90 protein-coding genes, 11 tRNA genes, 3 rRNA genes, 1 other RNA gene, 1 pseudogene and 1 riboswitch (2 of these 107 cut by a window edge) are annotated in these 115,343 nt (G+C 71.8%); of the genes and pseudogenes, 53 read left to right on the top strand and 53 right to left on the bottom strand.

All coding sequences use genetic code 11. The features are described from left to right. The 6 genes from Saso_RS18045 to Saso_RS18020 form a co-directional block, all read right to left on the bottom strand. On the bottom strand, positions 1–99 hold the beginning of the coding sequence (locus Saso_RS18045) for a Dabb family protein (RefSeq protein ID WP_189923846.1). The gene continues 195 nt to the left of window position 1, outside the view; 99 of the gene's 294 nt are visible here — the first part of the coding sequence; the start codon lies at positions 97–99; the stop codon falls past the left edge of the window. Positions 100–117: 18 nt separating this feature from the next. Further along, complete coding sequence (locus Saso_RS18040; RefSeq protein WP_189923848.1) at positions 118–294, bottom strand: hypothetical protein; 177 nt, start codon at positions 292–294, stop codon at positions 118–120. 246 nt (positions 295–540) lie between these two features. Beyond that, a tRNA-Ser gene (locus Saso_RS18035) sits at positions 541–625 on the bottom strand. A gap of 56 nt (positions 626–681) precedes the next feature. Further along, positions 682–1,113 (bottom strand): tRNA adenosine(34) deaminase TadA, encoded by a 432-nt coding sequence (tadA, locus tag Saso_RS18030; RefSeq protein WP_189923850.1) that lies wholly within the window; start codon positions 1,111–1,113, stop codon positions 682–684. 50 nt (positions 1,114–1,163) lie between these two features. Next, the gene (locus Saso_RS18025) at positions 1,164–1,706 is read right to left on the bottom strand and encodes a tRNA adenosine deaminase-associated protein (protein ID WP_189923852.1); all 543 of its coding nucleotides are present in this window, start codon (positions 1,704–1,706) and stop codon (positions 1,164–1,166) included. A gap of 334 nt (positions 1,707–2,040) precedes the next feature. After that, positions 2,041–2,244, bottom strand: coding sequence for a hypothetical protein (locus tag Saso_RS18020; protein ID WP_189923854.1), 204 nt, complete (start codon positions 2,242–2,244; stop codon positions 2,041–2,043). Between the two features lie 168 nt (positions 2,245–2,412). Between Saso_RS18020 and upp the strand changes: the two genes are divergently transcribed. After that, a complete protein-coding gene (gene upp / locus Saso_RS18015) occupies positions 2,413–3,048 on the top strand; it encodes a uracil phosphoribosyltransferase (RefSeq protein WP_189923856.1) in 636 nt (211 codons plus the stop codon). A 22-nt stretch (positions 3,049–3,070) separates the two neighbouring features. On the opposite strand, the gene Saso_RS18010 is transcribed toward upp, so the two are convergent. Then, positions 3,071–3,706 carry a LytR C-terminal domain-containing protein gene (locus tag Saso_RS18010; RefSeq protein ID WP_189924009.1) on the bottom strand — a complete coding sequence of 212 codons (636 nt, stop codon included), beginning with the start codon at positions 3,704–3,706 and terminating at the stop codon, positions 3,071–3,073. Positions 3,707–3,863: 157 nt separating this feature from the next. Then, complete coding sequence (locus tag Saso_RS18005) at positions 3,864–4,160, bottom strand: type II toxin-antitoxin system VapB family antitoxin (RefSeq protein ID WP_004943146.1); 297 nt, start codon at positions 4,158–4,160, stop codon at positions 3,864–3,866. A gap of 105 nt (positions 4,161–4,265) precedes the next feature. On the opposite strand from Saso_RS18005, the pseudogene Saso_RS18000 reads away from it, so the two are divergent. Next, positions 4,266–5,391, top strand: a pseudogene (locus Saso_RS18000) (helicase HerA-like domain-containing protein). Positions 5,392–5,410: 19 nt separating this feature from the next. Here Saso_RS18000 and Saso_RS38785 read toward each other — a convergent pair. The 4 genes from Saso_RS38785 to Saso_RS17985 all read right to left on the bottom strand — a co-directional run bounded on the left by Saso_RS38785 (position 5,411) and on the right by Saso_RS17985 (position 7,453). Further along, entirely contained in the window at positions 5,411–5,533 is a 123-nt protein-coding gene (locus Saso_RS38785; protein ID WP_267926462.1) for a hypothetical protein, read from the bottom strand. 69 nt (positions 5,534–5,602) lie between these two features. After that, a complete protein-coding gene (locus tag Saso_RS17995; protein ID WP_189923858.1) occupies positions 5,603–5,935 on the bottom strand; it encodes a hypothetical protein in 333 nt (110 codons plus the stop codon). A 138-nt stretch (positions 5,936–6,073) separates the two neighbouring features. After that, positions 6,074–6,682 (bottom strand): HhH-GPD-type base excision DNA repair protein, encoded by a 609-nt coding sequence (locus tag Saso_RS17990; RefSeq protein ID WP_189923860.1) that lies wholly within the window; start codon positions 6,680–6,682, stop codon positions 6,074–6,076. Positions 6,683–6,706: 24 nt separating this feature from the next. Further along, positions 6,707–7,453, bottom strand: a complete 747-nt coding sequence (locus Saso_RS17985; protein ID WP_189923862.1) for a siderophore-interacting protein — start codon at positions 7,451–7,453, stop codon at positions 6,707–6,709. Positions 7,454–7,531: 78 nt separating this feature from the next. On the opposite strand from Saso_RS17985, the gene Saso_RS17980 reads away from it, so the two are divergent. From Saso_RS17980 to Saso_RS17970, 3 genes are all read left to right on the top strand, one after another. Further along, entirely contained in the window at positions 7,532–9,598 is a 2,067-nt protein-coding gene (locus Saso_RS17980; RefSeq protein ID WP_189923864.1) for a penicillin acylase family protein, read from the top strand. Beyond that, positions 9,591–10,202 (top strand): GNAT family N-acetyltransferase, encoded by a 612-nt coding sequence (locus Saso_RS17975; protein WP_189923865.1) that lies wholly within the window; start codon positions 9,591–9,593, stop codon positions 10,200–10,202. Before Saso_RS17980 ends, Saso_RS17975 begins: the two co-directional genes overlap by 8 nt. Positions 10,203–10,523: 321 nt before the next feature. Then, positions 10,524–12,563 carry a copper resistance CopC/CopD family protein gene (locus Saso_RS17970; RefSeq protein WP_189923867.1) on the top strand — a complete coding sequence of 680 codons (2,040 nt, stop codon included), beginning with the start codon at positions 10,524–10,526 and terminating at the stop codon, positions 12,561–12,563. Between the two features lie 36 nt (positions 12,564–12,599). Here Saso_RS17970 and Saso_RS17965 read toward each other — a convergent pair whose 3' ends face one another. Together Saso_RS17965 and Saso_RS17960 are read right to left on the bottom strand one after the other, a co-directional pair. After that, entirely contained in the window at positions 12,600–13,085 is a 486-nt protein-coding gene (locus Saso_RS17965) for an acyl-CoA thioesterase (RefSeq protein WP_189923869.1), read from the bottom strand. A 53-nt stretch (positions 13,086–13,138) separates the two neighbouring features. Beyond that, positions 13,139–14,338 (bottom strand): macrolide family glycosyltransferase, encoded by a 1,200-nt coding sequence (locus Saso_RS17960; protein WP_229901356.1) that lies wholly within the window; start codon positions 14,336–14,338, stop codon positions 13,139–13,141. A 368-nt stretch (positions 14,339–14,706) separates the two neighbouring features. Between Saso_RS17960 and Saso_RS17955 the strand changes: the two genes are divergently transcribed. After that, positions 14,707–15,984, top strand: coding sequence for a wax ester/triacylglycerol synthase domain-containing protein (locus tag Saso_RS17955; protein WP_189923871.1), 1,278 nt, complete (start codon positions 14,707–14,709; stop codon positions 15,982–15,984). 334 nt (positions 15,985–16,318) lie between these two features. On the opposite strand, the gene Saso_RS17950 is transcribed toward Saso_RS17955, so the two are convergent. Further along, positions 16,319–16,540, bottom strand: a complete 222-nt coding sequence (locus Saso_RS17950; RefSeq protein WP_189923873.1) for a hypothetical protein — start codon at positions 16,538–16,540, stop codon at positions 16,319–16,321. A gap of 253 nt (positions 16,541–16,793) precedes the next feature. Further along, a tRNA-Ser gene (locus Saso_RS17945) sits at positions 16,794–16,881 on the bottom strand. 71 nt (positions 16,882–16,952) lie between these two features. Between Saso_RS17945 and ffs the strand changes: the two genes are divergently transcribed. From ffs to Saso_RS17915, 6 genes are all read left to right on the top strand, one after another. Then, positions 16,953–17,051: signal recognition particle sRNA small type (gene ffs, locus Saso_RS17940), an RNA gene on the top strand. 69 nt (positions 17,052–17,120) lie between these two features. Beyond that, positions 17,121–19,466, top strand: a complete 2,346-nt coding sequence (locus Saso_RS17935) for a DNA polymerase III subunit gamma and tau (RefSeq protein WP_189923875.1) — start codon at positions 17,121–17,123, stop codon at positions 19,464–19,466. 166 nt (positions 19,467–19,632) lie between these two features. After that, entirely contained in the window at positions 19,633–20,928 is a 1,296-nt protein-coding gene (gene purD, locus Saso_RS17930; protein WP_189923876.1) for a phosphoribosylamine--glycine ligase, read from the top strand. Between the two features lie 324 nt (positions 20,929–21,252). Next, complete coding sequence (locus tag Saso_RS17925) at positions 21,253–23,244, top strand: hypothetical protein (protein ID WP_189923878.1); 1,992 nt, start codon at positions 21,253–21,255, stop codon at positions 23,242–23,244. A gap of 220 nt (positions 23,245–23,464) precedes the next feature. Then, complete coding sequence (locus Saso_RS17920; protein ID WP_189923880.1) at positions 23,465–24,991, top strand: N,N-dimethylformamidase beta subunit family domain-containing protein; 1,527 nt, start codon at positions 23,465–23,467, stop codon at positions 24,989–24,991. Positions 24,992–25,129: 138 nt separating this feature from the next. Further along, positions 25,130–26,029, top strand: coding sequence for a phosphoribosylaminoimidazolesuccinocarboxamide synthase (locus Saso_RS17915; RefSeq protein ID WP_189923881.1), 900 nt, complete (start codon positions 25,130–25,132; stop codon positions 26,027–26,029). Between the two features lie 37 nt (positions 26,030–26,066). On the opposite strand, the gene Saso_RS17910 is transcribed toward Saso_RS17915, so the two are convergent. The 8 genes from Saso_RS17910 to Saso_RS17875 form a co-directional block, all read right to left on the bottom strand. Next, positions 26,067–26,142, bottom strand: a tRNA-Gly gene (locus Saso_RS17910). 23 nt (positions 26,143–26,165) lie between these two features. Continuing rightward, complete coding sequence (locus Saso_RS17905; RefSeq protein ID WP_189923882.1) at positions 26,166–26,774, bottom strand: response regulator transcription factor; 609 nt, start codon at positions 26,772–26,774, stop codon at positions 26,166–26,168. Continuing rightward, positions 26,771–28,024 carry a sensor histidine kinase gene (locus Saso_RS17900; protein WP_189923883.1) on the bottom strand — a complete coding sequence of 418 codons (1,254 nt, stop codon included), beginning with the start codon at positions 28,022–28,024 and terminating at the stop codon, positions 26,771–26,773. Before Saso_RS17900 ends, Saso_RS17905 begins: the two co-directional genes overlap by 4 nt. Positions 28,025–28,078: 54 nt before the next feature. Next, positions 28,079–28,906, bottom strand: a complete 828-nt coding sequence (locus Saso_RS17895) for an ABC transporter permease (protein ID WP_189923884.1) — start codon at positions 28,904–28,906, stop codon at positions 28,079–28,081. Beyond that, complete coding sequence (locus tag Saso_RS17890) at positions 28,903–29,856, bottom strand: ABC transporter ATP-binding protein (RefSeq protein ID WP_189923885.1); 954 nt, start codon at positions 29,854–29,856, stop codon at positions 28,903–28,905. Before Saso_RS17890 ends, Saso_RS17895 begins: the two co-directional genes overlap by 4 nt. 147 nt (positions 29,857–30,003) lie before the next feature. After that, positions 30,004–30,076 (bottom strand) — tRNA-Gly (locus Saso_RS17885). Between the two features lie 80 nt (positions 30,077–30,156). After that, positions 30,157–30,228, bottom strand: a tRNA-Gly gene (locus Saso_RS17880). A 151-nt stretch (positions 30,229–30,379) separates the two neighbouring features. Further along, positions 30,380–30,697, bottom strand: a complete 318-nt coding sequence (locus Saso_RS17875) for a histone-like nucleoid-structuring protein Lsr2 (protein ID WP_189923886.1) — start codon at positions 30,695–30,697, stop codon at positions 30,380–30,382. Between the two features lie 363 nt (positions 30,698–31,060). Here Saso_RS17875 and purS point away from each other — a divergent pair, with 363 nt between their 5' ends. From purS to purM, 7 genes are all read left to right on the top strand, one after another. Then, positions 31,061–31,333, top strand: coding sequence for a phosphoribosylformylglycinamidine synthase subunit PurS (gene purS, locus Saso_RS17870; protein WP_020131278.1), 273 nt, complete (start codon positions 31,061–31,063; stop codon positions 31,331–31,333). Beyond that, entirely contained in the window at positions 31,330–32,034 is a 705-nt protein-coding gene (gene purQ / locus Saso_RS17865; protein WP_189923888.1) for a phosphoribosylformylglycinamidine synthase subunit PurQ, read from the top strand. Before purS ends, purQ begins: the two co-directional genes overlap by 4 nt. After that, positions 32,031–34,289: a phosphoribosylformylglycinamidine synthase subunit PurL gene (purL, locus tag Saso_RS17860; protein ID WP_189923890.1), complete on the top strand. Its 2,259-nt coding sequence runs from the start codon at positions 32,031–32,033 to the stop codon at positions 34,287–34,289. Before purQ ends, purL begins: the two co-directional genes overlap by 4 nt. A gap of 158 nt (positions 34,290–34,447) precedes the next feature. Continuing rightward, the gene (locus Saso_RS17855; RefSeq protein WP_189923892.1) at positions 34,448–35,245 is read left to right on the top strand and encodes a maleylpyruvate isomerase family mycothiol-dependent enzyme; all 798 of its coding nucleotides are present in this window, start codon (positions 34,448–34,450) and stop codon (positions 35,243–35,245) included. Positions 35,246–35,294: 49 nt separating this feature from the next. Beyond that, complete coding sequence (locus tag Saso_RS17850) at positions 35,295–35,774, top strand: META domain-containing protein (protein WP_189923894.1); 480 nt, start codon at positions 35,295–35,297, stop codon at positions 35,772–35,774. A 300-nt stretch (positions 35,775–36,074) separates the two neighbouring features. Next, positions 36,075–37,601, top strand: coding sequence for an amidophosphoribosyltransferase (purF, locus tag Saso_RS17845; protein ID WP_189923896.1), 1,527 nt, complete (start codon positions 36,075–36,077; stop codon positions 37,599–37,601). Between the two features lie 37 nt (positions 37,602–37,638). Next, positions 37,639–38,751 (top strand): phosphoribosylformylglycinamidine cyclo-ligase, encoded by a 1,113-nt coding sequence (gene purM / locus Saso_RS17840; RefSeq protein ID WP_189923898.1) that lies wholly within the window; start codon positions 37,639–37,641, stop codon positions 38,749–38,751. A 102-nt stretch (positions 38,752–38,853) separates the two neighbouring features. On the opposite strand, the gene Saso_RS17835 is transcribed toward purM, so the two are convergent. Then, positions 38,854–39,108, bottom strand: coding sequence for a DUF3073 domain-containing protein (locus Saso_RS17835; RefSeq protein WP_189923899.1), 255 nt, complete (start codon positions 39,106–39,108; stop codon positions 38,854–38,856). A 310-nt stretch (positions 39,109–39,418) separates the two neighbouring features. After that, positions 39,419–40,519, bottom strand: coding sequence for a Leu/Phe/Val dehydrogenase (locus Saso_RS17830; protein ID WP_189923901.1), 1,101 nt, complete (start codon positions 40,517–40,519; stop codon positions 39,419–39,421). Between the two features lie 188 nt (positions 40,520–40,707). Between Saso_RS17830 and Saso_RS17825 the strand changes: the two genes are divergently transcribed. Further along, a complete protein-coding gene (locus Saso_RS17825; RefSeq protein ID WP_189923903.1) occupies positions 40,708–41,550 on the top strand; it encodes a hypothetical protein in 843 nt (280 codons plus the stop codon). Positions 41,551–42,153: 603 nt separating this feature from the next. Beyond that, positions 42,154–42,360, top strand: a complete 207-nt coding sequence (gene bldC / locus Saso_RS17820; RefSeq protein ID WP_003949541.1) for a developmental transcriptional regulator BldC — start codon at positions 42,154–42,156, stop codon at positions 42,358–42,360. A 554-nt stretch (positions 42,361–42,914) separates the two neighbouring features. On the opposite strand, the gene Saso_RS17815 is transcribed toward bldC, so the two are convergent. The 7 genes from Saso_RS17815 to Saso_RS17785 all read right to left on the bottom strand — a co-directional run bounded on the left by Saso_RS17815 (position 42,915) and on the right by Saso_RS17785 (position 49,569). Next, entirely contained in the window at positions 42,915–43,106 is a 192-nt protein-coding gene (locus Saso_RS17815; protein ID WP_189923905.1) for a DUF6274 family protein, read from the bottom strand. Positions 43,107–43,256: 150 nt separating this feature from the next. Continuing rightward, a tRNA-Asp gene (locus Saso_RS17810) sits at positions 43,257–43,331 on the bottom strand. Between the two features lie 126 nt (positions 43,332–43,457). Next, positions 43,458–47,426, bottom strand: coding sequence for an ATP-dependent RNA helicase HrpA (hrpA, locus tag Saso_RS17805; RefSeq protein ID WP_189923907.1), 3,969 nt, complete (start codon positions 47,424–47,426; stop codon positions 43,458–43,460). Between the two features lie 115 nt (positions 47,427–47,541). After that, a tRNA-Phe gene (locus Saso_RS17800) sits at positions 47,542–47,615 on the bottom strand. Between the two features lie 24 nt (positions 47,616–47,639). Continuing rightward, positions 47,640–47,714 (bottom strand) — tRNA-Asp (locus Saso_RS17795). A 37-nt stretch (positions 47,715–47,751) separates the two neighbouring features. After that, a tRNA-Glu gene (locus Saso_RS17790) sits at positions 47,752–47,824 on the bottom strand. Between the two features lie 80 nt (positions 47,825–47,904). Continuing rightward, positions 47,905–49,569 carry a metallophosphoesterase family protein gene (locus tag Saso_RS17785; RefSeq protein WP_189923909.1) on the bottom strand — a complete coding sequence of 555 codons (1,665 nt, stop codon included), beginning with the start codon at positions 49,567–49,569 and terminating at the stop codon, positions 47,905–47,907. 84 nt (positions 49,570–49,653) lie between these two features. Here Saso_RS17785 and Saso_RS17780 point away from each other — a divergent pair, with 84 nt between their 5' ends. The 9 genes from Saso_RS17780 to Saso_RS17740 all read left to right on the top strand — a co-directional run bounded on the left by Saso_RS17780 (position 49,654) and on the right by Saso_RS17740 (position 60,422). Further along, positions 49,654–50,004, top strand: a complete 351-nt coding sequence (locus Saso_RS17780) for a metallopeptidase family protein (protein WP_189923911.1) — start codon at positions 49,654–49,656, stop codon at positions 50,002–50,004. A 98-nt stretch (positions 50,005–50,102) separates the two neighbouring features. Then, positions 50,103–50,657 (top strand): hypothetical protein, encoded by a 555-nt coding sequence (locus tag Saso_RS17775; RefSeq protein ID WP_189923913.1) that lies wholly within the window; start codon positions 50,103–50,105, stop codon positions 50,655–50,657. Positions 50,658–50,999: 342 nt separating this feature from the next. Continuing rightward, positions 51,000–53,240 (top strand): DEAD/DEAH box helicase, encoded by a 2,241-nt coding sequence (locus Saso_RS17770; protein WP_189923915.1) that lies wholly within the window; start codon positions 51,000–51,002, stop codon positions 53,238–53,240. Positions 53,241–53,462: 222 nt separating this feature from the next. Then, complete coding sequence (locus Saso_RS17765) at positions 53,463–56,495, top strand: FG-GAP repeat domain-containing protein (RefSeq protein ID WP_189923917.1); 3,033 nt, start codon at positions 53,463–53,465, stop codon at positions 56,493–56,495. A 48-nt stretch (positions 56,496–56,543) separates the two neighbouring features. Beyond that, positions 56,544–58,097, top strand: coding sequence for an amino acid permease (locus tag Saso_RS17760; protein WP_189923918.1), 1,554 nt, complete (start codon positions 56,544–56,546; stop codon positions 58,095–58,097). Between the two features lie 100 nt (positions 58,098–58,197). Further along, positions 58,198–58,270 (top strand) — tRNA-Lys (locus Saso_RS17755). A 130-nt stretch (positions 58,271–58,400) separates the two neighbouring features. Further along, entirely contained in the window at positions 58,401–59,222 is an 822-nt protein-coding gene (locus Saso_RS17750) for a DeoR/GlpR family DNA-binding transcription regulator (RefSeq protein ID WP_189923919.1), read from the top strand. Between the two features lie 16 nt (positions 59,223–59,238). Then, a complete protein-coding gene (locus Saso_RS17745) occupies positions 59,239–59,670 on the top strand; it encodes a DUF4406 domain-containing protein (RefSeq protein WP_229901357.1) in 432 nt (143 codons plus the stop codon). Further along, on the top strand, positions 59,667–60,422 hold the full coding sequence (locus Saso_RS17740) for an NUDIX domain-containing protein (protein ID WP_229901358.1): 756 nt from the start codon (positions 59,667–59,669) through the stop codon (positions 60,420–60,422). Before Saso_RS17745 ends, Saso_RS17740 begins: the two co-directional genes overlap by 4 nt. On the opposite strand, the gene Saso_RS17735 is transcribed toward Saso_RS17740, so the two are convergent. Together Saso_RS17735 and Saso_RS17730 are read right to left on the bottom strand one after the other, a co-directional pair. Beyond that, complete coding sequence (locus tag Saso_RS17735; RefSeq protein ID WP_189923920.1) at positions 60,400–61,041, bottom strand: GTP cyclohydrolase II; 642 nt, start codon at positions 61,039–61,041, stop codon at positions 60,400–60,402. The two genes, Saso_RS17740 and Saso_RS17735, sit on opposite strands and share 23 nt — an antisense overlap. A gap of 151 nt (positions 61,042–61,192) precedes the next feature. Further along, positions 61,193–61,708, bottom strand: a complete 516-nt coding sequence (locus Saso_RS17730) for a MarR family winged helix-turn-helix transcriptional regulator (RefSeq protein ID WP_189923921.1) — start codon at positions 61,706–61,708, stop codon at positions 61,193–61,195. A gap of 54 nt (positions 61,709–61,762) precedes the next feature. Between Saso_RS17730 and Saso_RS17725 the strand changes: the two genes are divergently transcribed. The 4 genes from Saso_RS17725 to Saso_RS17710 all read left to right on the top strand — a co-directional run bounded on the left by Saso_RS17725 (position 61,763) and on the right by Saso_RS17710 (position 65,715). Continuing rightward, positions 61,763–62,899, top strand: coding sequence for a dihydrofolate reductase family protein (locus tag Saso_RS17725; protein WP_189923922.1), 1,137 nt, complete (start codon positions 61,763–61,765; stop codon positions 62,897–62,899). Between the two features lie 62 nt (positions 62,900–62,961). Further along, positions 62,962–63,035: transfer RNA gene (locus Saso_RS17720), tRNA-Met, on the top strand. Between the two features lie 386 nt (positions 63,036–63,421). Further along, a riboswitch (cyclic di-AMP (ydaO/yuaA leader) is annotated at positions 63,422–63,588 on the top strand. 9 nt (positions 63,589–63,597) lie between these two features. Continuing rightward, entirely contained in the window at positions 63,598–64,620 is a 1,023-nt protein-coding gene (locus Saso_RS17715) for a M23 family metallopeptidase (protein WP_189923923.1), read from the top strand. A 150-nt stretch (positions 64,621–64,770) separates the two neighbouring features. Continuing rightward, a complete protein-coding gene (locus Saso_RS17710; RefSeq protein WP_189923924.1) occupies positions 64,771–65,715 on the top strand; it encodes an aldo/keto reductase in 945 nt (314 codons plus the stop codon). 369 nt (positions 65,716–66,084) lie between these two features. Here Saso_RS17710 and Saso_RS17705 read toward each other — a convergent pair whose 3' ends face one another. From Saso_RS17705 to Saso_RS17690, 4 genes are all read right to left on the bottom strand, one after another. Beyond that, a complete protein-coding gene (locus Saso_RS17705) occupies positions 66,085–67,671 on the bottom strand; it encodes a PrsW family intramembrane metalloprotease (protein WP_189923926.1) in 1,587 nt (528 codons plus the stop codon). A 63-nt stretch (positions 67,672–67,734) separates the two neighbouring features. Beyond that, positions 67,735–68,577 (bottom strand): tRNA (guanosine(46)-N7)-methyltransferase TrmB, encoded by an 843-nt coding sequence (gene trmB / locus Saso_RS17700; RefSeq protein ID WP_189923928.1) that lies wholly within the window; start codon positions 68,575–68,577, stop codon positions 67,735–67,737. Between the two features lie 95 nt (positions 68,578–68,672). Beyond that, entirely contained in the window at positions 68,673–69,890 is a 1,218-nt protein-coding gene (gene lhgO / locus Saso_RS17695; RefSeq protein WP_189924015.1) for an L-2-hydroxyglutarate oxidase, read from the bottom strand. 123 nt (positions 69,891–70,013) lie between these two features. After that, on the bottom strand, positions 70,014–71,438 hold the full coding sequence (locus Saso_RS17690) for an MFS transporter (RefSeq protein WP_189923930.1): 1,425 nt from the start codon (positions 71,436–71,438) through the stop codon (positions 70,014–70,016). Between the two features lie 706 nt (positions 71,439–72,144). On the opposite strand from Saso_RS17690, the gene Saso_RS17685 reads away from it, so the two are divergent. After that, entirely contained in the window at positions 72,145–74,262 is a 2,118-nt protein-coding gene (locus Saso_RS17685) for an asparagine synthase-related protein (protein WP_189923932.1), read from the top strand. Positions 74,263–74,337: 75 nt separating this feature from the next. Next, positions 74,338–78,030: an AfsR/SARP family transcriptional regulator gene (locus Saso_RS17680; RefSeq protein WP_189923934.1), complete on the top strand. Its 3,693-nt coding sequence runs from the start codon at positions 74,338–74,340 to the stop codon at positions 78,028–78,030. On the opposite strand, the gene Saso_RS17675 is transcribed toward Saso_RS17680, so the two are convergent. Further along, a complete protein-coding gene (locus Saso_RS17675; RefSeq protein WP_189923936.1) occupies positions 78,017–80,053 on the bottom strand; it encodes a sigma-70 family RNA polymerase sigma factor in 2,037 nt (678 codons plus the stop codon). The genes Saso_RS17680 and Saso_RS17675 overlap by 14 nt on opposite strands. A gap of 313 nt (positions 80,054–80,366) precedes the next feature. Then, complete coding sequence (locus tag Saso_RS17670; RefSeq protein WP_189923937.1) at positions 80,367–81,134, bottom strand: TetR/AcrR family transcriptional regulator; 768 nt, start codon at positions 81,132–81,134, stop codon at positions 80,367–80,369. Between the two features lie 378 nt (positions 81,135–81,512). Between Saso_RS17670 and Saso_RS17665 the strand changes: the two genes are divergently transcribed. From Saso_RS17665 to Saso_RS38780, 3 genes are all read left to right on the top strand, one after another. After that, positions 81,513–82,892 carry an NAD(P)/FAD-dependent oxidoreductase gene (locus Saso_RS17665; RefSeq protein WP_189923939.1) on the top strand — a complete coding sequence of 460 codons (1,380 nt, stop codon included), beginning with the start codon at positions 81,513–81,515 and terminating at the stop codon, positions 82,890–82,892. Positions 82,893–83,145: 253 nt separating this feature from the next. Then, the gene (locus tag Saso_RS17660) at positions 83,146–84,798 is read left to right on the top strand and encodes an ATP-binding SpoIIE family protein phosphatase (protein WP_189923941.1); all 1,653 of its coding nucleotides are present in this window, start codon (positions 83,146–83,148) and stop codon (positions 84,796–84,798) included. Positions 84,799–84,882: 84 nt separating this feature from the next. Then, a complete protein-coding gene (locus Saso_RS38780) occupies positions 84,883–85,680 on the top strand; it encodes a class I SAM-dependent methyltransferase (RefSeq protein ID WP_189923943.1) in 798 nt (265 codons plus the stop codon). Between the two features lie 94 nt (positions 85,681–85,774). On the opposite strand, the gene Saso_RS17650 is transcribed toward Saso_RS38780, so the two are convergent. After that, on the bottom strand, positions 85,775–87,034 hold the full coding sequence (locus Saso_RS17650; RefSeq protein WP_189923945.1) for an MFS transporter: 1,260 nt from the start codon (positions 87,032–87,034) through the stop codon (positions 85,775–85,777). 188 nt (positions 87,035–87,222) lie between these two features. Between Saso_RS17650 and Saso_RS17645 the strand changes: the two genes are divergently transcribed. The 5 genes from Saso_RS17645 to Saso_RS17625 all read left to right on the top strand — a co-directional run bounded on the left by Saso_RS17645 (position 87,223) and on the right by Saso_RS17625 (position 94,286). After that, on the top strand, positions 87,223–87,789 hold the full coding sequence (locus Saso_RS17645) for a MarR family winged helix-turn-helix transcriptional regulator (protein ID WP_189923946.1): 567 nt from the start codon (positions 87,223–87,225) through the stop codon (positions 87,787–87,789). 664 nt (positions 87,790–88,453) lie between these two features. Then, positions 88,454–89,979 (top strand): 16S ribosomal RNA (locus tag Saso_RS17640). A gap of 318 nt (positions 89,980–90,297) precedes the next feature. After that, a 23S ribosomal RNA gene (locus Saso_RS17635) occupies positions 90,298–93,421 on the top strand. 90 nt (positions 93,422–93,511) lie between these two features. Beyond that, positions 93,512–93,628: ribosomal RNA gene (rrf, locus tag Saso_RS17630) — 5S ribosomal RNA — on the top strand. The 16S, 23S and 5S rRNA genes sit together here, the layout of an rRNA operon. Positions 93,629–93,722: 94 nt before the next feature. Further along, entirely contained in the window at positions 93,723–94,286 is a 564-nt protein-coding gene (locus Saso_RS17625; RefSeq protein ID WP_189921383.1) for a GNAT family N-acetyltransferase, read from the top strand. On the opposite strand, the gene Saso_RS17620 is transcribed toward Saso_RS17625, so the two are convergent. The 7 genes from Saso_RS17620 to Saso_RS17590 form a co-directional block, all read right to left on the bottom strand. Continuing rightward, a complete protein-coding gene (locus Saso_RS17620; protein ID WP_189921381.1) occupies positions 94,275–95,861 on the bottom strand; it encodes a type VI secretion protein in 1,587 nt (528 codons plus the stop codon). The genes Saso_RS17625 and Saso_RS17620 overlap by 12 nt on opposite strands. Before the next feature lie 19 nt (positions 95,862–95,880). Further along, positions 95,881–97,311, bottom strand: a complete 1,431-nt coding sequence (locus tag Saso_RS17615) for an ATP-binding protein (RefSeq protein ID WP_189921379.1) — start codon at positions 97,309–97,311, stop codon at positions 95,881–95,883. A gap of 14 nt (positions 97,312–97,325) precedes the next feature. Next, a complete protein-coding gene (locus Saso_RS17610; protein WP_372442474.1) occupies positions 97,326–98,867 on the bottom strand; it encodes an SCO6880 family protein in 1,542 nt (513 codons plus the stop codon). Positions 98,868–98,890: 23 nt separating this feature from the next. Further along, positions 98,891–100,222, bottom strand: a complete 1,332-nt coding sequence (locus tag Saso_RS17605) for a hypothetical protein (protein WP_189921375.1) — start codon at positions 100,220–100,222, stop codon at positions 98,891–98,893. Further along, entirely contained in the window at positions 100,212–101,063 is an 852-nt protein-coding gene (locus Saso_RS17600; protein WP_189921373.1) for a hypothetical protein, read from the bottom strand. The genes Saso_RS17605 and Saso_RS17600 overlap by 11 nt, the downstream gene beginning before the upstream one ends. 201 nt (positions 101,064–101,264) lie before the next feature. Continuing rightward, positions 101,265–101,573, bottom strand: a complete 309-nt coding sequence (locus tag Saso_RS17595; protein ID WP_003991275.1) for a hypothetical protein — start codon at positions 101,571–101,573, stop codon at positions 101,265–101,267. 434 nt (positions 101,574–102,007) lie between these two features. Next, a complete protein-coding gene (locus Saso_RS17590) occupies positions 102,008–103,360 on the bottom strand; it encodes a S53 family peptidase (protein ID WP_189921371.1) in 1,353 nt (450 codons plus the stop codon). A 376-nt stretch (positions 103,361–103,736) separates the two neighbouring features. Between Saso_RS17590 and Saso_RS17585 the strand changes: the two genes are divergently transcribed. The 5 genes from Saso_RS17585 to Saso_RS17565 all read left to right on the top strand — a co-directional run bounded on the left by Saso_RS17585 (position 103,737) and on the right by Saso_RS17565 (position 108,449). Beyond that, on the top strand, positions 103,737–104,960 hold the full coding sequence (locus Saso_RS17585) for a phospholipase D-like domain-containing protein (RefSeq protein ID WP_189921369.1): 1,224 nt from the start codon (positions 103,737–103,739) through the stop codon (positions 104,958–104,960). A 150-nt stretch (positions 104,961–105,110) separates the two neighbouring features. Further along, the gene (locus tag Saso_RS17580; RefSeq protein ID WP_189921367.1) at positions 105,111–105,281 is read left to right on the top strand and encodes a hydrophobic protein; all 171 of its coding nucleotides are present in this window, start codon (positions 105,111–105,113) and stop codon (positions 105,279–105,281) included. Between the two features lie 323 nt (positions 105,282–105,604). After that, positions 105,605–106,351 (top strand): trypsin-like serine peptidase, encoded by a 747-nt coding sequence (locus Saso_RS17575; protein WP_189921365.1) that lies wholly within the window; start codon positions 105,605–105,607, stop codon positions 106,349–106,351. Positions 106,352–106,562: 211 nt separating this feature from the next. Next, a complete protein-coding gene (locus Saso_RS17570; protein WP_189921363.1) occupies positions 106,563–107,570 on the top strand; it encodes a C40 family peptidase in 1,008 nt (335 codons plus the stop codon). Positions 107,571–107,738: 168 nt separating this feature from the next. Then, positions 107,739–108,449, top strand: a complete 711-nt coding sequence (locus tag Saso_RS17565; RefSeq protein WP_189921361.1) for a phosphatase PAP2 family protein — start codon at positions 107,739–107,741, stop codon at positions 108,447–108,449. Positions 108,450–108,532: 83 nt separating this feature from the next. On the opposite strand, the gene Saso_RS17560 is transcribed toward Saso_RS17565, so the two are convergent. Continuing rightward, positions 108,533–110,089, bottom strand: coding sequence for an FAD-binding oxidoreductase (locus Saso_RS17560; protein ID WP_189921359.1), 1,557 nt, complete (start codon positions 110,087–110,089; stop codon positions 108,533–108,535). Positions 110,090–110,198: 109 nt separating this feature from the next. Next, on the bottom strand, positions 110,199–110,369 hold the full coding sequence (locus tag Saso_RS17555; RefSeq protein WP_189921357.1) for a hypothetical protein: 171 nt from the start codon (positions 110,367–110,369) through the stop codon (positions 110,199–110,201). A 143-nt stretch (positions 110,370–110,512) separates the two neighbouring features. Between Saso_RS17555 and Saso_RS17550 the strand changes: the two genes are divergently transcribed. Then, positions 110,513–111,346, top strand: a complete 834-nt coding sequence (locus tag Saso_RS17550) for an SCO4651 family lipoprotein (protein ID WP_189921355.1) — start codon at positions 110,513–110,515, stop codon at positions 111,344–111,346. A 205-nt stretch (positions 111,347–111,551) separates the two neighbouring features. Then, entirely contained in the window at positions 111,552–111,764 is a 213-nt protein-coding gene (locus tag Saso_RS17545) for a hypothetical protein (RefSeq protein ID WP_189921353.1), read from the top strand. Here Saso_RS17545 and Saso_RS17540 read toward each other — a convergent pair. Further along, positions 111,750–112,157, bottom strand: a complete 408-nt coding sequence (locus Saso_RS17540; RefSeq protein WP_307822233.1) for a metal-sensitive transcriptional regulator — start codon at positions 112,155–112,157, stop codon at positions 111,750–111,752. The genes Saso_RS17545 and Saso_RS17540 overlap by 15 nt on opposite strands. A gap of 230 nt (positions 112,158–112,387) precedes the next feature. On the opposite strand from Saso_RS17540, the gene Saso_RS17535 reads away from it, so the two are divergent. Together Saso_RS17535 and Saso_RS17530 are read left to right on the top strand one after the other, a co-directional pair. Then, positions 112,388–113,008, top strand: a complete 621-nt coding sequence (locus tag Saso_RS17535) for a DUF47 domain-containing protein (RefSeq protein ID WP_171398087.1) — start codon at positions 112,388–112,390, stop codon at positions 113,006–113,008. Positions 113,009–113,015: 7 nt separating this feature from the next. Beyond that, positions 113,016–114,014: an inorganic phosphate transporter gene (locus tag Saso_RS17530; protein ID WP_189921352.1), complete on the top strand. Its 999-nt coding sequence runs from the start codon at positions 113,016–113,018 to the stop codon at positions 114,012–114,014. Positions 114,015–114,665: 651 nt separating this feature from the next. On the opposite strand, the gene pstB is transcribed toward Saso_RS17530, so the two are convergent. After that, positions 114,666–115,343: the 3' portion of a phosphate ABC transporter ATP-binding protein PstB gene (pstB, locus tag Saso_RS17525; RefSeq protein WP_189921350.1), read on the bottom strand. Its footprint extends 99 nt past the window's final position; only the last 678 of its 777 coding nucleotides appear in the window; the start codon falls outside the window, past its right edge — the gene reads right to left on this strand; it ends in the stop codon at positions 114,666–114,668.

The following is a 115,343-nucleotide window of genomic DNA, read 5'->3' as shown; positions in this document are numbered from 1 at the left end:
GCCGCCGAGCGACCGGAAGGCGGCCTCGCCCTCCACGACCCGGGGGTCGTCGCGCCGGACGCCCTCGTTGAGCTTGAAAAGGACCAGGTGGCGGATCATGGGCACTCCCGGTGGGTGCTACTTGGCCCCGTCGGCGAGCCAGGTGAAGAAGTCACCGACGGCCTTGGCGGCGTCCGATATGCCCTGGAACCCTATCTGGACGTAGTCCGCGGCCCTGGCCGGGTCCGTGATGATCACGTAGAGCGCGAAGACCACGAGTACGTAGACGGCGATCTTCTTGGCGTTCACCGCCACCTGGCCTCCCCTGTATGCGCCCGTTCGGGCCCTCTTGCCGCGGCGGCGAGTGTAACCGCAAGTGCGATTTTCACACCGCTTTTTGACCACCCCGGGCGCGTTCCCGAACGACTCGCCCACGAGACCGTCCGCGGGTCGCCGCCTGCCGAAGCGCCCGCCCGGGCACGCCGCTGCGGAACGGAGGAAGGGGCCCGGGAACACGACGAAGGGCCCGGCTCATGGAGCCGGACCCTTCGTTCCGAGAAGCGGTAGCGGAGGGATTTGAACCCTCGGTGACTTGCGCCACACTCGCTTTCGAGGCGAGCTCCTTCGGCCGCTCGGACACGCTACCGAGGGAGACCTTACAGCAAGGCGGGGCCTGGTTTGAAATCGGTATCCGCGGGGGGATCACCGGTCGCGGAAGAACTCCGTGAGCAGGCCCGCGCACTCTTCGGCGAGGACGCCCTCGACGACCTCGGGGCGGTGGTTGAGCCGCCGGTCGCGGACGACGTCCCAGAGCGAGCCGGCGGCGCCCGCCTTCTCGTCGCGGGCGCCGTAGACGACCCGGTCCACCCGGGACTGCACGAGCGCGCCCGCGCACATCGTGCACGGTTCGAGGGTCACCACCAGCGTGCAGCCGGACAGCCGCCACTCGCCCAGCGCGGCGGCCGCCCGCCGGACGGCGAGCACCTCCGCGTGGGCCGTGGGATCGCCGCCGGCCTCACGTTCGTTGTGGCCCCGGGCGAGGACCGTCGTGCCGTCCGGGGCCAGCACGACGGCGCCGACCGGGACGTCCTGGTCCCGGGCGGCCAGCCGTGCCTCGTCCAGGGCGAGCCGCATCGCGGCCCGCCAGCGGTCGCGTACGGGGTCGGGCGCCGTGCCGGGTGCGGTCAGCGGACGGTCTCCAGGACCTCCGAGGCGCCGAGGGCGTCGGCGATCTCGGTGACCGCGTCCGAGGACAGCGACCTCAGTTCCTTCTCGCCGACGCCGAGGTCGTCGAGGATGCCGGCGTCGCCGACGGGGCCGTGCGGCACCGCCTCGGCCGAGCCGCCACCGCCGGTGCCGGCGGCGCTGTCGTCCTCGTCCTCTTCCTCCTCACCGTCCTCGGTGCCGTCGAGGTCGAGGGCGTCCAGGTCGTCCTGGTCGTCCGGGTCCCGGCCGAGCAGTTCGTCGGTGAGCAGGATCTCGCCGTACGAGCTGCGGGCGGCGGCTGCGGCGTCGGAGACGAAGATGCGAGGGTCCTCCTCGCCGTCGATGCGGACGACCCCGAACCAGGAGTCCTCCTGCTCGATCAGCACGAGCACCGTGTCGTCGTCGGGAGAGGCCTCCCGGGCCAGTTCGGCCAGATCCGACAGGGTCTCCACATCGTCCAGCTCCGTGTCGCTCGCTTCCCACCCGTCTTCGGTGCGCGCGAGCAGTGCGGCGAAGTACACCGTGACTCTCCCACTGGTCTTAGGCGTGCCGGTTGGGGGTCCCCCCGGCGGAGGTTGCGGGCGGAGAGAGCTCAGGCTCCGAGCCCCACCCACTCGGAATCGTGGCAGAAACAAGGCGTCCAGGGGACGTCTTCGGCTCCCTGTGTCCGGTGGTTTTGATCGCACGTGCCCGACCGGGTCCCCGGCCGCGTCCGCGAGTGACTCACCAGCGCACTCGTTGCCGCCATCGCGGATCGTACGCGGCTTTCCCGTACGTCCACGCACGCCCGCCCCCCGGGGACACCCGTGACGGTGGTGATCTTCCCCGTATGCCCCAAGTCCCGTACGACCGCCGCTACCAGCGGAAGGTGCGCATGCGCATCTGGTGGCGCAGGCGGGCGGTCTTGGCGCGGCGCGGCTGGACCCGGTCGCGCAGTTCGCGGGCCTCGGCCAGCTCGCGCAGGAACCGGGCGCGGCGCCTGCGGCGCTCGGCGTCGGTCTCGGCGGGCCGCGCCGACCCGGGCGCGTCGTCGTCGGGCAGGTTGGGCAGCTCAGGCATCAGCACACCACTCCGGGTACCCCGGTCCGTCTGCATATCTGTCTCCCACTTTCCCTCCGACGGGCGGTTTGACGCCCGTCGGAGGCCCGACCGGGGGACAAGGTGAGGGGGAGAGGTTCACTGTGTGTGGGGACGCCGGGCGGGTTCGGCCCGGTTACTGTTGTCGACATGCGTCTCCACGTCGTCGACCACCCCCTGGTCGCCCACAAGCTCACCACGCTGCGCGACGAGCGCACGGACTCCGCGACCTTCCGCCGGCTGGCCGACGAACTGGTCACCCTGCTCGCCTACGAGGCCACGCGTGATGTGCGCACCGAGCAGGTCGACATCAACACGCCGGTCGCCCGGACCACCGGCGTCAAGCTCTCGTACCCGCGTCCGCTGGTCGTGCCGATCCTGCGGGCCGGACTCGGCATGCTGGACGGCATGATGCGGCTGCTGCCCACCGCCGAGGTCGGCTTCATGGGCATGATCCGCAACGAGGAGACGCTCGAGGCGTCCACGTACGCGACGCGCATGCCGGAGGACCTGCTGGGCCGCCAGGTGTACGTGCTGGACCCGATGCTGGCCACCGGCGGCACCCTGGTCGCCGCGATCCGCGAGCTGATCCGCCGGGGCGCGGACGACGTGACGGCCGTGGTGCTGCTGGCCGCTCCCGAGGGCGTGGAGCTCATGGAGCGCGAGCTCGCGGGCACCCCGGTCACCGTCGTCACGGCGGCGGTCGACGACCACCTGAACGAGCACGGGTACATCGTCCCCGGCCTGGGCGACGCGGGCGACCGCCTGTACGGCGCGGCCGAATGACCCGGGCGGTGCGGGGCTGCCGCTAGCAGCCCTTCTTGGTGGACGGCGTCGGCTGCGGCGCGGCCAGGGCCGTCAGCGCCTTGACCGAGGCCGCGGGGCTGGTCAGCGCCTTGAACCGGTTGCCGATGATCAGGTCGACCGCCGTCCCCGCCCGTGCGGCGTCGGTGCGGCGCTCGGCGGCGGTCAGCTGCGTGGCGAGCACGGGCAGCGAGGTGTTCAGCGAGGACGCGGGGCCGAGCAGTATCCCGGCACCGGCGACCTTCTTGTCGTACTGCTTCGCGGCGTTGCCCACCTCGCCGATCTTGAAGCCACGTTTCCGCAGCTCGTCCGCGGTGGTCTTGGCCAGGCCGCTGCGGGTGGTGGCGTTGAAGACGTTCACGGTGATCTGCGCGGGCTTGGGCACCGCGCCCACGCCGGCTGCGGCGACGGCCGACGCGGAGGCCGCGGGGCTCGCCTTCGTCCGGGCCGGGCAGCCGGTACCGGCTGCCGTGGCCGTCCCCCCGCCGCCCGTGAAGACGTCGATGAGCTGGAGCGTGCCCCAGCCGGCCACGCCCAGTACGGCACCGCAGGCGACGACCACGACGGCCAGTCGGCCGCGGCGTCGGTGGGGGCGCATACGGGGGTACTTGTCCCCCGTGATCCGGTACTTGCCGCCCATGCCGGGGGGAGTCAGCATGCTCATGGGCGCAGCGTAGTGCGCCCGAGCGGCCGTGACGAATAAACGATCATCCGACATAGGCCGAGACACGGGAAAGCACCCGAAAGGGTCAACCGGTGAGGGGTCGCCCTGGTCGGGAGCGGGATTCGGCGGAGGGTCAGTCCAGTTCGAGCACGCGCGCGTGCAGGACCTGCCGCTGCTGGAGCGCCGCCCGCACCGCGCGGTGCAGACCGTCCTCCAGATACAGGTCGCCCTGCCACTTCACGACGTGCGCGAAGAGGTCGCCGTAGAAGGTGGAGTCCTCCGCGAGCAGGGTTTCCAGGTCGAGCTGCTGCTTCGTGGTCACCAGCTGATCGAGGCGGACCGGGCGCGGCGCGACGTCCGCCCACTGCCGGGTGCTTTCCCGGCCGTGGTCGGGGTACGGCCGGCCGTTTCCGATGCGCTTGAAGATCACACGGAAAGCCTACCGGTCCAGACGTTCCGGGCGCAGCCATGGAGACGGAGTGCGACGCTGGAAAAGACGTGATGAACGGGGGTAAAACGGAACGAGGGGCTGCCGATGGCCGGGTCGACGAGCGCGGCTGACATCGCCGCCGGGTACGCGTTCTCCGGGCCCGCCCTGGACCTGGGCGCGCTGCTGTGGGACGGGGCGTGCCTGCCCGCGGCCCCCGTCCGGATCCCGCTTCCCATGCTGAACAGGCACGGTCTGGTCGCGGGCGCCACCGGCACCGGCAAGACCAAGACACTCCAGCTGATCACCGAGCAGCTCTCGGCGCAGGGGGTGCCCGTCTTCCTCGCCGACGTGAAGGGCGATCTGTCCGGAGTCTCGGCGCCGGGCGCGGCGGACGACCGGGTACGGGGCCGGGCGGCGGAAGTCGGCCAGAAATGGACGGCGACCGGCTTCCCGGCCGAGTTCTACGCGCTTGGCGGCCTCGGGCACGGCATCCCGCTGCGGGCCACGGTCACCGGTTTCGGGCCGGTGCTCCTCGCCAAGGTGCTCCAGCTCAACCGGACCCAGGAGCAGTCCCTCGGCCTGGTCTTCCACTACGCGGACCGCAAGGGCCTCGACCTGCTCGACCTCAAGGACCTGCGCGCGGTCGTCGCCTTCCTCACCTCCGAGGAGGGGCGGCCGGAGCTGAGGGACATCGGCGGGCTGTCGGCGGCCACGGCCGGGGTGATCCAGCGGTCCCTCACCGCCTTCGAGGCGCAGGGCGCGGCGGCCTTCTTCGGTGAGCCGGAGTTCGACACGGCCGCCTTCCTGCGCACGGCCCCCGACGGACGGGGTGTCGTCTCGGCTGCGCGCACCGGAGTCCCTGATGGGTCCCGTGGACGGGGAGGTCCTCGAGCGGGCCGTGCGGGAGTCCCCGCTCCACGAGCGGTATGCACAGGCTGTGGACAGAGAATCCGCGTTCGAGAAGCTGGCGGCCCGTCCCGCCGGACACGGGGCGAAGACCGGACGCGAGGGGAAGAAGGGGGAGGAGGCGCGGGGAAAGACGGAGGGGACGAAGGCAGAGACCGAGGAGGCGAAGGAGGCGAAGGAGGCGAAGGGAGGGGGGAAGGAGCGGTCCGTCGTCGAGCAGGTCGTCGACAGCGGCGTGTTCAGGTCCCTGGCCCGTTCCGTCGGCACGCAGCTCGGCCGCGAGATCACCCGTTCGCTCTTCGGTACGGCCCGGCGGAGGCGGTAGACCCGCCCCCGCCGCCCGGTCAGCGCTCCCGTCGTTCCCGGGGCTGCTGCGGTTTCGCTTCCTTCACCTGCGGTTTCGGTGTGCTGCGCACGGCCTCCGCGCGCAGCAGGGCGCGCAGGATCGCATACGGGTCTGTGGGCATGACTGTTTCCCTCACCTGTTCCACGCGTGAGCGTGATCGCCGGACGGACCTGCCTGACAGCGGTGTCCGTCAGCAGCGCAGGACCACGGTGCGCGGGACGTGCGGGGTGTACGACGGCTCGGACGGCGCCGGGCCCGGGCGGACCGCGGGGGCGCCGGGCACCGGGTGCGGCAGCGGCGCGGGGCGCGGCGGCGCGGCGGGGCGGTGGACACAGGGCGCCGCCCGCAGCGAGGTGCCGAGGACGTCGTACTCGGTGACCTCGGCGGTGCCGGTGGTCGCGGCGGTGGTGGTGGCGGGCGCCGCCGGGAGTCCGGCTGCCGGGCCCGCGACCAGCAGGGCGAGCAGCAGCACGAGTGCCCACGGCCAGGTACGGCTGCGGGGGTGACGGGCTGCGGGGCTCATGAGAGGTCATCTCCCCGCGACACGCCCCGCTCTCAGCACGCCGGAGGCCGTAACCACCCGTCCGGCGGACAACCGGACCGCCCGCAGGGCCGACGGGCCCGCCGGACGTCCGACCGGTTCACCCGGACGGACGAACGGCTAACCGGCCGCCTCCGCCGCCTTCGTGGCTTTCGCGGCCTTCGCCGCCGCCTTCATCTCCTGTTTGTGCGCCCGCACCTTCACCAGGGACTCCGGGCCGGTGATGTCGGCGACGGACCGGAAGGACTTCGGCTCGCCGTAGGCGCCGGCCGCCTCCCGCCAGCCGGTGGGCCGCACTCCGAGCTGCTTGCCCAGCAGCGCGAGGAAGATCTGCGCCTTCTGCTTCCCGAAGCCGGGCAGCTCCTGGAGCCGTCCGAGCAGCTCCTTGCCGCTGCCGACGCCCTTCCACACGGCGCCGGCGTCACCGTCGTAGTGCTCGACCAGGTACTGGCAGAGCTGCTGGACGCGCTTGGCCATGGAGCCGGGGTAGCGGTGCACGGCCGGCTTCTCGGAGAGCAGCGCGGCGAAGGCCTCGGGGTCCTGGGCGGCGATGTCGTGGGCGTCCAGGTCGTCGGCGCCGAGGCGGTCGGCGATCGTGCGGGGTCCCTTGAACGCCCACTCCATCGGAACCTGCTGGTCCAGCAGCATCCCGACCAGCGCGGCGAGCGGGGACCGCCCGAGGAGCTCGTCGGCCTCGGGGTCCTGGGAGAGGTGAAGGGTGACGTCCATGCGTCGATGATCCCGCCTGTGCCGTCAGCTCGCGCGCCAGTACCCGAGCGCGTGCAGCCGCTCCTTGGGGAGGCCGAGTTCCTTGCGCACGTAGGCCGACAGCGTCCTGGTGGTGCGGGTGTCGCAGGCGATCCAGACGTACGGGTCGGTGGTGGCCGCCAGGAGGGCGGGCAGCTCGGCCCTCACGCGTTCCACGAGAGCGGCGCCGGCGTCGGCCCTCACCACGTGCCGTATCTCGTGGCGCGCGGGGTCGGTGCGGAAGGGGAGGCCGCCGTCCGCGCCGTCGGGCGAGCCCTCGAACCAGACGGTCGCGGGCGCCGAGCCGAGCGCCCCCTCTCCCGTGCCGAGCAGGGAGTTGATGGCGGGCAGCGAGGCCGGGTCGCCGATCACGAGGACGTGCGAGGGGGCCGGGGCGGGCGGTTCGAAGCCGGTGCCCTGGACGGTCGCCTCGATGGTGTCACCGGGCTTCGCCGCCCGCGCCCAGTCGCTGGCCGCGCCCTCGTGCAGCGCGAACTCCAGGGCGAAGGCGCCGGCCGCCGGGTCGGGGTCGACCAGGGTGTAGGCCCGCTGGTGGGGCCGGCCCGCGTTCTCGAACCAGAGCCGGATCCAGATCGTGGGGTGGACGCCGGTCGCGGCGAGCAGCCCGCCGTCCGAGAGGAGCAGCCGGCGGTACTCGCCGGTGACCTCCTCCACGCCCGTGACCGTGAGCGTGAAGTCCTTCGCACGCATCAGTCTGAGGACCGTGCCCTCCCAGCCCCGCCCCTGCGCCATGACCTCTCCGCCCCGCGCGTACGATTTCGGCACAACTTGCTTAGGTAAGCCTAACCTAAAGGAAAAAGGGGCCACAGGGTGACCACCGAGATCTACCGTGACGCCTGGGGCGTTCCGCATCTGCGCGCCGACGACGCCCGCTCGCTGGCCCGGCTCCAGGGAAGGGTGACGGCCCGCGACCGCGCCTGGCAGCTGGAGGTCGAACGGCACCGGGCGCGCGGCACCTCGGCGTCCTTCCTCGGCCCCGAGTCCCTCCCCTGGGACCTCTTCGTGCGCCGCGCCCGCCTCGACGACACGGCGAGACGCTGCTTCGACACCCTGCGCGCAAAGGACCCGGAGACCGCGGACTGGGTGCGGGCCTACGTCGACGGCGTCAACGAGGGGCTGGCCGGCACCGACGCCCCGGAGTTCGCCCGCACCGGTCTCGCCCCCGGCCGCTGGGAACCCTGGACCCCGCTCGCCGTCTGGCTGGCCACCCACATCCTGTTCGCCGGGTTCCCCGCCAAGCTGTGGCGCGAGGAGGCCGCCCGGCACCTCGGCCCCGGCGCGGTCGGCCTGTTCGCCACCGACGGACCCGGCACCTCCGGCAGCAACGGCTGGCTGCTGAGCGGCGACCGCACGGTCACCGGCCGGCCGATCATCGCCGGGGACCCGCACCGCTTCGTCGAGGACCCCGGCGTCTACCAGCAGATCCGGCTGGCCTGCGACGAGTTCGACGTCGTCGGGCTCGCCGTGCCGGGCGTCCCCGGCATCGCCCACTTCGGCCACACCGGCACGGTCGCCTGGGCCATCACCAACGCCATGGCCGACTACCAGGACCTCTACCGCGAACGCCTGCGCCGCACCGGCGCGGGCGTCGAGGCACTCGGCCCGGACGGCACCTGGCAGCGGGTCGCCCGGCACACCGAACTCGTGCGCGTAGCGGGCGAGGAGAGCGTCGAGGTGGAGATCCTCGAGACCGCGCGCGGACCCGTGATCGCGGGCGGTCCGGAGGGCCTCGACGACGGCACCCCGCTCGCCCTGGCCCTGCGCTACCCGCCCCGCGTCACCGCCCACCTGGGCTTCGACGCCCTTCTCCCGCTGCTCAGGGCCCGCCTGGTCGCCGACGTGGACCGCGCCCTCGACCACTGGGCCGAACCCGTCAACGTCGTCCAGGCCGCCGACACCGAGGGCGGCCTGCTGCACCGGGTCGCGGGCCGGGTGCCGCAGCGCCCCGCCGCGAACGGCACCCGGCTGGTGCCCGCCTGGGAACCCGGCCACGAGTGGACCGGCTGGCACGAGATGCCCCGCGCGGGACTGACCGACGGCCTCGCGGTGATGGCCAACCAGCGGGGCCCCGCCGCGGAACTGGGCGTCGAGTTCGCCCCGCCGCACCGCGCCGACCGCATCCGGACGCTGCTGGAGGAGCGCCCGCACTGGTCCGCGCCCCTGATGCCGGCCGTCCACACGGACACCCTGCTGGCCTCCGCCGCGCCCCTGCTGGACCGGCTGTCCGACCTCGGCGACCTGACCGGCCCGGCCGCCGCGCTGCGCGACCGCCTGCTGCGCTGGGACCGCCGGATGGACGCCGGCAGCCAGGACGCGGCCGGGTTCGCGGCCCTGCGCGGCGCCCTGGTCCGCCGCCTCGCCGCCCATCCGGCCTTCGGGCCCCTCACCGCCCCGCCCGCCTACCCGGAGGTGTTCCTGCCCTGGCTTGCCCTGGTCCCGCGCATCGGCTACGCCCTCGAACACCTGCTGCGCGCCGAGGAGTTGTACGGGATCGACCGGACGGCGCTGGTGCGGGAGGCACTGGAGGAGGCCGCCGGGCAACCGCGGGCGCGGTGGGGCGACACCCACCGCCTCGCCCCCTGGCGGGCGCTGCCCGATCCCGCCCAGGAGGCCCCCGAGCTGTCCGGCGACCACGACTGCGTGCTGTGCACCTCGGCCGTGCCGGGCTGGACCGACCTCGCCGCGCGCGGCCCGGCCGCCCGCTACGTGTGGGACCTGGCCCGCCGCGAGGACAGCCTGTGGATCGTCCCGTTCGGCGCGTCCGGCGTCCCCGGCCGCCCCCACCACCACGACCAGCTCCCCCTGTGGCTCAGGGGCGAACTGGCCCCGGTCGTCACCGACTGGGCCCTGCTGACGAAGGAGAGCGACGATGAGTGACCGCGCACGCGGCGAGGACGGGTACGTGTACGAGCAGGTGGTCGCCGGGCTGGGCACCGTCGCCCTGCGGCCGCTCGACGCCGAGCGGGACGCGGACGTCGTCCACGGCTGGGTGAGCGAGGAGCGGGCCGCGTTCTGGGGCATGAACGGCCTGACACGCGACCAGGTCGCCGAGGTCTACGCCCACATGACCGGACTGGACACCCACCACGCGTTCCTCGCCGAGCTGGACGGCGTCCCGGTCGCCCTGCTCCAGACCTACGAGCCCACCGAGGACCGGGTCGGCGAGTGCTACCCCGTCGAACCCGGCGACATCGGCGTCCACCTGCTCATCGGGCCGGCCGGCGAGCGAGGGGCCCGGCCGGGCTGGTCGGCGGCGCTGATGGGCGTGTTCGCGGCGTACGTGCTGGTCGGCCTGGACCGGCCGCGTGTCGTGGTCGACCCGGACGTGCGCAACGAGAAGGCGATCGCCCGCTTCTTCCGGCAGGGCTTCGAACCGGGACCGCTCGTGACCCTGCCCGAGATCGACCTGCCGGACGTCCACCTGCCCGAGAAGCGCGCCCGACTGGCCTTCCTCCGCCGCGAGACCGCGTTCCCCGCCTGACCCGCCGCCCTGCCGCCCCGCCGCTCGGTGGTCCGGGGAGGGGGCTGGGATACTCGACCGCCCTCGCCGTGCCCGGTGTCGCCCTGGCGGCCGGGTGGGCGGGGGCCGGTGAACCGGATGGCCCGTGCCTGCGTACGTAACCGCAAGCACACGGGTGTCGAGTCTCAAGCAAGGCGGAGCGGTGACGTGAGTCAGGGGCGAGAGGGCGTACGACACGGCGGTGGGCGGCACGCCGACGCACGACCCGGCGGCGGACGGTCCGGCGGTGGGCCCACGGCCCGGCCCCGGCGGTCCGGCGGACGGCGGGGGGTTCAGGGGCTGGTGCTGCTGGGCACCGTGCTGGTCCTGCTCCTCCTCGGCGGCGGACCGGCCTCCGCCCACGCGGCCCTGCGCGGCGCCGACCCCGCCGACGGAAGCGTCGTCAAGACGGCCCCCCGCTCCATCACGCTCACCTTCACCGAGTCCGTAGGCCTGCTCGACGACTCCTTCCGCGTCTTCGACCCCGACAACAAGCGGGTCGCGACGGGCAGCACCGGCCACGCGGGCGGCCGCGCCGACACCGCCCGGGTCGAACTCCCCGCCAAGCTCGGCACCGGGACCTTCACCGTGGCCTGGCGCGTCGTGTCGGCGGACAGCCACCCGATCGCGGGCGCCTTCACCTTCTCGGTGGGCAAGCCCTCCGCGATCCCGCCGCCGCTGCCCAGCACCTCCGTGGAGAACCCGCTCACCGCCGGTCTCTTCAACATCGGCCGCTACTTCGCCTACCTCGCGGCGGCGCTGCTCATCGGCACGTCCGCCTTCGCCGTCGTCTGCCGCCCGCCGAACGTGCGCCCGCTCGGCAGGCTGCTGGTGGCCGGCTGGTGGGCGCTCGCCGGATCGACCGTGTTCCTGCTGCTGCTCCGCGGCCCGTACGAGACCGGGACCGGACCGGCGAAGATGCTGGACCCCTCGGAGCTGACCCGCACGCTGGGCACCCGGCCGGGACTGGCCCTGGTGGCGCGCCTCGCGCTGCTCGCCGTGGTCGCGGTCCTGCTCCTGCGGCAGCGCAGGGCGCTGCGGGACGGGAAGGCCCTGCCGGAGCGGCGCTCCCGCACCGAGTCGGCGACGGTCGCCGTGCCGGCCGTGGCGCTGGCCCTGACCTGGGCCGCCGCCGAACACGCGTCGGCCGGCATCCAGGTCCCGGCGGCGATGACGTCGACGGTGCTGCACCTGCTCGCGATGGCGGTCTGGCTGGGCGGCCTGACCGCCCTGCTCACCCTGTTCCACCGCGCCTCGGTCCCGTCGCGGGTCGTCAACCGCTTCTCCCAGGTGGCGGGCATCGCGGTGACCGTCCTGGTGGTGACGGGTGTCTACCAGTCCTGGCGCGGCCTGGGCTCGGTGTCCGCGCTGACGGACACGACGTACGGACGGGTCCTGCTGGCCAAGCTGGCCGCGGTGACGCTGCTGCTGGTGGCCGGTGCGCGATCCCGGCGGACGGTGCGGGGCGAAAGGACGGCGAGGAGCGTGACGGTGGAGACGACCGGGGAGCGGGAGGCGCCCGAGAGGCAGGAGGCCCGGATACCGGAGCCGGTCGGCGGAGGGGCCCGCAGCGCGGCGGACGGCCTCGCCGCGAACACCGTCCACGGCACGGTGGGTACCGCGGGTGCGCCGAGCACGGCGGGTACCGGGGCAGGCGGGACGGGCGGCCCGGGGGACGGATCCGCGGCAGGCGCGGCGCCCGCCCCGGCGGACGCTCCCACCGGGGACACGACGGACGGACCGGAGAACGGTTCGGCGGCGGACGGCCCGGGGGCCGACGCGCCGCTGCCGAAGGCGGCCAGGCCGCCGGCCGCGGCACCGCTCTCACCGGCCGAGGACGCCCGGCGCCGGTCGCTGCGCCGTTCCGTGCTGGCCGAGGTCGTCGTCTCCGTCGTCGTGCTCGTCCTCACCACCGTGCTGACGGGCACCCTGCCGGGCCGGGCGGCGGCCGAGGCCGCCACGGCGGAGCAGTCCGCCGGGCTGCCCGTGGCCTCCGTGACGACCATCCCCTTCACCATCGACTCCGACGACCCCGCGGTCCGTGGCGTCAGCGGCAAGGTGCAGGTGACCCTCGACCCGGGCCAGGTCGGCGACAACGGGCTCCAGGCGGTGGTCTACGGCGCCGGCGGCGGCTTCGTCACCGTCCCCGAACTGCGCGTCTCCTTCAGCCTTCCCGACCAGGACATCGGCCCCCTCGACGCCAAGGTCACCGACCGGGGCGGCTACTGGGCCGCCGACGCGGTCAACCTGCCCATCGCGGGCAGCTGGGAGATGAAGGTGACGGTGCGGGTGTCGGACGTCGATCAGGTCAGCGAGTCGAAGCCGGTACGGATCGGGGGCTGAGACGGCCCGGACGGCGGCCGCGGCCCGGTCGGCCGGTCAGCGCGCCGGGGCCGGGGTGGCGTGGCGGGCCGCGAGGGCCAGTTCGGCCTCCTCGAGCCGGCGGGAGCACCGGGCGTCCGGGTCGTAGGCGACCGCCGTGCTCACGCAGGTGCAGAACACCTGGGCGTCACGCGTGACCCGGCTCGTGACGCGGAACGTCGAACGGCGCAGGTCGCCGATGGTCGTGGTGATGGTGACCGGCTCCGGCTGGAGCACGAGGGGTTCCGTGTAGTCGAGTTCGTGGCGTGCGTAGACGAACCTGGGGCGGATCTCCTGCCCCGGCAGTCCGGGACGCAGATAGAACATGTCCATGTGGGCGTCCTGGATCATCTCCAGCAGCCGGACGTTGTTCACGTGGTTCATGGAGTCCAGGTCGCTCATACGGACCTGGCGGAGGTAGAGGTGCGGCCGGCAGTCCGGCTCCTCCAGGGGCGGGCGCCCCGTGCTGGTGCGGCGGACGTCGGCCGCCAGGGCGTGGGTCAAGATGTCACTCCTCGGAACATCGGAACGGGGGCCGGGGCCACGGGGAAGGCGGACTACAGGGCCCGCTCGATCAGGTCGGCGGCGGCTCCCGCACCGCCGGCCGCCGCGATCTCCCGGCGCATGGCGGCCACGCCCGCGCGGATGTCCCGGTCGGACGAGACGCGCAGGACGGCCTCGCGCAGCGCCTCGGGAGTGACGCTCTCGCGCGGCAGGTGGACGCCCAGCCTGAGGCGTTCGATCCGGTCGGCGTTCACCCGCTGCTCGGCCATCTGCGGGACCGCCACCAGCGGGACGCCGAAGTGCAGGGCCTCCATCGTGCCGCCCATCCCGGCGTGGGTGACGAAGGCGTCGGCGTGGGCGAGCACCGCCAGTTGGGGCACGTGCGGATGGACCTCGACGTTGGCGGGCAGCGGCCCCAGCCCGTCCACCGGGACGGCCGGGCCGACGGACATGACCACGTGCCAGGGCAGCTCGGCGAAGGCCTGCACACAGGAGCGGTAGAACTCCGGACGCCGGGTGAACTGGGAACCCAGCGAGACGAGCAGCACCGGCACGTCCGGCCGGGGCGGGCGCCAGGACCCCTGGTAGGAGCGGTCGCCGAGGGCCGGCCCGGCGTACGCGACGCGCTGTGCGGCGACGGTGTCGGCCCGGCGCTGGAAGGACCGGGGGAAGAACGCGACGGCGTGCTCGGGCCGGACGAGGTCGTGGATGCGCGTGCTGTCGACGCCCTGCTCGGCGAAGGCGGCCGCCAGCCGTCCGAAGCCCGGCAGCTGCGGGAGCCCGGGCACACCGAAGAACTCCGGGACGATGCCGTCGTAGGCGAGGTGGGTGGGGGAGGCCACGACGGCCGGCACCTGCCAGCGTGCCGCGAGCAGCAGGCCCGCGAAGGCGTAGATGTCGCACAGCACCAGGTCGGGGCGGTCCGTGCCGTACGCCCGCGCCAGCACCGGCAGGGACGCCAGGGCCACGTCCACGACCCGCTCGAACCCCTCGCCCATGTCCTCCGGCGCCTCCGAGCCGTCCCCCGGGTCCGGGTAGAGCACGGGTTCGGCACCGGCCGCCTTCACCTGGTGCACGAAGTCCTCGGTGACGGCGTAACTGACCCGGTGCCCCCGCCGTACGAGCTCCTCGACGACGCCCAGAGTCGGATTGACGTGCCCGTGCATCGGAACGTTGAACACGGCGACGTGCGCGGGGAACGGCTCACGGGCGGGCGCGGCGACGGGCGCGGGATGCGGATGGGTACCAGGCACGGCACGCAACTCCTGTCCGGCACGGAGCCGGGGCGGGGAACGACAGGACGGGCGCCCCAACGGCGGACGCGAAGTCCCGATTAAAGGCGCAACTACACCGCTCGTGACCGCAAACCTGCGGCAGTGTCACCCCATCAGGGAGCCCGCGCGGCCACGCGTTGACAGTGGTCCACCCCTGACGGGGCACGCCCGGACACCTGTCGGGGTGAGGCCCGGCGGGAGGTCGGCGACCCGGTGGGAGGTCGGTGACGCGGCGGACGTGACCGCCGGTCCGATCGGCCGTTGGGGGTACAGGACGTCGTCCCCCAGCAGCCGGCCCACGACAGGACCGGCCCACGACGGGGACGGCCCATGACAGGAGCAGTCTCATGCCCGGATCGCATCTGCCCTTGATGGAAGAGGGGATGGCCCGCTGGCCGTTCGGCCCGCCCAACGCCGGGATCGCCCTGGACTTCGAGGGCGCCCCGCCCTCGCTGGACGAGCTGCGGGCCCTGGTGGAGGAGCGCTGGAAGGCGCTGCCCCGGCTCACCCAGACCCTGGTGGCCCCCGGCGTCGGCCGGACGGGCCCCGCCTGGTGGACCGGCCGGCACCGCTGGGCGCGGCGGGACGGCCACAGCCCGGCCGAGCAGGTCGGCGGCGCGGACGACACCCTGCGCGAGGCGGTCGGCCGGTGGTTCCACACCCCGTTCCCGGCCGGCCGGCCGCCGTGGAGCCTGCACCTGCTGCCCGGCAGCACGGAAGGCGAGTTCTCCCTGCTGTTCCGGATGCATCACAGCCTGCTCGACGGCCGTTCCCTGACCACGCTGCTGCGCGCGCTCCTCGACGACGGCCTGCCGCTGGACGGCCCCTCCTCGCAGGCCGTGCCGGGGCCGCGCCGCCGGACCGCGCGCCCCGGCCCGGCGGCGGGGGGCGCGCCGGGCCTGCTGACGGCGGGCCGCGCGGTGCCCCTGCCGCACCGGGGTGCCCGGGAGCCCGCGTACACCGTCGTCCGGCTGCGGGCCGATGTGCTGAAGGCCGCGCGCGAGGCCGTGCGGGTGGGAGAAGCGGGCTCCGCGCGGCCCGCGAGCACCAACGAGGTGTTCCTCGCCACCGTGTCGGGGGTCCTGCGCTCCTGTCTGTCGGCCTCGCCGTCCGCGGGGTCCGGACAGGTGTGGCTGTCGGTGCCGGTCGACGAACGGCCGGACGACTGCGGTGAGTTCCTGGGCAACGCGTTCGCCAACGTCCGGGTCCCCGCGCCGGTGGCGCTGGCCGACCCGACGGCCCGGCTGGCCGCGTGCACCGGACTGCTGACCACCGTCACCCGGCCCCGGCGGGCCTCGGAGCGGCTGGTCGAGGGCACGCTCGGGGCGGTTCCCGGGGCGACCCTGGCACTGGCCGGCGGAAAGATCTTCGCCCCCGCGTACGCGCCGGCGGCCTGCTCCTACGTCCATCTGCGCGAGCGGGGCCGGACGCTGGCCGGACGGACCCTGCGGCACCTCACCATCGTCCCGATGGTGCCCCCGACCGACACGGTCACCTTCGCGCTGGGCGGCTGCTCACCGGGCCACACGCTGAGCGTCGCCACCAACTCGGGCAGTCAGGACGCCGTCCTGCTGGCGGAGGCGTTCCTCGACGAACTGACCGTGCTCGCCCGGGGCACCGGCTGACCCGCGGGACGGGAAAGGCCGCCGACGTGTCGACGTCGGCGGCCTTTCCGGCGGCCGTTCGCGACACCACCGTCGCCGGCCGGGGCTAGCTCGCCCTGCGCCGAGCCGTGCCCAGGCCGGGAAGGGACACCTGCGCGTCCTCGGCCGGGAAGGTGTCGTCCTCCCCGAAGTCGGGGGCCTGGAAGGGGTTCGTCGCGGGAGGCGGCGATGCCGCGCCGGCGTGGTGCTTCGCCCCTTCCGGGGCGGAGAACAGCGAAGTCGGGTCGATGAGAGGTCTCCCATTCGTCACAGGGCCGCGAGGGGCCCTGGTGTGCCGTGACCGGGCACAGCGGTCCTACAGCTTGCTCATCTTGGAGTAGGGACTCAAGATCCGCATTTGCGCCGAGCCGAAGTCCACGAGCGCGGCGATTCCGTCCTCGATGCCGATCACCCGGCCGAGACCGTACATGTCGTGCGTGACCTGGTCACCCACCGCGAAGTGCTTCGGCGCGGGCGCGGCCGGAGCCTTGAAGGGGCTGGTAGGCAGGTACCGCTTCGGTGCAGTTGGCTTTGTCATTGCCTCCAGTATGGGCCTGGATGTACCGCTCGTGGCCGCCCTCTGCCCGGCTGTTCGTCACAGATGCCCCGCAGGTGATCCGCCACGACGGCCGAAACGCGCCCCCGTACGCCGCTGACCTGGCCGTTCGGTCGGCGGGCCGTCCGGGCCCCCGCATCAATCGTTATGTCGGGGCCGGACGACCGGGCCGGGCAACGTCGAAGGGCCCCACCGCGAACGGTGGGGCCCTTCGACTTCGTGCCCGGTGAGGCACTGGCGGAGGATACGAGATTCGAACTCGTGAGGGGTTGCCCCCAACACGCTTTCCAAGCGTGCGCCCTAGGCCACTAGGCGAATCCTCCGCGGCAAACAATACAAGACGTTGAGGAGTGCTCGCGAACTCGTTCCCCCCGCTCAGATCCTGTAGCCTGTGCGCAGCCCCTCACGCGGCGCTATCTGACTGAACTCCCCCAGGGCCGGAAGGCAGCAAGGGTAGGTCGGCTCTGGCGGGTGCGTGGGGGGCGCTTGCGTTCCCGGGCCGGACGCGGCCCCCTCCCGTGCGCGGGGCCCGATGTCGGTGGGCGCCTATAACCTCGTATGCGTGTCGTCTCTCGCGCTGTACCGCCGCTATCGCCCGGAGTCGTTCGCCGAGGTCATCGGGCAGGAGCATGTCACCGCCCCGCTGTCGCAGGCGCTGCGGAACAACCGGGTCAATCACGCGTACCTGTTCAGCGGGCCGCGCGGATGCGGGAAGACCACCAGCGCGCGGATCCTGGCCAGGTGCCTGAACTGCGAGCAGGGGCCCACGCCGACCCCGTGCGGGGAGTGCGAGTCCTGCAAGGACCTGGCGAGGAACGGCCCGGGCTCGATCGACGTCATCGAGATCGACGCCGCTTCGCACGGAGGCGTGGACGACGCCCGTGACCTGCGGGAGAAGGCGTTCTTCGGACCCGCCCGCAGCCGTTACAAGATCTACATCATCGACGAGGCCCACATGGTCACGTCGGCCGGTTTCAACGCGCTCCTCAAGGTCGTCGAGGAGCCGCCGGAGCACCTGAAGTTCATCTTCGCCACGACCGAGCCGGAGAAGGTCATCGGGACCATCCGCTCACGGACCCACCACTACCCGTTCCGGCTCGTCCCGCCGGGGACGCTGCGGGAGTACCTCGGCGAGGTGTGCGGCCGGGAGGCCATCCCCGTCGAGGAGGGCGTGCTGCCGCTCGTCGTGCGCTCGGGCGCGGGATCCGTGCGTGACTCCATGTCGGTCATGGACCAGCTGCTCGCCGGGGCGACCGAGGCGGGTGTGACGTACGCCATGGCCACCTCCCTGCTCGGGTACACGGACAGCTCGCTGCTCGACTCCGTCGTCGAGGCCTTCGCCACCGGTGACGGCGCCGCCGCCTTCGAGGTCGTCGACCGGATCATCGAGGGGGGCAACGACCCGCGCCGCTTCGTCGCCGACCTGCTGGAGCGGCTGCGCGACCTCGTCATCCTCGCCGCCGTCCCCGACGCGGCCGAGAAGGGACTCATCGACGCCCCGGCCGACGTGATCGAGCGCATGCAGGCCCAGGCCGGGGTCTTCGGCGCCGCGGAGCTGAGCCGCGCCGCCGACCTCGTCAACGAGGGCCTCACCGAGATGCGCGGCGCCACCTCGCCCCGTCTCCAGCTCGAGCTGATCTGCGCGCGCGTGATGCTGCCCGCCGCCTATGGCGACGAACGCTCCGTGATGGCCCGCCTCGACCGCATCGAGCGCGGTGTGAACGTCCAGGCGGGCGGCGGCGTCCATCACGCGGCGCAGGGCGCGCCCGCGATGCCGGCGGCGGGCTACGTGCCCGGGCCCGAGGCGCACGGCGGCGCCGACGTGCCCGCGGGACCGCCCGTCCCGCCCGGTGGCGGGGCCGCCGCCGCCCGCGCCGCGGTCCGCGGTCCGGGAGCGGCCGGACCGGGAGCCGGGCAGGGGCCCGGCCCCGCGGGCCAGGGTTCCGCTCAGGCGCCCGCGCCGGTCCCCGTCCAACCACCGGCCGCCCCCGTGTCCACACCTGCGCCCGCTCCCGCTCCCGCGCCCGCCGCGGCGCAGGCCGCCGCCCCGCAGGTGGAGCACGCTCCCGCCGCGGCCCCCCAGGATCCCGCCCCGGCGGCCCCCGGCGCCTGGCCCACCGCCACCGCCGCGGGCAGCGGACGCCGACCCGGCGGCTGGCCCACGGCCACGCCCGCGGGCGGCGGCGGACGGCCGCCCGCGCCCCCCGCCGCCTCCGCGGCCGGTCCCGCGGCCCCCGCTCCGGCCCCGGCGGCCGCCCCCGCGCCCGCCCCCGCCGCCGGGGCGTACGCGCCTCCCAGCGGCGGGCTCGACCCCCGGATGCTCTGGCCGAACATCCTGGAGGCCGTGAAGAACCGCCGCCGCTTCACCTGGATCCTGCTCAGCCAGAACGCGCACGTGGCGGGCTTCGACGGCACGACGCTCCAGCTCGGCTTCGTCAACGCCGGGGCCCGCGACAACTTCGCGAGCAGCGGCAGCGAGGACGTGCTGCGGCAGGCCCTGGCCGAGCAGTTCAGCGTCCAGTGGAAGATCGACGCGGTCGTCGACCCGTCCGGCGGCTCGGCGCCCCCGCCCTCCGCCGGTTTCGGCGGCGGTGGCGGCGGAGCCGGCGGGGGCGGTGCGCCCGGTGGCTTCGGCGGCGGCCCGGCGGGTCCTCCCGGCGCGGGAGCGCCCCGGACGCAGGCCGCGCCCGGTGCCCCCGCCCAGCAGGCCTCGCCCTCGGCACCCGCGCCCGCCCACCGGGCCCCCGAGCCGGCGCCGCCGCGTCCGGCCGCTCCGGAGCCCGTGGCCCCCGAGGACGACATCCCGGAGGACGACGACCCCGACCTCAACGAATCGGCCCTCTCCGGCTACGAACTCATCGTGCGCGAGCTCGGGGCGACCGTGGTCGAGGAGTTCACCAACGAGTGAGACGCAGGGGTGCGACGAACGGGTGCGACGAACGCGTCGGACCCGCGCGGTGGCCGCCGGGGCCGACGGGGCCGTCGGGTGGTTGTAGGAACGCACGACGCCGGTGGCCCTCGGCCTTGGCGGCCCGCACAAGGCCCCGCGGCTCCGGCCCGTTAGGCTGACCCCCGTGAACGTCCTCGTCATCGGCAGCGGCGCCCGCGAACACGCCCTGTGCCGCTCACTGTCCCTCGATCCCGCCGTCACCGCGCTGCACTGCGCCCCCGGCAACGCCGGCATCGCCGAGGTCGCCGAGCTGCACCAGGTCGACGCCCTGGACGGCGGGGCCGTGTCCGCGCTGGCCGTCGCGCTCGGCGCCGAACTGGTCGTCGTGGGCCCCGAGGCGCCGCTGGTCGCCGGGGTCGCCGACGCCGTGCGCGCCGTGGGCATCCCGGTGTTCGGCCCCTCGAAGGAGGCCGCGCAGCTGGAGGGCTCCAAGGCGTTCGCCAAGGACGTCATGGCCGCGGCCGGCGTGCCGACCGCCCGCTCCTACGTCTGCACCACCCCCGAGGAGGTCGCCGAGGCGCTCGACGCCTTCGGCGCCCCGTACGTCGTCAAGGACGACGGTCTGGCCGCGGGCAAGGGTGTCGTCGTGACCGACGACGCGCAGGCCGCGGCGGCGCACGCGGCCGGCTGTCTGGGATCGCCCGACGCACCGGCCGCGGAGCGCGGCAGGGTCGTCGTCGAGGAGTTCCTCGACGGCCCGGAGGTCTCCCTCTTCGCGATCACCGACGGCGTCAGCGTCGTCCCGCTCCAGCCCGCCCAGGACTTCAAGCGCGCGCTCGACGGCGACGAGGGCCCCAACACGGGCGGCATGGGTGCCTACTCGCCGCTGCCGTGGGCCGACCCCAAGCTGGTCGAGGAGGTCCTGGAGAGCGTCCTCCAGCCGACCGTCGACGAGATGCGCCGCCGCGGCACCCCCTTCTCCGGTCTCCTCTACGCCGGCCTCGCGATCACGAGCCGCGGTGTCCGGGTGATCGAGTTCAACGCCCGGTTCGGCGACCCGGAGACCCAGGTCGTGCTGGCCCGGCTGAGGACCCCGCTGGCCGGCGTCCTCGCGGCGGCCGCCACCGGCGAGCTCGCGGACCTGCCGCCCCTGCGCTGGAGCGACGAGGCGGCCGTCACCGTCGTCGTCGCCTCGCACAACTACCCCGGCACCCCGCGCACCGGTGACCCGATCACCGGCCTCGCCGAGGTGGCCGCCGAGGACGCCCCGCACGCGTACGTCCTGCACGCGGGCACGAAGTTCGCCGGGGACGACGACGGCACGGTCGTCAGCGCGGGCGGACGCGTGCTGTCCGTCACGGCCTCCGGCGCCGACCTCACCGAGGCCCGCGACCGCGCCTACCGGGCGGTCGCCCGCATCGGCCTCGACGGCTCCCAGCACCGCACGGACATCGCGGCCAAGGCGGCGGCCGGCGCGTAGCCCGCGGCTCCGCGGACGTCCCACGAACCCCTCAGGCCCCGGGTGGCCATGGAACTCCTCACGGAGGACCCATGGAACCCGGGGCCTGATCGTTGCCCACAGTCGTTCACCTTTCCCCAAAGCCATTCCATCGTGTGAGCGCTGAGCCATCCGGCTGACGTGGGCCTGAGCGCCAACTAGGGTGCGGCGCAAGCCTTCCGGCCCTCGTTCCGGCACTTGGCCCACCGGCATTGCGATGTCGGTGGGCGGTGCCACAGTGGGGGAGTGAGCACTGCGAAGACAGCCGGGGGAAACAGGACTGCAGGGAGGGGGTGAGGTCCGGCCGTGACCGGTACGGGAGTGGAGATGGGCGCGCAGGCCGCGCGTGCCCGGGCACTGGCGGTGCTGCGGGTGCGCAGCCGGGCGCTCGCCGTCGCGCTGCTGCCCGCGGCCGCCGCGGTGATCCTGCTGGCGGGCGGTTCCACCGGGCACCTCGTGGGCCCCGGATGGGAGGGCGCCCGCTGGGCCGTGTCCGCCGTCGCGGTCGTCGTCCTGCTCGCCGCCGTTGTCGTCGGCCTGGTCGTCGCCCGCGCGCGTCCCGCCGTCAGCCCGACGGTCGCCGTCGCGGAGGAGGCGGCCCCCGATCTGTACCGGCTGGTCCGGGACCTGGCCGACCGGCTCGACGTCCCGGCACCCTCCGCGATAGCCCTGACCCCGGACTGCGACAGCTGGCTCGAGGACCGCACCCACCCGGCGCACGGGCCGTCCCCCGCCGGCGGCGCGGACGAGATAGCCGGACCCGGTGGCTCCCACGGCCTCCTGCACCGCCGCGCGCCCGCGGCCCCGGTCCTCGTCGTCGGCTCCCCGTTCCTGTGGTGGATGCGGGTGGGCGAGCTGCGCGCGGTCCTCGCGCCGGTCGTCGCCGGCACGGGCCCTTCGGCCCACCCCGACATAGCCGCGGCCCGGCGCTTCGTACGCGGTCTGGACGCCGCGGTGGCGGTCTGCGCCTACCGGGGCGACCGGTATCCCGTGCTGCGCCCGGTCTGTTCGGGCATCGGCCGGGTGGCGCGGCTGCTGCTGCGCGGCTGTCAGACCCACGCCGGCGAGATGGAGCGGGGCGTGGCCGCCGCGGCCGCCGAGCGCGCGCAGACCGTCGACTACGGGCTGCGCATCGTCGCCCAGGAGCAGGTGGGCCTGGCCTACGCGGGCTGGGACCGGCTGCTCACCCGGGTGGCGCTGCCCGCCTGGCGGATGGGCCGCTGGCCCTCCCGGCTGGACGCGGGCGTCGTCGCGGCCCTGACCGAACTGTCCCGGCGTGACCGCCTCGCCGAGGGGTTCGCCGACCGCCTCGGCGAGCGCCCCGCCTGCGACCTGCTCGAGGAGCCGGGCACGGTCGACGAGGCCGCCTCGCTGCTCGCCGCCCGCCTCTTCCACGGCGGCCCCGCGGATCCGGGCCCGGACTGGGCGCCGGTGGCCTGGGAGGACTATCCGGACGAGGTCGTCGACCGCAAGTGGCGCACCGACGCGGCCCGGCTGCACCGGGTCCTCGACGCGCTCGGCGTCCGCCGCGGCCCCGGCCTCACCGCATCGCCCCACCCCGGCGGCACCAGCGGACCCACGCTGGCCCGCGTCCTGGACCACCTGGCCGACCGGGCGGAGGACGGTCCGGACGACCCGGACGCCCCCCACGGACCGCACCCACGGACCGCCGTGACCGGCCCTCTCACGACCACGCCGCACCCCGGCACCCCCGAACCGACCACCCCACCCACGCTCCCGAGCCCGCACCTCGCCACGCCCCCGACCCCCGGCCCGGACACGGGCACCGGCCCGGACACCGACCCCGCCGCCGGATGCGACGCCGCCGTTCCCGGGTCCGTTCTGTCGGGCGACGACGAGGACGACTCCCCGCCCCCGAACCCGCGCAGCGTCGCCCTCGCGGCGGAGCTGGGCGCCGAGCTGGGGCGCGAGGAGTCCGAGGCCGCCGCGGCCGTGCCCCCCGCTCCGGCGGGCCCCCCGGCCCCCGGCCAGGGCCCCGACGCGGCGCTGTGGGACGAGGACGCGCTGCCCCTCTTCCCCCTTCAGCCGCCGCGCACCGAACGCGAGCTGCTGGCGGACCACGTCACGGCGATGGTCTGCTGCGCCGCCATGGACACCGTGGGCGCGATCCCGGGCCTCGACTGGCTGGACGGCCCGACCCTCCTCGTCGACGGGGTGCGCGTGCCCGACCTGACCCCCCGGGTGCTCAGCCTCGTCGAGGACGGCGACTCCGTCCCCCTGCGCACCTGGCTGGTGGAGCTCGGGATACGCCCGGAGAAGCCGGTACGACTGGGCTGAGCACGGCCGGCGACCGGCTCCGCCGTCCCGCACGACGCCCCTTTCGGAGCCTCTGATTCCACTTTCGGCCAATTCGCAACGAATAGTGACTGTCTGCGCGCGTTATGTGATGTGCTGGGACCGATCGGGCCCATGGCAAGGGCGCGCGACATAAACCAGCAGCGGCGCACGGCGGTCACCGACGCACGACGATCACGGGGGCACCAGGGAGGGGAGCACCATGGGACCGGGACCAGGACCGGCATCAGGGCCGGAACACATCCGCCGGTGGGAGTCGGGAGCGCTGGCCCACGCCGTGACGGACCCCTTCGGGCAGGGCCCCGTCCCCTGGCTGCGCGGCACCGAGACGTACTTCGGCGACAGCGGCCAGGTCGTCCCCTGGTACGTGGAGCAGCCCCCCGCCCCCGCCGCGGCGGGCACCCCCCGCGTCCCCGGCCCCCGCTCCGCGCCCTCCGCGGGCGGCCCCCGCTCGGCCGACGACGTCCGCCGTCAGATCAAGGGCTTCATCTCGACCGGCGCGGTCGCCCCCGGCGACGCGGCCGACTTCCACATCACGGTCGACCCGCCCCAGGAATTCAGCGTCGACATCTACCGCATAGGCCACTACGAGGGCGACGGCGCCGCCAAGATCACCACCAGTCCGCGGCTCGCGGGCATCGTGCAGCCCCCGCCGCTGACCGCCGACCGCACCGTCTCCTGCCACCACTGGTGGCTCTCCTGGCGCCTCCAGGTCCCGTCCTACTGGAAGGTCGGCGCGTACGTGGCCGTCCTCACCACCGTCGACGGCTACCGCTCGCACATCCCCTTCACGGTCCGCGACCAGCACCCCGCCGACCTGCTCCTGGTCCTGCCCGACGTCACCTGGCAGGCCTACAACCTCTACCCCGAGGACGGCCGCACCGGCGCCAGCCTCTACCACGCGTGGGACGAGGACGGCCGTCTCCTCGGCGAGGCCGACGCCGCGACCACGGTCTCCTTCGACCGCCCGTACGCGGGCGCCGGGCTCCCCCTCCACGTCGGCCACGCCTACGACTTCATCCGCTGGGCCGAGCGCTACGGCTACGACCTCGCCTACGCCGACGCCCGCGACCTGCACGCCGGTCGCGTCGACCCCACCCGCTACCGCGGCCTGGTCTTCCCCGGCCACGACGAGTACTGGTCGGCCGCCATGCGCCGCACCGCGGAACTCGCCCGCGACAGCGGCACCTCGCTGGTGTTCCTGTCGGCGAACTCCCTCTACTGGCAGGTGGAGCTGGGTCCGTCCCCGTCCGGGGTGCCCGGCCGGCTGCTGACCTGCCGCAAGCGCAAGGGTCCCGGAAAGCCCGTCCTGTGGCGGGAGATCGACCGCGCCGAGCAGCAGCTGGTCGGCATCCAGTACGCGGGCCGGGTGCCCGAGCCGCGTCCGCTGATCGTCCGCAACGCCGGCCACTGGCTGTGGGAGGCGACCGGCGCGCTCGACGGCGACGGCATCGAGGACCTGGTGGCGGGCGAGGCCGACCGCTACTTCCCGCGCACCCCCCTCCCGCCCCACGAGGACCGCATCCTCCTCGCGCACTCCCCGTACGCCGACAGCGAGGGCGTCCTGCGCCACCAGGAGACATCCCTGTACCGGGCCCCCTCCGGCGCCCTGGTCTTCGCCTCCGGCACCTTCGCCTGGTCCCCGGCCCTGGACCGCCCCGGCCATGTGGACCCCCGGGTCCAGCGCGCCACGGCCAACCTCCTGGACCGCATCTGCAAACGCGACTGACCGCGCGGCCCTCCCGGCGGGCCGGGACACCGCCCCGCCGGTACGCGTCCGCGGGCCCCGCTCACCCACCCGCTGTCCTCGGCCGATCCCGATGTACGGGACAATCGGCCCACCAGGACAGAACCACGGGGAGGAACCGTGTCCGGATTCGTAGAAAAGCCCGAGCCCCTTCAGGTGCCGGGCCTGGTGCATCTGCACACCGGCAAGGTGCGCGACCTGTACCAGAACGAGGCGGGCGACCTCGTGATGGTCGCCAGCGACCGCACCTCCGCCTTCGACTGGGTGCTGCCGACCGAGATCCCCGACAAGGGCCGGGTCCTCACGCAGCTCTCCCTGTGGTGGTTCGACCAGCTCGCCGACCTGGTCCCCAACCACGTCCTGAGCACGGAGCCGCCGGCGGGCGCCCCGGCCGACTGGGCGGGCCGCACCCTGATCTGCAAGTCGCTGCGGATGGTCCCCGTCGAGTGCGTGGCGCGCGGCTACCTGACCGGCTCGGGCCTCGCCGAGTACCGCGAGTCCCGCACGGTCTGCGGCCTCGCGCTCCCCGAGGGCCTCGTCGACGGCAGTGAACTCCCCGCCCCGATCTTCACCCCCGCCACCAAGGCGGCCGTGGGCGAGCACGACGAGAACGTCTCCTACGAGGAGGTCGCCCGCCAGGTCGGCGCCGACACCGCCGCCGCGCTCCGCCAGGCGACCCTCGCCGTCTACGGCCGCGCCCGCGACATCGCCCGCGAGCGGGGCATCATCCTCGCCGACACCAAGTTCGAGTTCGGTTTCGAGGGCGAGGACCTGGTCATCGCCGACGAGGTCCTCACGCCGGACTCCTCCCGCTTCTGGCCGGCCGACCAGTGGCAGCCCGGCCGGGCGCAGGCCTCGTACGACAAGCAGTTCGTGCGCGACTGGCTGACCTCGGCCGAGTCCGGCTGGGACCGCGCGAGCGAGCAGCCCCCGCCGGCGCTGCCCGGGCCGATCGTGGACGCGACCCGCGCCAAGTACATCGAGGCCTACGAGCGCCTGACGGGCACCGCCTGGAGCTGACGCGAAAGGCCCCGGTCGATGACCGGGGCCTTTGCGATGGAGCGGACGACGAGGCTCGAACTCGCGACCTCAACCTTGGCAAGGTTGCGCTCTACCAACTGAGCTACGTCCGCAGTGCGCCGTGGCGCGAGGCCAACTATACCCAACCCCGCTCCCGGGCGAGCCGCACCGCGGCGTGCCGGTTCTCCGCCCCGAGCTTCGAGACGGCCGAGGACAGGTAGTTGCGCACGGTCCCCTGGGACAGCGCGGCCCGCTCCGCGATCTCCGCGACCGGCGCCCCGTCGGCCGCGAGTTCGAGCACCTCCGCCTCACGCGAGGTCAGCGGCGAGTCACCGGCGGCGATCGCGTCGGCGGCCAACTCCGGGTCGACGTAACGGTTCCCGGCGTGCACGGTCCGGATGATCTCCGCGAGCCGCTGCGCGCTCACCGTCTTGGGGACGAAGCCCCGCACACCCGCCGCGAGCGCCCGCTTCAGATGTCCCGGCCGGCCGTGGCTCGTCACGATCAGCACCTGGCAGTCCGGCAGTTCGGTACGCAGCGATGTGGCGACGCTCACACCGTCGGCGCCCGGCATCTGGAGGTCCAGGACGGCGACGTCGGGACGGTGGGCCCTCGTCATCGCCAGCGCCTCCGGTCCGGTGGCCGCCTCGGCGACGATCACCAGGTCGTCCTCCAGGGAGAGCAGCGCGGCCAGCGCCCCCCGGATGAGGTGCTCGTCGTCGGCGAGCAGCACCCGCACCGTCATGAAGTGACCTCTCTCACAGCGGCCTTCCCGCTCAGCGGCACCTCGGCGACGACCCGGAAGACGCCCGCCCCGACGAACCCGGCCTCCAGTGTCCCGTCGACGCCCCGCAGCCGCTCCCGCAGCCCCGTCAGCCCCGATCCGCCGCCGCTCTCCGGCACGCAGGACCCGGCGCCGTCGTTCTCCACCGTCAGCACCACGCGCTCCCCGGAGATCCGCAACGCCACCGAGCACCGCCCGGCGTCACCGTGCCGCAGCACGTTGGTGGTGCTCTCCCGCACCACCCAGCCGAGCGCCGACTGCACCTCGGGCGGCAGCCCGCCGGCCTCCCCGCTCACCTCGCACGCGATCCCGGCCGCCCGCAGCACCCCCTGCGCGCCCGCCAGTTCGATGCCCAGGTCGGCCTCCCGGTATCCCCGCACGACCGCGCGCACCTCCCGCTGGGAATCCTGCGCTATCCGCTGGACCTCGATCATCTGCTCCACGGCCTCCGGCCGCCCCCGCCGGGCCAGCTGCACGGCCAGTTCGCTCTTCAGGGCGATCACCGCCAGATTCCGCCCCATCACGTCGTGCAGGTCCCGGCCGAACCGCAGCCGCTCCTCGGCGACGGCGAGCCGGGCCTCGACCTCCCCGGCCCGCTCCGCCTCCCACAGCACCGCCAGGTTCCAGGCGCTGCACCGGCAGGCGAACAGCGAGAAGCAGGTCGCGAAGGCGGTCAGGACCCCGATCATCAAGATCCCCGCCGCGTCCGGTTCCGCCCAGCCGAAGACGGCCATCAGCAGCACGGCGAGCAGGGCCGAGTGCCGCAGGAACGACCGGATGGGCACCACGAGCCCGTACAGCATCCCGAAGGGCAGCAGCGCTGCTCCCATGCAGAGCCGGACCGTCACCGCGTCGGCACCGCCCAGCACGGCGAGCACCAGGTCCAGCGCCAGATTGAAGGCCAGCAGCGCGCCCGCCGGATACAGCGCGCGGGGCGGGAGCACGGCGCGACCCAGGTAGTGGTCGAGGACGGGCCGGGTGCGCCGGTTCGCCTCGGCGCACTGCACGGCACCCGCGAGCATCAGCAGCCCCCCGACCAGCAGCGGCCCGGGCCGGTTCTCGACCGCGCTCAGCAACGGCAGGGCGAGCCAGGCGAAGGAGAAGAACCAGGTGGTGAAGTACCAGGTGCCCAGGGTCTGCAACTCGACCCGCTCGGCCTTGCTGCGGTCCCGCCAGTGACGCCGCTGCCACCCCCGGATGCGGCCCAACATGCGTGCCCTCCCCTGCTCTTCGGCCCGTCGGACCCCGGCTGCTGCCCCGCGGGGTCACCGCCGGGGATCCCAGCGGAACCACCGCCGTACAGCAAACACCGCCGGAAGGGTCCAGGCCAGCGCGATCGCCAGGGCGCGCAGGACCTCGTACGCCGACAGGTCCCCCGTCCAGCCGCCGCGGACCAGGAGGATCACCGGGGACAGCGGCAGCAGTTCGCAGACGGCGGCGAGCCGGTCGGGGAGCAGTTCCAGGGGCACGGCCAGGCCGGAACCGATCATCGACACGAGCACCATGGGCGCCGTCGTGACCTGGGCGCTCTCCACGCTGCGGGTCACGGTGGCCGTGACGGCCGCGAACGCCGCGCACATCACCAGGCCCGACAGCAGTCCCAGCACGGCGAGATGGGGAGCTACGGGGGCCGGTACATCGAGCAGGACCGTCGCGCCGGCCACCAGCACCAGGGACTGCGCCAGACCCGTGGCGAGGACGGGCAGCGCCGACCCGGCGAGGATCTCCGCATCCCGCAGCTCACCGGTGCGCAGCCGCTTCAGCACGAGTTCCTCACGCCGGGCCGTGTAGATGGCCGAGAGCGCCGCGTACACACCGAAGAGCAGGGAGAAGCCGATCGCGGCGGGCAGCAGTACCTCGCCGACGCCGAGTCCGGAGTCCTCGGCGTTCATGTCCTCGATCACCGGGGCCAGGCTGACCGGCAGCACCAGCGGCATGAACACGGCCGTGATCAGGGTGCTTCTGCTGCGCCCGAGGAGCGTCAGCTCGGCCCGTGCGAGGGCGGCCATCCGGCTCACCGGGGTCGTGACCGTCCGGCCGGCCGCCCGGCCGTCCGTCACGGTCGCCCGGTCCTTCAGCGGGGTCCCGCTCATGCCGCCACCTCCTCGGTGCCCGTGTGCTGCGACGCTTCCCGGGCGATCCCCAGGAACGCCTCCTCCAGGGAGGCCGACCGTATGTCCAGCCCGCGCAACGCGACCCGGGCGTGCTCGGCCCACACCAGCAGGCCGGTCGCCGCCCGCTGCAACTCCCGGGTGCGCAGCCGTACGACCTGCCCGTCCACCTCGTGGCCGCACACGCCCAGTTCGCCGAGCGCAGGCAGGTCACCCACGAAGTACCCGGCGGGCAGTTCGAACGAGATCCGGGACGGCTGGGCGCTAGTCACCTCGGCGGGTGTTCCGGCGGCCGCGACCCGGCCCTCGTGCAGGATGGCCAGCCGGTCGGCGAGTTGTTCGGCCTCCTCCAGGTAGTGCGTGGTCAGCAGCACCGTCGTACCGGCGTCGCGCAGGGCGCGGACCAGGTCCCAGGTGTCACGGCGGCCCTCGGCGTCCAGGCCGGTCGTCGGCTCGTCCAGGAACAGCACCTCGGGGTCCCCGAGGACCGCGAGCGCGAGGTCGAGGCGCCGCCGCTCCCCTCCCGACAGCTGCTTGACCCGGACGCCGGCTCGCCCGGCGAGCCCCACGAGCGCCAGCGCCCCCGCGACCGGCCGGGCGCCGCTGACACAGCCGGCCCACATGCGCGCCGTCTCGGCGACCGTCAGCTCGGAGGGGAAGCCGCCCTCCTGGAGCATCACGCCGGTGCGCGGCCGGACGGCGGCGCGCTCGGTGTACGGATCATGGTTCAGAACGGTGATCCGCCCGCCGTCGGGCGGGGCGAGTCCTTCCAGCAGCTCGACCGTGGAGGTCTTCCCGGCGCCGTTGGTGCCGAGCAGCGCGAAGATCTCACCGCGGCCGACGTGGAAGGAGATCCCGCGGACCGCTTCGAACCCGCCCCCGTACACACGCCGGAGGTCGGTGACCTCGATCACGTGTTCATTCGTGTCCATGCCCCGAGCCTCCCCGCGGGAGAGGAGCGTCGGCAGTGCGAGGTGTCATCACTCCGCATGACAAATGTCAGAAGCCCGTCCGGCCCGCACATGGCCAGCCGGACGCACGAAAAGACCCCGGTCCATTGGACCGGGGTCTCATTCCCGAGCGGACGACGAGGCTCGAACTCGCGACCTCAACCTTGGCAAGGTTGCGCTCTACCAACTGAGCTACGTCCGCATTGCCTCCGACCGGCTCTCACCGATCGGCGCGGGCACCAGCCTACCTGATCCACAACAGTGGACAGATCGGTGATGCAGAGCGGGTGACAGGGATCGCACACTGCGCCTTCCCCCTGGAAGGGGGATGTTCTACTACTGAACTACACCCGCATGTACTCCGTGAGCTGGGCTTTTCGGCCTGGCCCCTCGGCGTGCTCCGAACTCTAGCTGACCAGGAGGGGTGCAGCGCAAGTCGGTTCGTTCGAGGGGCCGGTGACCGGCCGTCGGGCCGCGGCTGCGGGGCCCGACCGGCGGGTGCGGCTCACTGGGCTTCGGTGAACGCCTCGTAGACCTTCTTGGGGATGCGGCCGCGGGCCGGTACCTCCATCTTGTTGGCCTGGGCCCAGGCGCGTACGGCCGCGGGGTCGGGTGCGACCTCCGTCTGCTTGTACGCCTTGCCGGACCTCGAGCGCTTGCGGCCGGCGTCCACGTAGGGCGCGAGAGCCTTACGCAGTTTCTTGGCATTGGCTTCATTCAGGTCGATCTCGTACGACTTGCCGTCGAGCCCGAAAGCGATCGTTTCCGCCGCTTCCGAGCCGTCGATGTCGTCAGAGAGAGTGACCACGACCTTCTGCGCCACGAATATCGGTCCCTTCGTGCGACAGCTCTGCGGTGACGTGCCAAGACGTCACGGAGATGTCGACTGTCCGCCTGTTATGGGGCAAAGTATCGGCTATTGGCAATTCATTTGTACAGTGCCCGGCATTGCAATGTGAAGCTCGACTAAATCTGCCCGCGTGTCCCGAGGCAATAGGGAACGCCGACGTACCCTGGATCTTTCCCTGAAATTTCCGCGAAGGCACTGGTCCGATACCTGATCGTGATGGCGGTCACGTACTTTCCTACAACTCTACCCGCGTAGAAATTTTGTGCGGGTAGTCTGAAGACACCTGTTGGAGACACCCGCAGGAACCTGCTCAGCACCACACCACCGGGAGTGCCAGTGGCACGCGTCGTAGTCGACGTCATGCTCAAGCCGGAGATCCTCGACCCCCAGGGCCAGGCGGTGCAGCGCGCACTGCCGCGTCTGGGTTTCGAAGGCATCTCCGACGTACGTCAGGGAAAGCGATTCGAACTGGAAGTTGACGGGCCGGTCGACGAGGCCGCCCTCGCCCGCATCCACGATCTTGCGGAATCCTTCCTCGCCAACACCGTGATCGAGGACTTCACCGTCAAGGTCGAGTCCGAAGAAGCAGTCGCGGGGGCCGCGAAGTGACCGCTCGTATTGGCGTCGTCACTTTCCCGGGCAGCCTCGACGACCGGGACACCCGGCGCGCGATCCGTCTCGCGGGCGCCGAACCCGTCGCCCTCTGGCACAAGGACAAAGACCTTCACCAGGTCGACGCCGTGGTGCTGTGCGGCGGTTTCTCCTACGGCGACTATCTGCGGGCCGGTGCCATCGCGCGCTTCTCGCCCGTGATGGAGACGCTGATCGAGCAGGCGAAGGCCGGTCTCCCGGTTCTCGGTATCTGCAACGGCTTCCAGATCCTCACGGAGGCCCACCTGCTCCCCGGCGGGATGCTCGGCAACGACCACCTCCACTTCATCTGCCGCGACCAGAAGCTGCGGGTGGAGAACGCGGAGACGGCCTGGACCACCGACTACGAGGCGGGCCAGGAGATCCGGATCCCGCTGAAGAACATGGACGGCCGGTACGTCGCCGACGAGTACACCCTCGACAAGCTCGAGGCCGAGGGCCGTGTCGCCTTCCGGTACCTCGTGGAGGGCGACGCCGCGGACGGCTACGGCAACCCGAACGGCTCGCTGCGCGACATCGCCGGCATCACCAACGAAGCCGGCAACGTCGTCGGCCTCATGCCGCACCCGGAGCACGCCGTCGAGCCGCTCATCGGTTCCGGCCGCACCGACGGCCTGCCGTTCTTCACCTCGATCCTCAAGAAGCTGGTCAACGCATGAGCCGGACGCCTCTGGACACGGTCGAGCACGCGGCCGCGACCCCCGACGTCGAGCTGCCCTGGGCCGAGCTCGGCCTCAAGAAGGACGAGTACGAGCGGGTGGTGGAGATCCTCGGCCGCCGTCCCACCGGCGCCGAGCTCGCCATGTACTCCGTGATGTGGTCGGAGCACTGCTCCTACAAGTCGTCGAAGGTGCACCTGCGCCAGTTCGGCGAGAAGGCCCCGCAGTCCGACGCCCTCCTCGTCGGCATCGGCGAGAACGCCGGTGTCGTCGACGTCGGCCAGGGCTACGCGGTCACCTTCAAGGTCGAGTCGCACAACCACCCCTCGTACGTCGAGCCCTACCAGGGCGCGGCCACGGGCGTCGGCGGCATCGTCCGCGACATCATCGCGATGGGCGCGCGTCCGGTCGCGGTCGTGGACCCGCTGCGCTTCGGCGCCGCCGACCACCCCGACACCAAGCGCGTCCTGCCGGGCGTCGTCGCCGGCATCGGCGGCTACGGCAACTGCCTGGGCCTGCCGAACATCGGCGGCGAGGTCGTCTTCGACGCCTGCTACCAGGGCAACCCGCTGGTCAACGCCGGTGCCATCGGTGTGATGCGGCACGAGGACATCCACCTCGCGAAGGCCTCCGGCGCCGGCAACAAGGTCATCCTCTACGGGGCCAGGACCGGCGGCGACGGCATCGGCGGCGCCTCGATCCTCGCCTCCGAGACCTTCGACGACGCCAAGCCGTCGAAGCGTCCCGCGGTGCAGGTCGGCGACCCCTTCCAGGAGAAGCTCCTCATCGAGTGCACCCTGGAGGCCTTCGCCGAGAAGCTGGTCGTCGGCATCCAGGACCTCGGCGCGGCCGGTCTGTCCTGCGCCACCTCCGAGCTCGCCTCCAACGGCTCCGGCGGCATGCGCGTCACCCTGGACGACGTCCCGCTGCGCGACTCCACGCTCTCGCCCGAGGAGATCCTCATGAGCGAGTCGCAGGAACGCATGTGCGCGGTCGTCGAGCCGTCGAAGGTCGACCGCTTCCTGGAGATCTGCGACAAGTGGGACGTCATCGCGACCGTCATCGGTGAGGTCACCGACGGCGACCGCCTGGAGATCTTCTGGCACGGCGGCAAGATCGTCGACGTCGACCCGCGCACCGTCGCCCACGACGGCCCGGTCTACGAGCGCCCCTACGCCCGCCCCGGCTGGCAGGACGCCCTCCAGGCGGACGACGCGAACAAGCTGCCGCGGCCGGCCACCGGCGAGGAGCTGAAGGACCAGGTCCTGAAGCTGGTGTCCTCCCCGAACCAGGCCTCCAAGAAGTGGATCACCTCCCAGTACGACCACTTCGTGCAGGGCAACACCGTCCTCGCCCAGCCCGAGGACTCCGGGATGATCCGGATCGACGAGGAGACCGGCCTCGGCGTCGCCATCGCGACCGACGGCAACGGCCGGTACGCCAAGCTCGACCCGTACGCGGGCGCGCAGCTGGCCCTCTCGGAGGCCTACCGGAACGTGGCGACGACCGGCGCCAAGCCGCTCGCCGTCTCCGACTGCCTGAACTTCGGCTCGCCCGAGGACCCCGCGGTGATGTGGCAGTTCGCGGAGGCCATCCGCGGTCTGGCCGACGCCTGCCGGCAGCTGGGCACCCCGGTCACCGGCGGCAACGTCTCGCTCTACAACCAGACGGGCGAGGCGGCCATCCACCCGACCCCGGTGGTGGCCGTGCTCGGTGTGATCGACGACGTCGCGCGCCGCACGCCCGCCGCCTTCCAGGAGGAGGGCCAGCTGCTGTACCTCCTCGGCGACACCCGCGAGGAGTTCGGCGGCTCGGCCTGGTCCCAGGTCGTCCACGACCACCTCGGCGGTCTGCCGCCCAAGGTCGACCTGGAGCGGGAGCGGCTGCTCGCCGAGATCCTGATCTCCGCCTCCCGCGACGGCATGATCGACGCCGCGCACGACCTGTCGGACGGCGGTCTGATCCAGGCGGTCGTCGAGTCGGCGCTGCTCGGCCGCAAGGGCGCGCGGCTGGTCGTGCCGGACGGGCTCGACGCGTTCACGTTCCTCTTCTCCGAGTCGGCGGGGCGTGCCGTGGTGGCCGTCCCGCGCTCCGAGGAGCTCCGTTTCACCGACATGTGCGGGGCGCGCGGCCTGCCCGTCACCCGCATCGGTGTCGTCGACGGTGACACGGTCGAGCTCCAGGGCGAGTTCGCCCTGCCCCTGGACGAGCTGCGGGAGGCCCACGAGGGCACCATCGAGGCGCTCCTCGCGTAGCCGCCCGCGGCGACCGCCGCTGCCGAAGGCCCCGCCCCCCCCGTCAAGGGGGTCGGGGCCTTCCGCGTCCCCTCCGTCCTCCCGGCACCGGCCTGCGCCGCGGCCCGCACCCCGGGGACGTCGGCCCCCTGTCGGTGCCGGCGGCTAGGCTCGCCGCCATGCCTCCGGTCAGGAAACGAGCGCGGGTGTACGACCCCGTGAAGACCCGCGCCGCGGTCGTCGCGCAGTTCGAGAACGTACGGCGGGCCGTGGCCACGCTCACCCCCGGGCAGCTCGCGCTGCCCACACGACTGGCGGGCTGGACGGTGCGGGACCTTGCGGCGCACCTGACCATGGCGGTGGCCACCGTGAGCCGCAACCTCGACCGGGACGAGCCGTCGAAGGCGGAGCTGACCCTCCTGCAATGGCCCTCCGCCACGGCCGGCCGCGCCGCCGACATCGCCGACGGCACCCGGGACCTCGCGGCCGCGAACCCCGATCTTGACGCCCTCTTCGCCCGCACCGGGGAGCGCCTGGCCGAAGCCCTGGCCGCCGCCCCGGCCGGCCGTCTCCTCGCGGCCCGCACCGGTGCCATGACGCTCGCCGACTACCTGGTCACGCGGACCGTCGAACTCGTCGTCCACACCGACGACCTGAACGCCGCCGTCCCCGGCCTGGACGTCCCCTACGACCGCGGGGCGCTCGCCGCCGCCACCCGCCTGCTCGCCGACACCCTGGCCGACCGGGCACCCGGCGGCGCCACCGAGGTGCGGATCCCGCCGTACGCCGTCGTGCAGTGCGTCGAGGGCCCCCGGCACACCCGCGGCACCCCGCCCAACGTCGTCGAGACCGACCCGCTGACCTGGATCCGGCTGGCGACCGGCCGGGTGACCTGGCACGACGCCCTCGGGCAGGCGAAGGTCACGGCGAGCGGCGAGCGGGCCGACCTCGGCGCGCTGCTGCCCCTGATGGCCTGAATCCGGCCCCGGACGGAACCGATCGCCCCACCCCTCCCGTCGAACCGGCATGTACCGGCACCGGCACAGCCCTACGCACCCGTTCAGGCGCCGCACCGCCCTGACCGCGGCCGCCCTCCTCGTCCCGCTCGCCGCGGCCTGCGGCACCGAACGGGCGGACGGCGAGCAGCCCGGCAGCGGTGCGGTGAGCGCCGAGCAGCCCGTCACCGGGGTCCGCTGGAGCGTCGACAGCGTCACCGTGGACGGCACCACCCGGCGCGCCCCGGCGGGTGCGCACGTAGAGATCGAGGACGGCAAGGCCGCGGGCAGCTACGGCTGCAACCACTTCACCGCCAAGGCAGTGGTCGAAGGCTCCGCCGTCCGGTTCAGCGACGCCAGGGCGACCAGGATGGCCTGCGGGGATCACATGGACTTCGAGCGGGCGCTGGCCGCCACCCTCGCCGACGGCGTCCTCGCCAGCGAGGTCGAGGGCCGCACGCTGACGCTGGCCACGGCCGACGGCGACCGGGTCCGGCTCGTCCGGAAGTGACCGCCGGCGCGGCCGGGGAACACGCCCCGGCCGCCGGCCGGAGCGGGGGTCCGCCGGTGCTCCCGGCCCGGTGGAGCGCTCCCGTCGGCCCCGCCGGTGTGCGACACCTCACTAGTGTCCGGGGTACGGACGTGCGCAAGGGGGCCGCCGCGGCCCGCCCGGCCGACTGTTGGATCATTCCATCCAAGGTCTGACCTGCGGAAATGCGCCGATCTTGGGGGCGGCTTCCGGCCGGTGATCCAGTTACCGGTGGGTATCCCCAATTCGGACCAGTGGTCGATCTCGCCTACACTCGGTGGCGTGCCACGTGGTGACGGTCGACTCAGTCATGATCTGCTCCCCGGCGAGAAGGGCCCCCAGGACGCTTGCGGCGTCTTCGGGGTCTGGGCCCCCGGTGAAGAGGTCGCCAAGCTCACTTACTTCGGGCTCTACGCCCTCCAGCATCGGGGTCAGGAATCCGCGGGAATCGCGGTCAGCAACGGCTCCCAGATCCTCGTCTTCAAGGACATGGGCCTCGTGTCCCAGGTCTTCGACGAGACCTCGCTCGGTTCGCTCCAGGGTCATATCGCGGTCGGACACGCCCGCTACTCGACCACCGGTGCCTCCGTGTGGGAGAACGCCCAGCCGACGTTCCGTGCCACCGCGCACGGCTCGATCGCGCTCGGCCACAACGGCAATCTCGTCAACACCGCCCAGCTCGCCGAGATGGTCGCCGACCTGCCCAAGCAGGAGGGCCGCACCCCGCGCGTCGCGGCGACCAACGACACCGACCTGCTCACCGCGCTGCTCGCGGCCCAGGTCGACGAGGACGGCAAGCCGCTGACCATCGAGGAGGCGGCCCACCAGATCCTCCCGCAGGTCAAGGGAGCCTTCTCGCTCGTCTTCATGGACGAGCACACCCTCTACGCCGGTCGCGACCCGCAGGGCATCCGCCCGCTGGTCCTCGGGCGCCTGGAGCGCGGCTGGGTGGTCGCCTCCGAGTCCGCCGCCCTCGACATCTGCGGTGCCGCCTACGTCCGTGAGATCGAGCCCGGCGAGTTCATCGCCATCGACGAGAACGGACTGCGGACCTCCCGATTCGCGGAAGCGAAGCCCAAGGGCTGTGTCTTCGAGTACGTCTACCTGGCGCGCCCCGACACCGACATCGCCGGCCGGAACGTGTACCTGTCCCGGGTGGAGATGGGCCGCAAGCTGGCCAAGGAAGCGCCGGTCGACGCCGATCTGGTGATAGCGACACCGGAGTCCGGCACCCCGGCCGCCATCGGTTACGCGGAAGCCTCCGGCATCCCCTTCGGCGCGGGTCTCGTGAAGAACGCGTACGTCGGCCGGACGTTCATCCAGCCCTCGCAGACCATCCGCCAGCTCGGGATCCGGCTGAAGCTGAACCCGCTGAAGGAGGTCATCAAGGGCAAGCGGCTGGTCGTCGTGGACGACTCGATCGTGCGCGGGAACACCCAGCGGGCCCTGGTCCGCATGCTCCGCGAGGCGGGCGCGGCCGAGGTCCACATCCGGATCTCCTCGCCGCCCGTGAAGTGGCCCTGCTTCTTCGGCATCGACTTCGCCACGCGCGCGGAGCTCATCGCCAACGGCATGACCATCGACGAGATCGGCACCTCCCTGGGCGCCGACTCCCTCGCCTACATCTCCATCGACGGCATGATCGAGGCGACCACCATCGCCAAGCCGAACCTGTGCCGCGCCTGCTTCGACGGCGAGTACCCGATGGAGCTCCCGGACCCCGAGCTGCTCGGCAAGCAGCTCCTGGAGACGGAGCTGGCGGCCGGTCCGGCAGCCACGGCCGCGGCCGACGCGATCCGTCGCCCGTAAGCCCCGCACGTATCACCAACCCGAAAGATCCCAGGCAATGTCTGCTGTATCTGATCAGTCGACTGCGTCGACGGGCACCTCCGGTGCATCCGGAACCGGTGCTTCCTACGCGGCTGCCGGCGTCGACATCGAGGCGGGCGACCGCGCCGTCGAGCTGATGAAGGAGTGGGTGAAGAAGACGCAGCGCCCCGAGGTCCTCGGTGGCCTCGGCGGCTTCGCCGGTCTCTTCGACGCCTCCGCCCTCAAGCGCTACGAGCGTCCGCTCCTGGCCTCGGCCACGGACGGCGTCGGCACGAAGGTCGACGTCGCCCGTCAGCTCGGCGTGTTCGACACCATCGGCCACGACCTGGTCGCGATGGTCATGGACGACATCGTGGTCTGCGGCGCCGAACCGCTCTTCATGACCGACTACATCTGCGTCGGCAAGGTCCACCCCGAGCGGGTCGCCGCCATCGTCAAGGGCATCGCCGAGGGCTGCGTGCTGGCCGGCTGCGCCCTGGTCGGCGGCGAGACGGCCGAGCACCCGGGCCTGCTGGGCGAGGACGACTTCGACGTCGCCGGCGCCGGTACGGGCGTGGTGGAGGCCGACCGGCTGCTGGGCCCGGACCGTATCCGCACGGGTGACACGGTGATCGCCATGGCGGCCTCCGGTCTTCACTCGAACGGATACTCCCTGGTCCGGCACGTCCTGCTCAAGCAGGCCGGGCTGTCCCTGGAGGCCCACGTCGACGACCTCGGCCGCACGCTGGGCGAGGAACTGCTGGAGCCCACCAAGATCTACTCGCTGGACTGTCTGGCCCTCACCCGCACGACGGACGTCCACGCCTTCTCGCACATCACGGGCGGAGGGCTCGCGGCCAACCTGGCGCGGGTAATCCCGGACGGACTGCACGCCACGGTGGACCGCTCCACCTGGACCCCGGCCCCGGTCTTCGACCTGGTCGGCAGGACCGGCTCCGTCGAGCGCCTGGAGCTGGAGAAGACGCTGAACATGGGCGTCGGCATGATGGCGATCGTGCCCGAGGAGTCGACCGACGTGGCCCTGGCGACGCTGGCCGACCGCGGTGTGGAGGCCTGGGTGGCCGGCGAGATCACCGAGCGCGGCGAGCACCCGACCGGCGCGGAGCTGGTCGGGGACTACGCCCGCTGAGAACCGCGCGGGCCGGTGACCGGCCCGCGCGAAGACCGTGCAGGCAGCACAAGACCCGGTCGGTGACCGAAGTCACCGACCGGGTGAGTGCTCAGTACAAGGTCAAGCGCCGCGACGGTGTTGTGAGGAGTCCTCGCCGTCGTCCTCGTCGTCGGCCCCGTACAGCTCGGCGTACCGTGCGTACGGGTCGTCGTCCTGCTCATCGTCATCGTCCTCGAATGGCTCACCATTCGGCGGAATATTCGATGGCGATGCGCCCAGCTCTTCGGCCAGGCGTGAGAGATCCGTCCCGCCGCTGTTGTACTTCAGCTGGCGGGCGACCTTCGCTTGCTTGGCCTTGGCCCGGCCGCGCCCCATGGCTCGACCCCCTCAACGACGGGGCTCGACGGCCCCAGGTTGACACGCGTTCATGATCCAGAACGGCCTCTCCATGGAGAGCCCGTCGTAGGGCTCCCACGGTACCTGAGCCCACGCCCGTACGGTACGTCGCCCGTAGCACGCGCGTGTGCGCAGCACCGTGGGGTCGCCCCGTCCTCGCTGGTCAATGGCGATTTTAACCACTTATCGGCGGCCGACCCGCCCGGAGGAGTGAGAGTTCTCTCCAACTTTCCGCCGGGCGGTACCGCCGAAACCCCCGGACGGGGCGTCGCGGAGCCCTACCGGGCCGTCACCGGCCGCGTGCCCGGGCCGCCTCGTGCATCCGCTGCTCGGCGATCCGGTCGGCCGCCGCGGCGGGCGGAATCCCGTCTTCCTTCGCACGTGCGAAGATGGCGAGCGTGGTGTCGAAGATCTTCGCGGCCTTCGCCCTGCACCGCTCGAAGTCGAATCCGTGCAGCTCGTCGGCGACCTGGATGACCCCTCCGGCGTTCACCACGTAGTCGGGCGCGTAGAGGATCCCGCGGTCGGCGAGGTCCTTCTCCACACCCGGGTGGGCGAGCTGGTTGTTGGCCGCACCGCAGACGATCTTCGCCGTCAGCACCCGCACCGAGTCGTCGTTCAGCGCCCCGCCCAGCGCGCAGGGGGCGTAGATGTCGAGCCCGTCGAGCGTGATCAGGCGCTCGGTGTCGGCGACCACGGCCACCGAGGGGTGCCGCTCGGCGATCCGCTCCACGGCGTCCCGGCGGACGTCCGTGATCACCACCCGGGCGCCCTCCGCCAGCAGATGATCCACCAGGTGGTGGCCGACCTTGCCCACGCCCGCGATGCCGACCGTGCGGTCGCGCAGCGAAGGGTCGCCCCACAGGTGCTGCGCGGAGGCCCGCATGCCCTGGTAGACGCCGAAGGCGGTGAGCACGGAGGAGTCGCCGGCCCCGCCGTTCTCGGGCGAACGGCCGGTGGTCCAGCGGCACTCGCGCGCCACGACGTCCATGTCGGCCACGTAGGTGCCGACGTCGCACGCGGTCACGTAACGACCGCCGAGCGAGGCCACGAAACGGCCGTACGCGAGCAGCAGCGCTTCGGTCTTGATCGTGTCGGGGTCGCCGATGATCACGGCCTTGCCGCCGCCGTGGTCCAGTCCGGCCATGGCGTTCTTGTACGACATCCCGCGCGCGAGGTTCAGCGCGTCGGCGACGGCCTCCGCCTCGGTCGCGTACGAGTAGAAGCGGGTACCGCCGAGGGCGGGGCCCAGTGCGGTGGAGTGGAGGGCGATGACGGCCTTGAGGCCGCTGGCGCGGTCCTGGCAGAGGACGACCTGCTCATGACCGCCCTGGTCCGAGTGGAACAGGGTGTGCAGAACATCAGCAGGTGCGCCGGAAACGTCGGTCACTGTGGTGACTCCAAGGTGTCTAGCGGCGGTCGGGGCGGAGGCGCCGTAAGGGTGGCGGCGCCCGGTGGTCCGAGAGTAGACCTGCCAGGTCCGCCGGGCCCGCAGTGTCGTGGATCACCTTCTCCCGGAGTGCCGCCGTGGGACGATGCGCGGGGTTTCCCGGTCGGCCCAGGGGGGAGGGAGCAGGCGTGTCCAAGGTGTCCTCCGTGATCGTTCCGTACGCGGTCTATCTGCGCGTCTACGAGCCGCTGGCCGCCTTCCCCGAGCCCGAGCGCACCCACTGGGCCCGTTACGCCCGCCGTCCCGACCCGCCCACCTACCAGGACGAGCTGCGCCGCTCGCTGACCGACCTGCTGGCCACCCCGCCGGTGGCGGTCCCCGTGCACGAGAGCGGGGACGCGTTCGTGACCGAGGTCGAAGGGGTCCTGTGCGTCTGCCCCTGGCGCACCCGGCTGCGCGGCTGGCTGGCCCTGGCGGAGCTGGACGACGAGCTGCCCGCGCCCGTCCTGGACTCGGCGCTCCCCGAGGTCGTGCGCCTGGAGGCCGCCAAGGACCACGAGCGGTGGCTGGAACGCAACCCCGACGCCCGCCCGTGGATCCGCACGGCGGTCTGGCAGGTGCCGCTGAACTGGTTCGTGCTCGTCTCCGACGAGGAGCGGCAGTACGAGAAGGGGACGGCGGAGCTGGCCCCCGTGCTGCGCTACCGCACCCCGATGGTCCAGGCACGGCGCCGGGTCGCCCGGTCGCTGCGGACACTGAAGAACGCCATGGACGAGGGACCGCTCATCGAGGGCCTGCTGGACGTGGGGCGCTGGCTGGAGGAGTTCCACCCGCGTTCGCTGGTGGAACTGGATTACGGCGGCCTGGTGCACGTGCTGCCGGCGGGTGAGCTGGAGGACGATCACTCGGCGAAGGACGTGGCCGAGGGGATCGAGGCGCTGCGGACCGGGGACGGTGCGGCGGCGGGCGAGGCCTACACGCGGCTGGTGGAGCGGTGGCGGTCGGTGCGCGACCGGCGCTCGGCCAACTGACGCCCAGGACGCCCAGGACGCCCCCGGACGGCCCACGGCGGCTGTGAACTGACGATGTGACAGATACGACAGCGCTTTCGTAAGTGACGTACGTCACGGCCGTGGAGCGCTTGAACAGCGTACGGTCAACCGCACTTCACGGAACTGACGGGACGTAGGTCCCGATCCGGGCTTTTGTCGCAAGGGTGATGGAACGCACGTACGCGGCCCTTGCGCCGCTTGCCCCTCCTCGTGCCAAAATAGGACAAGGAGTCCGGGGAGGGCTCCGTCCGCCTGCTTATGTTCCACTGTGGGGGGAATTCTCAGCATTGCAGCGCTTTGGGGGGTCTGATGCCTCCTGATCGCCCTGTGACTGATCGTCACAGTGGCGTGACTGTCCGCTATGGCATGGTCCATCGGCTTCCGTCGCCGATGAACACCTGGGGGGCAATTCCATCGGTTTGGCCGACGCGGCTGGACAGATGGTGTAGTTGTAGTGCCGAGGACAAGCCGTTCGTCCTATAACCGACTCGACTCGCGTCCGCCATTTCGGGCAACGCGGGTCAAGGTGCAGAATTTAGAGGAAAGAACCGAGAAGGTTCGGTTCTCCCGAGGAGGCCGCTCATGACCGCTCGCACCCCTGATGCTGAGCCGCTGCTGACCCCGGCTGAGGTCGCCACGATGTTCCGCGTCGACCCCAAGACGGTCACGCGGTGGGCGAAGGCCGGCAAGCTCACGTCGATCCGTACGCTCGGCGGACACCGCCGTTACCGCGAGGCAGAGGTCCGCGCACTGCTTGCGGGCATCCCGCAGCAGCGCAGCGAGGCCTGAACAACTGAACAACCGGGCAACACGTCAGGTCCCCCAACCTGAGCGGACGCCCGGAACCTGGCTACAAGCGACGTGGGTCCTGCCCCAACAGGCCCCTCGCCCACCGGGAACGTCGTCGATCGCGCTGGACTCCGCCGGGTCCAGCGCGATCTTTTTTGTGCGCTCGAGACGGCTTCGGATCACGCTCCCCGTCGTATCAGGTGGCTCTGTGAGCGGCCTTGTCGGACTCTGGGGAGGCTCTGGGAGGGTTCCTGGGGGCATCCTCCTGAGTGGTGCAATTGCACATATTAAATTGACTCGTTGTAGGAGTGCGGTAAGAACCCGGGTTCTCAAAACTCATGCGGTGACACCCGTCACATGCCAGGGGCCTTGTTGCCTCCGGCTCATGTGCGCTACAAGCCGCTCGCGCTCCAGCAGCCCGTGCACGCACGGCCGTTGACGGCGGCCGATGGTGTCCGCCGGCGGACATCCTGGGGACGACCGGAGCGGCGGTCGGCGGGACGATGGCGGGGCGGCCGGCCGGACCGGCGCTCTTGACGGCCCTGTGCGGGCGGTCATGCCGTCGAGGGGCCCTCACCCTCCACGGCCGCCCCGGGAGCCTCCTCGCCCCCTGGAGCGCCGTCCATGGCCAGCCGCAGCAGGCGGTGGCAGATCGGACAGTGGCGGGTCAGATGCCGGTAGGGCGTCGCGGCCGACAGATGTGCGCGCAGCAGTGCCCGCGTCTCGTGCCTGACCGGTGCCGCCATGCCCCACCTCCGTCGGGGCCGCGCGGGAACGGGCCCCCGGTTCTGGGGTACCGGCGGAAGGAGGCGGCGTCAAGGGAGCCGTCCGCAACGCGCGGCGGACACGAGTGAGGCCCGCCTCCCCGAAGGGAAGCGGGCCTCACTCTTTCACTGCGGTCCTGACGGGATTTGAACCCGCGGCCTCCACCTTGACAGGGTGGCGAGCACTCCAAACTGCTCCACAGGACCTGGAGCCCCACCCGAACCCTTGCGGACCGGGAGAGTTTCGCCGCACTCGGTGTTGCGCTGTGCTGCGAGAAGGACTGTACAGGAGGGTGAGCCCGCCGGTCGAACTCACCCTCCGTACGGGAGCCGTTACGGCGCCAGCGCGTCGATCGCCTTCACGATCCGCTTGTCGGACACGGGGTACGCGGTGCCCAACGCGTGGGCGAAATAGCTGACCCGGAGCTCCTCGATCATCCAGCGGACGTCCAGGACCTGCTGGGGAACCGGCCGCCCCCGGGGCAGCTGCTCCAGCAGCCACGCGTACTCGTCCTGCATCTCGTGGACCTTCTCCATGCGGCTGGTGTCCCGCTGCACGGAGGTCGGCATCTGCTGGAGGCGCCGGTCCGCGGCCACCAGGTACCGCATGAGGTCGGGCAGCCGGCGCAGCCCCGCCCAGGTCACGAAGCCCGGCTTCACGAGGGCGTCCAGCTGCCCCCGCACGTCCGCCAGGTTGGCGAGCAGCACGGGGCTGCGTACGCCCTTCAGGCGGCGCTCGCAGGCCTGCCAGGCGGCCAGCACCTGCTGGACCTGGCCGACCGTGCGCACCGTCGTGTCGACGATCTCCGCGCGCACCTTCTCGTAGAGCTTGCGGTACGACTCCTCGTCCCACGCCGGTCCGCCGAAGTCGGCGATCAGCCGGTCGGCCGCCGCCATCGCGCAGTCGTCGAAGAGCGCCTGGATCGAACCGTGCGGATTCGCGGACAGCGCGAGCTTTTGAACGTTCGTCAGCTTCTCGGATGCGAACTTTGCCGGGTTGACCGGGATGGTGCGCAGGATCAGCCGGCGCGTGCCCTTCCACATCGCCTCGGCCTGCTCGGCCGCCGTGTCGAAGAGCCGTACGGACACCGTGTCCCCGTCGTCGACCAGCGCCGGATAGGCCTTCACCGGCTGGCCCGCGCGGCGGGTCTCGAAGACGCGGGTGAGCGTGCCGATCGTCCAGTCCGTCAGACCCGAACGCTCCAGGGACTCGCCGCCCTGCCGTTCGGCGATGGCCGCGGCCGCCTGCGAGATGGCCTGCCGGGCCTTCGGTTTCAGCCGCAGCTTCAGGGTCTCGAGGTCCTTGTCCTCGGCGAGCTTGCGACGCCGCTCGTCGACGATCCGGAAGGTGATCTTCAGATGCTCGGGCAGCCGTGACCGGTCGAAGTCCTCGGCCTCGAAGGGGACGCCGACCATCCGCTTGAGCTCGCGGGCCATGGCGGTGGTGAGCGGCTCCTGCGAGGGCGCCGTCTGCTCCAGGAAACGCTTCGCGAAGTTCGGCGCCGGCACGTAGTGGCGGCGGATCGGCTTGGGGAGGGAACGGATCAGCTCCGTGACGACCTCCTCGCGCAGACCCGGGATCTGCCAGTCGAAGCCCTCGTCCGTCACCTGGTTGAGCACCTGGAGCGGGATGTGGACGGTGACGCCGTCCGCGTCCGCGCCCGGCTCGAACTGGTACGTGACCCGGAACTTCAGCGGGCCCTGCCGCCAGGAGTCCGGATAGTCGGCCTTGGTGACCGCCTCCGCCGACTCCCGGATGAGCATCTCCCGCTCGAAGTCCAGGTGGTCGGGCTGCTCGTGCCGCTTGCGCTTCCACCAGGAGTCGAAGTGCGCGCCGGAGACGACGTGTTCGGGCACCCGCTGGTCGTAGAAGTCGAACAGCGTCTCGTCGTCCACCACGATGTCCCGGCGCCGGGCGCGGTGCTCCAGCTCCTCGACCTCGCTGAGGAGCCGGCGGTTGTCGGCGAAGAACTTGTGGTGCGTGCGCCAGTCCCCCTCGACCAGCGCGTTGCGGATGAACAGGTCGCGGGAGGTCTCCGGGTCGATCCGGCCGTAGTTGACCTTGCGCTGGGCGATGATCGGGACGCCGTACAGCGTGACCTTCTCGTCGGCCATCACGGCCGCCTGGTCCTTCTCCCAGCGCGGTTCGCTGTACGTCCGCTTCAGCAGGTGCCCGGCGAGCGGCTCCACCCACTCCGGCTCGATCCTCGCGTTGACGCGGGCCCAGAGCCGGGACGTCTCCACCAGCTCGGCCGACATCACGAACCGAGGCTGCTTCTTGAACAGCGCCGAGCCTGGGAAGATCGCGAACTTGGCGCTGCGCGCGCCCAGGTACTCGTTCTTGTTGCCGTCCTTCACGTCCTTCATGCCGATGTGCGACAGCAGCCCGGCGAGGAGGGAGACGTGCACGCTCTGCTCGGGCGCGTCCTCCTCGTTCAGGTGGATGCCCATCTGCTTGGCGACCGTGCGCAGCTGCGTGTAGATGTCCTGCCACTCACGGATGCGCAGGAAGTTCAGGTACTCCTGCTTGCACATGCGCCGGAAGGAGGAGGAGCCGCGCTCCTTCTGCTGCTCGCGGACGTACCGCCACAGGTTCAGGTAGGCGAGGAAGTCGCTGGTCTCGTCCTTGAAACGGGCGTGCTGCTGGTCTGCCTGGGTCTGCTTGTCGGCCGGGCGCTCCCGCGGGTCCTGGATGGACAGCGCGGCGGCTATCACCATGACCTCGCGCACACAGCCGTTCTTGTCGGCCTCCAGGACCATCCGGGCCAGGCGCGGGTCGACGGGCAGCTGGGCCAGCTTGCGGCCGGTCTGCGTGAGCCGCTTGCGGGGGTCCTTCTCGGACGGGTCCAGCGCGTTGAGTTCCTGGAGCAGCTGTACGCCGTCGCGGATGTTGCGGTGGTCCGGCGGGTCGATGAACGGGAACTTCTCGATGTCGCCGAGGCCGGCCGCGGTCATCTGGAGGATGACGCTCGCCAGGTTCGTGCGGAGGATCTCCGCGTCCGTGAACTCCGGGCGGGCGGTGAAGTCGTCCTCGTCGTACAGCCGGATGCAGATGCCGTCGCTGGTGCGGCCGCAGCGGCCCTTGCGCTGGTTGGCGCTGGCCTGCGAGATCGGCTCGATGGGCAGCCGCTGGACCTTGGTGCGGTGGCTGTAGCGGCTGATGCGGGCGAAGCCGGGGTCGATGACGTACTTGATGCCCGGGACGGTCAGGGACGTCTCGGCGACGTTGGTCGCCAGAACGATCCTGCGGCCCGTGTGCTGCTGGAAGACCCGGTGCTGCTCGGCGTGCGACAGCCGGGCGTAGAGCGGCAGGACCTCGGTGAACCTGAACTTCTTCTTCTCCAGCGCGTCCGCCGTGTCGCGGATCTCGCGCTCGCCGGAGAGGAAGACGAGGATGTCGCCCTTCCCCTCGCCCATGAGCTCCTCCACCGCGTCGGTGATCGCGGTGATCTGGTCGCGGTCGGTGTCCTCGGAGTCCTCTTCGAGCAACGGCCGGTAGCGGACCTCGACCGGGTACGTCCGCCCGCTGACCTCGACGATCGGGGCGTCGCCGAAGTGGCGGGAGAAGCGCTCCGGGTCGATGGTCGCGGAGGTGATGACGACCTTGAGGTCCGGGCGGCGGGGCAGCAGCTGGGCGAGGTAGCCCAGCAGGAAGTCGATGTTGAGGGACCGCTCGTGGGCCTCGTCGATGATGATCGTGTCGTAGGCGCGCAGTTCACGGTCGGTCTGGATCTCCGCGAGGAGGATGCCGTCCGTCATCAGCTTCACGAAGGTGGCGTCCGGGTTCACCTGGTCGGTGAAGCGCACCTTCCAGCCGACGGCCTCGCCCAGGGGCGTGTTCAGTTCCTCGGCGACGCGCTCGGCCACCGTGCGCGCGGCGATACGACGGGGCTGGGTGTGCCCGATCATGCCCCGGACACCGCGCCCCAGCTCGAGACAGATCTTGGGGATCTGGGTCGTCTTGCCGGACCCGGTCTCACCGGCCACGATGACGACCTGGTGATCACGGATGGCGGCCGCGATCTCGTCCTTCTTCTGGCTGACGGGGAGTTGCTCGGGGTACGAGACGGCGGGCACACGGCCGCGTCGCAGGGCCATCCGCTCCTCGACCTGCGCGACCTCCCCCTCGATCTCGGCGAGGACGGCGGCACGGGCCTCCGGCTTGCGGATCCGGCGCGCGCCTTCGAGCCTGCGCCCGAGCCGGTGCGCGTCGCGCAGTGACAGCTCGGCCAGGCGGGGGGCGAGGGCGCCGAGGGCGGGAGTACCCGGTGCGGGGGCGCCGGGGGCGGGGTGCGTAGACATACGCGATCCAGGATCTCATCTTGGCGAAAGAAGGGGCGAGCGCTTTTGGGGCCGCCTCGCCCGGCACACAGCGACGAAAACCCCCTCCGGTTGCCCGGAGGGGGTTTCGTTCTTGTGGCTGGGGCCGGGGTCGAACCGGCGACCTATCGCTTTTCAGGCGATCGCTCGTACCAACTGAGCTACCCAGCCACGAGGTTTCACGTGAAACCTCAGCGGTCCTGACGGGATTTGAACCCGCGGCCTCCACCTTGACAGGGTGGCGAGCACTCCAAACTGCTCCACAGGACCAAGCTTTGTGTACGACAGTGTCGCACACGGTGTTGCGTGCCCCCAACGGGATTCGAACCCGTGCTACCGCCTTGAAAGGGCGGCGTCCTAGGCCGCTAGACGATGAGGGCTATCGGCCCGCCTGGGCGCTTCTCAGCGCGTCGGGGACGTCATGAGCATATGGGATGGCGGGGGGTATCGCCAAAACGGTTTACGGGGCCGCTCGGGAGGCCGCCCCGGGACCCGTCACGGACGTGCTCGCCGACGGGCTCACGGACGGACGGCGCGACGGGCCGGAGGGGGCGGGGGAGCCGGCCGGGGACGGGGTGGCGCCCGGGAGGTTCTCCTTCGGGAGGTGGCGGCTGACCTCGGCCGTCGTCAGGCCCAGTCCGCCGAGCCTGATCTCGTCCCAGGCCTGGAGGCGGCGGGTGTCGCGGTCGAAGTACAGGATCGACGCCTCGATGGGGTCGGGGTACTTGCCCTCGACGGCACGCAGGCCGCTGCCGCCCGTCGAGCCCTCCACCCGCAGACGCGTGCCCTTCCTCATGACCTCCATCCCCTCGTGGTGCAGATGGCCGGCCAGGACGAGGGGCACCTCGCCGTCGGTGCCCCGGGCGGCCGAGGGCTCATGGGCGATGGCCACGTCCGCGGGTGTGCCGGCGTCCCGCTCGGCGCGCAGGGCGCCGGCCAGCCGGGCGCCCGCCGTCTCCTGGGACTCCTCGGCGCCCGGCGCCGCCGAACGGTCGGGGGTGAACTGCGGGTCGCCGATGCCCGCGAAGCGCAGCCCGGCGACGGTGACCGCCCGGCCGTCGTCGAGGACGTGCACGTTCTTCATGCCCTCCAGGTAGCGCTGGGTGACCAGGGAGTCGTGGTTGCCCCTGACCCAGACGTACGGCGCGCCCAGGGTGGCGATGGGGTCGAGGAAGCCGTTCTCGGCCGCGGAGCCGTGGTCCATCGTGTCGCCGGAGTCGACGATCACGTCGACCTTGTACTGCTCCACGAGCGAGGCGATGATCTTCCAGCTCGCGGGGTTGAGATGGATGTCGGAGACGTGCAGCACGCGGACGGTCGTCGGGTCCGGCTGGAAGGCCGGGAGCGTGGAGGTGACGTCGTAGAGCTTGGTCACGTTGGTGACCAGCCGGGCCAGTTCCTGCTGGTAGACGTCGAAGTCGGTGACGATGCTGCGCGCGTTGCCGACGAGCGAGGGCGCGGAGGACAGCAGCCCCGAGAAGCGCGGCTCCAGCACCGACTTGGGGTTCCAGGTGGCGTAGGCGGTCGCGCCCGAGGCGGCCAGCAGGGCGAGGGCGAGACCGCCCGCGGCCAGCGCGCGGCGGGGCCGGCGGTAGACGGCGAGACCGAGCGCGGTGGCGCCGGAGACGACGGCGACGCAGGAGCGGAGCGCCAGGTCGAGGGTGCCGTGCTCGACGTCGTGCGCGACCTCGTCCTGGAGTCCCGAGAGGCGTTCCGGGTGGTCGACGAGGGCCTGGGAGCGGGCGGGGTCCAGTTGGTCGACGTTGACGTCCAGGCGGACCGGGGCGACATGGCTGTCCAGGGTCAGCGCGCCGAGGGGCGAGACGTTGATCTTCGTTCCGCCGGTGAAGGAGGGGCGCAGGGTCATCGTCGTGTTCATGGGGCCGACGGACACCCGGACGTCCCCGACGACCAGCAGGCCGAGCCAGGCGCCGAGCAGGACGACGGCGGTCAGCCCCAGGGCGCGCAGCCAGGGGTCCGTCCGCGATGCGAGCTCGGGTACCGGGCCTCGGCGCCCGGCGGACCGGATGCGTCGGGAGGACGTGGTGCGGGTGGCGGAACCGGTGCGTTCGGCGGGGTGTGCGAGACGCCTCAGGACTGCGGCGGGGACGCGGGCGCGGACCATTGGTGCCGTATGCCCGGGTCCGGGCGTCGTCATGCGGAGGGCCGGCGACCTCCCTCCGGCCGGGTCGTGCCCGACAATGGCCCTGTGCTGGAGATGACGCGCGAGGAGTTCGAGGAACTGGTCGCCGAGGCGCTGGACCGGATTCCGCCGGAATTGACGCGGCTGATGGACAACGTCGCGGTGTTCGTCGAGGACGAGCCGCCCGCGGAGGATCCCGAGCTGCTCGGGCTGTACGAGGGAACCCCGCTGACCGACCGGGGGGAGTGGTACGCCGGGGTGCTGCCGGACCGGATCACGATCTACCGGGGGCCGACGCTGCGGATGTGCGGGACACGGGAGGAGGTCGTCGCGGAGACCGAGGTGACGGTGGTGCACGAGATCGCCCACCACTTCGGTATCGACGACGCGCGGCTGCACGCCCTCGGCTACGGCTGAGCCGTCCGGCACAGGGGGCGCGCGTTCGGCGCGTGTCCTCCCGCGGGCGCCGGGAGTTGGACACGTCGACTTCTTACGCCTGCCCCGGAGGTGGCCCCGTGCGCCGCTTGTACGTACCCGTTCGTCTGGCCGTGACGGTCCTGGCCGTCGCCGCGGCCGCCGGCTGCATGAGCGTGGGGGACGACGACGAGGGCGGCCGCACCAGGCCCTCCCACTCGGCCGGCCGGCAGGGCGGTGAGGAACCGGGCGGCGATTCCGCGGGAGCGGGAGGCGGCTTCGGGATGGGCGCGGCGGGCGGTGACGGAAAACACGGGCACGGGAAGGGCGGCCGGGGCAAGCCCGGGGAGTCGGCGTCCGCCTCGGCCGCGCCGTCGGCGGGCGCCAGCGCGCCGGCCTCGGCGGGCGCGGTGAAGCCGGGGAGGACCGAGGGGCCGGGGGCGCCCACGCCGGCCGGCGGGCAGCCGTCCGCGCCCACGCGTTCACCCGACCCGGAGCCGCCCGCGCCCACGCCGGAGCCGCCGTCGCCCACGCCGGAACCGACGGTCGCCGAGCCGTCGGCCTCGGCACACGAGGGCGAGGGCGGAGCGGCGGCCCAGCTGATCGACCGGGAGCCCGCCCCGGAGGCGGCACCCGAGGCCGACTCCCCCTTGTAGGCGAGCCCGCGGGCCGTTCCGGGCGCGCCGCACCTCCGGTCCGGTCGGCCTCCCGGGCCCCTGCGGGCTCCCGGCCTCGCCGGGGGCGGCCTGGGATTCCGGGTGGGACGACTGTCTGTGCCTGCTGAGCTGGGGTTATGTGGCTCGGTTTGCCTTCGGTGATGCAGGTGCTTATAGTGGTAGATCGTTTGATCCCATTTGCCCGGCGCCACCGCAGAGCGCGCCGTGTGGCGCGTACTCTCCCTTGCCGTGGCTGACCGCATAGAGGCGGTCGTAATGCAATGCGAACACGGAGTTGACGGGCGCGTGCCGACTTGAGACTCCGGAAGGTTTCGCATTCGCATGTCCATTTCCAGTACTGATCACTCCGTCGTGTCCGAGAACAACGACGAGCCGATCGACCTCGAGGCGACCGCCCTCACCGACACCGAGGCCGCTCAGGCCGACGCCGTCGACGAGACCCCCGCGGCCCCCGAGACCACCTTCGCCGACCTCGGCCTCCCCGAGGGCGTCGTGCGCAAGCTCGCGCAGAACGGCGTGACCACCCCCTTCCCGATCCAGGCCGCGACCATCCCGGACGCGCTGGCGGGCAAGGACATCCTCGGCCGCGGCCGCACCGGCTCCGGCAAGACCCTCTCCTTCGGTCTGCCGACCCTGGCCACGCTGGCCGGCGGTCACACCGAGAAGCGCAAGCCGCGCGCCGTCATCCTCACGCCGACGCGTGAGCTGGCGATGCAGGTCGCGGACGCGCTCCAGCCCTACGGCGACGTCCTCGGCCTGAAGATGAAGGTCGTCTGCGGCGGTACGTCGATGAGCAACCAGATCTACGCCCTGGAGCGCGGGGTCGACATCCTCGTCGCCACCCCGGGCCGCCTGCGCGACATCATCAACCGCGGCGCCTGCTCCCTGGAGAACGTGCAGATCACCGTTCTCGACGAGGCCGACCAGATGTCCGACCTGGGCTTCCTGCCCGAGGTCACCGAGCTGCTCGACCAGGTCCCGGCCGGCGGCCAGCGCATGCTGTTCTCCGCCACGATGGAGAACGAGATCTCCACGCTGGTCAAGCGCTACCTGAGCAACCCCGTCACGCACGAGGTCGACAGCGCCCAGGGCAACGTGACGACCATGTCGCACCACATCCTGATCGTGAAGCCCAAGGACAAGGCGCCGGTCACCGCCGCGATCGCCTCCCGCAAGGGCCGCACCATCATCTTCGTCCGCACCCAGCTGGGCGCCGACCGCATCGCCGAGCAGCTGCGCGACTCCGGTGTGAAGGCCGACGCGCTGCACGGCGGCATGACCCAGGGCGCGCGCACCCGCACGCTGGCCGACTTCAAGGACGGTTACGTCAACGCGCTCGTCGCGACCGACGTCGCCGCCCGCGGCATCCACGTCGACGGCATCGACCTCGTGCTCAACGTGGACCCGGCCGGCGACCACAAGGACTACCTGCACCGCGCGGGCCGCACGGCGCGCGCCGGCCGCACCGGCACGGTCGTCTCGCTCTCGCTGCCGCACCAGCGCCGTCAGATCTTCCGTCTGATGGAGGACGCGGGCGTCGACGCCGGGCGTCACATCATCCAGGGCGGCGCCGCCTTCGAGCCGGAGGTCGCCGAGATCACCGGCGCCCGGTCGATGACCGAGGTGCAGGCCGAGTCCGCGGGCAACGCGGCCCAGCAGGCCGAGCGCGAGGTCTCCGAGCTCACCAAGGAGCTGGAGCGTGCCCAGCGGCGCGCGACCGAGCTGCGCGAGGAGGCGGACCGTCTGGTCGCCCGTGTGGCGCGCGAGCGCGGCGAGGACCCGGAGGCGGCTGTCGTCGCGGCCGCCGAGGCGGTCGTGGAGCAGAACGCCGTGACCGAGGCGCCGGCCGAGGCCGTCGTCGCCGAGCAGCCCGTCGAGCGTCCCGCCTACGAGCAGCCGCGTCAGCGCCGTGACGAGCGGGGCAACTACGAGCGCCGCGACGACCGTCGTGACGACCGTGGCGGCCGTTCCTTCGAGCGCCGTGACGACCGTGGCGGCTTCAACCGTGACGACCGCGGCGGCTTCGGCCGTGACCGTCGTGACGGCGACCGCGGCGGGTTCCGCCGTGACGAGCGCCGTGACGACCGCGGCGGCCGTTCCTTCGAGCGCCGTGACGACCGCGGTGGCTTCAACCGTGACCGTCGTGACGAGCGTCCCTCCGGTGGTTTCCGCCGTGACGACCGTCCCTCGGGTGGCTTCAACCGTGACCGTCGTGACGAGCGTCCCTCCGGTGGTTTCCGCCGTGACGACCGTCCCTCGGGCGGCTTCAACCGTGACCGTCGTGACGAGCGCCCCTCCGGTGGCTTCCGTCGCGACGACCGTCCCTCGGGCGGCTTCAACCGCGACGACCGTCAGTCGGGCGGCTTCAACCGCGACCGCCGTGACGAGCGTCCGTCCGGCCACCGGGGCAGCGACCGTCCGTTCAACCGTGACCGTCGCGACGACCGTCCGGGCTTCCGCTCCGGTGGTCACGACCGTCCCTTCGGCCGCCGTGACGACCACCGCGGCTCCGGTACGGCCGGCCGCCGTGACGACAAGCCGCGCTGGAAGCGCAACGGCTGACGCCGAGGCAGTCGCCGGCCCGTGTGAGTGAACGCCGTGGCCCCCACCGAACTCCGGTGGGGGCCACGGCGTTTCCGTCTCCTGGTAACCCCTTTCTCCGGGGCGGTGGGTCGACTGTAGGATCAGCCGACTTGTGAGACGGGTGTGAAGGCCGGGGGGCCGCGGACGTCAAAAGACGTCCAGCACGATCCGTCTCCGTCCTGTTCCCGGGGAGGGACCCTCTTGCCTCGTCATGGCTCCGTACGCCTGCGCCTCGTCGCCGCCTCCGCCGTCCTGGCGGCGGGACTGACCCCGCTGCTGCCCTCCACGGCGCTCGCGGACACACCGCAGGAGACGGTGGTACCGGCGACGGTGCGTGACTCCTACCTCTCGGCCTCGCTCTACAGCCGGTCGACCTACAGCGGCCACGACGGCGCCGGGGCCCAGGGCGTCTTCCACACGCTGGAGGACAAGGGGTTGGTCTGGACGCGCTATGCGGACGGCGAGTCCGTACCCGTGACCCGTCCGGCCGGGATCACCGGCACCTACGCGGCCGGCGGCGACGTGCTCGCCTACGAGTACGGCGGCGGTGAGATCGGCCTGTGGGACGCGGCCACCGGCACCACGCGCACCCTGCGGGCACCCGACGGCCTGGACCCGGTCACGGCCTACCGCGATCTGGCGGTCGCCTACCGCGCGGTGCAGGACGAGAACGGCAAGGCCTGGCGGGAGATGCACCTGTTGGTCCCGGAGGCCGACGGCACCACACGGGACGTGCCGGTCACCGGAGTGCCCGAGGGAGTGAACCTCGGCAGGCCCGCGGGCGGTGACGAGAACGGGCTGCTGTTCCTGGCCGACAAGGGCGGGCAGTTCCTGACGGTCATGGTCGACCGGCGCACGGGCGAGGTGCGCAGCTGGACCACGCCGGGTCCCAAGGTCTATCTCGACGCCCAGGTCACCTCCGGCCACGTCGTCCTCTTCAACGCCGGCGAGCCCACCGTCCAGGTGTACTCCCGCTCCGACCTGTCCGCCGCGCCCGCCCAGCTCACGCTGACGGGGCGGGGCCTGAACCCGGTGCAGGACCTCGCGGTGGTCGGTGACTGGCTGGTGTACCGGCCCAGCGCGGGAGTGACGGTCCACGGGCAGTCCCTCGCGGGCGGCCCCCCGGTGACCCTGCTCGCCACGGCGTACTCCGGCATGTCCGCGGCGTCCGACGGCAGCGCCGTGGCGGTGGGGCGCACCTCCGTCGCGCTCGACGACTGGGGGATCCGGCGCATCCAGCCCGGTCCGGACGGCAGCCCTGTCGTCACGCAGGTCAAGGTGCTGCCCAAGCCGCCGACCGTGATCAAGGGGCTGTCCCTGGACCAGGGGCGTCTGGCGGCCGCCTACGAGGCCACCACGACCGGCCGGTCCATCAGGGCCCGCAGTGTCGCGCCGACGGGCACCCCGTTCTTCGGCGCCGAAACCGGCTCCGGGGGCGTCGAGAGCTGTCCGTCCGACGACGCCGCCTGTTCTCCGGTACGCAGCATGGGCGACGGGACGACCGTCCGGCTGAGCCACGTCACGGAGCAACTCGACCGGATCACCGTGAAGTCGTGGCACGTCGACGTCCCGGCCGGTGGACGGATCACCGACGTCTCGGGCCGGTACCTGCTCTTCACGTCTGCCGGTGGGCAGTACGTGTACAAGCCCGGTGACATCTACTTCCAGCCCGTCACCCGCGCCCCCGGCGCCGCCGCCCTCTCGGGCAGCACCCTGTGGACCCCTGGTGCGGCTCCCGGCAGCGTCGTGCCCTTCGACCTGGCCACCGGCCGCGGCGGCACGCCCGTCACCACCGACGCGGGCTGCGTCCCCACCGCCCTCCAGGCCGTGGGCCGCTGGCTGTACTGGGCCTGCGACGGCCGTGCGGGCGTGTACGACCGCACGGCGGGTGCTTCCGTGGCCGTACCGGCCGGTGAGGCCGGGCTGGGGGACGGGTTCGTCGTCACGCACGACAGGCAGAACGGGAAGCTGGTCCTCACCACCGTGACCGGTGCGGTCCCCGCGAGCCGGGTGATCGGTGACCTGCCGGACACCGGGATCTCGCAGCGGGACGTGCGCTGGACCGTGGACGAGTCGGGGTCGAACGCCGCGTACGTGGACGACCTGCAACGCGTCCATCTCGTACCGTCCGGGGTGGCCCAGCAGCCGCTGCGCCTGCTCGACCCCACACGGAAAGCGGCCGAGACCTCGCCCGGCTATCACACCCTGACCACGGCCCTGCTGTCGAAGCCGGCCGCGGGCTGGGTGCTGAAGGTGCGCAGCAAGGCGACCGGGAAGACCGTCGGAGGCACGGACGGCGGTGCGGTGCGGGGCGAGCTGAACGTCGACTGGGACCCTGGTTCCACCCTGCCCAACGGCCGGTACGACTGGACGCTCTCCGTCACCCCCGCCGACGGCGTCGGTGCCCCGCTCGAGCTGAGCGGCGAGGTCCGCCTGCTGCGCGGCACCGCGGTCCGGCACGACTACGCGGGCCCGCAGGCGTTCCCCGACGGCACCGGCGATCTGCTCGCGCTCACCTCCTCCGGCACGATCACGTTCCGGCAGGGCGACGGCAAGGGTGCGTTCCCCTCGGCGCTCAGCGCCGGCGGCTGGCCCGCGGGCATCCTGCCCGTCCCGGCCGGGGACATGACCGGGGACCGCTGCAACGACGTCCTGGTCCGGCTGACCAACGGCGGTCTGCGGCTGTACCGGCCGGTGTGCGGGACGGCGCTGAAGCCGACCACGCCGTACACCACGCTGGGTACCACCGGCTGGACGCAGTTCGACGTCCTGACCTCGCCCGGTGACCTGACCAAGGACGGCCGTCCCGACCTGATCGCCCGCAACCCGAAGACCGGTGCGGTGTACCTCTACAAGGGCACCGGCGCGGGCAAGCTGGCCGCTCCCGTGAAGCTCTACGACAACTGGAAGTCGTACAAGAAGATCATCGGCGTCGGTGACCTCAACGGTGACGGGGTCGGCGACCTGCTGGCCCAGGACACGTCCGACAACCTGTACCGCTACATCGGAAAGGGCAACGGCACCTTCACCGCGCGGGTGAAGCTCTTCACCAAGTGGGGGGCCTCGTACAACGCGGTCGTCGGGGCCGGGGACATCACGGGCGACGGGAAGGCGGACCTCGTCGCGCGGGACACCGCGGGCGGGCTGTACCGCCTGCCCGGCACCGGGACCGGCACGTTCGGTGCGCGGGTCAAGATCGGCGCCGGCTGGCAGAGCTACAAGGGCATTTTCTAGCCAAGTTGTGACGTGTGTCACGCCCCCGGTGAGGGAATTGCTGGGGGCATGACAGATGACGGCACAGTGGGCGGCCGGTCCTCCGGGAACCTCTCGGACGAAGAGCGGCTGGCCCAGCTCGGCTACACCCAGGTCCTCGCCCGCCGCATGTCGGCGTTCTCCAACTACGCGGTCTCCTTCACGATCATCTCGGTCCTGTCCGGCTGTCTGACGCTCTATCTGTTCGGCATGAACACGGGCGGCCCGGCGGTGATCACCTGGGGATGGGTCGCCGTCGGGCTGATGACCCTGTTCGTCGGCCTGTCCATGGCCGAGATCTGCTCGGCGTACCCGACCTCCGCGGGTCTGTACTTCTGGGCGCACCGGCTGGCGCCCCCGCGCTCGGCGGCCGCCTGGGCCTGGTTCACGGGCTGGTTCAACGTCCTGGGCCAGGTCGCGGTGACCGCGGGCATCGACTTCGGGGCCGCGTCCTTCCTCGGTGCCTACCTGAACCTCCAGTTCGACTTCGAGGTGACGCCCGGACGCACGGTCCTGCTCTTCGCCGGGATCCTGGTGCTGCACGGCCTGCTGAACACCTTCGGGGTGCGGATCGTCGCGCTGCTGAACAGCGTGAGCGTGTGGTGGCACGTGCTGGGCGTGGGCGTCATCGTCGGGGCGCTGGCCTTCGTCCCCGACACGCACCGGTCGACGTCCTTCGTGTTCGGCGAGTTCGTCAACAACACCGGCTGGGGCAGCGGGGTGTACGTCGTCGCGCTGGGCCTGCTGATGGCCCAGTACACGTTCACCGGCTACGACGCCTCCGCCCACATGACGGAGGAGACGCACGATGCGTCGACGGCCGGCCCCAAGGGCATCGTGCGCTCCATCTGGACCTCGTGGATCGCCGGGTTCGTCCTGCTGCTCGGCTTCACCTACGCCATCCAGTCCTACGACGCCGCACTCGCCTCGCCGACCGGCGCGCCGCCCGCCCAGATCCTGCTCGACGCACTGGGCGCGACGGCGGGCAAACTGCTGCTGCTCGTGGTGATAGGCGCCCAGCTCTTCTGCGGGATGGCGTCGGTCACCGCCAACAGCCGCATGATCTACGCCTTCTCGCGCGACGGCGCGCTGCCGTACTCCCACGTCTGGCACACCGTCAGCGCGCGCACCCGCACACCGGTCGCGGCGGTCTGGCTGGCGGCCGGCGGCGCGCTGGTGCTGGGCCTGCCCTACCTGATCAACGTCACCGCCTACGCGGCCGTGACCTCCATCGCCGTCATCGGCCTCTACATCGCCTACGTCATCCCCACGTTGCTGCGTGTCCGCAAGGGCGAGGCCTTCGACCGGGGGCCGTGGCACCTGGGCCGCTGGTCGAAGGCGATCGGCGTGGTGTCGGTGGTGTGGGTGGCCGTCATCACCGTCCTGTTCATGCTGCCCCAGGTCTCGCCGGTCACCTGGGAGACCTTCAACTACGCCCCGGTCGCCGTCCTCGTCGTCCTGGGCTTCGCGGGCGGCTGGTGGCAAGCTTCCGCCCGCAACTGGTTCCTCAACCCCGAGCACGAACGGACCATCGCCCGGGAGGCGGCACGGGCGGGCGCGCCCGCCGAACTGCCCCCGCAGTGACCGATCCCGACCGCTCCGCTCCACCCGGCGCGCCCGTGTCTCCGATACCCGATCGGAGACACGGCCACCTCCCGCTATGCTCGGGGAGGCAACATCGCCTGGGCCCTTAGCTCAATTGGCAGAGCAGTGGACTTTTAATCCATTGGTTGTGGGTTCGAGTCCCACAGGGCCTACCGTCACGCCCCCGGTTCAGACCATCTGAACCGGGGGCGTTCGCGTTTCCCGGGCCCCGGACGGCGGCGACGCGCGAGCGAATGAACAGATGGATGTTCATTCGAACATGGGCGTGATAGAAATGGGGTCATGGATGTCGCGGACCGTCTTGATCTGACCCTTCGGCTCGTTCAGGGGCACGCCCAGGAACGCGGGCTCGACGCCGGGCGGGGTGGGGCGCGGGTGTCCGTGGCCGAGCTCGCGCAGCGGCTCGGGGTCTCGGAGATGACCGTGCGCCGGGACCTGGCCGTACTGGAGCGGCAGGGGCTGGTGCGGCGGGTGCACGGCGGGGCCGTCGCCGCGCGGGCGCGGGAGGAGGGCGGCGGCTTCGAGGCGCGGCAGGCCTGGCAGTCGGCGACCAAGGACCGGCTCGGCGCGGCCGTCGCCGGGACGGTCGAGCCGGGGTCACGGGTGCTGCTGGACGCCGGGACCACCACGGTGCACGTCGCGGAACACCTCGCCGCACGCGGTCCGTTGACGGTCGCGGTGCTCAGCCTCCAGGCGGCGCTGCGGCTGGCCGACCGGCCCGGCATCGAGCTGCTGGTCGTGGGGGGCCGTTCCCGCCCGGGCGAGCGCTCCCTCGTCGGCCCGCTCGCCCTGCGCACCATCGAATCCCTCGCCTTCGACGTGTTCGTGATGTCGATCGGCGGGGTGCACGCCGTGCACGGCTGGTCGGAGTTCTCCCTGGAGGACGCGGCCGTCAAGCAGGCGGGGCTCGGCCAGGCCGCCCGCACGGTCGCCGTCGCCGACGCCACCAAGCTGGGCGTACGCGCCTTCAGCCAGGTCGCCCCGCTCGACGCCGTGCACTCCTTCGTCACCGACGCCGCCGCCGCGGACCCCGCCACCCATCCCGGCGGCCCGCAGACCCTGGACGCCCTGCGTGAGGCGGGCGTCGTGACCCAGCTGGCCTGAAACCCAGGAGACCCCCGTGGAACCACTGATGATCCTCGTCGCCGGCCCGTACCGTGCGGGCACCGGCGACGACCCCGGCAAGCTCGCGGCCAACGTGCGGGCCATGAACGAGGTCGCCCTCGTGCTGTACCGCGCGGGGCACCTGCCCGTCACCGGCGAGGCGCTCGCGCTTCCCCTGCTGGAGACGGCGGGCGGCGCCGCCCCCGGTGACCCGCTCTTCGACGAGATCTTCCACCCCGTCGCCGAACGCCTGCTGGAGCGCTGCGACGCCGTCCTGCGGGTCGGCGGCCCGTCCGAGGGGGCCGACCGGATGGTCGAGCGGGGCCGCGCCGCGGGCAAGCGGATCTACGCCGGCCTCGCCGAGGTCCCCGGCCTCACCGAAGCCGCCGGCGTCCCCGGTCCCACCGGCGTGGACACCGCCGCCGCCACCGCCGCAGGCCGCCGATGACCGGGCCCGCGCAGACCCCCGCCGGCACCGCCCCGGGTGCGCACGGCGCCGTCCCGCGCCCCGCGCCCGGTACCCCCGGCATCGACGTCCCGGACCCCCGTGGCCGTACCGGACTCGACCGTCACGGGCGCGACCTCACCGGCAACGACCGGGTCCGTCTCGTGGACGTCGAGGTCCTGGCCTGCGACTGGTCCGTGCTGCGCCGCACCACCTTCGACTACCGGCACAGCGACGGGCACTGGAGCCGCGAGCAGCGCGAGACGTACGACCGGGGCGACGGCGCCACGATCCTCCTCTACGACCCCGACCGCCGTACGGTGCTGCTCACCCGCCAGTTCCGGCTGCCCGCCTACGTCAACGGCCATCCCGACGGCATGCTCCTGGAGACCGCCGCCGGACTGCTGGACGGTGACGACCCGCGCGAGGCGATCCGCCGCGAGGCGGCCGAGGAGACCGGACGGACCGTCCACGAGGTGGAGCACGTGTACGACGTGTTCATGAGCCCCGGTTCGGTCACCGAACGGCTCAGCTTCTTCGCCGCCCCCTACGACGGGTCCGCCCCCGGCGCCGACACGGCGGGCGTGGCGGCCGAGGGCGAGGACATCGCCGTGGTCGAACTTCCCTTCACCGAGGCGCTCGGCCTCGTCCGCACCGGTGCGATCGCGGACGCGAAGACCATCATGCTGCTCCAGTGGGCCGCGCTGGACGGCCCGTTCGGGCCGCCGGCGGTCAGACCGCGCTCAGCCCGGTGAGGTCGGCCAGCGGCAGCGTGTGCTGCGTCTGGAGGACCTTCGCGCGCAGGTAGCGCACGTTGTGCGGGGTCGTGAAGACGCCGGTGGGCACCCGGTCCCGGACGTCGATGCCCAGATCCCGCAACTGGTCGGCCTTGTCCGGGTTGTTGGACAGCAGGTCCAGGGCCGTGACGCCCAGGGCGCGCAGCATCTGGGCGGCGGCCGTGTAGTCCCGGTCGTCCTCGGGCAGGCCGAGCGCCGCGTTCGCCTCGTAGGTGTCCAGGCCCTGGTCCTGAAGGGCGTACGCGTCGAGCTTGTTGTAGAGGCCGATGCCGCGTCCCTCCTGGCGCAGATAGAGCAGGACTCCGCCGGTCGTGGCTATGCGCTCGACCGCTTCCCGCAGCTGCGGCCCGCAGTCGCAGCGGGCGGAGCCGAAGACGTCGCCCGTGAGGCACTCGGAGTGCAGCCGGACCAGGGGGGTGGCTCCGGGCGCCGGCTCGCCGAGGACGACGGCGACGTGTTCCTGTCCGTCCGCGAGACCGTGGAAGGTGACGAGCTCGGCGTCCACGGAGTAGCCGTCGGGGAAGCGCAGCGGCACCCGGACGCGGGCGCGCGGGGTGGCGGCGGGGGTGTCGGGCATGCGGTCTCCCGGGTCCGGAGGGCGGGGACAAGGCGGCGCCGGGCCACCTTGTGCTTCAGATTTGAAGCAGTTCCAGTGAGTCGAGACCCTACCCCATGCTTTAAATTTGAAGCAATGGCTTCGAGGTCCGCACCTCACGCGTCCACGAAGATCAGCTTCCCGGACAGGGGGACGAGCGGCGGCGCCAGGGCAGCTCCTGCGGGGCCGCCTCGTCCGTGTCCTGGAAGCCCAGCACGACCTGGGTGAAGATCTCCTCCAGCTGCCCCACCTGCTCGGGGGTGAGCCGGTCGAAGAGAGCGGAGCGGACCGTCTCGACATGGCCGGGCGCCAGGTTCTCCAGGGCGGCCATCCCCTCGTCCGTCAGGGCGGCCACGGTCCCGCGCTTGTCCCAGCGGCATTCCTCCCGCCGCAGCAGCCCGTCCTTCTCCAGGCGGGTGACCGCGTACGTCAGCCTGCTGCGGGTGATCTTCAGCTGCTCGGCGAGCTCGGTCATCCTCAGCCGCCGCTCCGGCGTCTCGGACAGGTTGGCGAGGATGGAGTAGTACAGATGAGGCATGCCGGCCTCCTGCTGGAGCTGCCGGTCGATCGCGTCCTCCAGCAGGAGGTAGCCGGCGACATAGGCGCGCCAGGCGCGCTGCTCCTGCGGGGACAGCCAGCGAGTCGTCATACAGCCAGTGTAGGTTTGTTTCAAACTTGAACCAAGACCCGGGGAGCCGCGTCGATGCCGTACCCGTACGTCCTGCTGTCCGCCGCCGTGTCCCTCGACGGCTACCTGGACGACACCAGCCCCGAGCGCCTGCTCCTCTCCAGCCGCGCCGACTTCGACCGCGTCGACGAGGTGCGGGCCTCCGTGGACGCCATCCTCGTCGGTGCCGGGACGATCCGCGCCGACAACCCCCGGCTCCTGGTGAACTCCCCCGAGCGCCGTGCGGCCCGGGTGGCCGCCGGGCAGCCGCCGTACCCCCTCAAGGTCACCGTCAGCGCCTCGGGAGACCTCGACCCGGCGGCGAACTTCTGGCACACGGGCGGCGAGAAGATCGTGTACACGACTGACGAGGGCGCCGCGCGGATCCGTGCGCTCGGCATCGCCGCCGACGCCGTCCCGCTCGGCCCCGAGACGGACTGGCGCCGCCTCCTGGAGCACCTGCACGACGTGCGCGGCGTGCGGCGCCTCATGGTCGAGGGCGGCGGGACCGTCCACACCCAGCTGCTGCGCCAGGGACTCGCCGACGAACTCCAGCTCGTCCTCGCCCCCCTCTTCGTCGGCGACCCCCGCGCGCCCCGGCTGTTCGGCCCGGGCGGCTACCAGGGCGGACGCCTGCGCCTGCTGGAGACCCGGCGCATCGAGGACGTCGTCCTGAACCGCTACGAGCCCACCGCCCCCGGCACCGGACCGCTGCCCGTCGCGGCCGACCGCCACTGGCTGGCCCTCGCCTGCGCGCTCGCCGCCGACTGCCCTCCGTCGGGGACCGCCTTCAGCGTCGGCGCCGTGGTCGTGGCCGCCGACGGCACGGAACTGGCGCGCGGTCACTCCCGCGAGGCCGGCGACCCCGTCGTGCACGCGGAGGAGGCCGCCCTCGCGAAGATCGACCCGGCCGACCCCCGCCTGGCCACGGCCACCGTCTACAGCAGCCTCGAGCCCTGCGCCCGCCGCTCCTCGCGGCCCGCCCCCTGCGCGCGGCTCATCCTCGACGCGGGCGTGCGCCGCGTCGTCACCGCCTGGCGCGAACCGGACACCTTCGTCACGGAGGCGGACGGAACCGGTCTGCTGGCGGCCCGGGGCGTCGACGTCCTGCTGCTCCCGGAGTACGAGGAGCGGGCGAAGGAGCCGAACGGCCACCTCCTGCGGGCCCACTGAGACACCGCGCGGCAACCGATGTGCTTTCTGTCCCGCTGATGGCGTACAGTTGTGTTCATCGCCGCGGGGTGGAGCAGCTCGGTAGCTCGCTGGGCTCATAACCCAGAGGTCGCAGGTTCAAATCCTGTCCCCGCTACTGATACCGAAGGCCGGAATCCGAAAGGGTTCCGGCCTTCGGCGTACGCGCGTACGGCCACCCCGCCCGGGTCTCTCCCGGGAGCACTTCCCCGCGCCCGGCCCGCCCGCCCTCACCCGTCATGACAGGCCGCCCCCTCACGCATCGTGACCGGCCGACCGCCCTGCGCATAACGACTGAGTCACCATCAAAAAGCCGGTGACTGATGACGCGTTTCCGGGGTAGGGCGAGGCGCGGTCAACTCGCCCGTTTTTCACCATTGGTGGCCCGAAAGTCCAGGCCACCAATGATGTTGATCAAGAAGAACGGCTTGGAATCCCGCCCCCGTGTCTATTAACGTTCGATAACGCAGCGCGGTCGTCCCAGCCGGCACCAGAGTCGGCTCCGTGCGGCACGTGCCGAATCCCGCAAGGGAACCGGGGAACCACCACCATGGGGTGAATCTCGCGGAAGCCGCCGTGAACTCGCAGAGTCCTCGGCAGGTATACGCGCGTAGGAGACCTTCCCGCTCCGAACCCGTCAGCTAACCCGGTAGGCGACGGAAGGAAAGGAGTGCGCCCGCGTGGCGTCCAACCCGCCTGCCCCCGAGGCCCCGTACGCGCCGAGCCAGCGGTCCACCGAGACCTTCGGCTACGGCGGCTACCGCACCGACGAGGGTCCCTGGGAGGAATGGAATCCCACCGCGGAGTCCGTTCGCCCGGTCCGGGGCAAGCACCGGGTCGCCAAGCAGCGCGGCGGCGGGTTCGCCCGCAGCTCCACGGTCCTCGGCGTCGGCGTCATAGCCGCCGTCAGCGCCGGCGGGATGGCCAGCGCCAACACCGGCAAGGCCCCGGTCTCCATCTCGATGCCGGACCTGCCCAACGTGGGCTCGCTCATCTCCGACGACCAGCCCGCCCCGGAAGCCCCCTCGGCCCTGGCCGGCTTCGGGTCCGAGGCCCCCGTCGACGCCGACGAGAACGCGGCCGACGCGGGCGAGGCCCTGCGCAGCCGGATCATGGCGCAGGCCGAGTCGCAGCAGTCCCAGGTCGAGGTCAAGGCGCTCGCCGCCGCCGCCAAGGCCGAGGCCGACGCCGCCGCCCAGGCCGAGAAGGAGGCGAAGGCCAAGGCCGCCGCCGCCAAGAAGAAGGCCGCCGAGGAAGCCGCCGCCAAGGCCGAGGCCGCCCGTCTGGCCGAGCTGGCCAAGCAGTACACGCTGCCGACCTCCTCGTACACCATCACCTCGACCTTCGGTCAGGCCGGCTCCCTGTGGTCCTCCGGGTACCACACGGGCCTCGACTTCGCCGCGCCCACGGGCACGCTCATCAAGGCCGTCCACAGCGGCACCATCACCGAGGCCGGCTGGGCCGGCTCCTACGGCTACCGCACCATCCTGACCCTGGACGACGGCACCGAGCTGTGGTTCTGCCACCAGTCGTCCATCAGCGTCAGTGTCGGCCAGAAGGTCGCCACCGGCGACGTCATCGGCCGGGTGGGCGCGACCGGGAACGTCACCGGGGCCCACCTGCATCTCGAGGTCCACCCCGGCGGCAGCGCCGACGGCATCGACCCGGCGGCATGGCTGCGCGGCAAGGGCCTCACCCCCTGACCCGCCTGTCCTGACCCGCCTGCGCGGACCCGCAGCCCACCCCGCAGCCCTGACGCCCTCCGCGTCGGGGCTGCGCCGTTCAGCGCTGTTCACATGTTCTTCGCGTCACGCCCGGAATGGGCGGGCCGCCGCAGCCTGTTGGCACAACACATGACTTCTCTTCGCACGCTCGGCTCCTCCGACCTCGAGGTCTTCCCGCTCGCCCTCGGCGGCAACGTCTTCGGCTGGACCGCGGACGAGGCGGCCTCCTTCGCCGTCCTCGACGCCTACACGGCCGCGGGCGGCAACTTCCTCGACACCGCCGACTCCTACTCGGCATGGGTCGAGGGCAACGGCGGCGGGGAGTCCGAGACCATCATCGGCCGGTGGCTGAAGGCCCGCGGCAACCGTGACGACGTCGTGATCGCCACCAAGGTGAGCCAGCACCCCGAGTTCCCCGGACTGTCCGCCGACAACATCAAGGCCGCCGCCGACGCCTCGCTCCGCCGCCTCGGCACCGATCACATCGACCTCTACTACACGCACTTCGACAAGACCGAGGTGCCCGTCGAGGAGATCATCGGCGCCCTGGACGAGCTGGTGAAGGCGGGCAAGGTCCGGCACATCGCCGCCTCCAACATCTCGCCCGAGCGCCTCCAGGAGTCCCTGGAGTTCTCCGACCGCGAGGGCCTGGCCCGGTACGTCGCCCTCCAGCCCCAATACAACCTGGTCTCCCGCGACACCTACGAGGGCGGCCTCCAGGACCTCGCCGCCCGCTTCGGCCTCGCCGCCGTCCCGTACTACGCGCTGGCCTCGGGCTTCCTCACCGGCAAGTACCGGCCCGGTACGACCGTGCGGAGCGCCCGCGCGGGCGGCGCCGCCAAGCACCTCGACACGGAGCGGGGCCGTCAGGTGCTCGCCGCCCTGGACGAGGTCGCCCGCGACCACGGCACCGAGATCGCGACGGTCGCCCTGACATGGCTCGCCGCGCAGCCGACGGTGGCCGCGCCGATCGCGTCCGCGCGCACCGTCGAGCAGCTTCCGGCGCTGCTGGGCGTGGCCGAGCTGGAACTGACGCCCGAAGACCTCACCCACCTGACCAAGGCCTCGGCCTGAGCGGGGCGTCGGCTTGAGGCGGGCCTCGGCCTGGCCGGCCGGGGTGTCGGCTTGGGGCAGGCCTCGGCTTGCGCAGGCCCGGTCCGACCGGGGCGTCGGCTTGACCCAGGTCGGTCCGACTGAGCTGTCGGCCGGACGCACGCCGGCCTGACCCAGGCGGTCCCGGCCTGCGCCGGCTCGGCCCGTAGGCCTGACCTGGGCCGCAGGCCGACCTCCGGCCCGTACACCTGCCCTCGGCCATACGCGTGGGCTGACCGTAGGCCACCCTCCAGCCAGGACACCTGCCCTTGGCCGTAGGCCAGGCCGGACCGTAGCCCTGCCCTGGGTCGCAGGCCGCCGCCGGCCCCTACGCCTCCCTTGGCCGTAGGCCTACCCCTGGCCGTAGGCCGCCCCCGGCCCGTACGTCTGCCCCGGGCCGTAGGCCGGTCTCGGGTCGTACGCCGGGTTCTGGCCGTAGGCCGCCCACGGCCCGTACGCCTGCGGCCCCTGGCCGTACGCCTGCGGGCCGGGCCCGTACATCTGCCCCGGGCCGTAGGCCGCCCCCGACCCCGGCCCGTAGGGCGCCCCCGGGCCGTGGCCGTACGCGGGACCCGGACCGTACGACGGTATCCGGGCGCAGGGCTGTGGACCCGGGGCGTAGACGTACAGGCCGTACGGCGGCCAGGGCGGCGCGGTGACCGGTACCGGTGGGGCCGTCGTGCGGGCCGCGTGGGCCAGCGCGGGCCGGGCGACGTCCTTGCGCCGCCACAGCTCGTCGAGCAGTTCCCGCTCCCGTACGGGGAAGTCCGCCCCCGCGCGGCCCTGGCGGCCGCGGTGCCGCAGGAACGCCAGGGACGTCGCGTCCGCCTCGTACCGTGCCACCTCCCGCGCCGCGGGCCTGCCCAGGTGGAGCCCGGCGTACTCGCGGGCCAGCCGCCGCGCCCGCATCGAGCCGAGCGCGAACGGCTCGGCCGGGGCGAGCCAGCCCGCGGCCGCGTAGACGGGCAGTTCGTCGCGCACGGTGCGCAGCTCGCGTTGGCGCGTCCACACCGCCAGCCAGGTCAGCAGCCCGAAAGAGGGCACCATGAACGCCGCGTACACCGCGAAGAACCCGAACTCGCCGAACGACGACGAGCCGTTCCACAGGGCGTGCATGCCCATGGCGAGCAGCAGCCCGCCCAGCGGCAGCAGCGCACGGCGCAGGTGCCGGCCGGTCCCGCTGAGCGCGGCGAAGCCGAAGCCGATCCCGGTCAGGACGGTGAACAGGGGGTGCGCGAACGGCGACATGATCACGCGGACGAAGAAGGTCGCGGCGGTGACGGAGGCGATGCCGGTGTCACCCGTGAGCTGGTCGGTGCCGAAGGCGGTGCCGAGGTAGAGGATGTTCTCGGTGAAGGCGAAGCCGGTGGCGGTGAGCCCGGCTATCACCACGCCGTCGACGACGCCGGTGAAGTCCCGCCTGCGGTAGAGGAACACCAGCAGGACGGCGGCGGCCTTGGCGGACTCCTCGACGACCGGCGCTATGACGGTCGCCCCGAGCGTGTCCGCGCCGGACGGGTCGGCGGTCGCGGTGGCTATCCATCTGGTCGCGAAGCTGTTGGCGATGATGGCTATGAGGGCCGCCGCGCAGGCGCCCCAGGCGAACGCGAAGACCAGGTTGCGCCAGGGGCCCGGATCGACGCGGTCGAGCCACCGGAAGGCGGCGACCAGCAGCGGCACGGGCAGGACGGCGAGTCCGAGTCCCACGAGGAAACCCTCGGTGCCGGTCTGCTCGCGCACCAGCGCGAGGATGACCAGGCCGGACAGCGTCAGCAGGGTGATCAGCGCCGCGTACCGCAGCCTTCCCCAGGTCCTGGGCCGCGCCCGGCCGAGGACGGACCCCCACCGTCGCCACCCGCGGGCGTCCCGCGGCGCGCCGTCCCCGGGCAGGCCACCGGGGTGCGGCGGGTGGGGCGGGAACGGAGGACTGGTGGCCACGGCATCGACCCTAACGAGGGAGGGGACTGTGGTGGTGGGGAGCTCGATCGGCCCCCGGGCCGGTCAGCGGTCCCCGGGGCGGACTCGATGCTGTACGCGGCGGAAGAGCAGATCGTTCACGACGTGACCCTTGTCCAGGCCCTGTCCCTCGAAACGGGTCAGCGGCCGGAACTCGGGCCGGGGCGCGAAGCCGCCGTCCGCCCGGGTGTTCTCGAAGTCGGGGTGCGCGGTCAGCACCTGGAGCATCTGCTCGGCGTACGGCTCCCAGTCGGTGGCGCAGTGCACGACCGCGCCCGGCTTCAGACGGGTCGCGGCCAGGTCGAGGAACTCCGGCTGGATGAGGCGCCGCTTGTGGTGGCGCTTCTTCGGCCAGGGGTCGGGGAAGTACACGCGCAGCCCGTCGAGCGAGTCCGCCGGCAGCATCTCGCGCAGCAGGATGATCGCGTCGCCGTTGGCGACCCGGACGTTGGTCAGCCCGGTGCGGTCCGCGAGGTTGAGCAGATTGCCCTGGCCGGGGGTGTGCACGTCCACCGCGAGGATCCCGGTGTCCGGGTCGGCCGCCGCCATCTGCGCGGTCGCCTCCCCCATGCCGAAGCCGATCTCCAACACGACGGGACGGTCCGCGCCGAACAGCTCGGCCAGGTCCACGGCGTGCCCGTCGATGTCGAGGCCCCACTTGGCCCACAGCCGCTGCAAGGCGTCCGCCTGCCCGGCCGTCACCCGGCTGCGCCGCGGCTGGAAACTCCGGATCCGCCGCTCGAAGTGCGATCCGGCGGGGTCCGCCCTGGGCCCGTCGGGGAAGCGGGGCTCTCCCTTGGCGCGGGTGTGCCGGACGGACTCGCCCGGGTGGTGCTCGCCGCCGGGGAGGGACGGGGGGATCTCGGGGGTGCTCACGGAATCAGACACAGTGCGCTCGATTTTACGGGGCCGCCGCACCCCGGCGCCCACAGCGACCAGCCGGGCAGGCCCGCCCGCCCCGGCCCGGTGCGCGGGGGACCGCCTCACCCGCGCGCCAGCGCTGCCAGTGCCCGTCGTGCCACCTCCCGGCCGATCGGGAGCGACGCGGTGGCCGCCGGCGACGGTGCGTTCAGCACATGGACCGCCCGGGCGCCCTCGCGGATCAGGAAGTCGTCCACGAGAGTGCCGTCCCGCAGGACCGCCTGCGCCCGCACCCCGGCCGCCGACCGCACCAGGTCGTCCTCCTCCACCGCGGGCAGCAGCCGGCGCACGGCCGCCACGAAGGCCGCCTTCGACACGGAACGCCGCAGCTCACCGGCCCCGTACCGCCAGTGCCGCCTGCCCATCCGCCACGCGCCGGGCCAGGCCGCCGTCGACAGCGCCTCGCGGGGCCGGACGACACCCCAGCCGTATCCCTCGCGGGCCAGCGCCGGCACGGCGTTCGGCCCGACGTGCACGCCTCCGTCGATGCCCCTCGTCAGATGGACGCCGAGGAACGGGAACGCCGGATCGGGCACCGGATACACCAGCCCGCGCACCAGCTCCGGTCGCGCCAGCTCGTAGTACTCGCCCCGGAACGGCACGATCCGCGCCCCCGGCTCGTCCCCCGTCAGCCGGGCGACCTGGTCGGAGTACAGCCCGGCGCAGTTCACGAGGACCCGGCCCCGTACGACGTCACCGCGCGCGGTGAGCACGGCCACGCCGCGCTCCGGCCGCCGGTCGATCCGCACGATCCGCGCGCCGTAGCGGAGCTCCGCGCCGGAGGCCCGGCCCAGCTCCCGGGCGACGGCCGTGTAGTCGCAGATCCCCGTCGTGCGCACGCGTATCGCGGCGAGCCCGCGGACCTCGGGCTCGTACTGGGCGATCTGGGCCGCGCCCAGCTCGCGGACCGCGATCCCGTTCTCCCGGCCGCGCTGCACGAGCGCGTGCAGACGGGGCAGCTCCGTCCGGTCCGTGGCGACGATCAGCTTGCCGGTGACGGCGTGCTCGATGCCGTACTCCGCGCAGAACTTCGTCATCTCGGCCGCGCCCCGCACCGCGTACCGCGCCTTCAGCGATCCCGGCCGGTAGTAGATGCCGCTGTGCACGACCCCGCTGTTGCGCCCCGTCTGGTGCCGGGCCGGTCCCGGTTCCTTCTCCAGCACCGTGACCCGGGTGCCCGGGGCGGCGCGCCCGATCGCGTACGCCGTGGACAGCCCGACGACGCCTGCGCCGACCACGAGCACATCGCAGTCGTAAGCGACCCTCGACACGTGCACCACCTCCCGGCTTCGATAGTGCACTGCGCCACTGACAGTGCCTTCAAACCCGGGGCGGGCCTCCCGTCGGCCGGCGGCGCGGAGCCCGCGCCGGGTCCGGCGGCCGGCTCCGCGGCGACGCTCCCCCTACGCGGGAGTCATCAGCAGGGGCCGCGCCCGCTCCCGTAATTCCACCACCCTCGGTTCGTCGCCGTAGGGCTCCAGCCGGTGCAGGAGGTCCTTGACGTACTCCGTGGTGCGGGCCGAGGAGATGCGCCCGGCCACCTCCACGGCCCGTACCCCCTGCGCACAGGCGGCGTCGAGGTTGCCCGACTCCAGCTCGGCGACCGCCGAGACGACGAGACGCAGCCCGTGCGAGCGCACGAACTCCTCCGTCGGTTTCGACAGCGCCTGCTCGGTGAAGCGCCGTACCTGGCGCGGTGCCTTCAGGTCGCGGTAGCACTCGGCGGCGTCGGCGGCGAAACGGTCGTAGGAGTAGAAGCCGAGCCAGGACGGGTCGTGGTCGCCCTCCCGGGACCGCTCCAGCCAGCCCTCGGCGGCCTTCAGGGCCGCGCCGGCGGCCTGCGCGTCCCCCGCGCGGGCGTGCGCGCGTGCCTCGACGAGCCGGAAGAAGCTCATGGTGCGTGCGGTGGCCAGCCCCCGGTTGCGCTCCAGGGCCGCCTGCGCGAGATCGACGCCCTCGTCGCCGAAACCGCGGTAGGTGGCCTGGAGGGACATGGAGGCCAGGACATAGCCCCCGAGGGGCACGTCGGCCGCCGCGCGGGCCAGCCGCAGCGCCTGGATGTAGTAGCGCTGAGCCGCCTCCTGCTGGCCGGTGTCGAAGGCCATCCACCCCGCCAGCCGGGTCAGTTCGGCGCTCGCCCCGAACAGGGCCCGCCCGACCTCGTCGGAGTACGAGCCGAGCAGCAGCGGAGCCGCCTCCACCCGCAGGCACTCCGGCACCATGGAGGAACGCCAGTCGCCGCCCCCGTACTTGGAGTCCCAGCGTCTGGCGTCCTCGGCGGCCTCCCGCAGCTTCTGCACATCGCTGTGGCCGACTTTGAGCGGTGCGCCGGAGTCCTCCACGAGGTGGACGTCCCGCGCCACCGAACTGTCGGCCGGGGTTATCAGCCACCGTGAGGCGGGCGTCGCGTACGCGCTTACTGCGAACGATCCGGCCAGCGACTGCCAGATGCCCCCGGAACCGGCCCGGCGGCCGGCGAGGTCGAGGCGGTAGAGCTCCGTGGCCGAGCGCACGGCCTGGTTGACGTCCCTGGGGAAGGCGAGGCCCACCTCGGGCGCGGGGTCCGCGTCCGCCAGGCCGATCTCGTGGAGCGGCACCGGGCGGCCGAGCTTCTGACCGATGGCGGCCGCGATGAGGTGGGGCGCGGCGCCCTGCGGCACCATGCCCTTCGACACCCAGCGCGCCACGGACGTCTTGTCGTAGCGAAGAGTCAACCCGCGTTGGGCGCCAAGGTCGTTGACGCGTCGCGCGAGTCCTGCGTTGCTGATTCCCGCGAGGGCGAGAACGGCGCCGAGTTTCTCGTTCGGCCCGCGTTGCTCCCTGGACATTGCGCCACCCCTCGACACAGACGGCTGCCGCGCTGGCATAACCATGCGGCATTCGTAAACCCAGCGTAGTTCGCCGCATCCCAAGCGTTAAGGGGCATTCTTCCGGTTGGCGGGATTGTGGTCCGTACGAAAATCCGGACGCAGGTACGGACCGTCGCGGCGTGCCCCCGCCGTGTGGCCGTGCGCCCGGCCGTGCGCTCTTCTCCGGCCAAGGCGGGAGGGGTTGCATGGGTCGTGCGTGGGTCGGCCCGCTGTACTGGATCCAGTGGGCTGGGGGACACCGCCGCCTACATCCCCGCGGGCGGCGGAGCGGTCCGGGGGGCGCACTCCGCCTCCCGGACCGGCGCGGGCCCGGGTGGTCACGCGCGTGTGCACGGAGCGTGTGCGAAGCCTGCGCGGGAGCTTCCCGAAACGGGCCGCACTACGCGGATTTGGCCGAAAACCGACCCTGCGATTCCTGGGGGACAACGCCTCCCACCATGGAAATCGAGGGCGCGCGGGGCGTTTTCGGGGAGCGTACCGGGGGCGCATTCACGTCGCGGACACCGGGGTACGCCACGACGTCCCGGCGGACACCGGTGAGTTGACCCGGCCGCGGTCCGCACATGCCAAGCGGCGCCGCCTCCTTCTGCCGCGCGTTCTTCGTGGCAGCATGGTGAACCGTTCGTACGGTGCACTCGGTTGTCCACGGTCTGTGGAGGCGTCCATGCGGTGGTTGGTGGGATGGAGCAGCACCACCGCGGGTGCGCCGGGCGGGACGGCCGGCTACGACGGCCGCGCCGACGACGGCGCCGCCTACGGGGGGCGCGTCGGCCACGAGGGCGAGACACTGCACCCCGTCGGCTCCCAACTCCTGTGGGGCGACCCCGATCCGCTGTGGGCGGTCGGCGATTGGCGGCCCGACGAGGTACGGGTGGTCCAGGCCGACCCGCAGACCCGGGTCGCCGTCCTCGGCACCTGCGGCGCGACCGACGAGCAGTTGCGCGTCGGCCTGTTCGCCGCCCGCGGAGGGGCACTGCGGCATCTGACGGCCTGGCCCGGAAGCTACACGGCGATCGTCCAGGTCGGCCGCCGCATCACCGTCTGCGGCGATCTCGCGGGCGCCCGCCCGGTGTTCCACACCCCCTGGGCCGGCGGCACGGCGTACGCGACGGCCGCGCTGCCGCTCGCCGACCTCATCGAGGCCAATCTCGACTTCGGCCACCTCGCCGCGCTCCTCGCCGCCCCCGACGTACCCGCCGCCCTCCAGGACTCCACCCCGTACGACGGCGTGCGACGCATTCCGCCGGGGCACGCGCTCATCCTGCGCGCCGGGGCACGCGAGATCGCCGGGTACGAGCCGGTCGCCTCGCTCGCCGTCGCCGCACCCCCGGCCGATCCGGACAGCGCGGTCGGCGCCGTGGGCGACGCGCTCGTCGAAGCGGTACGCGCACGTCTGTCCGCGCCCCGGCACGTCCCCGACATCGACCCCGGCCCGGTGCCCGGCATGGGCCCCGCGGAACGGCGCGCGGCGCGCGGGATGCCGGTCGCGGGCATCGGCGCCGACCTCTCCGGCGGCCCGGCCTCCGGCACCCTGGCGCTCCTCGCGGCCGGCCTGCCCGGCAGACCCGGCACGCTGCTCGGCCACGGCACGGGCGCGGGGGAGCGCCTCCTGGCCGTCACCTTCAACGACCTCGCCGTCGGCGGACGCGAGGCCGAAGTGCAGCGGGCAGGCCTCCTCGCCGCCAACCCGCGCCTGCACCACGTCGTGGCGGCCGGCGGCGAGGAGAGCCTGCCGTACGCCGAACTGGACGGCCCGCTGACCGACGAACCCGGCCCCAGCCTGGTCACGGCCGCCCGCCACCGCGCACGCCTCGCGGCGGGCAGCGCGGACCACTTCACCGGCCACGGCGCCCGCCAGGTGCTGGACGCCCACCCCGCCCGCCTCGCCGACCTGCTGATGGACCGCAAACGCCGTCACCTGGTGCGCCCGATGGCCGCCCTCACCAAGGCCGACGGCTCGGTGCTCGTCCCCGCGCGCGTGTACGGCGCGGCCCGCAGGCTGGCCCGGACGCCGTACCGCGCGGGAGTCGAGGGACTGGCCGAGCGCCTCCTGCACCGCAGCTTCGGTCCCGACGACCCCGCGGGCGCCGTCGGGGCCTCCCTGGCCGCCCTCACCTGGGGTGGTCCGGGCCCCGCCGCACGCTGGCTGACGGGGGAGGCGCTGGCTGAAGTATCGGTTCGCCTCCAGGGGGCCGTGCACCGTACCGGCGTCGGCCCGGGGCAGCGTCCGGGCGACTACCGCGCGCGTGCCGCCCTCGCCCGGCACGCCATGGACCTGCGCGTCCTGGAACAGGCCGCCGAGATCCGCTCCCAGCGCCTGCACGCGCCCTTCCTCGACAACCAGGTCGTGCGCGCGTGCCGGGCGCTGCCCGAGACCCTGCGCGTGCAGCCGGGAGCGCGCTCCGCGATCCTGCGCACCGTCCTGAAGAGCGCCGGCGTCACCGACCTGCCGCCCGGCTGGGGCGCCCCCTCCCAGGACTCCGCCACCGCGGCCGCACGGGCCGGCCTGCGCATGGCCATGGACCCCCTCCTCACCCTCTTCGAGGCCCCCCTCCTCGCGGAGGCCGGTCTGATCGAGGCGCGCGTGGTCCGCAAGGCGCTCCGGGCCGCCGCCGCGGGCGAACCCCTGCCGCTGGACGGACTCGCCGACCTGATCTCCCTGGAGCTCTGGCTGCGCCGCCTGCTGTCCCGCCGGGGCACCTGCTGGACCGGCACGCCCGCACGCGCGCGTGCGGTGCCGGCGGGCATCGCCCCGCAGCGGCGGGCCGTCTCCTCCGGGTGACGGACCACCCGGAGCCCTTACGGACCGGTCCGTAAAGACGGTGCCCCGCGCCCGGCTCCCGGTGACAATGAGCGGGTGCGGTACAGAATTCTGGGCGTCACCCAGGCAGCGGACGACCAGGGCACCGCCCTACCCGTACCGGGTGCCCGGCTGCGCGCCCTGCTCACGGCCCTGGCCCTGCGCCCGGGCCGTCCCACCGCGCCGGAGACGCTCATCGACGAGGTCTGGGCCGACGCGCCGCCGCAGGACGCCCCCGCCGCCCTCCAGGCACTGGTCGGCCGCCTGCGCCGCGCCGTCGGCAGGGACGCCGTCACCTCCGCGCCGGGCGGCTACCGTCTCGACGCGACGGAGGACGACGTCGACCTCTTCGTCTTCGAACGGCTCGTCCGCGAGGGCATCGAAGCGCTGCGGCTCGGCGACGCCGACGCCGCGGCCCGCGTCCTGGACGACGCGCTGGCCCTGTGGCGGGGCCCCGCCCTCCTCGACCTCCCCGGCCGGGCCCGGGCCGCCCGCCCCGAGGCCCTCCGCCTCGAAGCCACCCGCGCCCGCGCGGAGGCGGACCTCGCCCTCGGCCGTGCCCGCGAAGCCGTACCGCCGCTGACCGAGCTGACGGCCGCGCATCCCTACGACGAGCCCCTGCACGCCCTCCTCATCCGCGCCCTGCGCGACTCCGGCCGGCACGCCGACGCCCTCGCCGCGTACGAGAGGGCCCGCCGCACCCTCGCCGACGGCCTCGGCACCGACCCGGGCCCTGCCCTGCGCAGCCTGCACACCCGACTGCTCACCGCCCACCCCGGCACCCCGAAATCGCCTCCCGCCCCGGAACAGCCGCACACCGCGGTCCCGTTGCGCGGTTCGGTATCCCCCGGAACCCCACGAGGGTCCGCGCCGAGCGGGGGCCCCGCGGCCGCGCAGGGTTCCGCGCCGGCCCAGGGGCCTGCGACGGCCCAAGGACCCGCGTCCGCCCAGGAACCGGCACCGCTCCATGGGGCCGACGCGACCGGGGCGCCCGCTTCTGCCGACGGCCCCGCTTCTCCCTACGGCCCCGCGTCGGCGGTCGGCCCCGCTTCGGCCTATGGCCCCGCGTCGGCGGACGGCTCCCCGTCGGCCCCCACCCCCACCCCCACCCGCAGCCCGGCGGAGCCGCCCTGGGGCCGGGCTCCGCTGCAACTCCCCGAGCGCACCGGCAACATCCGTCCGCGGCTCACTTCCTTCGTGGGGCGGGAACCCGAGCTGGGCGCCATCCGTTCCGCATTGCACAGGGCCCGTCTCGTCACGCTCACAGGACCGGGCGGCTCCGGGAAGACCCGCCTCGCCGAGGAGGCCGCCGCCGGACTTCCGCAGGCCTGGCTGGCCGAGCTGGCGCCGCTCGACCGGCCGGAGGCGGTGCCGGGCGCGGTGGTCAGCGCCCTCGGTCTGCGCGAGACCGCCTTGATGACCAGCGAACTGGCGGCCGCGCAGGACGACCCCGTGGCCCTGCTCGTCGAGTACTGCGCCCCGCGCAGCCGGCTCCTGATCCTCGACAACTGCGAACATGTCATCGAAGCGGCCGCCGCCCTCGCCGAGACCCTCCTCACCCACTGCCCCGGGCTCACGATCCTCGCCACCAGCCGTGAACCCCTGGGCGTCCCCGGCGAGGCGGTCCGCCCCGTCGAGCCCCTCCTCCCCGACCAGGCGCGCCGCCTCTTCACCGAGCGCGCGGCCGCCGTCCGCCCCGATGCGGCCGCCGTCCTGCGGGACGAGGAGGCGATCACGGAGATCTGCCGGCGGCTGGACGGCCTGCCGCTCGCCATCGAGCTCGCCGCCGCCCGGCTGCGGCTGCTCACCCCGCGGCAGATCGCCGACCGGCTCGACGACCGCTTCCGCCTCCTCACCTCCGGCAGCCGCACGGTCCTGCCCCGCCAGCAGACCCTGCGGGCCGTCGTCGACTGGTCGTGGGACCTGCTCGACGAACAGGAGCGCACCCTGCTGCGCGAGCTGTCGGTGTTCGCCGGCGGCTGGGACCTGGAGGCGGCGGAAGCGGTGTGCAGCGGCCCCGTCGCCGCCCTCGTCGGCGCCCTCGTCGACAAGTCCCTGGTGGTGGCCGCGGCCCCGTGCGAGCACAGCGGGGGCGGCGGGATGCGCTACCGCATGCTGGAGACGATCCACGAGTACGCCACCGAACGCGCCGCCGAACTGCCCCGGTGCCGTGCGCGGGCCGTCGGACGGCACGGTGCGTGGGTGCGCGCGCTCGTCGAGCGGGCCGACCCGCTGCTGCGCTCCGCCGGGCAACTGCCCTGGATCGCCCGCCTGGAGACGGAACTGGACAACATCCGGGCGGCGCTCCGGCGTGCGCTCACGGCCGGCGAGGAGGACCGGGCCGCCGCCCTCTGCCTCGCCACGGGCTGGTTCTGGTGGCTGCGCAACCACCGCGTCGAGGGCGCCGACTGGACCGACCGGACCCTGCGCCTGGGCGCCGTCCTGGACCTCCCCGAGTTCCGGGACGTCCAGGATGTCGCGGCCGTCGCGGATCTCGCGGAGCGGACGGCCGCCCTGGACCCCGTCGACGCCTTCCTCAGGGCCCCCACCGCGGCGGGGAGCCATCCCCGGCACACACAGCGGATGAGCCTGCGGATGCTGCACCTGTTCCTGCTGTCGGAGTCCGAGCCCAGGGACGTCGTGGCCGACCCGCGCTACCGGGAGTACCTGGTCCGGATCCGCGCCGCCTACGAACCGGGCGGTCCGCGGGCGGCGCGCATGCCCGGTCTGCTCTGGCCGCTGACGGCCTTCCAGATGCGGGACATGGTGGACGTCCGGGAGGTCCTCGACGCCGCGGTCGCCAACTGCCGTGCCCACGGCGGCGACTGGGAGCTCGGGTGCGCCCTGATGTTCCGCACCCACATGGTCGTCGACTCACCGGGCGGACTGCACGGTGTGGACGACGACCTGGCGGAACTGCGGGTGCTCAGCCGGCGGGTCGGCGACCGCTGGATGCGCGCCCAGGTGTGCGGCGCGGCGGGCGAGGCGGAGATGGCGCGCAGCCGCTTCGCCGAGGCGGAGCGCGAGTACCGCGAGGCACTGCGTCTGGCCTACGAGGTCGGGGCGTACGCCGAGTCGCCGTTCCTCATCGCCAGGCTGGCGGAGATCGCCTACCGCTCGGGTGACGTCGACGGCGCCAAGGCCACCCTGGACGAGGCGGACAGCAGCGCACAGCGGTACGGCGTGCTCGACGTCCAGGCGTTCGTCCTGCTGCTGCGTGCCCACATCGCCCTGAACGAGGGGGAGGTGGCGTACGCGCGCGAGCTGTGCGACCGGACCCGTGCGGCGGCCGGGGCGGGCACCCCGCCGCCGCAGTTCTCGGCGGCCCTGGACACGCTGGAGGCGGATCTCGTCGCCGCCGAGTCCGGTCCCGGGCACGGTCTGCCGATGTACGCCGACGCGCTGCGCCGGGCGGTGGCCGACCAGTGCGCCGAGGCCGTCACCACGTCCATCCTGGACGGCGCGGCGGAACTGCTGGCCGACTTGGGAGACTTCCCGCGCGCGGTCCGGCTCCTCGCGGCCGCCGACGGCCTGCGCGGCCCCCATCCGCGCCCCGCCCCGCAGCACGGGCGCGCCGAGCGGGCCGAGGCCGCGGCCCGGGACGCCCTGGGCGCCGGGCGGCACGCGGACGAGCGGGAGCGCGGCCTCGGTCTGACGGTGACCGAGGCGCTGCACGAGCTCACGGAGGGCGTGCGCGCCCACCAGGCCGGGCCGCGAGCCCCGGCCGCGCAGGCGCCTACGTGCAGGTGAACCCGGACTGCGCCCAGTCCGCGAGCGCCACCGGGGCGAGGCCGGTGTGCGGCTCGACCACCAGCCGCACGGTGCTGCGCCCGGTGAGGTCCACATGGACGGGGACGGCCGGGTCGCCGCCCTCGACGACCCCGGACGACCAGAGCCGGTCCCCGTCGGCCCAGACGGCGAAGGAGACCTTGCCGAGCTTCAGGGTCAGGTCGTCGACGCCGACGAGCGCGTCGTAGGAGGTGCACGGCCGGTTGAGGTCGACGGTGACGGCGGAGTCGCCGTGCACGGTCACGCCGTGCTCGTACCGCCGGTCGGCGATGGACAGCCCGGACCGCTGCCACACCCAGCCACCGGCGCGCAGCCGGATCTCCGGCCCGCTCCCGTCGCCGCCGACGTCGAAGGACAGCTCGTCGAGCGGATAGACCACCGGGACCGGCGGCGGGGTGGGCGCGGGCGACGGGGGAGCCGGGCTCGGGGTCGCGGCCGGGCCGGCCGGCGGCACGGGGTCCGGCGCGGGCGTGGGCCTGCGGGTCGGCGTGGGCGTCGGCCGCGGGGCGGCGGCCGACGCCGGGTCGGCCGCCGGGACGATCACCGGCGGTCGCGGCGCGCGCTCGTCCGCCGGCCCCGGGGACGGCGAGGTCGCCGGTGTGTCCGCCGGTTCCTCGGGCTGCACGACCGGAGCCGGTGCGGACGCCGGGGGCCGGGCCTCGGGACGTGCGGCCGGAGTGCCGTGGCCGACGAGCGCGAGGGCCACCGCGGCGGCCGCGACGGCGACCACACCGGCGGCGATACCGGCCTTCACGGGGGCGCCCAGCCCCTCCGAGGCCAGTGCCCCGCTGCCGGCGCCCGCGCCGCCCGACGAACCGCCCGCCGCCGCGGCCGCGCCCGCCGCGCCCGCCGCGCCCGCTCCGGCACCGCCGGCGATGAGCGCGACTGCCTTGGCGTACCCGGCGGCGCCGAACCAGCCGATGACCGCGACCGGCACGACGGCCGGGATGCTGCCGGCGACCTCCTCGATCTGAAGGGCGGCCAGCCGGCACTTGGCGCACTCCTCCAGGTGCTTGCGCAGCCCCCGTTCGGCGCGGGTGCGCAGCCTGCGGCGGGCGTAGGTGCCCAGCTGGTCGGCGTAGCCCGCGCATGCCTCGTCGTCGGTGAGCGTGGCGCTGACGTGGGCCTGGAGGTAGGCCTGCTTGAGGCCCTCACGGGCCCGGCTGGCGAGCACGCGCGTGCCGTTGGCGTCGAGGCCGAAGAGCATGGCGACCTCGCTCGGCGACTCGTCCTCGACCTCCGTGTGCCACAGCACCGCCTGCCAGCGTTCGGGCAGCGAACGGAAGGCCCGCATGGCCATGGACTGCTCGGCGTCGTGCATCGCGCGCACGTCGGCGCCCAGTTCCAGCGTGTCCGCGTCGGCCGTCTCCCGGGAGCGCGCGGTCTGCGCGGCGAACACCGCGAAGTCCTCGACGAGCTGTTCGCGCTTCGCCGACCGGGTCCAGTCGGCGGCCACGCGCCGCACACAGGTCAGGAGGTAGGCGCGGACGGCGTGATCGGGCCCGGAACCGCCGCGCACCGCCTGGAGCATGCGGGCGAAGACCTCGGCGGTGAGGTCGTCGGCGGTGTACGCGTCCCGGCAGCAGGTGCGCGCGTAGCGGCGCACGGCGTCGGCGTGGCGCCGGTACAGCTCCTCGTACGCCGAGTCGTCGCCCGCACGCATCCGGTCGATCAGATCGCCGTCGGCGGTGGGGACGTCCCTCGGCGGCGGCAGGAGGCCCTCGGCGCGCCGCTCACGTTGCGCCGGTACGCCGCTCTCGGCCGGTTCGGCCGGGATCCGCGCCGGGGTCCGGGCCGACGGCAGCACCGCCGGATCCGCCGGGAGACCCTCGCGCGCGGCGTTCGGCGGGCGGTTCGCCGGCCGGTCGCCCGGGCCGCTCGCGCGTCCGCCCTGGCTCGGCACCTGCGGTGAGGTCAGGCCTTCGGCCTCCGGGTCACCGTCACCGGACGAACCGACCGGCTCGTCCCCACCCTCAACACTCATCGCGGAAAGCCCCCGCCGCCTGCCTCACCGGTCCTGGCCACCCGGTCAGAGTGCCATATTGGCTTTTGTTCAAGGTCCCGTGCGGCGGACCGTCCACTCGTCCGTGAGCGGGCGTCGCACATCCGTGCCGACCGTCACCCGAACAGGGAAGATTCAACTGCCCTTCCGTGGGCAGCAGTTGGCGGCCACGGGTCGGATCGTCCGATGGTCCGGCACGGTGGACGAGGGTGGGAGCACGTCGTGCCCCCACCCCTCCGTCACTCCTTCGAGCCACCCACGAGGACACCGTCGTCGGTGACCCGCGCCCGCCCCTTCAGGAAGAGGGCCGCGACCGCAGACCCTCCAGCAGGATGTCCAGCAGCCGGGCCGAAGCCGCCGCCTGCTGCGCGGGATCCGGCAGTGAGGGCGCCGCCGTCGCGATGACCAGCAGCACGTCCGACACCGAGACGTCGGTGCGCAGTTCGCCCGCCTCCCGCGCGCGTTCGACGAGCCGGCCCACGACCTCGAGCAGCGCCGCCGCCCCGGCGTCGTCCACGGCGGCCGTCGTGCCGTCGCCCGCGACGAGCCGCAGCTCGCCGCCGCCCGGCTGCGTCCGCTGCTGCGGTACCCGTACCTCACCGGCCGGCGTGCTCCCGGAGCCGTCCTCCGGCACCCCGACCCGCAGGACCTGCGGCGGCAGCAGCCGCCCGGCGCCGGACGAGACGGACGTCCGCAGGAAGCGCGACAGCGCCGACCACGGCTCGTCCTCCTGACCCAGCGCGGCCCGCGCCTGATCGGTCAGCCGGGACGTCTCCTCCTCGGCTATCCGCCGCACCAGGACGTCCTTGCTCGGGAAACGCCGGTACACCGTGCCGACCCCGACCCGCGCGCGCCGCGCCACGTCCTCCATCGGCGCGCCGTAACCCAGCTCGCCGAAGACCTCGCGAGCCGCCCGCAGTACGTGTTCCAGGTTGCGCTGTGCGTCCACACGCAGCGGCGCCGTGCGCGCGCTCTCACCACGTCCGTTGCCCACGGCCGTCCCGACCGTGCCACCGGGTGGCAGGGCGGACGCGGACGACCAATGCGAATTATGAGTGTGCATGAATGATCCCCCGGTAATGACGTCTCCCCCCGGAGACACTCCCCGCCATCGAATTCCGGGGCGTGGAACACAGGGGACGGCCTCCCGGGCCCGCCCGTCGCAGACCCGCAGAGCACTCCCCCTGACACCCCGTCGACACACGAACATAGTTGAGAGGGAGTCAATTCAGAAGGGGCAGGTTCCGCACGGAGCGCCCCCCGATCGGAGTACGAGCCGCATACGTCCCGATTGCACCCCTTCCCGCACCCCGGCGCACAATGGCTGACCTGCGCTCTTGCCCCGTACGCCGGTGTTTCGGCCAACCCTGCACCCGTCCGACTCGCGGTCACACAAATTGTCGGGGCTGTGGACAAACTCCGGCGCCCGGTGCGTCATGGGATGGTGAAGGAACGTGCGCGCATTCTCGTTGTCGGCGGCGGCTACGTCGGGATGTACACGGCCCTGCGGCTCCAGCGGGAGCTGAAACAGGAACTGGGCCGGGGCGAGGCCGAGATCACGGTCGTCACCCCCGACCCGTACATGACCTACCAGCCCTTCCTCCCCGAGGCGGCCGCGGGTTCCATCTCCCCCCGGCACGTCGTCGTCCCCCTGCGCCGCGTCCTGCCGCACTGCCGGGTCCTGGTCGGCGAGGTCACCGCCGTCGACCACGCCGCACGCACCGCCACCCTCACCACCCCCGCCACCGACGAAGAGGGCACCGGACCACAGCGGCTGACCTACGACGAAATCGTCCTCGCGCCCGGCTCCGTCTCCCGCACGCTCCCCGTCCCGGGCCTCGCGGACCACGCCATCGGCTTCAAGACCGTCGAAGAGGCCATCGGGCTGCGCAACCACGTCATCGAACAGATGGACATCGCCTCCTCCACCCGCGACCCCGCGGTCCGCGACGCGGCCCTCACCTTCGTCTTCGTCGGCGGCGGCTACGCGGGCGTGGAAGCACTCGGCGAACTCGAGGACATGGCCCGCTACACCACCCGCTACTACCACAACATCAAACCCGAGGACATGAAGTGGATCCTCGTCGAGGCCTCCGACCGGATCCTGCCCGAGGTCGGCGCCGACCTGGGCCGCTACACCGTCAGTGAGCTGCGTCGCCGCAACATCGACGTCCGCCTGGGGACCCGGCTGGACTCCTGCGTCGACCGCATCGCCGTCCTCAGCGACGGCGCCCGCTTCCCGACCCGCACGGTCGTGTGGACCGCCGGCGTGAAACCCCACCCGCTGCTCGCCGCCACCGACCTCCCCCTCGACGCACGAGGGCGGCTGAAATGCACCCCTGAGCTGACCGTCGAGGGCGTCACGCACGCGTGGGCGGCCGGAGACGCCGCCGCCGTCCCCGACGTGACGGCCACCGAACCCGGCAAGGAGACCGCGCCGAACGCCCAGCACGCCGTACGCCAGGCCAAGGTCCTCGCCGACAACCTCGTGCGCTCCCTGCGCGGCGAACCCCTGCGGCCGTACTCCCACGGCTACGTCGGCTCGGTCGCCTCGCTAGGCCTCCACCAGGGCGTCGCCCACGTCTACGGCCGCAAGCTCAAGGGCTACCCGGCCTGGTTCATGCACCGCGCGTACCACCTCAGCCGCGTCCCCACCTTCAACCGCAAGGCGCGCGTGCTGGCCGAATGGACCCTCTCCGGCCTCTTCAAACGGGAGATCGTCTCCCTGGGCTCCCTCGAACATCCTCGCGCGGAGTTCGAACTCGCGGCCGGTGGAAAGCCTTCCGACGAGTCCTCCGGCGACCCGAAGGGGTCGTCCTGACCCGATCCAGGAACTCCGCCGGCCGCCCCCACGTCTGACGAATGTCGGCCCGGACGGCGAACCGACTGCCAGACTGCTCCCTGCCCAGCCCCAGAGCCCTTCCCGGCGGTCCATCACCCGCCCCGACCCAAGAGGCTGCTCCCCGTGCTCCACATCCCGGGTGCTGTAACAATGTGCGGTCACCGCCGCGCGGCCCCCGGAGCCCGTACAGGCCCCGGAGCCGGCCGCCGACGACTACACGAGGCAAGGATTCGTGAACTTCACGCGCTGGAGCGCCCGGCTCCCCGGAACGCAGCGCCGCGCCGCCGCGCGAGCCGAGCACCCGGTCCCCACCACGGACCGGCGGAGCGAGGGCTCCGTACCCGCGGCCCGCGCCGAACGACTCACCGGCGAACCGCCCCCGGTGCCCGCCGTCGACGAACTCCCGGTCCGTGAGGTCCTCGACCGTGTCCCGGCCCTCGTCGCCCTGGTCCACGGTCCCGACCACCGCCTCGCCTACGTCAACGACGCCTACGCGGCGGCCTTCGGCGTACGCGCCTGCGGCGGACCCGCGGCCGACGCCCTCCCCGAACTCCGCGACCTCGGCCTCATGCCCCTCCTCGACCAGGCGCTGCGCAGCGGCAAGCCCCGCACCCTGAAGTCCCGCAAGGCCCCCGACGGCCGCTCCTACACCTTCACCTGCACCCCGGCCGCCGAGGACAACGGCAAGGGCACCGTCCTGATCTTCGCCACCGACGTCACCGACCACGCCGAGGCCGCCGAACGCCTCAGAACCAGTGAACGGCGCCAGCGCGAGACCGCCGTCACCCTCCAGCGCTCCCTCCTCCCCCAGGAGCTCGAGGAGCCCGACGACCTGCGGATCGCCGCCACCTACCAGCCCGGCGGCACCGAGGCGGCCGTCGGCGGCGACTGGTACGACGTCATCACCCTCGGCGGCGGCCGCACCGCCCTCGTCATCGGCGACGTCATGGGCCGGGGCGTCCGTGCCGCCGCCGTCATGGGACAGCTGCGCACCGCGGTCCGCGCGTACGCCCGCCTCGACCTCCCGCCGCACGAGATCCTCCAGCTCCTCGACGGCCTCGCCACCGAGATCGACGCCAACCAGATCGCCACGTGCGTGTACGCCATCCACGACCCCAACGAGGGACGGCTGGTGTACGCCTCCGCCGGCCACCTGCCCATCCTCGTCCGCGACGACACCGGCACGGTCCTGCGCGCCGACGAACCCACCGGCCCGCCCCTGGGCACCGGCGGCTGGATGCACGCCTCGGGCTCGATCCCCCTCGGCCCCGGCTCCACGGCCGTCCTCTACACCGACGGCCTGGTGGAACGCAGGGACGAGGACCTCGACGAAGGCATCGCGTCCCTGGAGCGCGCCCTGTCCGGCGCGACCGGCACCCCCCAGGTCGTCTGCGACCGGCTCGTCCGCTCGGCCGGCGTCACCGCCGACCACGACGACGACGTGGCGGTCCTCGTCCTCCAGCACCCGGCGCGCACCGGCCCCGACGGCGAGCTGTTCCGCAACGCGGCCCTGGACCTCCTCGGCGGCGTCGAAGCGGCCCCCCGCGCGCGTGCCTTCGCCTCCGGCGTCCTGACCAGCTGGCGCTTCCCGCCCGACCTGCACGACCTCGGCGTCCTCGCCGCCAGCGAACTCGTCGCCAACTCGCTCCAGCACGGCATCCCGCCGATGCGGCTGCGACTGCGCCGCACCGACCGCCGTCTGATCATCGAGGTCACCGACGGGGACGACCACCTCCCGCGCCGCCGCCGCGCCGAACCCGGCGACGAGTCCGGCCGGGGCATCGCCATCGTCGCCACGATCGCCTCCCACTGGGGCAGCCGCCGCACCCCGGGCGGCGGAAAGGCCGTGTGGTGCGAGTTCGTCCTGCCGAAGCCCGCCGACTGAGCACAGGCCGAGAAAGGACCCGAACACCCATTCCCCCGCGCGCGGCACCTAGGCGAACACGCCTACCGGTGCTAGTAGCTCCCCATGGCAGACGCAACGGGCTTTGACCTCAAGGGAAGCGCCCCCGGGCGCTACGAACACTACGTCGCGCCCCTCATGGCGCCCTTCGTCACCGCACTCGTGGAGGCCGTGGACCTCTACCCCGGCGCCACCGTCCTCGACCTGGCCTGCGGCACCGGCTTCGCGGCCCGCGCGGCCGCGGCCCAGGCGGGCCCCGCCGGCCGGGTCGCCGGCGCGGACGTGAACCAAGGCATGCTCGAGATCGCCGTGGCACGCCACCCCCGTCTCTACCCGGACATCGAGTTCACCGCGGCCCCCGCCGACGACCTCCCCTATCCCGACGCCACCTTCGACGCCGTCATCTGCCAACAGGGCGCCCAGTTCTTCCCCGACCTCGACGCAGCCCTGACGGAGACTGCCCGCGTCACCCGCCCCGGAGGCCGCTTCGCCGCCACCGTCTGGGCCCGCCTCGACGACTCCCCCTACTTCATCGCGCAGCAACGCGCCCTCGAACAGTTCGACGGACGGGAGGCGGCGGAGTCCTTCCGGGCCGCCTTCGCCGCCGCCGACCGCCTCGCCGCCGCCCTCGACCGCGCCGGCTTCCACTCCACGACCCGCCGCGACCTCACCTACGCCATCGACCTGCCCCCGCTGGAGGACTACGTCGCAGGGCACCTCTCCGCGATCCCGTGGGGCCAGTCCCTCGTCGACTCCGGAGGAGAGGAGGCCCTCGCCCGCGCAGCCGACACGGTGCGCGCCCACCTGCCCGGCTCCACGACCACGTTCCCGTTCACGGCGACCCTGGTGACCGCGATCCGCTGAACGCGCGCAACGGAAGGGGCGGCCGTCGTCCATGAGGACGACGGCCGCCCCTTCCGCACGACAGGACGAGACCCGCCCTGGCTGCCCGCAACCGTCAGGCCTGCGCGGGCACGGGCTCCGCGGCGGCACCGCCCCTGGCCACCACCCGCTTGCGCGCCAGCCACGGCTGGTCCTGGACGGCGGTCAGCTGCCGCCCGAGCCGCAGCGCGAGGTAGGTGATGCCCAGCGAGAACAGCAGGAACGTCACGATGTACGGCGCGTGCAGCGAGGCCCCCATCGGACCGCCCACCGCGGGGCCCACGGCCAGCGCGAGCTGCTTCACCAGGGCGAACGCCGAGTTGTACTGGCCGGCCAGACCGGTCGGCGCCAGATCGGCCACCAGCGGCGCGACCGTCGGCGACAGCATCGCCTCACCCAGCCCGAACAGCGCGTACGTCGACACGAACGCGGCGGTCGCCATCTCCCGGCTGCCGTGGCCCAGACCGGCGTACCCGGCGACGACCCACGCGACGGCCCAGATCAGTCCCACGGCCGCGATCACCCGGGACCGCTTCTGCCGCTCGACGAACTTGAGGACGGCGAACTGCGCGACCACGATCATCGCGGTGTTGGCGGCGAGCGCGGTGCCCAGCGCGGACGTGGAGATCCCGGCGGCCTCGACCCCGTACGCGCTCAGGCCCGACTCGAACTGTCCGTAACAGGCGAAGAACAGCACGAAGCCCAGCACGCACAGCTGCACCATGGCCCGGTTGCCCAGCAGCCGCTTCCAGCTGCCCCCGGCGGACCGAGGGGCGTCCTCGACGCGCGGCGCGCGCGGCAGCCGCACGGTGCTCATCACCCCGGCCAGCAGCAGGAACATCGCCGCCTCGATGGCGAAGAGCAGTGTGAACGAGGACACGCGCGTGGTGTCGACGAGATGCCCGCCGATCAGCCCGCCCACGCCGAGGCCGAGGTTCTGGAGGAAGAACTGCGTCGCGAACGCCCGCGACCGGGTCTCCGTGGTCGAGCAGTCCACGATCATCGTCGCCAGCGCCGGCTGCATCACGGCCTGCCCGGCCCCGAGCGCGACCGCGGCGGCCAGGACGGCGGTGGAGTTGCCGGCCAGCCCCAGGCCCATCGCACCCACGGCGGCGGCGACCAGGGCGGCGAGCAGAACCGGCAGTGGACCGCGCCGCACGATCGCCCGGCCGGCGAACGGCAGCACGATCAGCGCGGCCACGGCGAAGACGGCGAGCACGAGCCCCGCCGTCATGGCCCCCAGTCCCCGCACCTGCGCCACATAGACGTACAGGTAGGGGACGGTGAAGCCGAGCCCGAACGCGCTGAGTGCGTTGCCCACGTGGATCCGGCGCATCGCTGCGCCCCTCGCCCTGGTCACGTTCACCTCTCTCAGGTAGTCGTCGTCGGTCGAAGGAGGGAGGGGACGCGGGTCCTTCCGCTGCCTCAGTACTTAGAGCCGAAGACTTAGAAGCTAAAGTTAGGAGCTAAACTGTACACCTCGAAGAACTTCAACGCGAACGAGCCCCGTGCGATACTTGCGCCATGGGCGACACCTCCGGCACGGACGGCACCGGCATCGGCGGCGAGCCGACCCTCGAAGAGCAGATCGCGGCCTACCAGCGCGAGTTCCAGGACCTCGACCCCCAGGTCGAGAAGATCGTGTCGGCGCTGTCCCGTCTGAACCGCCGGATGAACGTCGCCTACGGCCGCCAGACCGCGGACCTCGGCATCAGCAACGCCGAGTGGGAGGTCCTCAAGGCCCTTGTACTCTCCGGTGCCCCCTATCGCCTGGGACCGAGCGATCTGGCCAAGCGGCTCGGCCTGACGCCGGCCGCGATGACCCACCGGATCGACCGCATGGTCGCCGAAGGGCTGGTGACCCGGGAGCGGGACGAGTCCAACCGCGTACGCGTGATCGTCGAGCTCACGCCCGAGGGTCGCGAGAAGTGGCTCCAGGCGATGCGGATGGCGACGGTGTTCGAGGAGGACCTGCTCCAGGACCTCTCGGCGGAAGAGCGGACGGCACTGGGAGAGGTGCTGACCAGGCTGCTGCGCAGGGTGGAGCACGCCCAGCCCGACGCCGGCGGCCGCCTCACCGACCTGGACTGAGCGGGCCGCACCAGGCACGACGAAAAGATCTTGACAGGGGTGGTTGACACGCCCCTCCCAGGCCCGTAGAGTTCTTCGGGTTGCCGGAGAGCTGTAACGGTTCTTCGACGACGCCTCCGCCGCAGAAGCGGCACACAAACCATCAGCACGATCTCCCGACGGGGTTCAATTCGGCGTGCCCGAATTGAATTCGATTCGGGGCCCGCAGCTCGATTAGGAACTGCCGGACGGATCCGCTAAGGTTTGAGACGTCGGAACGGCCCAACAGCCGGAAAGGCAAGCCCCCTCTGACTGGGAATCAGGCCCGAAAGGATCTGATAGAGTCGGAACCGCCGGAAAGGGAAACGCGAAAGCGAAAACCTGGAAAGCACCGAGGAAATCGGGTCGAGAAAAGATCTGATAGAGTCGGAAACGCAAGACCGAAGGGAAGCGCCCGGAGGAAAGCCCGAAGAAGTTCGGGTGAGTACAAAGGAAGCGTCCGTTCCTTGAGAACTCAACAGCGTGCCAAAAATCAACGCCAGATATGTTGATACCCCTTCCCCGGCAGTGATAGCCGAGGATGAGGTTCCTTTGAAATAAACACAGCGAGGACGCTGTGAACGGCCGGGCTCATTCCGCCTGGCTGTTCCGCTCTCGTGTGTGTGCACCGGATTACCGGTAAACATTCACGGAGAGTTTGATCCTGGCTCAGGACGAACGCTGGCGGCGTGCTTAACACATGCAAGTCGAACGATGAACCACTTCGGTGGGGATTAGTGGCGAACGGGTGAGTAACACGTGGGCAATCTGCCCTTCACTCTGGGACAAGCCCTGGAAACGGGGTCTAATACCGGATATCACTTCCACTCGCATGGGTGGGGGTCGAAAGCTCCGGCGGTGAAGGATGAGCCCGCGGCCTATCAGCTTGTTGGTGAGGTAATGGCTCACCAAGGCGACGACGGGTAGCCGGCCTGAGAGGGCGACCGGCCACACTGGGACTGAGACACGGCCCAGACTCCTACGGGAGGCAGCAGTGGGGAATATTGCACAATGGGCGAAAGCCTGATGCAGCGACGCCGCGTGAGGGATGACGGCCTTCGGGTTGTAAACCTCTTTCAGCAGGGAAGAAGCGAAAGTGACGGTACCTGCAGAAGAAGCGCCGGCTAACTACGTGCCAGCAGCCGCGGTAATACGTAGGGCGCAAGCGTTGTCCGGAATTATTGGGCGTAAAGAGCTCGTAGGCGGTCTGTCGCGTCGGATGTGAAAGCCCGGGGCTTAACCCCGGGTCTGCATTCGATACGGGCAGACTAGAGTGTGGTAGGGGAGATCGGAATTCCTGGTGTAGCGGTGAAATGCGCAGATATCAGGAGGAACACCGGTGGCGAAGGCGGATCTCTGGGCCATTACTGACGCTGAGGAGCGAAAGCGTGGGGAGCGAACAGGATTAGATACCCTGGTAGTCCACGCCGTAAACGGTGGGAACTAGGTGTTGGCGACATTCCACGTCGTCGGTGCCGCAGCTAACGCATTAAGTTCCCCGCCTGGGGAGTACGGCCGCAAGGCTAAAACTCAAAGGAATTGACGGGGGCCCGCACAAGCAGCGGAGCATGTGGCTTAATTCGACGCAACGCGAAGAACCTTACCAAGGCTTGACATACACCGGAAAGCATTAGAGATAGTGCCCCCCTTGTGGTCGGTGTACAGGTGGTGCATGGCTGTCGTCAGCTCGTGTCGTGAGATGTTGGGTTAAGTCCCGCAACGAGCGCAACCCTTGTTCTGTGTTGCCAGCATGCCCTTCGGGGTGATGGGGACTCACAGGAGACTGCCGGGGTCAACTCGGAGGAAGGTGGGGACGACGTCAAGTCATCATGCCCCTTATGTCTTGGGCTGCACACGTGCTACAATGGCCGGTACAAAGAGCTGCGAAACCGTGAGGTGGAGCGAATCTCAAAAAGCCGGTCTCAGTTCGGATTGGGGTCTGCAACTCGACCCCATGAAGTCGGAGTTGCTAGTAATCGCAGATCAGCATTGCTGCGGTGAATACGTTCCCGGGCCTTGTACACACCGCCCGTCACGTCACGAAAGTCGGTAACACCCGAAGCCGGTGGCCCAACCCCTTGTGGGAGGGAGCTGTCGAAGGTGGGACTGGCGATTGGGACGAAGTCGTAACAAGGTAGCCGTACCGGAAGGTGCGGCTGGATCACCTCCTTTCTAAGGAGCACTTCTTACCGATCCTTTCGGGGTGAGGTCAGAGGCCAGTACATCGGCGAATGTTCGATGCTGGTTGCTCATGGGTGGAACGTTGATTATTCGGCACTCTTGACTGTCTTCTCCTTCCAGTACTGCTCTTCGGGGCGTGGAACGAATGAGGGAAGCGGCAAGGGTGCCGGGCACGCTGTTGGGTATCTGAGGGTGCGGCCGTGAGGTCGTCCTTCTGATGCCGGCCCCAGTGCACTCGGACCGTAAGGGTTCGGGGTGATGGGTGGCTGGTCGTTGTTTGAGAACTGCACAGTGGACGCGAGCATCTGTGGCCAAGTTTTTAAGGGCGCACGGTGGATGCCTTGGCACCAGGAACCGATGAAGGACGTGGGAGGCCACGATAGTCCCCGGGGAGTCGTCAACCAGGCTTTGATCCGGGGGTTTCCGAATGGGGAAACCCGGCAGTCGTCATGGGCTGTCACCCGCTGCTGAACACATAGGCAGTGTGGAGGGAACGCGGGGAAGTGAAACATCTCAGTACCCGCAGGAAGAGAAAACAACCGTGATTCCGGGAGTAGTGGCGAGCGAAACCGGATGAGGCCAAACCGTATACGTGTGAGACCCGGCAGGGGTTGCGTGTACGGGGTTGTGGGATCTCTCTTTCACAGTCTGCCGGCTGTGAGACGAGTCAGAAACCGTTGATGTAGACGAAGGACATGCGAAAGGTCCGGCGTAGAGGGTAAGACCCCCGTAGTCGAAACGTCAGCGGCTCGTTTGAGAGACACCCAAGTAGCACGGGGCCCGAGAAATCCCGTGTGAATCTGGCGGGACCACCCGCTAAGCCTAAATATTCCCTGGTGACCGATAGCGGATAGTACCGTGAGGGAATGGTGAAAAGTACCGCGGGAGCGGAGTGAAATAGTACCTGAAACCGTGTGCCTACAAGCCGTGGGAGCGTCGCGCATTGAGTTTACTCAATGCGTCGTGACTGCGTGCCTTTTGAAGAATGAGCCTGCGAGTTTGCGGTGTGTTGCGAGGTTAACCCGGGTGGGGTAGCCGTAGCGAAAGCGAGTCCGAACAGGGCGATTCAGTAGCACGCTCAAGACCCGAAGCGGAGTGATCTAGCCATGGGCAGGTTGAAGCGGAGGTAAGACTTCGTGGAGGACCGAACCCACCAGGGTTGAAAACCTGGGGGATGACCTGTGGTTAGGGGTGAAAGGCCAATCAAACTCCGTGATAGCTGGTTCTCCCCGAAATGCATTTAGGTGCAGCGTCGTGTGTTTCTTGCCGGAGGTAGAGCACTGGATAGGCGATGGGCCCTACCGGGTTACTGACCTTAGCCAAACTCCGAATGCCGGTAAGTGAGAGCGCGGCAGTGAGACTGTGGGGGATAAGCTCCATGGTCGAGAGGGAAACAGCCCAGAGCATCGACTAAGGCCCCTAAGCGTACGCTAAGTGGGAAAGGATGTGGAGTCGCAGAGACAACCAGGAGGTTGGCTTAGAAGCAGCCACCCTTGAAAGAGTGCGTAATAGCTCACTGGTCTAGTGATTCCGCGCCGACAATGTAGCGGGGCTCAAGCGTACCGCCGAAGTCGTGTCATTGCAGCAATACGCCCAACGGCGGCTGTGATGGGTAGGGGAGCGTCGTGTGCCGGGTGAAGCAGCACCGGAAGGTAGTTGTGGACGGTTCACGAGTGAGAATGCAGGCATGAGTAGCGATACACACGTGAGAAACGTGTGCGCCGATTGACTAAGGGTTCCTGGGTCAAGCTGATCTGCCCAGGGTAAGTCGGGACCTAAGGCGAGGCCGACAGGCGTAGTCGATGGATAACCGGTTGATATTCCGGTACCCGCTGTGAAGCGTCAAACATCGAACCAGGCGATGCTAAGTCCGTGAAGCCGTTCCGGACCCTTCGGGGAAAGGAAAGTGGTGGAGCCGACGAACCAGACTTGCAGTAGGTGAGTGATGGGGTGACGCAGGAAGGTAGTCCATCCCGGGCGGTGGTTGTCCCGGGGTAAGGGTGTAGGACGGTGTGTAGGCAAATCCGCACGCCATACAGTCTGAGACCTGATGCCGAGCCGATTGTGGCGAAGTGGATGATCCTATGCTGTCGAGAAAAGCCTCTAGCGAGTTTCATGGCGGCCCGTACCCTAAACCGACTCAGGTGGTCAGGTAGAGAATACCGAGGCGTTCGGGTGAACTATGGTTAAGGAACTCGGCAAAATGCCCCCGTAACTTCGGGAGAAGGGGGGCCATCACTGGTGATTGGATTTACTCCATGAGCTGGGGGTGGCCGCAGAGACCAGCGAGAAGCGACTGTTTACTAAAAACACAGGTCCGTGCGAAGCCGTAAGGCGATGTATACGGACTGACGCCTGCCCGGTGCTGGAACGTTAAGGGGACCGGTTAGTCACATTTCGGTGTGGCGAAGCTGAGAACTTAAGCGCCAGTAAACGGCGGTGGTAACTATAACCATCCTAAGGTAGCGAAATTCCTTGTCGGGTAAGTTCCGACCTGCACGAATGGCGTAACGACTTCTCGACTGTCTCAACCATAGGCCCGGTGAAATTGCACTACGAGTAAAGATGCTCGTTTCGCGCAGCAGGACGGAAAGACCCCGGGACCTTTACTACAGTTTGATATTGGTGTTCGGTTCGGCTTGTGTAGGATAGGTGGGAGACTTTGAAGCGGCCACGCCAGTGGTTGTGGAGTCGTCGTTGAAATACCACTCTGGTCGTGCTGGATGTCTAACCTGGGTCCGTGATCCGGATCAGGGACAGTGTCTGATGGGTAGTTTAACTGGGGCGGTTGCCTCCTAAAGAGTAACGGAGGCGCCCAAAGGTTCCCTCAGCCTGGTTGGCAATCAGGTGTTGAGTGTAAGTGCACAAGGGAGCTTGACTGTGAGACCGACGGGTCGAGCAGGGACGAAAGTCGGGACTAGTGATCCGGCGGTGGCTTGTGGAAGCGCCGTCGCTCAACGGATAAAAGGTACCCCGGGGATAACAGGCTGATCTTCCCCAAGAGTCCATATCGACGGGATGGTTTGGCACCTCGATGTCGGCTCGTCGCATCCTGGGGCTGGAGTCGGTCCCAAGGGTTGGGCTGTTCGCCCATTAAAGCGGTACGCGAGCTGGGTTTAGAACGTCGTGAGACAGTTCGGTCCCTATCCGCTGCGCGCGCAGGAATATTGAGAAGGGCTGTCCCTAGTACGAGAGGACCGGGACGGACGAACCTCTGGTGTGCCAGTTGTTCTGCCAAGGGCATGGCTGGTTGGCTACGTTCGGGAGGGATAACCGCTGAAAGCATCTAAGCGGGAAGCCTGCTTCGAGATGAGTATTCCCACCCCCTTTGAGGGGTTAAGGCTCCCAGTAGACGACTGGGTTGATAGGCCGGATGTGGAAGCCCAGTAATGGGTGAAGCTGACCGGTACTAATAGGCCGAGGGCTTGTCCTCAGTTGCTCGCGTCCACTGTGTTGGTTCTGAAACCACGAACAGCCCCATGCCATGGTCACGGTGTGGTGCGGCTGGACAGTTTCATAGTGTTTCGGTGGTCATAGCGTGAGGGAAACGCCCGGTTACATTCCGAACCCGGAAGCTAAGCCTTACAGCGCCGATGGTACTGCAGGGGGGACCCTGTGGGAGAGTAGGACACCGCCGAACAAATTTTATGGGAGACCCCCGCACCTGATGGTGCGGGGGTTTTCTGCGTTTATTGAGCTTTCTGCGGAACTGCTCAGGTATTACTGTGCTTTGCATGTACACCTATGTGGTTCGGGTCGTTCGGGCCGAGGAGTGGGCTCCGGTCAAGGCACTGCGGCTGCTGGCTCTCGAGGATCCGGCGGCGCCCCTCGCCTTTCTGGAGACGTACGAGACGGCCGCGGAGCGGCCCGACTCCTTCTGGCAGGAGCGGGCGGCCTCGGCGTCCGCCGAGGGGGCCGGCACGGTGCGCCAGTTCATCGCCGAGGCCGAGGACGGCGAGTGGGCCGGGACCGTCACCCTGCTCGTGGAGGAGGCCGGCAGCGTCGACTGGGCCGGCTTCCCCGTGGAGCGACGTCAGGGACACGTGGTCGGGGTCTTCGTCCGGAAGCAGTGGCGGGGGAGCGGGATGACCGCGGATCTGCTCCGCGCCGCCGTGGAATGGGCGTGGGAACAGGACCTCGAGCGGGTGCGGCTCATCGTGCACGAGCGGAACCTGCGGGCGCAGGGGGCCTACCGCAAGGCCGGGTTCCGGCCGACCGGGCGGACCGTGCCGCTGGCGGAGGGCTCCGAGGACAACGAGTACGAGTTCGTCCTGGAGCGGCCGGAGTCAGACCGGTAGGTCGTGGTGGGGCCAGCGTGCCCGGGCCTGTTCGCGGGAACGGAGCAGGGCCATGGTGGGCAGGCCGCGATCCGCGCCGGTGGCCAGGAGGTCCGGGAGCTGGGAGAGGGGGGCCACGGCCGCCACGTCGTCGAGCACCAGGGACATTGGTGGGTCGAGGCGACCGGAGGATGACCGTTCGGCCATGCGCCGGCCGCGCTCGACCACGCTGGAGACGAGGGCCGTCAGGAGCGGCATCGCGCCGGGACCCGTCCTGGGGTCCTCGATGGATTCACCGAGCACATAAAGCGTTCCCCCCTCGGCCACGAAGGAATCCAAGGCGAGGGCGTCAGTTCGGTTGGGAGTGCAGGCCTCGCGGATGTTGACCGTGGAGAGGGCGGAGAGGGCACGGGAGGTCAGTTCCTGCGCGATGTCCCGGCGTTCGGGGTGGGCGGTGAGGGCGGCTTCCAGTTCGCCGGCCGCGCCGGGGGCCGCCTTCGGGCTGGTGCGCAGGGTGCGGACCGCTTCCTGGATGCCGGTGCCCTGGGACCAGCGGTGCACGTGGCGGACGGTGCGTCCGTCGACGGCCGCCGCGTGCAGGTAGCAGCGCAGGAGGGTCTCCGCGGTGTCGCTGACGGCCTGGTCGAGCCGGGAAGCGGGGCGGACCGGGGTGAGGAGCGCGGCGGCGCGCGAGGCCGCGGTCTGCTTGTCCTCGCAGCCCGCCGTGGGGGACCAGTGGAGCCGGGCCGGGGTGTCGCACCGGTGCGCGGGATCGTAGAGGTGGACCGGGCCGAGCTTGGCCCTGGCGTCCTTGGTCTCCTGCCACAGGGCGGGGTTCGAGGTGACGACGAGGGCCGGGCCCTCGCAGTCCCGGATGGCCCGCACGGCGGTCAGGAAGCGGGTCTCCGGCGGGGCGTAGTGCACCGTGCCCTCGGACCGGGTCCCTTCCCAGCCGGCCGCCCGGTCGCTCGCCACGTCCGCGAGGAGGGCGGCCGAGGTCCCCGGCGGAGGCTGAGGGACGGGCGTGGGTGAGGCGTGCTGGGCGGCCGCGGCCGGCTGGAGGGGTTCCGTCGGCTGGTGCGGGTCCGCGGGCTGCTGGTCGGGGACGGCCGCCGGGCCGGGTGGTCCGGCCGTGGTGGCCTGGCCGGTCTCGGCGCGCTGGGCCGGCACCTCGTGCGGGGTGCGGGGCGACGGGCTCTCGTGCCCGGGCGGGGACATCGAATCCGCGCGTCTGCGGGCGCGTACCGCGCGCCAGCGGGCGAGGGTGCCCATCACGAACACCGTGAGGACGAGAAGGATCATCAGCTGGCCGATGAGCAGGCCCCAGAACAGCCCGTAGCCCGACAGGTCCGCCGGCTGCGCCCCGGGCCAGGCGCCGGGGACGTCGTGGGGCCGGGCGATGAGGTGGCGCATGGCCAGCGGGGTGCGGGTGAAGGTGACGCCCGCGGGCCAGGAGCCGTGGGCGAAGAGGGCCGCCAGACCGGTCGCCGTCCAGACCAGCAGGGTCATGCCGAGCAGGAACGCGAGTATGCCGATGAGCAGCCCGTCGGGGATGCCTCCCTGGCTGCCGCCGTGCCGTTCGTCTCCCGGTCTCATGACGACCCCCTCGCCCGCGCTAGGCGACCGTCGACTCGGACGAGCCGTCCAGGTCGGCCAGGTGCTGTTCCATGAAGGCCGCCGCCCGTCGTTCCTGTTCCAGTTCGGCGGCGAGCAGGGCGTCGTCGTCGGACAGGGTGTGGTCGGCTGAGGACTCCGTCATCGCCCGGTCGGTGAAGACCAGCGGCCGTTCCGTCTCGGTGACGAGGTGTTTCACCACCTGGACGTTGCCGTTGACGTCCCAGACGGCGATGCCCGGAGTGAGGGTGGGGATGATCTCCACCGCCCACCGGGGCAGGCCGATGACCCGGCCGGTCGCTCTGGCCTCGTCCGCCTTCTGGGCGTAGATCGTGCGGGTCGACGCCATCTTCAGGATGGCCGCGGCCTCCTTGGCGGCCGCTCCGTCGACCACGTCGGAGAGGTGGTGGACGACCGCCACGAACGACAGGCCGAGGCGGCGGCCGAACTTCAGCAGCCGCTGGAAGAGCTGGGCCACGAAAGGGCTGTTGATGATGTGCCAGGCCTCCTCGACGAGGAAGATGCGCTTCTTCCGGTCGGGGCGGATCCAGGTGTGCTCCAGCCATACCCCGACGATCGCCATCAGGATCGGCATGGCGATCGAGTTGCGGTCGATGTGGGACAAATCGAACACGATGAGCGGGGCGTCCAGGTCGATGCCGACCGTCGTGGGGCCGTCGAACATGCCCCTGAGGTCACCGTCGACGAGGCGGTCCAGGACCAGCGCCACGTCGAGACCCCAGGCCCGTACGTCGTCTATGGCGACGTTCATCGCCTCGGCGGACTCCGGTTCGGGGTGGCGCAGCTGCTCGACGATGTCGGTCAGGACCGGCTGGCGTTCCACGATCGTCTCGTTGACGTAGGCGTGGGCGACCTTCAGGGCGAACCCCGAGCGCTCGTCGAGGCCGTGGCCCATCGCCACCTCGATGATGGTGCGCAGCAGGGCGAGCTGGCCCGTCGTGGTGATCGACGGGTCCAGCGGGTTGAGACGGATGCCGTGGTCCAGCGCGGCCGCCGGGTCCAGGCGGATGGGAGTTATGCCGAGCGCCTGCGCGATGAGGTTCCATTCGCCGACGCCGTCCTCGCCCTGGGCGTCCAGGACGACGACCTGGCGGTCGCGGAAGCGGAGCTGGCGCATGACGTAGGTCTTCTCCAGCGCCGACTTGCCGTTTCCGGACTCGCCGAGGACCAGCCAGTGCGGTGCGGGGAGCTGCTGGCCGTACAGCTGGAAGGGGTCGTAGATGTAGCCCTTTCCGGAGTAGACCTCGCGGCCGATGATGACGCCGGAGTCGCCGAGGCCGGGGGCGGCCGTGGGCAGGTAGACCGCCTGGGCCTGGCCCGTGGAGGTGCGTACCGGCAGCCGGGTCGTCTCGACCTTGCCGAAGAGGAACGAGGTGAAGGCGTCCGTGAGGACGGACAGCGGATCCCGCATCAGCTCATCAGCCCCTACCGTCGGATTCCGGTGGCGAACGGGAGGGTGTTCACGAACGCCCGGTGGTGCTCTCGGTCGCACCATTCGAGCTTGAGGTACGACTTGCCGGCCGACGCCCTTATCGTGCGCTTGTCGCGGGCGAGGGCCTCGGGATTGCGTGAGGAGACGGTGATGTAGCCGACCAGGTTCACTCCGGCCGCGCCGGACGCCAGGTCCTCGCCGCGCTGGTCGAGCCGGGAGTGGGCCGCCACGTCACGCGGGTCGACGGTGCGGTTCATCTTGGCGGCCCGGCTGGCCTCGGCGTCGTCGTTGGTCTTCTCCGTCAGCATGCGCTCGATGGCGACCTCGGTGGGTTCGAGGTCCATGGTCACGGCGACGGTGCGGATGACGTCCGGGGTGTGGACGAGGAGCGGGGCCAGGAAGTTGACACCCACGGGGGTCATCGGCCACTCCTTGACCCAGGCCGTGGCATGGCACCAGGGGGCCCGGGTGGACGATTCGCGGGTCTTGGCCTGGAGGTACGTCGGCTCCATGGCGTCCAGCTCGGCCGGCCAGGCGTTGCGCTTGGTCATCGCCTGGATGTGGTCGATGGGGTGGTCCGGGTCGTACATGGAGTGGACGAGGGAGGACAGCCGGCCCTGGCCGAGGGGCTGGCGGACGCGGATGTCCGCCTCCTGGAGGCGGGAGCAGATGTCCGTCAGCTCGCGGGCCATGACGACCGCGAGGCCGGCGTCGCGGTCGAGTTTGCGGCCGGCCTGGGGACGGGCGGCGCGCGCCATGGCGTGGGCCTCGGCGGCCAGTTCACGGGTGTAGTGCATGCAGGCGACGAGGTAGGCGCGGTGCTGCTCGCTGCTCGTGGACACCATGGACTGGAGCTGGTCGTAGGAGCGGGCCAGCCAGTCGGGGGCCTTCTCGTCCCCGCGGACGGCGACGTCCTTGGCGTGGGCGTCGGGGTCGGCGGGGAGGGTGCGGGCGAGCATCTGGAGGCGGGTGACGAAGCCGTCGCCGTTCGCCACGTGCTTGAGGAGGGTGCCGAAGCGGTCGACCAGGGCCTCCTGGTCCTCGCTGTCGCGCAGGCCGACGCCCGGGCCCTCGATCTCGATGGCGGCCGTCACGGTACGGCGGTCGGCGTGCAGGAGCACGGCGATCTCGTCGGGGCCGAAGGGGGCGGCCAGCCAGCTGATGCGGCCGATGCCCGGGGGCGGGCCGATCTCGATCTCCTGGCCGTCGAGCCGGGTGCCCGCCTCCATGACCGTCGAGCGGTAGGTCGTGCCCTGGCGCAGGGTGCGCTTGTAGCTGCGGTTGATCTCGAACCACTTGTAGAACGTGCGGTGCTTGTACGGCACGTAGACGGCGGCGAGCGCGAGCATCGGGAAGCCGCTCAGCAGGACGATCCGCAGGGCGAGCACGGGGACGAGGAGACCGCACATCATGCCGAGGAACGCGCCGACGACGATGAGCGCGATCTCGCCGGTCTCGCGGTTGCGGCCGACGATCGCGTTCGGCCGGGCGCGGCCGATCAGATATGTACGGCGGGGCGTGATCGCGTGGGACACATGAGCCGCGTGGGAATCAGTCGTCAACGCCCTTCACCTCCCGTGCGGTTGTTGCTGCTGTTGCGGGTGTTGCTGGCGTGCGGGGTGTTGACCGGGCTGCTCGCGCGGGGAGCGGGTGCGGAGGAGGGGACAGATCCGCCGCCCCCGTTCGAGGTGCGCGAGCTGTGCGCGGCGACGCCGCCGGAGGCGGGGTTGGAGGGGCGGGCGCCGGAGGATCCGGACTGGCCGCCGCCGTTGTTGTCCGCACGGGTGCTGTGGGTCTTGATGCCCTGGGCGACGAGGGTCGCCGGGGAGCTGATGACGGCCGCGGCCTTGCCCTCGGCGCCCTGCATGATGCGGTTGTTGCGGGAGCCCGCGATCTCGTCGCCGAAGCCGGGGACGAAGCGGTAGATCATCGCGCTGGCGAAGATGGCGAGCAGGATGATCGACAGGCCGGAGACGACGGCGGAGAAGGCGTTCGGGCCGTCGGCGGTGGAGAGCGCGCCGGCGAGGCCGAGCACTATCACGATGACCGGCTTGACCAGGATGACGGCGATCATGATGCCGGCCCAGCGGCGGACGTGACTCCACAGGTTCTTGTCGACCAGGCCCGCGTAGACGACGGTGCCGAGCAGGGCGCCCACGTAGAGGAGGGCGGCCCTGATGACGAGCTCCAGCCACAGCACGCCGGCCGCGAGGATCGACACCAGGGAGACGACGATCAGCATGATCGGGCCGCCGCCGATGTCCTCGCCCTTGGCGAGGGCGGCGGAGAAGGTGCCGAAGAACGTGTCGGTCTGGTTGCCGGTGGTCTTCGCGAGGACGTCGGTGATGCCGTCCGTGGCGGACACGACGGTGTAGAGGATCAGGGGGGTGAAGGCGGAGGCCAGGACGGTCAGCCAGAGGAATCCGACGGCTTCGCCGATGGCGGTGGTGAGGGGGACTCCGCGCACCGCCCTCTTGGCGACGGCGAGCAGCCACAGCAGCAGCGTCAGCACGGTCGAGGCGGCGAAGACGACGGCGTACTGCTTGAGGAACCGCTCGTTGGTGAAGTCGACGTTCGCCGTGTCCTTCACGGCCTCGCTGAGCTTGTCGATGGTCCAGGCGGCGGCGTCGGCACAGCCCTTGGCCAGGGAGGAGAGGGGGTCGAGGGTGTCGGAGACCGGGTTGGTGGTGGTGGAGGGGCTCTCGCCCCTTTCGCAGTAATCCCTGGCGGGGCCGCGGATCAGCTCGCTGCACGCGCTGTTGCTCGGGGACGAGGAGGGTGACGGGCTGGGTGTCGGTACGGCGAAGGCACGGCCGGCCGTGAGTACGGCGACGGTCTGAGCGGCCGCCACGGCGGCCGTGACCTTGAGGGAGAGGTGCTTAGCGCGCATAGGTGAACCCTCCGTACTCCTCGACGGCCTTCGTCATGTCGTCGGCGGTGGAGGCCTGCTGGTCGCGCCCGACCGGGACCGGCCCGTCCTTCTGCTGGAAGTCGGTGACCTTCCAGTCGTTGTCGGCCCACTGGAGCTGGTAGGTCGTGGTGAACCAGCTCTCGGAGACGGGGTTGGTCGAGGCCTGGCCGGAGAGACCGAACAGCGAGGTGTACCAGACCTCGACGGTGGCGTTGCTCGTACCGGACGCCTTCACCTTGGTGCCGACGGGGATGACCCGGGACACGAAGGACTGGCCGGCCGGAGCGGTGCCGTCCTTGTCCAGGCCGATGTTGCTCAGGAACGCCTCGCTCGAGTACGCGGTGTCCAGGGCGGCCTGCTTGCCGGCGGCGAGGGCGGGCGCGTACACCGTGTCGACGATCTGATGCCGAAGCGTCGTCACGAACATGTCCGCCGAACCCAGCGCCACCGCGTAGTTCGCGGCGGCGGACTGTGCGCCCTGGGCGTCGTGGGCGTAGCCCGAGGGGATGCCGCCCGTCTTGGACTGGACGGGCCGGGTTCCGGTGGGCGCCGTGCTGGTGGCGTCCGGTCCGGCGCCCGCGGAGCCGTTGGCGGAGGTGGAAGAGGAATCGTCTCCTCCACGGTTCGCGAAGGCGATCGCCGCGATGAGGACGACGACGACGCCGACCACCGTGACCAGGCTCCGCGAGGACGAACGGCCGCCTCTGCGGGCGCCGCCGTAGGGGTCGTTCTCGGGCAGGCGCAGGCGTGTGCGGCCGTACCCGTGGCCCTCGTCGGAGCGCGCGGATTCGCCGTAGTCGTGTTCGTCGCCGGGAGTCATGCCGCGTAGGCCCCCTCGTTGCCGTACCGGGACATGTACAGGTACGACGGTAGCCGTGCTGGTTCCCGCGCGGGCGCGGTGTGGTGACTCGACATCAGGGACATCAGGGAAACGCAACCTCAGCCGGTGGGCACGACAGATGGGTGGGGGTGGCGGGCCGGGCGTGCCCGGACGGGACCTGGGGTGGCGCGGGGGCCGCGGTTACACGGCCATGCCGTACACGATCGTGAACAGCGTCCCGAGGGAGCCGATGATGAAGACGCCGGTGAGTCCGGCGATGATGAGGCCCTTGCCCTGTTCCGCGCTGAAGGTGTCCCGCAGGGCGGTCGCGCCGATGCGCTGTTTGGCCGCGCCCCAGATGGCGATGCCGAGGCAGAGGAGGATGGCGACGGCCATCACGACCTCGATCATCACCTTGGCCTCGTTGCCCAGGCTGCCGAAGGGCCCCCAGTCGGGAGCGATCCCGCCGATGATGGTGTTGATGTCGCCCTTGTCGGCCGCGAACAGCATGTAAGTCACCGCCCCTGGTGGGTAGTTCCACGGTCCCTCTGCGGGTGTGCAGAGGTCACGCCTCATTCTCGCCGACGAAGTCGCCGTCGGATGTCGACTTGGCGTCTTTGTCGTACGGGATTCGTACGAATAGCTCGTATGGTCACTCTGTGTATCACGGCAGGTCACGCCGGGCAATGAGGCTTGGAGCGGAACCTGTGGTGTGGTTCCGTCGTTAGCCCACTTCACGGCCCTGTGCCGTTTCTGACGGCTGGTCGGGTGAGCGTACGTTTCGATGTTCTCATGACGTGACCCGTACGGGGCATGGCGAACGGGCCACGGCTGGTTGCCGTGGCCCGTTCGTCCGTTCACCACGTGTGGCCCCCACGGCCCACGGTGGCTGTTCGGTTGTGGTGGTGCGGCCGGGCGGCTGCTGCGCCCCCGGTGACGGTGGGTCAGCCGGTGAAGGCGCCGGTGCCCTGCGGGGTGCCGAGGCCGGTGGGGCCGTCGTAGCCCGACCTGGCGGTGCAGAGGTAGGCGGCGGTGCTGGAGCAGGTGCCGTTGCTGCCGGTGGTGACGTCGTTCAGGGCGGAGGGGTCCGCGTAGGGGTAGGAGGCCGGGTAGTCGCTGCTGCCCGGGGTGCCGGCGAGGGCGTAGACGGCGGCGATGATCGGCGCGGAGGCGCTGGTGCCGCCGAAGGTGTACCAGCCGGCGGTGACGCCGTAGGAGTCGTAGACGGAGACGCCGGTCGCGGGGTCGGCCACGGCCGAGACGTCGGAGACGGTGCGCTTGGCGCAGCCGGTGTCGGTCTGCCAGGTCGGCTTGGTGTCGTAGGCGGAGCAGCCCGAGCCGGTGCCCTCGGTGGAGCTGGTGTTCCAGACCTTCTCGGTCCAGCCGCGGGTCGTCGAGGAGGCGGACAGGGCGGTGCCGCCGACGGACGTCACGTACCTGGAGGCGGCCGGGTATTCGGCACCGTAGCCCTCGTCGCCCGCGCTGACGGTGATCGCGACGCCCGGGTGCTTGAAGTACGAGGTGTCGTACGAGGTGTCGGAGGCGGACTCGGAGCCGCCGTAGCTGTTGGAGACGAACTTCGCGCCCAGGGCGACGGCCTCGTTCACGGCCTTGCCGAGGTTGGCCATGGACGAGGAGGTGGCCTCGACGAGCAGGATCTTGCAGAGCGGGCAGACGGCGCTCGCCATGTCGAGGTCGAGGGACTCCTCCTCGGCCCAGCCGCTGTCGGCGGTGGGCAGGGAGGTGGTGGAGCCGCTCTGGCTCACCTTCTTGAAGCAGCCGCCTGCCACCGTGCAGGCGGGCAGGCCGTAGTACGAGCGGTACTTGGCGAGGTCGGCGGCGGCGTTGGGGTCGTCGTAGGCGTCGACGATGGCGAGGGTCTCGCCGGAGCCGCCGGCCGCGGCCGCGTCGGTCAGGCCGTAGGCGTCCTGGAGGTCGGAGGGGCCGTAGCCCGTGGGGCTCGCGGCGGCGGCCTTGGGGGTGACCCGGGCGGCCTTGCCGGTCTCGGCGGCGCGTTCCTTCTGGAAGGCCGTGGTGCCGCCGGTGACGCGGAAGGAGTGGCAGACGAGGTCGCCCTGGTGCTTGGGGGTGGCGCAGGGGGTGGCCGTCCAGGTGACCTTGGCCGGGGCGGCCGGGGCGGCCGGGGCGGCCGGGGCGGGGGTCGCGGGGGCCGCGCTCGCGTGGGCCGCGGTGCCGAGTCCGGCGAGCACGAGGGCGGCGGTGCCGAGGGCCGAGGCGGCCGTGCGGCGCCATCTGCCGGATATGGCGGGGGTGCTGGGGGAAGTCGTCGTACGCAACGGACAGCTCCTGAAGAAGGGTGACAGGGGCGGTGCGGGTGGGGGGGGTGATGCGTGCCACCGGTGCGTGGTCCCCGGTGGCGGGCGGCGGCCCGCCGACGACTGTTGTCTTGTTGAGTACGCGACAACAAGGGGTCCGGTGGAATCCTGACTTCCGCCTTACTCAAGGGGGTTGGGGGATTGCTGATCAATGGCGGGCGGATGGTGTCGCGATGGCCGGAACTTGACTCCGCTGCCGTCCCGGCGGCCTCCCGCGCCCCCGGTGTCGCGCCCGCCGGGCGGGTTGCGCGCCGGAGGTAAAGTCGGCTCGCCGCGTCCCGCGCCGGACCGGGTAACGCGGCCCGATGTCCTCTGCGAGTGCCGGCCGGGTGACGTCATGACCAGTACGCAGGAACGGACCGAGCCGACCGATAACGGCGCCGACGCGCCGGCGCCGGAGCTGGTCCAGGAGAGGGTCGAGCGGATACGCCGCCGGCTCGAGCGGCTCATCGGCATCGCCGCGACCGAGGGCAACACGCTCACGGCGCTGCGCAACGGGGACGAGATCTTCCCGGCGATGCTGGCGCGCATCCGGGCCGCCGAGCACACGGTGGACATGATGACGTTCGTCTACTGGCGCGGGGACATCGCCCGCGACTTCGCGCGGGCGCTGGCCGACCGGGCGAAGGCGGGCGTGCGGGTGCGGCTGCTGCTGGACGGGTTCGGCAGCCGGCTGATCGAGAAGGAGCTCCTCGCGGAGATGGAGCGGGCCGGTGTGCAGGTGGCCTGGTTCCGCAGACCCCTGACCCTCTCGCCGCTCAAGCAGAACCACCGCTGTCACCGCAAGGTGCTCGTCGTGGACGAGCAGACGGCCTTCACCGGCGGGGTCGGCATCGCCGAGGAGTGGTGCGGCGACGCCCGCAACGAGCGCGAGTGGCGTGACACCCACGTCGAGGTCCGCGGGCCCGCCGTGGACGGCATCGCCGCCGCCTTCGCGCAGAACTGGGCCGAGTGCCACGACGAGCTCTTCGACGACCGCGACCGGTTCGTCCCGCACCGTCCTGAGGGCGACTCGGTCGTGCAGGTGGTGCGCGGCTCGGCGAGTTTCGGCTGGCAGGACATGCAGACCCTGATCCGGGTGATGCTGGAGTCGGCCGAGGAGCGCTTCCGGCTGGCCACCGCCTACTTCTCGCCGGACGCCTATTTCATCGAGCTGCTGTGCGCCGCGGCCCGGCGGGGCGTGGAGGTGGAGATCCTGCTGCCCGGCCCGCACACCGACAAGCGGGTCTGCCAGCTCGCCGGTCAGCACTACTACGAGGACCTGACCTCCTGCGGCGTGAAGATCTACCAGTACCAGCCGACGATGATGCACGCCAAGGTCATCACGGTCGACGGGGTCGCCGCGCTGGTGGGCTCGACCAACTTCAACCGCCGCTCCCTCGACCACGACGAGGAGATCATGCTCGCCGTGCTCGACCAGGAGTTCACCGCCACCCTCGACGACCACTTCGACGACGACGTGCGGTCCGCCGAGCTGATCCGGGAGGGACGCTGGAAGCGGCGCTCGGTGCTCCAGCGGGCCCGCGAGGCCGCGGTCATCCCCATCCGCCGTTTCCTGTGACGCCGGCCCCCGCGGCCGGCTCCCCGGCCGGTTCCGCGGTGGGGTGTCCGGGGCGAAGCGTATTCCCCCGCAATGCGTGAACATGCGCCGGAGATTTGTGGGCGTGAAGGGGATTCCGTGGGGCACCTGAGTCAGCGGAGGTTGATAATCATGGTTCCCCTGCTTCTTGTTCTGCTTCTCGCGCTCATTCTTTTCGGTGCCGGTTTCGCGCTCAAGGCCCTGTGGTGGGTCGCCGTCATCGTGCTCGTGGTCTGGCTGGTGGGCTTCGTGGCGCGGCCCGCCGGGCACGGTGGCCGAAAGGGCCGCTGGTACCGCTGGTAGACCGGGCGGGTGAATATCCGGCCGAAAGGCCCCGCAGGTGATTTCCTGCGGGGCCTTCGGCATTTCCGGCCGCCGGCGGAGCGGTCATTCTGCGGTTCACGCCGTATCCGCACCGAGGACGCCGGAAGCGCGGGCCCCTTAACCCGGTCGGTGCCGCTGCGCAAGCGGGGGGGCGCACAAGACACGGGCGTACGCGGCCGGTCGGGGGGTATCCGGGCACGGTGGGAAGAGTGGACGGGTGCCGGGGCCGGAGTGCGGGTAGCGTCGTACGGGAAAGCACGCGTCTGACGTTTCTCTCACCTTCGTGGGACACAGTGAACCCGATGAAGCGAAACGCCCTGCTCGGTGCGGTCGTCCTGCTGGCCGTCACCTCCGCCTCCGAAGCGGCCGCCGACGGCGGGCCAGGACCCCTCGGGGTCACGGCCGTCGCCGCCGCGACGGCGCAGTCCGACCGGGTCGGCGCGCTCTTCAGCGCGGACGACGCCGAGGCCGGCAGGCTCACCGGCGAGCACTTCTGCACCGCCTCCGTGGTGCACAGCCCGCACGGCGACCTCATCGCCACCGCGGCGCACTGCCTCACCGGATCCGGCGAACTGGCGTTCGTGCCCGGCTACCGGGACGGCAAGGCCCCCCACGGGAGCTGGCGGGTCGGGCGGGTCTTCCTGCCCGACGGCTGGGCCAAGGGGCAGGACGAGGACAGCGACGTGGCGTTCGCCCTCGTCGACGAGCGGGACGGCAAGGGCGTCGAGGACGTCGTCGGCGCCAACCGCTTCGCGACGCGTACGACCACCGGGGCGACCGCCGTGACCGTCACCGGCTATCCCGACGCGCTCGAGGTGCCGATCCGCTGCACCAACCGGCCCACCGCGCACACCGCGACCCAGCAGCGCGTCGAGTGCCCCGACTTCACCGGGGGGACCAGCGGCAGCCCGTGGGTGAACGGGTACGGGGAGGTGGTCGGCGTCCTCGGCGGCCACGAACAGGGCGGCGCGACGGCCGACATCTCGTACAGCGTGGTCCTCGGGCCGGAGGCCGCCGAGCTGTACCGGGACGCCACCGCCGACCCCTAGGGGGACCAGGCACGCCACCGCCGTTCCGGCGCGCTGCTCCGACCGGATGTGATGCCCCGTTCGGCGCGTAACCCCCTTGCGTGCGGGGCGCGTCGGGACGAAGGGGCGCACCGGGCCGCCACACGCAGTTTCCCCTCGTTCGTGATCACCCCGCAGGGCGGACGTCGCCCCTACACTGTCCGGGGGCGGAATCCCGGGCGGCGAGGGGCGGTTGACGGTGCGTAAGGCATGGGTCGTGGCGACCACCGCCGTCGGTGCCGGCGCCGCTTTCATGATGGCGCTCGTCGTCGGCGTCTACCTCGTCGGCGGGAACGTCGCAGGCGGGGTCGGCGGAGCCGGCCGGGCACTGGCCAAGGGCGCCGTGCCCGCCGCGTACCAGACACTCGTGGCGAAATGGGGCAACCTGTGCCCCGCCATCAATCCCGCGCTGCTCGCGGCACAGCTCTACCAGGAGAGCGGATTCAACCCGAGGGCGCAGAGCCCCGCCGCCGCGCAGGGCATAGCGCAGTTCATCCCCGGCACCTGGGCCACGCACGGCATCGACGGCGACGGCGACGGCGACCGTGACGTCTGGGACCCGAATGACGCGATTCCGTCGGCCGCGTCGTACGACTGCCAGCTCGCCTCGTACGTGAAGGACGTCCCCGGGGACATCACCGAGAACATGCTCGCCTCGTACAACGCGGGGGCCTACGCGGTGATCAAGTACGGGGGCGTGCCGCCGTACAAGGAGACCCAGAACTACGTCCGGATCATCACGACGCTGGAGGAGTCCTTCGCCGCGCCCGTCAGCCGGGTCGATCCCTCCAAGCAGGCCGCGGGGGCCATCTACTTCGCGCAGAAGAAGCTCGGCACGCCCTACCTCTGGGGTGGCAACGGCACCGCTGACCAGGGCGGACGGTTCGACTGTTCCGGCCTGACCAAGGCCGCCTACGAAAGCGTCGGCATCACCCTGCCCCGAGTCGCCAACGACCAGTACAACGCGGGGCCGCACCCCAAGCGGAGCGAGCTGCTCCCGGGCGACCTGGTGTTCTTCTCCACCGACCTGAACAACTCGCGGGCCATCCACCACGTGGGGATGTACGTGGGGGGCGGGTACATGATCGACGCGCCCTACACGGGGGCCGTCATCCGGTTCGACCCCATCGACACGGCCGAGTACTTCGGGGCGACCCGCGTGACCGAAGATGGCGCGAAAGCGCTCCCCACGGCCGTGTGAGGACCGCGCGCACCTGGCCTCTGAGCTGCGGGGATCTGTCTCTCTTCGATAACGTCTGAGTGATCATTCAGTGGAGAGTGGAACGTATCAAGCGGGGCCGTGCGTTCCTGTTGGAGCGGGCGCATGTGAGGTGTGCCGGGCAGAACACGACGAAGGGGCCGCAGCACCATGGCTGGACTCGCCGAATCCGGGTCGAACCCCGACGTCGACCTGCTCTACGACATCAACGGGCTGGCCAAGGACGCCCCGCACTGGCTCGACCGGATCGTCGAGTTCGTGGGCGAGTACGGACTGCTGATCGCCATGGTGCTGCTCGTCGTGTGGTGCTGGTGGGGGGTCCGGCGGCGGCCCGGCGGCGCCGACGAGGCCGCGTCGTCCGTCGCCGCGCTGGTGTGGGCGCCGCTCGCCGCCGGGATCGCCGTCCTGGTGAACGTGCCCATACGGGGCTTCGTGGAGAGGCCCCGGCCCTTCCTCGACCACCGGGGTCTGGAGGTGCTCGTCTCCGGCAAGACGGACTACTCCTTCGTCAGCGACCACGCGACGCTCACGATGGCCATGGCCGTCGGGCTGTTCGTCGCCAACCGCGCCTTCGGGCTCGTCGGCCTGGGGATCGCGCTGCTCGAAGGGTTCTGCCGGATCTACATGGGCGTGCACTATCCGACGGACGTCGTCGGCGGGTTCGCGCTCGGGACCGCCGTGGCGCTGCTGCTGTCGCCCATCGCCTCCATGCTGCTCACCCCCGTGCTCAAGGCCGTCGACCGGTCGCCGCGGCTGGGCACCCTGGTGCGCGCCCGCTCCGCCCGGGCCGGGGAGCGGGACGGCATCGTGACCGGCACGCGCACCGCGATCGCCGCCGAGGAACGCGACCTCGCCGCCTAGCTCCGGCGGACGCGCCCCGAGGTCCGGCGGACGGGCCCGGGATCTCGCGGACGGGCCCGTCCTCGGAAGGACGTGAGGGCGCGTCAGAGGCTCTGGGGGTAGCTGAAGAAGCCGTTGGGGTCGTACTGCCGCTTCAGCTGGGTCAGGCGGGGGAGCGCGGCGCCGTAGTACGCCTTGCGCCAGTCGGCCAGCGTCGGGTCGGCGTAGTTCTGGTAAGCCGCGCCGGAGGCGTACGGGACCATCGCCTTGTGGGCGGTGTCCAGCCAGGTCCGGGCGGCCGTCCCCGCCGTGCCGGCCCGCCACGACGCGATGTACTGCGCCAGCATGCGGGAGCGGCGGTGGACGAACGCCGTGGCCGTCGGGGACACGCGGTTCACCGCGCCGCCCAGCGCCGTCAGCGCGATGCTGCCCGCGCCGCCCTGGACCGACCTCATCTGCTTCAGCAGGGTCTGGATGCCCGCCGCCGAGAGCGAGACGTCGAAGAAGTCCGAGTGGGCCGCGTAGGTCTCGCGGCCCAGCGCGCCCTGCGGGGAGCGGCCCGGCGTCGAGCCCGGCAGGTGGCACTGGGCGTCGGAGGTGAAGGAGGAGCAGCCGGCGTAGATCTCCATCGCCGCCTCGTACGTACGGCGGCGCAGGGAGACGTTGGTCGCCGGGGCGCCCACGCGGTCCGCGAGCCGGTCCACCGCGTTCTGGAGCTGGCCGTAGGTGCCGATGCAGAACGCGGCGACGGAGACCGTGGGGTTGCCGCCGGTGGCGTTCGCCAGGTGCAGGGAGGACCAGATCTCGTCGGGCTGGGACGGCCCCCACTCCTGCCAGGCCTTCAGGACCGCCGCCGCCTTGGACCAGGGCCAGGTGAGGTAGCCCGTCACCGCCTGGGGCGCCGGGTGGGTCCTGAACTCCAGCTCGGTGACGACGCCGAAGTTGCCGTTGCCCGCGCCGCGCAGGGCCCAGAACAGGTCCTTGTTCGTCGTCGCGTCGGCGGTGAGCTGCCTGCCGTCCGCGGTGACGACCGTGGCCCGGGTGAGGCTGTCGCAGGTCAGGCCGTAGGCGCGGGAGACGACGCCGTGGCCGCCGCCCAGCACCAGGCCGGAGACGCCGACCGTGGGACAGGAACCCGCCGGGATCGTCACGCCCTTCGCGGCGAGCGCCCGGTAGACGTCGATCAGCTTCGAGCCCGCGCCGACCACCGCCGTGGTGCCGCTCGCCCGCACCCGGTTCAGCCGGGAGACGTCGACGATCAGCCGGCCGTCGCCCGAGGACCAGCCGCCGTAGGAGTGGCCGCCGTTGCGGATCGCGGCCTTGATCCGGTGGGCGCGCGCGTACGCCAGCACCGTGCGGATGTCGTCGGTGTGCGCCACGTAGGCCACCGCCGCGGGCCTGAGGCTGTCGAAGCGGGTGTTGTAGAGCTGGCGGGCCGCGGCCCAGGAGGCCTCGCCGGGGCGGACGAGGGTGCCGTCCAGGTCGCGGGCGAGGGCGGCCCAGTTGGCGGGGGCGGCGACGCTCGTCGTGGTCAGGGAGGTCGTCGTGGAGTCCCCGGCGGCCGAGGCGGAGGCGCCGGCACCGCTGTTGTCCGCCTTGCACGCGGCCGCTGCCGCCGCGACCGCGGCCGTGCCGCCCGCGATGAACGTACGCCGTTCCATGTTCTTGCGCCTTCCCTCGAACGCCTGTCGGCTTCATGGAGCGAGACGAGGTCGTGGACCGGCGGGTTCCGGCGGGCGCCGGCGGTGACGCAACGGTGACGTGCGCCGGTCAGCCGCGGACGTGGTGCTCCGCGTCCGTCCTCGCCGTGCTTCTCGCCCTGCGGGCCGGGCCGCGCCAGCCGCAGGTGCAGCGGGCCAGGCAGAACCTGCCCTGTTCGACGGTCGTGGTGCTGTGTTCCCCGTCGGTGCGGGGACGGGCCGGGCCGTCCTGCTGTGTCACAAGGACAACGGTACCCAGGACGGGCAAGGAAACCCGGATGGCGGTCGCAGAACCACGGCTCGGCGTGACGGGGGCACTTACCCGTCGTTAACCGGAACGACAGGGGTCCCGTGACGGACGTACCGGTTGGGGGTGCACGGGTCATGGCGGAGCGGCGGCGCGGGCTGGTGGGTGCGGCGGTCCTTTCGGGGTTCGTCGCGGGGGTCTGCGCGGGCGCAGCCGGGTGTTCCGGTGGCGGCGCGGTGGCCGAGGACGGCAGGGCGGCCGACCCCGTCGAGACGCTGCACCGGGCCGCCGACACCCTCGTCGAGGCGGGCACGTCCAAGGCGCGTACCTCGATGGAGATGGCGACGGGCGGGACCCGGGTCACCATCCGCGGCCAGGGCGCGTACGACTACCGCAGGCAGCTCGGCGAGCTGAGGGTGCAGCTGCCGCAGGATCCGGCCGGTACCAGTGAGCACCGGCCCATCGCCGAACTCCTCGCGCCCGGGGCGCTGTTCATGAAGAACCGGGACGGGGTGCCCGACGACAAGTGGGTGCGGGTGGAGACGGCCACCCTGTCCGACGGGAACCTCGTGACGGGCGGGGCCACCGATCCGTTCGCCGCCGCCGAGGTGCTGCGGGGGACGCGTACGGCCACGTACGTGGGGAGGACCGAGGTGGCGGGGACGGCCGTGCGGCACTACCGCGGGACGGCCGATCTGGCGGTGGCCGCGCGGGACGCGTCGGCCGGCGGACGCAACGCGCTGCGCGCGGCGGCGAAAGGGTTCGCCACGGCCCGGGTGCCGTTCGACGTCTACCTCGACGACCAGGGGCGCATCCGCAAGGTCCGGCACCGGTTCAGCTTCGTGAACGGGCAGCGCAAGGAGCCGGTCGCGGTGGCCTCGACGACGCTGCTGTACGACTTCGGGGCGCCCGTCGACGTACGGCTGCCGGCCGCTCGGGACATCTACGCGGGGCGGATCGCGCAGGAGTGAGGCGTCCCGCCGGGCGGACGGGGCCGGGTGGGCCGGGACCGGGCGGGGCCGGGCGGGGCCGGGCGAGGCCGGGCGAGGCGGGGCCGGGCGGGGTGGGCGAGTGTTTTCGGCCACTGGTTGCGTACAAGGACTAGCCCGTCCGTGCCATGCGCTCGGTGTATAGCGCTCCCTACTCTAGGAAGCCGGTGACGGCAGGGACGAGGTGATGCGCGTGGCTCCGGGCGGCGGTACGGCAGTTCAGGACCACGTGGCCCTCGCCGAGATCGAACTGTGCGGCGAGCTGATCATCGCCGCGTCCGCGGCCGGGGAGGAACGGCTCAGCCTCGAGAGCATCGACCTGGTCCTGCGGGTGGGGGAGGAGACCGGGGCCGGCCCCGGTCCCGCGCCGGGCGCGCGCCGCGGATCAGGTGCGCAGTAGGCGGCCGATGGCCTTCGTCGCCTCTTCCACCTTGGCGTCGATCTCGTCGCCGCCCCTGAGGGCCGCGTCGGCGACGCAGTGGCGCAGGTGCTCCTCCAGGAGTTGCAGGGCGAAGGACTGGAGGGCCTTGGTGGAGGCGGACACCTGGGTGAGTATGTCGATGCAGTACGTGTCCTCGTCGACCATGCGCTGGAGGCCGCGGATCTGGCCCTCGATGCGGCGCAGACGCTTGAGGTGCTCGTCCTTCTGCTTGTGGTAGCCGTGCACCGTGCCGGGAGCGTGCTCCGGGCCGTGGGTGTGCTCGGCGCCGTGGGCGTGCTCCGGGCCGGTCGCGGGGTCCGTCGCGGGACCGGCCGGGGCGGCCGCGGGCCCGCCGGCCTCTGTGGTCGTCATCCTGTCCTCCAGTGCTCCGGCTCCGCACACATACCCCTACTGGGTATATCGTAGCGAACTTCCTTGGGTATACGGCCCGAGCAGGGGTTTCGCCGGTTTTCTCGCTGCCGGTCGCCCCCCTCCCGGTCGCTCGGTGCGATGGGCGACACTGGGGGACGGCCCATTAGCCGTGGCCGGATGATGCGCCTAGCATCAGCCTGACCGAAACCGATGCATCCTGAGGACCCCACGTGCGCTTTCGTCTGACCCCCAGGGAGACGAGCTTCTACGACATGTTCGCCGCATCCGCGGACAACATCGTCACGGGCTCGAAACTCCTGATGGAACTGCTCGGGGCGGACCCCGCCGGCCGGGCCGAGATCGCAGAGCGCATGCGGGCCGCGGAACACGCAGGTGACGACGCCACGCACGCGATCTTCCACCAGCTGAACTCCTCGTTCATCACGCCGTTCGACCGTGAGGACATCTACAACCTCGCGTCCTCCCTCGACGACATCATGGACTTCATGGAGGAGGCCGTCGACCTGGTCGTCCTCTACAACGTCGAGGAGCTGCCCAAGGGCGTCGAGCAGCAGATCGAGGTGCTGGCGCGGGCGGCGGAGCTGACCGCCGAGGCCATGCCGAACCTGCGGACCATGGCGAACCTCACCGAGTACTGGATCGAGGTCAACCGGCTCGAGAACCAGGCCGACCAGATCCACCGCAAGCTGCTCGCGCATCTCTTCAACGGCAAGTACGAGGCCATCGAGGTGCTCAAGCTGAAGCAGATCGTGGATGTGCTGGAGGAGGCCGCCGACGCCTTCGAGCACGTGGCCAACACGGTGGAGACCATCGCGGTCAAGGAGTCCTGAGCCCTTCATGGACACCTTCGCTCTGATCGTGACCATCGGCGTCGCGCTCGGATTCACGTACACGAACGGCTTCCACGACTCCGCGAACGCCATCGCCACCTCCGTCTCCACCCGGGCGCTGACGCCCCGGGCGGCGCTGGCCATGGCCGCGGTGATGAACCTCGCCGGTGCCTTCCTCGGCAGCGGGGTCGCGCACACCGTCAGCAAGGGGCTGATCGAGACGCCCGACGGCTCGAAGGGGATGGGCATCCTCTTCGCCGCGCTGATCGGCGCGATCGTCTGGAACCTCGTCACCTGGTACTTCGGGCTGCCCTCCTCGTCGTCGCACGCGCTGTTCGGCGGCATGGTGGGCGCCGCGCTCGCCGGTGGCACGGAGGTCATCTGGTCCGGCGTCCTCGACAAGGTCGTCATCCCGATGTTCCTCTCGCCGGTGGTGGGACTCATCGCCGGCTACCTGGTGATGACGGCCATCCTGTGGATGTTCCGGCGGGCCAACCCGCACAAGGCCAAGCGCGGTTTCCGGATCGCGCAGACCGTGTCGGCGGCGGGTATGGCGCTGGGGCACGGTCTCCAGGACGCGCAGAAGACGATGGGCATCGTGGTGATGGCCCTCGTCATCGGTGACGTGCAGGGGGCCGACGACCCGATCCCGGTCTGGGTGAAGATCGCCTGCGCGGTGATGCTCTCGCTGGGGACGTACGCGGGCGGGTGGCGGATCATGCGGACGCTCGGCCGCAAGATCATCGAGCTGGATCCGCCGCAGGGGTTCGCCGCGGAGACGACCGGGGCGTCGATCATGTTCACCACGGCGTTCCTGTTCAAGGCGCCGATCTCGACGACGCATGTGATCACTTCGGCGATCATGGGTGTCGGGGCGACGAAGCGGATCAATGCCGTGCGGTGGGGGGTCGCCAAGAACATTGTTCTGGGGTGGTTCATCACGATGCCTGCGGCGGGGGTTGTCGCGGCGTGTGCGTTCTGGTTGGTGAACCTGTTGTTCCTGTAGGTGGGGTGGGGCGGGGCTTGGCCGCCGTCTTGCCCACCCGCCCGCCCGACTCGGTGGGTGAGGTGCTCCCGACACGGGGCTCCGCCCCGGACCCCGCGGATGGGGGCTTCGCCCCCGTCTCGCCCACCCACCCGCCCGACGCGGTAGGTGGGGTGGCCCCGACACGGGGCTCCGCCCCGGACCCCGGGATGCGGGCGCTTCGCCCCCTGCGGCCGAAGCGTGTGCTTCGTCTCTCGGCACCCGAGGGTGTCCTGCTTCACCCGCTCCGGGCTCCCCGTGCGAGGTGAGAGCCCGGGTCGCCCTCACTCCCCGGCTGTCGCCCTCCCTGCCCAGGCTTGGGCCCGGCGGGCACGCCTGTGTCCTTCGTCCTCGCACTTGCGACGTCGGCTGCCGACCGGCGACTCCTGGCCCGGACCGGGTGGAGCTGCCCCCGGCCCACCGGACCCCACGGCCCCCCGGCCTACCGGACCCCATGGCCCACCGGCCCCCGGCCCGCCGGACCCCCAGGCCCGCCGGACCCCCGGGCCGAAAACGCGTGGGCCCGCCCCCGAGCCGGGGGCGGGCCCTTTGCGGCCTCGCGGTGGCACCGCCATGCAGCACCGCGAGGGGATCGGGGGCGGGCTCGGTCGGAGCGGCCCTCGGGGGTGGGGCTCAGCCGAAGCGGCCCGAGATGTAGTCCTCCGTGGCCTGGACCGACGGGTTGGAGAAGATGCGCTCCGTGTCGTCGATCTCGATGAGCTTGCCGGGCTGGCCGACGGCGGACAGGTTGAAGAAGGCCGTGCGGTCGGAGACACGCGCCGCCTGCTGCATGTTGTGCGTCACGATGACGATCGTGAAGCGTTCCTTGAGCTCGCCGATCAGGTCCTCGATCGCCAGGGTGGAGATGGGGTCCAGGGCCGAGCAGGGCTCGTCCATCAGCAGGACCTTCGGCTCGACCGCGATGGCGCGGGCGATGCACAGGCGCTGCTGCTGGCCGCCCGAGAGGCCAGAGCCGGGCTTGTTGAGGCGGTCCTTGACCTCGTTCCAGAGGTTCGCGCCCTGGAGGGACTTCTCGACGACGTCCGCCAGCTCGCTCTTCTTGTAGGAGCCGTTGAGCCGCAGGCCGGCCGCCACGTTGTCGAAGATCGACATGGTGGGGAACGGGTTGGGGCGCTGGAAGACCATGCCCACCTCGCGGCGGACCGAGACGGGGTCCACTCCCGCCGCGTACAGGTCCTCGTCGTCCAGGAGCACCTTGCCCTCGACGCGGCCGCCCGAGGTGACTTCGTGCATACGGTTCAGCGTGCGCAGGAACGTCGACTTGCCGCAGCCGGAGGGGCCGATGAAGGC

It is taken from the genome of Streptomyces asoensis (assembly GCF_016860545.1).
Classification (GTDB): domain Bacteria; phylum Actinomycetota; class Actinomycetes; order Streptomycetales; family Streptomycetaceae; genus Streptomyces; species Streptomyces asoensis.
This window is presented reverse-complemented; position numbering and strand designations above follow the sequence as displayed.

What these genes read in the sequence shown, in the direction of transcription:
- Saso_RS17850 (WP_189923894.1), top strand. Translation starts at nt 35,295, where the DNA reads ATGTACCGGCACCGGCACAGCCCTACGCACCCGTTCAGGCGCCGCACC.
- purL (WP_189923890.1), top strand. Translation starts at nt 32,031, where the DNA reads ATGAGCCGGACGCCTCTGGACACGGTCGAGCACGCGGCCGCGACCCCC.
- Saso_RS17675 (WP_189923936.1), bottom strand. Translation starts at nt 80,053, where the DNA reads ATGAGTGTTGAGGGTGGGGACGAGCCGGTCGGTTCGTCCGGTGACGGT.
- Saso_RS17770 (WP_189923915.1), top strand. Translation starts at nt 51,000, where the DNA reads ATGTCCATTTCCAGTACTGATCACTCCGTCGTGTCCGAGAACAACGAC.
- Saso_RS17975 (WP_189923865.1), top strand. Translation starts at nt 9,591, where the DNA reads ATGAGTGACCGCGCACGCGGCGAGGACGGGTACGTGTACGAGCAGGTG.
- Saso_RS17645 (WP_189923946.1), top strand. Translation starts at nt 87,223, where the DNA reads ATGGGCGACACCTCCGGCACGGACGGCACCGGCATCGGCGGCGAGCCG.
- Saso_RS17670 (WP_189923937.1), bottom strand. Translation starts at nt 81,134, where the DNA reads ATGCACACTCATAATTCGCATTGGTCGTCCGCGTCCGCCCTGCCACCC.
- Saso_RS17605 (WP_189921375.1), bottom strand. Translation starts at nt 100,222, where the DNA reads ATGCGCGCTAAGCACCTCTCCCTCAAGGTCACGGCCGCCGTGGCGGCC.
- Saso_RS18010 (WP_189924009.1), bottom strand. Translation starts at nt 3,706, where the DNA reads ATGGGCGGCAAGTACCGGATCACGGGGGACAAGTACCCCCGTATGCGC.
- tadA (WP_189923850.1), bottom strand. Translation starts at nt 1,113, where the DNA reads ATGCGGCTCGCCCTGGACGAGGCACGGCTGGCCGCCCGGGACCAGGAC.
- upp (WP_189923856.1), top strand. Translation starts at nt 2,413, where the DNA reads ATGCGTCTCCACGTCGTCGACCACCCCCTGGTCGCCCACAAGCTCACC.
- Saso_RS17815 (WP_189923905.1), bottom strand. Translation starts at nt 43,106, where the DNA reads ATGGCGGCACCGGTCAGGCACGAGACGCGGGCACTGCTGCGCGCACAT.
- Saso_RS17950 (WP_189923873.1), bottom strand. Translation starts at nt 16,540, where the DNA reads ATGACAAAGCCAACTGCACCGAAGCGGTACCTGCCTACCAGCCCCTTC.
- bldC (WP_003949541.1), top strand. Translation starts at nt 42,154, where the DNA reads ATGACCGCTCGCACCCCTGATGCTGAGCCGCTGCTGACCCCGGCTGAG.
- Saso_RS17900 (WP_189923883.1), bottom strand. Translation starts at nt 28,024, where the DNA reads ATGTTGGGCCGCATCCGGGGGTGGCAGCGGCGTCACTGGCGGGACCGC.
- Saso_RS17730 (WP_189923921.1), bottom strand. Translation starts at nt 61,708, where the DNA reads ATGACGACTCGCTGGCTGTCCCCGCAGGAGCAGCGCGCCTGGCGCGCC.
- Saso_RS17545 (WP_189921353.1), top strand. Translation starts at nt 111,552, where the DNA reads ATGCGCGTGGCTCCGGGCGGCGGTACGGCAGTTCAGGACCACGTGGCC.
- Saso_RS17560 (WP_189921359.1), bottom strand. Translation starts at nt 110,089, where the DNA reads ATGGAACGGCGTACGTTCATCGCGGGCGGCACGGCCGCGGTCGCGGCG.
- Saso_RS17550 (WP_189921355.1), top strand. Translation starts at nt 110,513, where the DNA reads ATGGCGGAGCGGCGGCGCGGGCTGGTGGGTGCGGCGGTCCTTTCGGGG.
- Saso_RS17760 (WP_189923918.1), top strand. Translation starts at nt 56,544, where the DNA reads ATGACAGATGACGGCACAGTGGGCGGCCGGTCCTCCGGGAACCTCTCG.
- Saso_RS17565 (WP_189921361.1), top strand. Translation starts at nt 107,739, where the DNA reads ATGGCTGGACTCGCCGAATCCGGGTCGAACCCCGACGTCGACCTGCTC.
- Saso_RS17685 (WP_189923932.1), top strand. Translation starts at nt 72,145, where the DNA reads ATGCGGTGGTTGGTGGGATGGAGCAGCACCACCGCGGGTGCGCCGGGC.
- Saso_RS17615 (WP_189921379.1), bottom strand. Translation starts at nt 97,311, where the DNA reads ATGCGGGATCCGCTGTCCGTCCTCACGGACGCCTTCACCTCGTTCCTC.
- Saso_RS17575 (WP_189921365.1), top strand. Translation starts at nt 105,605, where the DNA reads ATGAAGCGAAACGCCCTGCTCGGTGCGGTCGTCCTGCTGGCCGTCACC.
- Saso_RS17750 (WP_189923919.1), top strand. Translation starts at nt 58,401, where the DNA reads ATGGATGTCGCGGACCGTCTTGATCTGACCCTTCGGCTCGTTCAGGGG.
- Saso_RS17955 (WP_189923871.1), top strand. Translation starts at nt 14,707, where the DNA reads ATGCCCGGATCGCATCTGCCCTTGATGGAAGAGGGGATGGCCCGCTGG.
- Saso_RS17540 (WP_307822233.1), bottom strand. Translation starts at nt 112,157, where the DNA reads ATGACGACCACAGAGGCCGGCGGGCCCGCGGCCGCCCCGGCCGGTCCC.
- Saso_RS17985 (WP_189923862.1), bottom strand. Translation starts at nt 7,453, where the DNA reads ATGGCGCAGGGGCGGGGCTGGGAGGGCACGGTCCTCAGACTGATGCGT.
- Saso_RS17995 (WP_189923858.1), bottom strand. Translation starts at nt 5,935, where the DNA reads ATGAGCCCCGCAGCCCGTCACCCCCGCAGCCGTACCTGGCCGTGGGCA.
- Saso_RS17740 (WP_229901358.1), top strand. Translation starts at nt 59,667, where the DNA reads ATGACCGGGCCCGCGCAGACCCCCGCCGGCACCGCCCCGGGTGCGCAC.
- Saso_RS17580 (WP_189921367.1), top strand. Translation starts at nt 105,111, where the DNA reads ATGGTTCCCCTGCTTCTTGTTCTGCTTCTCGCGCTCATTCTTTTCGGT.
- Saso_RS17895 (WP_189923884.1), bottom strand. Translation starts at nt 28,906, where the DNA reads ATGAGCGGGACCCCGCTGAAGGACCGGGCGACCGTGACGGACGGCCGG.
- Saso_RS17665 (WP_189923939.1), top strand. Translation starts at nt 81,513, where the DNA reads ATGGTGAAGGAACGTGCGCGCATTCTCGTTGTCGGCGGCGGCTACGTC.
- Saso_RS17855 (WP_189923892.1), top strand. Translation starts at nt 34,448, where the DNA reads ATGCCTCCGGTCAGGAAACGAGCGCGGGTGTACGACCCCGTGAAGACC.
- Saso_RS17905 (WP_189923882.1), bottom strand. Translation starts at nt 26,774, where the DNA reads ATGACGGTGCGGGTGCTGCTCGCCGACGACGAGCACCTCATCCGGGGG.
- Saso_RS17835 (WP_189923899.1), bottom strand. Translation starts at nt 39,108, where the DNA reads ATGGGGCGCGGCCGGGCCAAGGCCAAGCAAGCGAAGGTCGCCCGCCAG.
- Saso_RS17530 (WP_189921352.1), top strand. Translation starts at nt 113,016, where the DNA reads ATGGACACCTTCGCTCTGATCGTGACCATCGGCGTCGCGCTCGGATTC.
- Saso_RS17600 (WP_189921373.1), bottom strand. Translation starts at nt 101,063, where the DNA reads ATGACTCCCGGCGACGAACACGACTACGGCGAATCCGCGCGCTCCGAC.
- Saso_RS17585 (WP_189921369.1), top strand. Translation starts at nt 103,737, where the DNA reads ATGACCAGTACGCAGGAACGGACCGAGCCGACCGATAACGGCGCCGAC.
- Saso_RS17690 (WP_189923930.1), bottom strand. Translation starts at nt 71,438, where the DNA reads ATGTCCAGGGAGCAACGCGGGCCGAACGAGAAACTCGGCGCCGTTCTC.
- Saso_RS17625 (WP_189921383.1), top strand. Translation starts at nt 93,723, where the DNA reads ATGTACACCTATGTGGTTCGGGTCGTTCGGGCCGAGGAGTGGGCTCCG.
- Saso_RS17990 (WP_189923860.1), bottom strand. Translation starts at nt 6,682, where the DNA reads ATGGACGTCACCCTTCACCTCTCCCAGGACCCCGAGGCCGACGAGCTC.
- Saso_RS38780 (WP_189923943.1), top strand. Translation starts at nt 84,883, where the DNA reads ATGGCAGACGCAACGGGCTTTGACCTCAAGGGAAGCGCCCCCGGGCGC.
- Saso_RS38785 (WP_267926462.1), bottom strand. Translation starts at nt 5,533, where the DNA reads ATGCCCACAGACCCGTATGCGATCCTGCGCGCCCTGCTGCGCGCGGAG.
- Saso_RS17710 (WP_189923924.1), top strand. Translation starts at nt 64,771, where the DNA reads ATGACTTCTCTTCGCACGCTCGGCTCCTCCGACCTCGAGGTCTTCCCG.
- Saso_RS17595 (WP_003991275.1), bottom strand. Translation starts at nt 101,573, where the DNA reads ATGCTGTTCGCGGCCGACAAGGGCGACATCAACACCATCATCGGCGGG.
- Saso_RS18020 (WP_189923854.1), bottom strand. Translation starts at nt 2,244, where the DNA reads ATGCCTGAGCTGCCCAACCTGCCCGACGACGACGCGCCCGGGTCGGCG.
- Saso_RS17650 (WP_189923945.1), bottom strand. Translation starts at nt 87,034, where the DNA reads ATGCGCCGGATCCACGTGGGCAACGCACTCAGCGCGTTCGGGCTCGGC.
- purM (WP_189923898.1), top strand. Translation starts at nt 37,639, where the DNA reads ATGTCTGCTGTATCTGATCAGTCGACTGCGTCGACGGGCACCTCCGGT.
- Saso_RS17890 (WP_189923885.1), bottom strand. Translation starts at nt 29,856, where the DNA reads ATGGACACGAATGAACACGTGATCGAGGTCACCGACCTCCGGCGTGTG.
- Saso_RS17620 (WP_189921381.1), bottom strand. Translation starts at nt 95,861, where the DNA reads ATGAGACCGGGAGACGAACGGCACGGCGGCAGCCAGGGAGGCATCCCC.
- Saso_RS17735 (WP_189923920.1), bottom strand. Translation starts at nt 61,041, where the DNA reads ATGCCCGACACCCCCGCCGCCACCCCGCGCGCCCGCGTCCGGGTGCCG.
- Saso_RS17725 (WP_189923922.1), top strand. Translation starts at nt 61,763, where the DNA reads ATGCCGTACCCGTACGTCCTGCTGTCCGCCGCCGTGTCCCTCGACGGC.
- Saso_RS17785 (WP_189923909.1), bottom strand. Translation starts at nt 49,569, where the DNA reads ATGGTCCGCGCCCGCGTCCCCGCCGCAGTCCTGAGGCGTCTCGCACAC.
- Saso_RS17920 (WP_189923880.1), top strand. Translation starts at nt 23,465, where the DNA reads ATGGGACCGGGACCAGGACCGGCATCAGGGCCGGAACACATCCGCCGG.
- hrpA (WP_189923907.1), bottom strand. Translation starts at nt 47,426, where the DNA reads ATGTCTACGCACCCCGCCCCCGGCGCCCCCGCACCGGGTACTCCCGCC.